Origin of the sequence: Nonomuraea sp. NPDC049480 (assembly GCF_044465905.1) — a bacterium.
Classification (GTDB): Bacteria; Actinomycetota; Actinomycetes; order Streptosporangiales; family Streptosporangiaceae; genus Nonomuraea.
Genome location: NZ_JBITMD010000014.1, coordinates 1 through 114,013 on the forward strand (window position 1 = coordinate 1; position 114,013 = coordinate 114,013).

Annotated in this window: 103 protein-coding genes (1 of these 103 cut by a window edge); 39 read left to right on the top strand and 64 right to left on the bottom strand. The window is 69.6% G+C overall.

Annotation, left to right across the window (positions count from 1 at the left end; translation table 11 throughout):
• Nucleotides 1-148 (top strand): transposase (locus tag ACIBX3_RS34085; RefSeq protein WP_397124774.1); only part of this gene is annotated, 148 nt, incomplete at its 5' end.
• A 168-nt stretch (nt 149-316) separates the two neighbouring features.
• Here the strand turns inward: ACIBX3_RS34085 and ACIBX3_RS34090 are convergent.
• Nucleotides 317-1,051, bottom strand: a complete 735-nt coding sequence (locus tag ACIBX3_RS34090; RefSeq protein WP_397124286.1) for a dienelactone hydrolase family protein — start codon at nt 1,049-1,051, stop codon at nt 317-319.
• 77 nt (nt 1,052-1,128) lie between these two features.
• On the opposite strand from ACIBX3_RS34090, the gene ACIBX3_RS34095 reads away from it, so the two are divergent.
• Entirely contained in the window at nt 1,129-1,938 is an 810-nt protein-coding gene (locus ACIBX3_RS34095) for a helix-turn-helix transcriptional regulator (protein ID WP_397124288.1), read from the top strand.
• 171 nt (nt 1,939-2,109) lie between these two features.
• Here ACIBX3_RS34095 and ACIBX3_RS34100 read toward each other — a convergent pair whose 3' ends face one another.
• Complete coding sequence (locus ACIBX3_RS34100) at nt 2,110-2,559, bottom strand: lamin tail domain-containing protein (RefSeq protein ID WP_397124290.1); 450 nt, start codon at nt 2,557-2,559, stop codon at nt 2,110-2,112.
• Nucleotides 2,560-3,110: 551 nt separating this feature from the next.
• Nucleotides 3,111-3,329, bottom strand: coding sequence for a hypothetical protein (locus ACIBX3_RS34105; RefSeq protein WP_397124292.1), 219 nt, complete (start codon nt 3,327-3,329; stop codon nt 3,111-3,113).
• A 489-nt stretch (nt 3,330-3,818) separates the two neighbouring features.
• On the opposite strand from ACIBX3_RS34105, the gene ACIBX3_RS34110 reads away from it, so the two are divergent.
• Nucleotides 3,819-4,349: an NUDIX domain-containing protein gene (locus ACIBX3_RS34110; protein WP_397124294.1), complete on the top strand. Its 531-nt coding sequence runs from the start codon at nt 3,819-3,821 to the stop codon at nt 4,347-4,349.
• Nucleotides 4,350-4,424: 75 nt separating this feature from the next.
• Here ACIBX3_RS34110 and ACIBX3_RS34115 read toward each other — a convergent pair whose 3' ends face one another.
• From ACIBX3_RS34115 to ACIBX3_RS34160, 10 genes are all read right to left on the bottom strand, one after another.
• Nucleotides 4,425-4,523 (bottom strand): ASCH domain-containing protein, encoded by a 99-nt coding sequence (locus tag ACIBX3_RS34115; RefSeq protein ID WP_397124296.1) that lies wholly within the window; start codon nt 4,521-4,523, stop codon nt 4,425-4,427.
• Between the two features lie 92 nt (nt 4,524-4,615).
• Nucleotides 4,616-5,416 (bottom strand): urease accessory protein UreD, encoded by an 801-nt coding sequence (locus tag ACIBX3_RS34120; protein WP_397124298.1) that lies wholly within the window; start codon nt 5,414-5,416, stop codon nt 4,616-4,618.
• Nucleotides 5,413-6,114: an urease accessory protein UreG gene (ureG, locus tag ACIBX3_RS34125; RefSeq protein WP_397124300.1), complete on the bottom strand. Its 702-nt coding sequence runs from the start codon at nt 6,112-6,114 to the stop codon at nt 5,413-5,415. The genes ACIBX3_RS34120 and ureG overlap by 4 nt, the downstream gene beginning before the upstream one ends.
• Nucleotides 6,115-6,185: 71 nt before the next feature.
• The gene (locus ACIBX3_RS34130) at nt 6,186-6,860 is read right to left on the bottom strand and encodes an urease accessory protein UreF (RefSeq protein ID WP_397124302.1); all 675 of its coding nucleotides are present in this window, start codon (nt 6,858-6,860) and stop codon (nt 6,186-6,188) included.
• Between the two features lie 50 nt (nt 6,861-6,910).
• Nucleotides 6,911-8,707, bottom strand: a complete 1,797-nt coding sequence (locus ACIBX3_RS34135) for an urease subunit alpha (RefSeq protein ID WP_397124304.1) — start codon at nt 8,705-8,707, stop codon at nt 6,911-6,913.
• Nucleotides 8,700-9,344 (bottom strand): urease subunit gamma, encoded by a 645-nt coding sequence (locus ACIBX3_RS34140; protein WP_397124306.1) that lies wholly within the window; start codon nt 9,342-9,344, stop codon nt 8,700-8,702. Before ACIBX3_RS34140 ends, ACIBX3_RS34135 begins: the two co-directional genes overlap by 8 nt.
• Before the next feature lie 605 nt (nt 9,345-9,949).
• Nucleotides 9,950-10,648 carry an IclR family transcriptional regulator gene (locus ACIBX3_RS34145; protein WP_397124308.1) on the bottom strand — a complete coding sequence of 233 codons (699 nt, stop codon included), beginning with the start codon at nt 10,646-10,648 and terminating at the stop codon, nt 9,950-9,952.
• Nucleotides 10,645-11,910, bottom strand: coding sequence for a cytochrome P450 (locus ACIBX3_RS34150; RefSeq protein WP_397124776.1), 1,266 nt, complete (start codon nt 11,908-11,910; stop codon nt 10,645-10,647). The genes ACIBX3_RS34145 and ACIBX3_RS34150 overlap by 4 nt, the downstream gene beginning before the upstream one ends.
• A gap of 30 nt (nt 11,911-11,940) precedes the next feature.
• Nucleotides 11,941-12,705, bottom strand: coding sequence for an alpha/beta fold hydrolase (locus ACIBX3_RS34155; RefSeq protein WP_397124310.1), 765 nt, complete (start codon nt 12,703-12,705; stop codon nt 11,941-11,943).
• A complete protein-coding gene (locus tag ACIBX3_RS34160; protein ID WP_397124312.1) occupies nt 12,651-13,223 on the bottom strand; it encodes an ATP-binding protein in 573 nt (190 codons plus the stop codon). Before ACIBX3_RS34160 ends, ACIBX3_RS34155 begins: the two co-directional genes overlap by 55 nt.
• A gap of 517 nt (nt 13,224-13,740) precedes the next feature.
• Here ACIBX3_RS34160 and ACIBX3_RS34165 point away from each other — a divergent pair.
• Nucleotides 13,741-14,889 carry a hypothetical protein gene (locus ACIBX3_RS34165; RefSeq protein ID WP_397124314.1) on the top strand — a complete coding sequence of 383 codons (1,149 nt, stop codon included), beginning with the start codon at nt 13,741-13,743 and terminating at the stop codon, nt 14,887-14,889.
• An 85-nt stretch (nt 14,890-14,974) separates the two neighbouring features.
• Here ACIBX3_RS34165 and ACIBX3_RS34170 read toward each other — a convergent pair whose 3' ends face one another.
• From ACIBX3_RS34170 to ACIBX3_RS34185, 4 genes are all read right to left on the bottom strand, one after another.
• The gene (locus tag ACIBX3_RS34170) at nt 14,975-15,751 is read right to left on the bottom strand and encodes a DinB family protein (RefSeq protein ID WP_397124316.1); all 777 of its coding nucleotides are present in this window, start codon (nt 15,749-15,751) and stop codon (nt 14,975-14,977) included.
• A 137-nt stretch (nt 15,752-15,888) separates the two neighbouring features.
• On the bottom strand, nt 15,889-16,065 hold the full coding sequence (locus ACIBX3_RS34175) for a hypothetical protein (RefSeq protein WP_397124318.1): 177 nt from the start codon (nt 16,063-16,065) through the stop codon (nt 15,889-15,891).
• A gap of 320 nt (nt 16,066-16,385) precedes the next feature.
• A complete protein-coding gene (locus tag ACIBX3_RS34180; RefSeq protein ID WP_397124320.1) occupies nt 16,386-17,618 on the bottom strand; it encodes a serine hydrolase domain-containing protein in 1,233 nt (410 codons plus the stop codon).
• Between the two features lie 352 nt (nt 17,619-17,970).
• Nucleotides 17,971-19,227, bottom strand: coding sequence for an SGNH/GDSL hydrolase family protein (locus ACIBX3_RS34185; RefSeq protein ID WP_397124322.1), 1,257 nt, complete (start codon nt 19,225-19,227; stop codon nt 17,971-17,973).
• 325 nt (nt 19,228-19,552) lie between these two features.
• On the opposite strand from ACIBX3_RS34185, the gene ACIBX3_RS34190 reads away from it, so the two are divergent.
• From ACIBX3_RS34190 to ACIBX3_RS34215, 6 genes are all read left to right on the top strand, one after another.
• The gene (locus ACIBX3_RS34190; protein ID WP_397124323.1) at nt 19,553-22,537 is read left to right on the top strand and encodes a glycosyl hydrolase 2 galactose-binding domain-containing protein; all 2,985 of its coding nucleotides are present in this window, start codon (nt 19,553-19,555) and stop codon (nt 22,535-22,537) included.
• Nucleotides 22,538-22,646: 109 nt separating this feature from the next.
• On the top strand, nt 22,647-23,126 hold the full coding sequence (locus ACIBX3_RS34195; RefSeq protein WP_397124324.1) for a MarR family winged helix-turn-helix transcriptional regulator: 480 nt from the start codon (nt 22,647-22,649) through the stop codon (nt 23,124-23,126).
• Between the two features lie 71 nt (nt 23,127-23,197).
• On the top strand, nt 23,198-24,625 hold the full coding sequence (locus tag ACIBX3_RS34200) for a DHA2 family efflux MFS transporter permease subunit (protein ID WP_397124325.1): 1,428 nt from the start codon (nt 23,198-23,200) through the stop codon (nt 24,623-24,625).
• A gap of 185 nt (nt 24,626-24,810) precedes the next feature.
• Nucleotides 24,811-26,649: an ABC transporter ATP-binding protein gene (locus ACIBX3_RS34205; RefSeq protein ID WP_397124326.1), complete on the top strand. Its 1,839-nt coding sequence runs from the start codon at nt 24,811-24,813 to the stop codon at nt 26,647-26,649.
• Nucleotides 26,649-28,478, top strand: a complete 1,830-nt coding sequence (locus tag ACIBX3_RS34210) for an ABC transporter ATP-binding protein (protein WP_397124327.1) — start codon at nt 26,649-26,651, stop codon at nt 28,476-28,478. The genes ACIBX3_RS34205 and ACIBX3_RS34210 overlap by 1 nt, the downstream gene beginning before the upstream one ends.
• A gap of 132 nt (nt 28,479-28,610) precedes the next feature.
• A complete protein-coding gene (locus ACIBX3_RS34215) occupies nt 28,611-29,543 on the top strand; it encodes an SPFH domain-containing protein (RefSeq protein ID WP_397124328.1) in 933 nt (310 codons plus the stop codon).
• Between the two features lie 27 nt (nt 29,544-29,570).
• Here ACIBX3_RS34215 and ACIBX3_RS34220 read toward each other — a convergent pair whose 3' ends face one another.
• Nucleotides 29,571-30,101, bottom strand: a complete 531-nt coding sequence (locus ACIBX3_RS34220; RefSeq protein WP_397124329.1) for a helix-turn-helix domain-containing protein — start codon at nt 30,099-30,101, stop codon at nt 29,571-29,573.
• A 64-nt stretch (nt 30,102-30,165) separates the two neighbouring features.
• On the opposite strand from ACIBX3_RS34220, the gene ACIBX3_RS34225 reads away from it, so the two are divergent.
• The 5 genes from ACIBX3_RS34225 (at nt 30,166) to ACIBX3_RS34245 (ending at nt 36,375) form a co-directional block, all read left to right on the top strand.
• Nucleotides 30,166-31,065 (top strand): alpha/beta fold hydrolase, encoded by a 900-nt coding sequence (locus tag ACIBX3_RS34225; RefSeq protein WP_397124778.1) that lies wholly within the window; start codon nt 30,166-30,168, stop codon nt 31,063-31,065.
• Nucleotides 31,066-31,157: 92 nt separating this feature from the next.
• Nucleotides 31,158-32,492 (top strand): ABC transporter substrate-binding protein, encoded by a 1,335-nt coding sequence (locus ACIBX3_RS34230; protein WP_397124331.1) that lies wholly within the window; start codon nt 31,158-31,160, stop codon nt 32,490-32,492.
• Entirely contained in the window at nt 32,492-33,409 is a 918-nt protein-coding gene (locus tag ACIBX3_RS34235) for a carbohydrate ABC transporter permease (protein ID WP_397124333.1), read from the top strand. Before ACIBX3_RS34230 ends, ACIBX3_RS34235 begins: the two co-directional genes overlap by 1 nt.
• A complete protein-coding gene (locus ACIBX3_RS34240) occupies nt 33,406-34,215 on the top strand; it encodes a carbohydrate ABC transporter permease (RefSeq protein ID WP_397124335.1) in 810 nt (269 codons plus the stop codon). Before ACIBX3_RS34235 ends, ACIBX3_RS34240 begins: the two co-directional genes overlap by 4 nt.
• Before the next feature lie 3 nt (nt 34,216-34,218).
• Nucleotides 34,219-36,375, top strand: coding sequence for a family 43 glycosylhydrolase (locus tag ACIBX3_RS34245; RefSeq protein WP_397124337.1), 2,157 nt, complete (start codon nt 34,219-34,221; stop codon nt 36,373-36,375).
• A 3-nt stretch (nt 36,376-36,378) separates the two neighbouring features.
• On the opposite strand, the gene ACIBX3_RS34250 is transcribed toward ACIBX3_RS34245, so the two are convergent.
• From ACIBX3_RS34250 to ACIBX3_RS34270, 5 genes are all read right to left on the bottom strand, one after another.
• The gene (locus ACIBX3_RS34250; protein WP_397124339.1) at nt 36,379-37,893 is read right to left on the bottom strand and encodes a plasmid pRiA4b ORF-3 family protein; all 1,515 of its coding nucleotides are present in this window, start codon (nt 37,891-37,893) and stop codon (nt 36,379-36,381) included.
• A gap of 452 nt (nt 37,894-38,345) precedes the next feature.
• On the bottom strand, nt 38,346-38,972 hold the full coding sequence (locus tag ACIBX3_RS34255) for a TetR/AcrR family transcriptional regulator (protein ID WP_397124341.1): 627 nt from the start codon (nt 38,970-38,972) through the stop codon (nt 38,346-38,348).
• Between the two features lie 45 nt (nt 38,973-39,017).
• Complete coding sequence (locus ACIBX3_RS34260; protein WP_397124343.1) at nt 39,018-40,214, bottom strand: cytochrome P450; 1,197 nt, start codon at nt 40,212-40,214, stop codon at nt 39,018-39,020.
• Nucleotides 40,215-40,428: 214 nt separating this feature from the next.
• Nucleotides 40,429-42,504 (bottom strand): NAD-dependent DNA ligase LigA, encoded by a 2,076-nt coding sequence (gene ligA / locus ACIBX3_RS34265; RefSeq protein WP_397124345.1) that lies wholly within the window; start codon nt 42,502-42,504, stop codon nt 40,429-40,431.
• Nucleotides 42,505-42,569: 65 nt separating this feature from the next.
• Nucleotides 42,570-42,914, bottom strand: coding sequence for a MerR family transcriptional regulator (locus tag ACIBX3_RS34270; RefSeq protein WP_397124347.1), 345 nt, complete (start codon nt 42,912-42,914; stop codon nt 42,570-42,572).
• Nucleotides 42,915-42,972: 58 nt separating this feature from the next.
• Between ACIBX3_RS34270 and ACIBX3_RS34275 the strand changes: the two genes are divergently transcribed.
• Nucleotides 42,973-43,839 carry an aminotransferase class IV family protein gene (locus ACIBX3_RS34275; RefSeq protein ID WP_397124349.1) on the top strand — a complete coding sequence of 289 codons (867 nt, stop codon included), beginning with the start codon at nt 42,973-42,975 and terminating at the stop codon, nt 43,837-43,839.
• Here the strand turns inward: ACIBX3_RS34275 and ACIBX3_RS34280 are convergent.
• Complete coding sequence (locus ACIBX3_RS34280; protein WP_397124351.1) at nt 43,826-44,800, bottom strand: nucleoside hydrolase; 975 nt, start codon at nt 44,798-44,800, stop codon at nt 43,826-43,828. The two genes, ACIBX3_RS34275 and ACIBX3_RS34280, sit on opposite strands and share 14 nt — an antisense overlap.
• A 259-nt stretch (nt 44,801-45,059) precedes the next feature.
• Here ACIBX3_RS34280 and ACIBX3_RS34285 point away from each other — a divergent pair, with 259 nt between their 5' ends.
• Both ACIBX3_RS34285 and ACIBX3_RS34290 read left to right on the top strand, forming a co-directional pair.
• Entirely contained in the window at nt 45,060-45,263 is a 204-nt protein-coding gene (locus ACIBX3_RS34285; protein ID WP_397124353.1) for a hypothetical protein, read from the top strand.
• A gap of 75 nt (nt 45,264-45,338) precedes the next feature.
• Entirely contained in the window at nt 45,339-47,117 is a 1,779-nt protein-coding gene (locus tag ACIBX3_RS34290) for a PA14 domain-containing protein (protein WP_397124355.1), read from the top strand.
• Nucleotides 47,118-47,171: 54 nt separating this feature from the next.
• Here ACIBX3_RS34290 and ACIBX3_RS34295 read toward each other — a convergent pair whose 3' ends face one another.
• The 6 genes from ACIBX3_RS34295 to ACIBX3_RS34320 form a co-directional block, all read right to left on the bottom strand.
• Nucleotides 47,172-48,545: a glycoside hydrolase family 6 protein gene (locus ACIBX3_RS34295; protein ID WP_397124357.1), complete on the bottom strand. Its 1,374-nt coding sequence runs from the start codon at nt 48,543-48,545 to the stop codon at nt 47,172-47,174.
• Between the two features lie 404 nt (nt 48,546-48,949).
• On the bottom strand, nt 48,950-50,164 hold the full coding sequence (locus ACIBX3_RS34300; RefSeq protein WP_397124359.1) for a hypothetical protein: 1,215 nt from the start codon (nt 50,162-50,164) through the stop codon (nt 48,950-48,952).
• Nucleotides 50,161-50,673: a SigE family RNA polymerase sigma factor gene (locus ACIBX3_RS34305; protein WP_397124361.1), complete on the bottom strand. Its 513-nt coding sequence runs from the start codon at nt 50,671-50,673 to the stop codon at nt 50,161-50,163. Before ACIBX3_RS34305 ends, ACIBX3_RS34300 begins: the two co-directional genes overlap by 4 nt.
• 94 nt (nt 50,674-50,767) lie before the next feature.
• Nucleotides 50,768-51,133 carry an MmcQ/YjbR family DNA-binding protein gene (locus tag ACIBX3_RS34310; protein WP_397124363.1) on the bottom strand — a complete coding sequence of 122 codons (366 nt, stop codon included), beginning with the start codon at nt 51,131-51,133 and terminating at the stop codon, nt 50,768-50,770.
• Between the two features lie 164 nt (nt 51,134-51,297).
• Nucleotides 51,298-52,137, bottom strand: a complete 840-nt coding sequence (locus ACIBX3_RS34315; protein ID WP_397124365.1) for a MauE/DoxX family redox-associated membrane protein — start codon at nt 52,135-52,137, stop codon at nt 51,298-51,300.
• Nucleotides 52,134-54,044, bottom strand: a complete 1,911-nt coding sequence (locus tag ACIBX3_RS34320; protein WP_397124368.1) for an ABC transporter ATP-binding protein — start codon at nt 54,042-54,044, stop codon at nt 52,134-52,136. The genes ACIBX3_RS34315 and ACIBX3_RS34320 overlap by 4 nt, the downstream gene beginning before the upstream one ends.
• A gap of 290 nt (nt 54,045-54,334) precedes the next feature.
• Here ACIBX3_RS34320 and ACIBX3_RS34325 point away from each other — a divergent pair, with 290 nt between their 5' ends.
• The gene (locus ACIBX3_RS34325) at nt 54,335-54,505 is read left to right on the top strand and encodes an SflA family class IV lanthipeptide (protein WP_165974944.1); all 171 of its coding nucleotides are present in this window, start codon (nt 54,335-54,337) and stop codon (nt 54,503-54,505) included.
• A gap of 124 nt (nt 54,506-54,629) precedes the next feature.
• Nucleotides 54,630-57,359: a class IV lanthionine synthetase LanL gene (gene lanL / locus ACIBX3_RS34330; protein ID WP_397124371.1), complete on the top strand. Its 2,730-nt coding sequence runs from the start codon at nt 54,630-54,632 to the stop codon at nt 57,357-57,359.
• Between the two features lie 48 nt (nt 57,360-57,407).
• Here lanL and ACIBX3_RS34335 read toward each other — a convergent pair whose 3' ends face one another.
• The 11 genes from ACIBX3_RS34335 to ACIBX3_RS34385 all read right to left on the bottom strand — a co-directional run bounded on the left by ACIBX3_RS34335 (nt 57,408) and on the right by ACIBX3_RS34385 (nt 70,765).
• Nucleotides 57,408-58,349: a hypothetical protein gene (locus tag ACIBX3_RS34335; RefSeq protein ID WP_397124373.1), complete on the bottom strand. Its 942-nt coding sequence runs from the start codon at nt 58,347-58,349 to the stop codon at nt 57,408-57,410.
• Between the two features lie 4 nt (nt 58,350-58,353).
• Entirely contained in the window at nt 58,354-59,139 is a 786-nt protein-coding gene (locus ACIBX3_RS34340; RefSeq protein ID WP_397124375.1) for a phytanoyl-CoA dioxygenase family protein, read from the bottom strand.
• A 189-nt stretch (nt 59,140-59,328) separates the two neighbouring features.
• A complete protein-coding gene (locus ACIBX3_RS34345) occupies nt 59,329-61,431 on the bottom strand; it encodes a dipeptide ABC transporter ATP-binding protein (RefSeq protein ID WP_397124377.1) in 2,103 nt (700 codons plus the stop codon).
• Complete coding sequence (locus ACIBX3_RS34350; protein ID WP_397124379.1) at nt 61,428-62,309, bottom strand: ABC transporter permease; 882 nt, start codon at nt 62,307-62,309, stop codon at nt 61,428-61,430. The genes ACIBX3_RS34345 and ACIBX3_RS34350 overlap by 4 nt, the downstream gene beginning before the upstream one ends.
• Nucleotides 62,310-62,313: 4 nt before the next feature.
• Nucleotides 62,314-63,261 (bottom strand): ABC transporter permease, encoded by a 948-nt coding sequence (locus tag ACIBX3_RS34355; RefSeq protein ID WP_397124381.1) that lies wholly within the window; start codon nt 63,259-63,261, stop codon nt 62,314-62,316.
• A gap of 13 nt (nt 63,262-63,274) precedes the next feature.
• Nucleotides 63,275-63,703 (bottom strand): hypothetical protein, encoded by a 429-nt coding sequence (locus tag ACIBX3_RS34360; protein WP_397124383.1) that lies wholly within the window; start codon nt 63,701-63,703, stop codon nt 63,275-63,277.
• A complete protein-coding gene (locus ACIBX3_RS34365) occupies nt 63,700-64,290 on the bottom strand; it encodes an ABC transporter substrate-binding protein (RefSeq protein WP_397124385.1) in 591 nt (196 codons plus the stop codon). The genes ACIBX3_RS34360 and ACIBX3_RS34365 overlap by 4 nt, the downstream gene beginning before the upstream one ends.
• Before the next feature lie 51 nt (nt 64,291-64,341).
• Nucleotides 64,342-66,750, bottom strand: a complete 2,409-nt coding sequence (locus tag ACIBX3_RS34370) for a beta-glucosidase (protein WP_397124388.1) — start codon at nt 66,748-66,750, stop codon at nt 64,342-64,344.
• Nucleotides 66,747-67,340 (bottom strand): TetR/AcrR family transcriptional regulator, encoded by a 594-nt coding sequence (locus tag ACIBX3_RS34375; protein ID WP_397124780.1) that lies wholly within the window; start codon nt 67,338-67,340, stop codon nt 66,747-66,749. The genes ACIBX3_RS34370 and ACIBX3_RS34375 overlap by 4 nt, the downstream gene beginning before the upstream one ends.
• Before the next feature lie 222 nt (nt 67,341-67,562).
• Complete coding sequence (locus tag ACIBX3_RS34380; protein WP_397124390.1) at nt 67,563-70,043, bottom strand: FtsX-like permease family protein; 2,481 nt, start codon at nt 70,041-70,043, stop codon at nt 67,563-67,565.
• Entirely contained in the window at nt 70,037-70,765 is a 729-nt protein-coding gene (locus tag ACIBX3_RS34385) for an ABC transporter ATP-binding protein (protein WP_397124392.1), read from the bottom strand. The genes ACIBX3_RS34380 and ACIBX3_RS34385 overlap by 7 nt, the downstream gene beginning before the upstream one ends.
• 63 nt (nt 70,766-70,828) lie before the next feature.
• Between ACIBX3_RS34385 and ACIBX3_RS34390 the strand changes: the two genes are divergently transcribed.
• The 3 genes from ACIBX3_RS34390 (at nt 70,829) to ACIBX3_RS34400 (ending at nt 74,804) form a co-directional block, all read left to right on the top strand.
• Nucleotides 70,829-73,525 (top strand): LuxR C-terminal-related transcriptional regulator, encoded by a 2,697-nt coding sequence (locus ACIBX3_RS34390; RefSeq protein WP_397124394.1) that lies wholly within the window; start codon nt 70,829-70,831, stop codon nt 73,523-73,525.
• 121 nt (nt 73,526-73,646) lie between these two features.
• Entirely contained in the window at nt 73,647-74,057 is a 411-nt protein-coding gene (locus ACIBX3_RS34395) for a hypothetical protein (RefSeq protein ID WP_397124396.1), read from the top strand.
• An 81-nt stretch (nt 74,058-74,138) separates the two neighbouring features.
• Nucleotides 74,139-74,804: a hypothetical protein gene (locus tag ACIBX3_RS34400; protein ID WP_397124398.1), complete on the top strand. Its 666-nt coding sequence runs from the start codon at nt 74,139-74,141 to the stop codon at nt 74,802-74,804.
• 4 nt (nt 74,805-74,808) lie between these two features.
• On the opposite strand, the gene ACIBX3_RS34405 is transcribed toward ACIBX3_RS34400, so the two are convergent.
• Nucleotides 74,809-75,390, bottom strand: a complete 582-nt coding sequence (locus tag ACIBX3_RS34405) for a dihydrofolate reductase family protein (RefSeq protein WP_397124400.1) — start codon at nt 75,388-75,390, stop codon at nt 74,809-74,811.
• Nucleotides 75,391-75,406: 16 nt separating this feature from the next.
• Nucleotides 75,407-75,832: a hypothetical protein gene (locus ACIBX3_RS34410; protein ID WP_397124402.1), complete on the bottom strand. Its 426-nt coding sequence runs from the start codon at nt 75,830-75,832 to the stop codon at nt 75,407-75,409.
• A gap of 577 nt (nt 75,833-76,409) precedes the next feature.
• On the opposite strand from ACIBX3_RS34410, the gene ACIBX3_RS34415 reads away from it, so the two are divergent.
• On the top strand, nt 76,410-77,201 hold the full coding sequence (locus tag ACIBX3_RS34415) for a restriction endonuclease (RefSeq protein WP_397124404.1): 792 nt from the start codon (nt 76,410-76,412) through the stop codon (nt 77,199-77,201).
• 35 nt (nt 77,202-77,236) lie between these two features.
• Here the strand turns inward: ACIBX3_RS34415 and ACIBX3_RS34420 are convergent, their stop codons facing one another.
• From ACIBX3_RS34420 to ACIBX3_RS34435, 4 genes are all read right to left on the bottom strand, one after another.
• Complete coding sequence (locus tag ACIBX3_RS34420) at nt 77,237-77,422, bottom strand: hypothetical protein (RefSeq protein ID WP_397124406.1); 186 nt, start codon at nt 77,420-77,422, stop codon at nt 77,237-77,239.
• Between the two features lie 66 nt (nt 77,423-77,488).
• Nucleotides 77,489-78,403, bottom strand: a complete 915-nt coding sequence (locus ACIBX3_RS34425) for a hypothetical protein (RefSeq protein ID WP_397124408.1) — start codon at nt 78,401-78,403, stop codon at nt 77,489-77,491.
• 359 nt (nt 78,404-78,762) lie between these two features.
• Complete coding sequence (locus ACIBX3_RS34430) at nt 78,763-79,479, bottom strand: alpha/beta hydrolase family protein (protein ID WP_397124410.1); 717 nt, start codon at nt 79,477-79,479, stop codon at nt 78,763-78,765.
• A 408-nt stretch (nt 79,480-79,887) separates the two neighbouring features.
• Entirely contained in the window at nt 79,888-80,352 is a 465-nt protein-coding gene (locus ACIBX3_RS34435; protein ID WP_397124412.1) for a hypothetical protein, read from the bottom strand.
• A 138-nt stretch (nt 80,353-80,490) separates the two neighbouring features.
• Here ACIBX3_RS34435 and ACIBX3_RS34440 point away from each other — a divergent pair, with 138 nt between their 5' ends.
• Nucleotides 80,491-82,290: a glycosyltransferase gene (locus tag ACIBX3_RS34440; protein WP_397124414.1), complete on the top strand. Its 1,800-nt coding sequence runs from the start codon at nt 80,491-80,493 to the stop codon at nt 82,288-82,290.
• A 252-nt stretch (nt 82,291-82,542) separates the two neighbouring features.
• Here the strand turns inward: ACIBX3_RS34440 and ACIBX3_RS34445 are convergent, their stop codons facing one another.
• On the bottom strand, nt 82,543-83,364 hold the full coding sequence (locus ACIBX3_RS34445; RefSeq protein WP_397124416.1) for an NAD(P)H-binding protein: 822 nt from the start codon (nt 83,362-83,364) through the stop codon (nt 82,543-82,545).
• 107 nt (nt 83,365-83,471) lie between these two features.
• On the opposite strand from ACIBX3_RS34445, the gene ACIBX3_RS34450 reads away from it, so the two are divergent.
• Both ACIBX3_RS34450 and ACIBX3_RS34455 read left to right on the top strand, forming a co-directional pair.
• Entirely contained in the window at nt 83,472-83,936 is a 465-nt protein-coding gene (locus ACIBX3_RS34450; RefSeq protein ID WP_397124418.1) for a MarR family winged helix-turn-helix transcriptional regulator, read from the top strand.
• 103 nt (nt 83,937-84,039) lie between these two features.
• Nucleotides 84,040-84,429 carry a hypothetical protein gene (locus tag ACIBX3_RS34455; protein ID WP_397124420.1) on the top strand — a complete coding sequence of 130 codons (390 nt, stop codon included), beginning with the start codon at nt 84,040-84,042 and terminating at the stop codon, nt 84,427-84,429.
• Here the strand turns inward: ACIBX3_RS34455 and ACIBX3_RS34460 are convergent.
• A complete protein-coding gene (locus ACIBX3_RS34460; protein WP_397124422.1) occupies nt 84,408-84,860 on the bottom strand; it encodes a nuclear transport factor 2 family protein in 453 nt (150 codons plus the stop codon). The two genes, ACIBX3_RS34455 and ACIBX3_RS34460, sit on opposite strands and share 22 nt — an antisense overlap.
• 95 nt (nt 84,861-84,955) lie before the next feature.
• On the opposite strand from ACIBX3_RS34460, the gene ACIBX3_RS34465 reads away from it, so the two are divergent.
• On the top strand, nt 84,956-85,909 hold the full coding sequence (locus tag ACIBX3_RS34465) for a DUF2332 domain-containing protein (RefSeq protein ID WP_397124424.1): 954 nt from the start codon (nt 84,956-84,958) through the stop codon (nt 85,907-85,909).
• Nucleotide 85,910: 1 nt separating this feature from the next.
• Here the strand turns inward: ACIBX3_RS34465 and ACIBX3_RS34470 are convergent, their stop codons facing one another.
• Both ACIBX3_RS34470 and ACIBX3_RS34475 read right to left on the bottom strand, forming a co-directional pair.
• Nucleotides 85,911-86,360 (bottom strand): hypothetical protein, encoded by a 450-nt coding sequence (locus ACIBX3_RS34470; protein ID WP_397124426.1) that lies wholly within the window; start codon nt 86,358-86,360, stop codon nt 85,911-85,913.
• Nucleotides 86,361-86,454: 94 nt separating this feature from the next.
• A complete protein-coding gene (locus ACIBX3_RS34475; RefSeq protein ID WP_397124428.1) occupies nt 86,455-87,027 on the bottom strand; it encodes a TetR/AcrR family transcriptional regulator in 573 nt (190 codons plus the stop codon).
• A gap of 96 nt (nt 87,028-87,123) precedes the next feature.
• Here ACIBX3_RS34475 and ACIBX3_RS34480 point away from each other — a divergent pair, with 96 nt between their 5' ends.
• Complete coding sequence (locus ACIBX3_RS34480; protein ID WP_397124430.1) at nt 87,124-87,978, top strand: NAD(P)-dependent oxidoreductase; 855 nt, start codon at nt 87,124-87,126, stop codon at nt 87,976-87,978.
• On the opposite strand, the gene ACIBX3_RS34485 is transcribed toward ACIBX3_RS34480, so the two are convergent.
• The gene (locus tag ACIBX3_RS34485; protein WP_397124431.1) at nt 87,947-88,396 is read right to left on the bottom strand and encodes a winged helix-turn-helix transcriptional regulator; all 450 of its coding nucleotides are present in this window, start codon (nt 88,394-88,396) and stop codon (nt 87,947-87,949) included. The genes ACIBX3_RS34480 and ACIBX3_RS34485 overlap by 32 nt on opposite strands.
• Here ACIBX3_RS34485 and ACIBX3_RS34490 point away from each other — a divergent pair.
• Nucleotides 88,395-89,258, top strand: a complete 864-nt coding sequence (locus ACIBX3_RS34490) for an NAD(P)-dependent oxidoreductase (protein ID WP_397124433.1) — start codon at nt 88,395-88,397, stop codon at nt 89,256-89,258. The genes ACIBX3_RS34485 and ACIBX3_RS34490 overlap by 2 nt on opposite strands.
• 70 nt (nt 89,259-89,328) lie before the next feature.
• Entirely contained in the window at nt 89,329-90,039 is a 711-nt protein-coding gene (locus ACIBX3_RS34495) for a hypothetical protein (protein ID WP_397124434.1), read from the top strand.
• Between the two features lie 2 nt (nt 90,040-90,041).
• Here ACIBX3_RS34495 and ACIBX3_RS34500 read toward each other — a convergent pair whose 3' ends face one another.
• The gene (locus ACIBX3_RS34500) at nt 90,042-90,320 is read right to left on the bottom strand and encodes a hypothetical protein (protein ID WP_397124437.1); all 279 of its coding nucleotides are present in this window, start codon (nt 90,318-90,320) and stop codon (nt 90,042-90,044) included.
• A 168-nt stretch (nt 90,321-90,488) separates the two neighbouring features.
• On the opposite strand from ACIBX3_RS34500, the gene ACIBX3_RS34505 reads away from it, so the two are divergent.
• Nucleotides 90,489-90,974: a general stress protein gene (locus tag ACIBX3_RS34505; protein WP_397124439.1), complete on the top strand. Its 486-nt coding sequence runs from the start codon at nt 90,489-90,491 to the stop codon at nt 90,972-90,974.
• Between the two features lies 1 nt (nt 90,975).
• Here the strand turns inward: ACIBX3_RS34505 and ACIBX3_RS34510 are convergent, their stop codons facing one another.
• The 5 genes from ACIBX3_RS34510 to ACIBX3_RS34530 all read right to left on the bottom strand — a co-directional run bounded on the left by ACIBX3_RS34510 (nt 90,976) and on the right by ACIBX3_RS34530 (nt 94,936).
• The gene (locus tag ACIBX3_RS34510) at nt 90,976-91,992 is read right to left on the bottom strand and encodes a BtrH N-terminal domain-containing protein (RefSeq protein WP_397124441.1); all 1,017 of its coding nucleotides are present in this window, start codon (nt 91,990-91,992) and stop codon (nt 90,976-90,978) included.
• Between the two features lie 268 nt (nt 91,993-92,260).
• Nucleotides 92,261-92,467 carry a cold-shock protein gene (locus tag ACIBX3_RS34515; protein ID WP_397124443.1) on the bottom strand — a complete coding sequence of 69 codons (207 nt, stop codon included), beginning with the start codon at nt 92,465-92,467 and terminating at the stop codon, nt 92,261-92,263.
• A 202-nt stretch (nt 92,468-92,669) separates the two neighbouring features.
• Entirely contained in the window at nt 92,670-93,059 is a 390-nt protein-coding gene (locus tag ACIBX3_RS34520) for a hypothetical protein (protein WP_397124445.1), read from the bottom strand.
• Nucleotides 93,060-93,153: 94 nt separating this feature from the next.
• Nucleotides 93,154-94,062, bottom strand: a complete 909-nt coding sequence (locus ACIBX3_RS34525; RefSeq protein WP_397124447.1) for a hypothetical protein — start codon at nt 94,060-94,062, stop codon at nt 93,154-93,156.
• A gap of 16 nt (nt 94,063-94,078) precedes the next feature.
• Entirely contained in the window at nt 94,079-94,936 is an 858-nt protein-coding gene (locus ACIBX3_RS34530; RefSeq protein WP_397124449.1) for a tetratricopeptide repeat protein, read from the bottom strand.
• Between the two features lie 265 nt (nt 94,937-95,201).
• Between ACIBX3_RS34530 and ACIBX3_RS34535 the strand changes: the two genes are divergently transcribed.
• The gene (locus tag ACIBX3_RS34535; RefSeq protein WP_397124451.1) at nt 95,202-97,352 is read left to right on the top strand and encodes a DUF6055 domain-containing protein; all 2,151 of its coding nucleotides are present in this window, start codon (nt 95,202-95,204) and stop codon (nt 97,350-97,352) included.
• Here the strand turns inward: ACIBX3_RS34535 and ACIBX3_RS34540 are convergent, their stop codons facing one another.
• On the bottom strand, nt 97,353-98,636 hold the full coding sequence (locus ACIBX3_RS34540; RefSeq protein WP_397124453.1) for a serine hydrolase domain-containing protein: 1,284 nt from the start codon (nt 98,634-98,636) through the stop codon (nt 97,353-97,355). It lies immediately after the preceding gene.
• A gap of 242 nt (nt 98,637-98,878) precedes the next feature.
• Between ACIBX3_RS34540 and ACIBX3_RS34545 the strand changes: the two genes are divergently transcribed.
• Genes ACIBX3_RS34545 through ACIBX3_RS34555 form a run of 3 tightly spaced genes read left to right on the top strand, consistent with a single transcriptional unit; the run spans nt 98,879 to nt 102,051 of the window.
• On the top strand, nt 98,879-100,345 hold the full coding sequence (locus ACIBX3_RS34545) for a polysaccharide deacetylase family protein (RefSeq protein WP_397124455.1): 1,467 nt from the start codon (nt 98,879-98,881) through the stop codon (nt 100,343-100,345).
• Nucleotides 100,346-100,361: 16 nt separating this feature from the next.
• Entirely contained in the window at nt 100,362-100,883 is a 522-nt protein-coding gene (locus ACIBX3_RS34550) for a SigE family RNA polymerase sigma factor (protein WP_397124457.1), read from the top strand.
• A gap of 1 nt (nt 100,884) precedes the next feature.
• Complete coding sequence (locus ACIBX3_RS34555) at nt 100,885-102,051, top strand: hypothetical protein (RefSeq protein WP_397124459.1); 1,167 nt, start codon at nt 100,885-100,887, stop codon at nt 102,049-102,051.
• 56 nt (nt 102,052-102,107) lie between these two features.
• Here ACIBX3_RS34555 and ACIBX3_RS34560 read toward each other — a convergent pair whose 3' ends face one another.
• The 5 genes from ACIBX3_RS34560 to ACIBX3_RS34580 all read right to left on the bottom strand — a co-directional run bounded on the left by ACIBX3_RS34560 (nt 102,108) and on the right by ACIBX3_RS34580 (nt 111,365).
• Nucleotides 102,108-105,251: a S8 family serine peptidase gene (locus ACIBX3_RS34560; RefSeq protein ID WP_397124461.1), complete on the bottom strand. Its 3,144-nt coding sequence runs from the start codon at nt 105,249-105,251 to the stop codon at nt 102,108-102,110.
• Nucleotides 105,252-105,370: 119 nt separating this feature from the next.
• A complete protein-coding gene (locus ACIBX3_RS34565; RefSeq protein WP_397124463.1) occupies nt 105,371-106,189 on the bottom strand; it encodes an endonuclease/exonuclease/phosphatase family protein in 819 nt (272 codons plus the stop codon).
• Nucleotides 106,186-109,269 carry an alpha-mannosidase gene (locus tag ACIBX3_RS34570; protein WP_397124465.1) on the bottom strand — a complete coding sequence of 1,028 codons (3,084 nt, stop codon included), beginning with the start codon at nt 109,267-109,269 and terminating at the stop codon, nt 106,186-106,188. The genes ACIBX3_RS34565 and ACIBX3_RS34570 overlap by 4 nt, the downstream gene beginning before the upstream one ends.
• A 3-nt stretch (nt 109,270-109,272) precedes the next feature.
• Nucleotides 109,273-110,613, bottom strand: coding sequence for a 6-phospho-beta-glucosidase (locus ACIBX3_RS34575; RefSeq protein ID WP_397124467.1), 1,341 nt, complete (start codon nt 110,611-110,613; stop codon nt 109,273-109,275).
• Nucleotides 110,610-111,365 (bottom strand): DeoR/GlpR family DNA-binding transcription regulator, encoded by a 756-nt coding sequence (locus tag ACIBX3_RS34580; protein ID WP_397124469.1) that lies wholly within the window; start codon nt 111,363-111,365, stop codon nt 110,610-110,612. Before ACIBX3_RS34580 ends, ACIBX3_RS34575 begins: the two co-directional genes overlap by 4 nt.
• Before the next feature lie 132 nt (nt 111,366-111,497).
• Here ACIBX3_RS34580 and ACIBX3_RS34585 point away from each other — a divergent pair, with 132 nt between their 5' ends.
• The 3 genes in view from ACIBX3_RS34585 to ACIBX3_RS34595 are tightly spaced (at most 3 nt apart) and all read left to right on the top strand, a layout consistent with a single transcriptional unit that may run on beyond the window.
• Nucleotides 111,498-112,469: a PfkB family carbohydrate kinase gene (locus ACIBX3_RS34585; RefSeq protein WP_397124471.1), complete on the top strand. Its 972-nt coding sequence runs from the start codon at nt 111,498-111,500 to the stop codon at nt 112,467-112,469.
• A gap of 3 nt (nt 112,470-112,472) precedes the next feature.
• Nucleotides 112,473-113,765 (top strand): ABC transporter substrate-binding protein, encoded by a 1,293-nt coding sequence (locus tag ACIBX3_RS34590; protein WP_397124473.1) that lies wholly within the window; start codon nt 112,473-112,475, stop codon nt 113,763-113,765.
• A gap of 1 nt (nt 113,766) precedes the next feature.
• Nucleotides 113,767-114,013, top strand: the 5' portion of a protein-coding gene (locus ACIBX3_RS34595; protein ID WP_397124475.1) for a carbohydrate ABC transporter permease. 704 nt of this gene lie beyond the right edge of the window; the window shows 247 of its 951 coding nt (coding positions 1-247); it begins with the start codon at nt 113,767-113,769; its stop codon lies off the right edge, out of view.

Below are 114,013 nucleotides of genomic sequence, written 5' to 3' on the forward strand. Positions count from 1 at the left end.
GCTGCTGCGCAAGGAGTTTCCGGTCCACATCCGCCGGTATCTGTGGGGCGGCCATTTCTGGTCCCCCTCGTATTTCGCCGCGTCCTGCGGCGGGGGACCCTTGTCGATCATCAAGGAGTACATCGAGAACCAGAAGCGGCCAGGCTGAGCTACCCACAGAGACCGACTGTCAGAGCACCGCTCGGGCCTGGGGGCCCTCCCGCGCTGTCGTTTCCTCCCGGGCGTAAACGCCCGGGGTTCCACGCCAGATCACGCTGAACATGGAGCACGGCATCGTGGTGGTGTACTGGTCGGTTCGGCTCGTTCTGAGGGAGTCTCAAGAGTCGGCGAGCAGGGTCAGGATCCGGGTCCAGGCGTCGTCTCGGGCCTTCTGGTTGAAGGCCGGCGTGCCGGGCCAGAAGAACGCGTGAGCGACGTCGGGGTAGGTGACCATTTCGTGCTCGACGTCGGCCTGTTCCAGCGCAGCGCGGATCTGACCGCGCTGGCCCGCGTCGATCAGTGTGTCGTCCTCGCCGACCAGGTAGAGCAACCGGCCGCTGATCCCAGAGGTCAGCTCGAGCGTGGGGGTGGGCCGGCTCATCGGGATATCGGTGGTGGGCAGCCAGCCGCCGTACAGCACCGCGGTGCGGCTGATCGGCAGTTGGCAGGCTGCCAGGTAGGCCAGGTGGCCGCCGGCGCTGAAGCCGATCATCGCGGTCCGCTGAATAGCCGGCTGCGCGCCCAGCCAGCTCAGGCAGGCGTCCACGTCGGCCAGGGCCTCGTCGCGGCGCAACTGGTGCAGGAGGGCGAATCCTTCTCGGCGTCCGGCGTCGGTGCGTTCGAGCCAGCGGCCGGGTTCGGCGTGCCGGTGGTAGAACTCCGGCACGAGGGTCAGGTACCCGGCCTGCGCCAAGGCATCGGCCACGCCCCGGATGTCGGGGTTCACCGCGAATAGCTCGTGCGCCACGAGCACCGCGACCGGGGCGGCGCGGCCGGTCGGGCGGGCCAGGTAGGCGGGCACGGTGGTGCCGTCGGCCACGGGGATGGTGATGGTTTCCGGGGTGATCGTCATGGGCCCAGCATGGGCGAGACTGAAACTGGTAACCAGAGCAGCTTGTTACTGGTATTGGCATGACTAGGCTGCGCTGTATGGCAGCAACCGGTGATCTGCAGGCCCTGGGACAGTTGCTCCGTTCCCGGCGCGAACGCCTGCGTCCCAGCGATGTCGGCTTGCCCGCCGGAAGCCGCCGGCGCACGGTGGGACTGCGCCGCGAGGAGGTCGCGCTGCTGGCCAACGTCTCCGTTACGTACTACACGTTCCTCGAGCAGGGCCGTCCCGTGCGGCCCTCGGCCCAGGTGCTGGACGCCCTGGCCGACGCGCTGCGGATGTCCGGCGCCGAACGGCAATACCTGCGGGTGCTGGCCCGCGGCGGAGAGGACCCGCCCGGCGCCGGCGCCGCCGCGGCACCGGTCGAGTGGATCGATCCTGGAGTGGTCGCCCTGGTCCAGCGGCTGGAGCCGTTCCCGACGATCGTCAAGGGACGCCGCTGGGACGTACTGACCTCGAACCCCGCCGCGCGTGAGCTGTTCGCCGACTGGGACGCGCTGCCCACCGGCGAGCGCAACCTCGTGCGCTGGATGTTCACCGCGCCGTGCGCCCGAACGGTGTATCTCGAATGGGAACCGGAGGCCCGTGCCATGCTCGGCCGGTTCCGGCTCGCCGCGGCCAGGCACCCGGACGATCCCGGCTTCGAGACCCTGATCGAGGAGCTGAAGGGGGACAGCGAGGAGGTCCGGCAGTGGTGGCCGCGGCATGACGTCATGGCGGTGGGCAGCGGATCGAAGAAGCTTCGCCATCCGAGGCTCGGGCCGCTCAACTACAGTCACGTCGTGCTGCAACTCGCAGACAACCCCGACCAGACCCTGGTCACCTACTCGGCGGCAGGCGCGGTCGGCTGAGGGGAGCTGGCGAGGCACATGGCCGTCCTGGGCGGCGCTGCCCATTCGGTACGGCACCGGAAGGAGATCTTCAACTGTCCCCAAGTCGTTCGGCTGCTGCTGCCCGAACGCTGTGGCCACGGCCACACCGCCGACGGCGTACTCGTTCAGGTGGCGGGAGTCGCGCTCCGTCTATCGGCAGAGGGTGGAGGTGCCGCCGCGCCCCCAGCCGCAGGCGTCGATCTTCTTGAGGTCGCTGCCTCGATAAAGGCCTGCAGTGTCCCCGGTGTTGTTCCAGACGTACCACTTGCGACCCCAGTACAGGGTGGTCGTGGTGTCGGTCCCTTGGCCTGAGCGGACGGTCACCGACTTACCTGGCTTGAGGGTGAATCCCGGGAACCTGTACTTGTAGCCGGTCACATCCCGCAGGATCCATTTCTCGAGCTGGATGCTCTTCTTCGTCGTGTTGCGCAGCACCGCGTACTCTCCGTTGAGGGAGGCGTTGCCGCCCCGGTCGGACCCCGGCGAGTCGTAGTACACCTTGACGATCTCCACGACCGGAGTCGCGGCCTGAGCGGACGTGGAGGCTAACGGCAGGACCACGGCCGCGATGCCGGTGGACGCGAGCAGTCGCTTGAGCACAGCGGACTCCCGGAGAGCTGGAGATGGAACGTGACATAAATGGGACGATTGATGACATCTCAGGGTTGGCGATCGCTGGTGTCCGCATCCGGCCACTCCTCAGGCGAGTCCTCGAACCGCAAGAGTCAGGCAAGGGCGCAGGCGGCTCAGGATTTCGGGCCCATCGTCCGCTGACCGTCAGTCGCGCCGCGGGGTGGAGTGCCGGAGGATTGTGACGTGCCCACCGGTTGTTGTCGGGGTGGAGGTCAGCGGGCGGACAGGAGGCAGGACTCAGACCGGCACCCAACCGATCGGCGAGTCACGTCTGAGGCGGGCAGCGGCGACCGACTTGGGAACGTGCGAACCTGGCGCTGCGTTTACCGCGGGACAGTTCGTGCACGTCGACGGCGGATGGCTGTGCATGCGTGCGACCAGCCGCTGGTTCCGAGCGCGACCAGATGGCGGGAGACGGCGTTGTGAATCCGCCTATTGCCCGCGGGGACGCCGAAGGCAAAAGGCGGATTCGTGCCCGTGGGGCACTACGGGTGCACGATGGCCCCGACGGACATTACTTACTTGACCCAGAGGCTGTAGTGGCCCGAGGCGCCGATCCACGGGCACTTGTACGCGCTGAAGCCCTCACGTACATACTGGGTGCCGGCGTCGACGCACCTGGACTTGCTGTTGTAATCGGCGATCCATTTCCAGTTGGCAGCCTGAGCAGGCGTGCCGAGTGCACCGATGGCCAGGACGGCCAGACCGGCGCCGAGGAGGGCTGCACGTAGACGCATCTGTGTCTCCTTCAATAGTCGCTGTACGTGGTGGTATCAGGAGCTGCGGGTTCATGATGGGGGTGCCCCACTGCGCGCGGAGATCCGCTGTCCGCAGGTGAGCGTGGTGGCATGAACGACCGTGCTATCCGTCGTTGTGCCGCATTTCGCCGTGAGCCGTACGCGGGGTCGGGTGACGTCGCCGGCACCCTGGAGGTCTTGCCTTTCTGGAGCGGGTAGCACACCATGATCTCGACACTTGATCTTGATCCTCAAGGGGCTTCAATGTCAAGAGAACGTCTGGGCGATCTTCGCGTGATCCAGGATCCATCCCGTCTCGTGTCCTTGATCTTGACGTGGCGGGTCTTCTTGCCTCAGCTCCCGCCGGCACGCCATGGGAGTCGTGTTCGCGTGACTGGGCTGCTGGAGCTGTGCGGCGGTCCTCGAACCGCATGGGCTTGCAACGTCGCAGGCGGCTCAGGATCGGGGGATGGGAGCTAGTGTCTTCCCATGGCGATCAGGAACTCGCACTGCTCCTTCTGCGGCAAGCGGTTCGACCCGGATCAGGCATGGCCGCGTACCTGCTCCGGTTGTGGAAACACCGGCTATCTCAACCCGCTGCCGGTCGCGGTGCTGCTGCTGCCTGTGGACGACGGCCTGTTGGTGGTGCGCCGCGGGATCGAGCCGCACCGGGGCGCGCTTGCCCTGCCCGGCGGCTTCATCGAGCTGGGGGAGAGCTGGCAGCAGGCCGCTGCCAGGGAGCTGTACGAGGAGACGGCCGTTGTGGTCGACGCGGATCGTGTGCGGCTGTTCGACGTGCTCAGCGCCCCTGATGGCACACTGCTGGTCTTCGGGCTGGGACCGCGGACCGATGCGGCCGCTCTGCCGCCGGTCGTGCCCACGGCCGAGACGATGGAGTGGTCCATGATCGACGGGCCGCGGGAGATGGCGTTCCCGCTGCACACGCGGGTGGTCTCCGCGTTCTTCGATCGCCCTTCTGAGGCAAATCATCTCAGCTCGTCCGCACGTACCAAGAAGTAACGAGCGCTGGTCACCGGTAGTACAGGGAAACGGATGTGGGCAGAGGGGGTCTGCGGTCATACGGATCCTGTCGTGCTAGAGGAGCCGCGCGATCAGGTTCGGGTACTGCACGCGGACCTCGACGGTCTTGCGGCCGGCGGCGACCAGGTCGAAGTAGCGGCGGTAGAGGCTCATCTCCCGGGCCTGGGATGCGTACGGGTCGGGCGGTCAAGCACGTGCCGTAGCCGGCCTGGAGCCGATCTGTCGGCGGCGACGCCGTGACGCGTTTACGCAATGGGATATGCCGCGTCGAGGAGGCGGCGCAGGTGCATTGTGTCCGTGGCCAGGGCCGTCACCAGAATGGCGGGACCGGCGAGCGGTGTCAGCACGGCCTGTCCGTGGGTGGGGTCGTCTCCGACCAGCCGGACGTGGGGCGGCTCTTTCTCGTAGGCGGGGTCGACGATGAGGATCTGGCCGACGGCGCGGTGGCCGGCGAGGATGGCGGGGCCGTCCCAGCCGGGTGCGTCCGGACCGTACATGGTCTGCTGGTCCAGGAGAGGATGTCCGTCGTGCCGGACGGTGAGGCGGGTGGTCAGCCGGCCCGGCGGTTCGTTGGCGCGGCCGAGGACCAGTTCCTCGCGCAGGACGAGTCGCGCGCTGGCGGCGAGGTCGATGGTGCAGGTCTGCCGCAGGTTGCTGCGTGCGGCGGAGATCAGCGGCTGGGGCAGCCAGTGCAGGCTCGCCTGGTCGGCCACGGTCAGGTGAACGTCGTAGGTGGCGTGCTCGGGGGTGGGGCCGCGCAAGGCGATGGTGGCGGCCACTGTGGTGATGTGCAGGTGGGCGTCTTGTTCGGCGGTGGCTTCGATGCGCAGTCGGTCGCCGCCGAGCGGGGCGCTCATGGCACCGAGGATGCACACCCGTGCTTGGTTTCCGTGCGGGCGGTTGCGGCGCAGGTCGAAAGGACCGTCGCCGGCCAGAACGGGCAGGGCGGTGGTGGTTCCCGCGCTGGTCGCCCTGATGCGGGCGGTGGCGTGCACGCCCGGGGCGGTGCACCCGGCCGCGGTGGTCTGGGATGAGGTGAGAGTCATGCGGAGCTCGCGGTCCAGTTGGCGAGGCGCTCTCGGACCCAGTCCGACACGGGTGTGATGCCGCCTTCGGTCTTCAGGGCGGTGAAGGCGACAGGCAGGTCGCCGCGCTGGGCTTTGGCGTCGCGGGCCATGCCCTCCAGGTCGACGCCGACGTAGGGGGCGAGGTCGGTCTTGTTGATGACGAGGAGGTCGGCGGTGGTGATGCCGGGGCCGCCCTTGCGGGGGATGTCGTCGCCGCCCGCGACGTCGATGACGAAGATCTGGGCGTCGACGAGGCCCTTGGAGAAGGTCGCGGTGAGGTTGTCGCCGCCTGACTCGATCAGGATCAGCTCGAGCGGGCCAAGCTGATCCTCCAGGTCCTCGACGGCTTCGAGATTGGCGGAGATGTCGTCGCGGATGGCGGTGTGCGGGCAAGCCCCGGTCTCGACCGCCGCGATGCGCTCGGCGGGCAGGACGGCCTCCCGGAGCAGAAAGTCGGCGTCCTCACGGGTGTAGATGTCGTTGGTGACGACGGCGATGGACACCTCGTCGCGCAACGCGCGGCACAGGGCGGCGACGGTGGCGGTCTTGCCGGTGCCGACCGGCCCGCCCAGGCCGATGCGCAGGGCGCGGCGGCGGCCGTCGGGGCGCTCGGAGGAGGAGCCGCCGGGGCCGTGGGTGTGGCCCTCGGGAAAGGCGTCGCTGTGGTGGAGGTGCATGGCTGCTCCGGGTGGTCGAACGAGTGGTGCGGTGGTCAGGAGGCGGCGTTCGGGTTACAAGCGAGGTCGGGTCAGGAGGCGAACAGGCGTGCCGGGCGGGCGGCGTGCTGTTCGGCGGTGATGTCGAGCAGCGGCGCCGAGACGGCGGGCAGCGCGCCGACGCCGTCAGTGTGGACGCGCTGCGCGGCTTCGGCTGCCTGCGCGGCGACGTGATCGATGTCGGCGGCGAGGCGGGCGAGGATGGCGATGGCGTCGAAGGGGTCCAGCCTGAGCAGGCGGACGGTCGCGGTAGCCGGGCCGCTGACGCTCTCGTACGCCGCCGCGCACGCGGCATCCAGCGCGGTCAGGCCTGCGGAGCGGGCGGTGAGGCCGAGGACCACGGGCTGGTGAGCGCCCCGCGGCCGGGCCGCGGCCAGGGCGTCGAGCTCGGCCGACGGCCAGGTGGCTCGGGCGGCCCGCAGCATTTGCCGTCCGAGCCTGCGCGCGCTCTGGCGCAGGGCGGGGGCGGGGGTGCGGGCGTCGGCAGCCTCGTCCAGCAGGAGCGGGTCGTATCCAGCGGCGGTCGCGGCGGCGAGACCCGCCGCGACCAGACCGCTGGTGTGCAGCCGGCCGCGGCAGAACTCCTCCAGGCTCGTGACGTCGCGGACGCGTCCCGCGGTGACAGCGGGTTCGGCCCCGCCGGAGTGGGCGTGCCCTCCGGCGGGGAAACGGCCGTCGGCCAGGACGAGCAGTGCGGCACGGTTCATCGTGCGGGGCTCACCTTTCGTTCACGGTGCGGTCGTTCACGGTGCGGCGGTCAGAAGAGGAAGTAGCGCTGAGCCATGGGCAGTTCGGTGGCGTAGTCTCGCTCGACGAGTTGGTCGTCGACCTCCGTCTTCACGTCCTTGGCCTTTGCTCCGCCGATCTCCACCTCGAACGTGTCGGGATCGATGCGGATGTCGGGGCGGGTGTTGTTCTCCCGCATGTTCTCTTTGAAGACCTTGCGGGTGTTGCGGATGGGCCTGAACTCCTTGCTCACCTTGAGCTCGTCGAGCAGGCCGGCCTTGATGGCGTCTGTGGTGACGAAGTTGACCGAGTTGGCGGCAGGTGCCTTGCCGGTCGCGCCGAACACGGCGCGGGGCAGGACCGGCTGCGGGGTGGTGATGGAGGCGTTGGCATCGCCCACCTGCGCATAGGCGATCTGGCCGCCCTTGATGACCCGATGCGTCTTGACGCCGAAGAACTTCGGCTCCCACAGCACCAGGTCGGCGAGCTTGCCCACCTCGACCGAGCCGACCTCGTGGTCGATGCCGTGCGCGATCGCCGGGTTGATGGTGTATTTGGCGACGTAGCGGCGGGCGCGATTATTGTCGGCCCCGTCGTCACCGTCCAGGGAGCCGCGCCGGGCCTTCATCACGTGCGCGGTCTGCCACGTCCGCATGATCATCTCGCCGATGCGGCCCATGGCCTGGGCGTCCGATGACATGATCGAGATGGCGCCGAGGTCGTGCAGAATGTCCTCGGCGGCCATCGTGGAAGGCCGGATCCGCGACTCGGCGAAGGCTTTGTCCTCCGGCAGCTCCGGGTTCAGGTGATGGCAGACCATCACCATGTCGATGTGCTCCTTGACCGTGTTGACGGTGAAGGGCCGGGTGGGGTTGGTGGAGGCGGGCAGCACGTTCCGCAGGCTCACCATGGTGATCATGTCCGGGGCATGGCCGCCGCCGGCGCCCTCGACGTGGAAGACGTGGATCGGGTGGTCGCCGATGGCCTCGATGGTGTCGGCGACCGCGCCGGCCTCGTTCAGCGAGTCGGCGTGCAGGGCGAGTTGGGCACCGGTCTCCTTGCACACCTCCAGGCACCTGCGCAGCACGGCGGGAGTGGCGCCCCAGTCCTCGTGAATCTTGAAGCCGAGGACGCCCGCCTTCACCTGGTTGCGGAGTGATTCTGTGGACATGGTGCTGCCCTTGCCGAGCAGCCCGATGTTGACCGGAAAAGCGTCCAGCGCCTCGAACGCCCTGGCGATGTGCCAGGAACCGGGCGTGACGGTGGTGGCGGTGCTGCCCTCCGCGGGGCCCGTGCCGCCACCGATCAGGGTGGTGACGCCGGCGGCGAGCGCCTCGTGGATCTGCTCGGGGCAGATGAAGTGGACGTGGGTGTCGACTCCACCCGCAGTGAGAATCTTGCCGTTGCCCGCGATGACCTCGGTCTCAGGACCGATGAGGAAGTCCGTGGCCCTCCCGTGGCCGTCGTGGAGCGGGTCCATGGTCTCGTCGTTGTAGGCCTTGCCGAGCGCGATGATCCGGCCGTCGCGGATGGCGACGTCGGCCTTGACGACACCCCAGTGGTCCAGGATGACGGCGCCGGTGATGACGGTGTCGGGGGGCTGCGGGGCGCCGGGCTCCGCGGAGTCGCGCGGCGCGCAGGACTGGCCCATCGATTCGCGGATCACCTTGCCGCCGCCGAAGACGACCTCGTTGCCGCTGCGTCCAGGACCGCCGGACCAGTCCTCGGTGACCTCGATCCGCAGGTTGGTGTCCGCCAGGCGGATGCGGTCACCAGCTGTGGGGCCGAACCTGTCGGCGTACTCGACACGGGTCAGGGGCTTAGGCATCGAGGGGACCTCCGACCTCGCCGCGCAGGCCCGCGACAACGCGCTTGCCCTCAATGGGCACGAGCTCCACTTCCCGCGGACACCGGGGTTCGAACCGGATGGAGCTGCCGGCGGCGATGTTCAGCCGCTTGCCGTAGGCGTCGGCGCGGGGCTCGAATTCGAGACGGGGGTTGGCCTCGTAGAAGTGGTAGTGGGAGCCGACCTGGATGGGACGGTCGTCAGTGTTGGTGACGATCAGAGTCGTGACGTCACGGCCGACGTTGAAGGCCACCGGCTCGGTGTCCTGGGGATGGTCGATCTTCCCGGGATGAACCAGCGCATCCTTGCCGGCGTCCGGGAAGGGGTTGCGGATGGTGACCAGCTTGGTGCCATCGGGGAAGGTGGCTTCGATCTGGATGTCGGAGATCATCTCCGGGACGCCCTCCATGACGTCATTGCGGTTGAGCACCTTCGGGTCCGGGGGGCACATGAGCTCGTGGACGGATTTGCCGTCCCGGGCTCCTTCGAGAACGTACGCGGTCAACAGCGCGACCGCCTCCGGGTAGTTGAGCAGAACCCCCCGCTTTTTACGCTTCCAGGCCACGTCCGCAGCCACATGAATCATGAGACGTTCCTGCTCATGCGGAGTCAGATGCATCCCCGCCCCCTCGCCTTCGCTCTGCCCCGGGCTCTGTCCCGGGGGGGCCACCAATGGTCCGGACACCGACACGACCGGCCTTCAGCCATGCGGCGGCCGTCCGCTCACTCCAGGCGGGAGCCGACGCCCTCACCCTTGCGCACACAGGAGCGCCAGTTCAGCCTGGGCCGCAAGGCGGCCCAGAGCCCTGGCAGACCAGCACCCGTGGTACATCGAGTAACATGATGATTACTCATTGTGACATGGCGTGATGGCGAGCGTCCATTACCCGTGACACAGAGTTGAAATGACCTGTCACTCTGGGAGGCGATCGGCCGCGCCGCCTAGAGCCGCTCCATAGTCCCTGCACGAGACGCGCAGGGGAACGTCGCGGCGAGCTGCGACCGGCGCATCCGCCGAGTACGGCCGCGGGCGAGCACCTGCTAGCCGCACCTCCACCGATCCTGGTCGTGCGCGGTCATCGTCGACTGGCACAGCCATGATCATCGAGACCGGAACCGACTGCCGGCGTCTGGCCCAGACCCCGAGCACGCGCCCAGGCAGCTGCCGCTGCCACCACAAGTTGACTGATCTTTCTTTTGCCGGCTCGTACGGATCCTGTCGCCCTAGAGGAGCCGCGCGATCTCGGTCGCGGCGCTGAGCACCAGTGGGACGATCGTGCTCTCATCTCGCACGCCGATGGTGACCACGCCCACGCTGGCGTCGGCCGGGCGTCCTGGCGTCGGGATCGGGGCGGCGATGCCCCACGCCCCTGGCTGCAGCTCACCCGCGGTGACCGAGTAGCCGGTGGCGCGGGCCTGCGCGATTTCCGGTCGCTCGCCCGGGCAGGGTGGGCGGCCGGCCAGGATGGCGATCCCGGAGGCGCCGCGGTTGGCGGGGTGCCGGGTGCCGGCGCGGTAGCTGACGTGGAACTGCGAGACGCGCGGCTCGGCCACGGTGAGCACCACCGCCTGGCTCTGGTCGATGTCGAGCACGGTGATGAAAGCGGTGGCGTTGCAGGTGTCGGCCAGCGCCTGGAGTGCGGAGGTCGCCGCGCCGCGGAGCCTGTGCTGCACGGCGGCGTTGAGCTCCACGATGCCGAGGCCGAGGGTGAAGCGGGTGCCGATCCGTGCGACCAGCCGGTGGTTGCCGAGCGCGGACAGATGGCGGGAGACGGCGTTGCGATGGATCCCGGCCAGCTGCGCGAGTTCGGTGATCGTCAACCCGTCCGGGTGGTCCCTGAGGATCTCCAGGAGCCCCAGTCCGGTGTCGATCGTCTTCGAGCCCGCCATGGGGGCGGCGGCGCTGTGTTGCTCCGCGGTCATTCGACGCCTTGGCGAGGTACGGGGGTGTAGCGCACGGGCAGGTGCTTGATGCCGCCGATGAAGTTCGACACCAGCCGGACAGGTGGTCCGGCGAGTTCGACGTCAGGCAGCCGCCAGAGAAGTTCCTGGTAGAACGCCCGGAGTTGCAGCCGGGCGAAACGGGAGCCGAGGCACACGTGCGGGCCGTCCCCGAACGAGATGTGGTCATTGGGCCGGCGTGCGATGTCGAAACGCATCGGGTCAGGGAAGCGCCGCTCGTCGAAGTTGGCGGCACCGTGAAAGACGACGACCTTGTCGCCTGCGGAGATGCGCCGCCCGGCCAGGACGGTGTCGTGTACGGCGGTACGCCGGAAGCTGAGGACGGGGGGATGCCAGCGCAGCATCTCCTCGATGGCCGAGTCGAGGAGCTCAGGCTGATCGAGGAGCCGGCGATGCTGGTCGGGATGGTCGAGCAAGGCGAGCATCCCGCCGGGCAGGGCCGAACGCACAGTGTCGTTGCCCGCGACGACCAGGAGGAAGAAGAACATCGACAGTTCGGGATCGGTGAGACGTTGCCCGTCCACCTCCGCCGTGGCGAGCGCGGTCATGACGTCGTTTGCCGGATTCCGGCGCTTGTAGGCGGCGAGGGAGTGAGCGTACTCGAACATGTCGCTGAGCATGGCCGGGGAGCGCGGGTTGGCCGGCTTGCCGTCCGGGCCGAGGACGACGGTGGCGTGCTCGGGATCCTGGTAGCCGATCACGCGGTTGGTCCACTCCAGGATCTGGCCGCGGTCGGCGGAGGGGATGCCGAGGAGATCCGCGAGGTTGTGGATCGGGTAGTCGTCGGTCATGTCCACCGGCAGGTCGCACTCGCCTCGCTCGGCGATCTCGTCGACGAGCAGACGTGCCCGTGCCGTGATGCCTGCCGTGAAGCGCTCGACGCGCCTGGCGGTGAACACGCCGGAGACGATCCGCCGAAGCCGGCCGTGGTCCGGCGGATCGAGGTTGAGCATCGTGCGCCGGATGAACGACAGGTCGGCGGGGTCCGGGTCACGGATCTGGGTGGCGCCGAGCCAGGAGCTGTACTCCACCGGCGTGCGCAGCACGCGTACGACGTCCGCGTGGCGGGTCACCGCCCAGAACCCGGGCCCGGCCGGCCAGTCGCCGACCTCGTGCTCCTCCTGCCAGTGAACGGGCTCGTGGTCGCGCAGCCAGCGGTACGTCTCGTGCGGGATGCCTTGTGTGTAGATACGCGGGTCGAAGACGTTGACCGTCGTATTCATATCGATCACGGACATCCCCTCTGAAGATCGTCAGACGGCCAGGAAGCGTTCGATGGCGGACACCAGGCTCAACGGCGTCTCATCCATCGCGTAGTGGCCGGCGTCCGCGAATGTCAGCAGCTCGGCGTTCGGGTACCACTGCAGCCACGTACCCCTCATGACATCGGCGGAAAGCGCGGGGTCGTGCTCACCGGCGATGACGAGCACGGGTGTGGTGGCTCCGGACACCTCGGTGTGGAAGTCGGTGCGGGCCCAGGCGTCCAGGTAGCCTCGGTAGGCGGTCACCGCGGAGTTCCGCAGCGAGTTGTCCACCATCTCGTCGAGCCACGGGCCCGGAAGCCGGTTGCCGGTGGTGAGATCGATGATCGCACGACGGTTGGCGGGCTCCTCGGCGGAGCCGGAGAACAGCGCCCACCCGTCGTCGTCGAACGGCACGCCGGAGGCCGGCACCGGAGAGATGCCGACGAGCTTGCGGACCCGGCCGGGCGCGTCCAGCATCACCCGCTGCATCGCCGTGCCGCCCATCGAGTGCCCGACCAGGGAGAAGTCGTCCCAGCCCAGCTTGTCGGCGAGTGCCACCACGTCGGCGGCGATCTCGGCGAGGGTGTACTCGCCGGTGAGGTCGCGGGCCTCACCGTACCCCCGGTAGTCGGGGAAGGCGTAGGTGAAGGCGTCGCCGTCCAGGTAGGGCTGGATCTTCCTGAAGGAGCCGCGGTCTCCGAACCAGCCGTGCAACACGATTACGCGGTGCGGCCCGGAGCCGCGGACGTCGTGGGGAAGGACGACGGGGGACATAGCGGGTTCTCCTTCGTGTTCGAGGCGCCGGATGGGGAACGCTCAGCGAATGTCCTGGCAGGCGGCGCATCGCCCGCCCGTCGGGCGCCGTCGAGGCACTCCAGGCTGAACCAGACGTACTTGCCGGCTTCGTGCTGGACGGCGCCCCAATGGTCGGCCTGCGCCTCCACCAGGAACAGCCCACGCCCGCTTTCGGCGAGGAAGTCGGGGCATCGCTGCGTGGGGAGGGTCGGATCAGGGTCGCAGACCGCCAGCCAGACCGTGGTGTTCCCGACCCGCACGTTGATCCTTATGTCGGAGGATCCGCGAGCGGGCGGGGCCGCGTGCTGGACCGCGTTCGTGACCAGCTCGCTGGTCAGCTCGGCGATCGTCGCCTCGTTGCCGGCGGACAAAGGCAGTCCCCAGGAGGCGAGCATCGCCGACACCCAGCGGCGGGCGATTGACGAAGCGATGGGGGAGCAGGGCAGATCGCACCAGCCGGAAAGCCGCCTGCTCGTGAGGTCGGTGACGACGGTCACCGCGCGCTCGCTCCGATCGGTGGTGCAGGGCAGGCCGGCGTGCCATCACGGCACAGCGCGACGCCCCTCTCCTTGGTGGCTCCCGGCCCCACGCCGCCCTCCATAGGGCGCCTTGATAAGGCGGGGGCGGATTCGGCCTCGGGTTTCCTGCAATGCGTCGCGAACACGGCGTGAACTTCTCCCGGGATGCCCAAATATTGGGCACGATGGTCAAAAGATGGGCGCGCAGCGAAGAAAGCATCGGCCGGAATAAGGCTGTTGTCAACGTGAATGGCACAAAATGTGGATCATTAGTGTTAAGGGTGGTATGTCGGTAACCCTCTGTGAAGACTGGATCGAGTCACATCACCGAGCGAGCGTCACTTCGTCTTCACCATGGCAGAGGGTCTGGGATCCGGCGGACCACCGCGGACAGGGCCTGTTCCGAGTTCGGATCTTCAGGCCGGGCTGGAGTTTCGAAACACAGTCCGGGTCGTCCGCCCGGGGCTCTGTGACGGTTCGGCGCTAGGGTGCCTGGATGGGAGAGAGCAGATCGCTTGAGGAGTTGATCCAGGAGGGGCGGCCCGCTCCCGCGGTGCCGGCGCGGATAGCCGGTCATGAGGTTCTGGTGGAACAGAGCGCATTCGGTACGAGCGTCTACCAGATCCGTGGTGAGCGGGTGCTGACCCTGCGGGCCAACGCCGGATATCGCGAGGACGTCGTCGCCGCGTTGCTCGATGCGGTGGTGGAGCTCGCGGACTCCGACGACCTCGACGGCGTCGTTCACCTCCGGTCGATTGACGTTCCCGGGTTCGCGCTCGACACAGCCGCGCTGCTGGGGCCCGGTGAGAGTGATTTCTTCCGCAACAAGCCGCACCTGTTCGGACGCGGGCTCCAGGTCGTTCCCGTGCATAGGTCTGAGGCCGCTGACGGTGAGGACTGTGAAAGCTTCCGGTGGGCCGTGATCGGCAAAGGGCTGGGAATCGATCAGCGCGACTGGACGCGGGTGCCGGTGCCGCGTGCCGATGTCCTGCGGCTGGACAGCGGGATGGGCGGGCCGCTGCGGCGCAGTCGCAACAGCCGGCGGAGCTCGAAGCCGTCGGTCATGGCGGCGCGGACCGTACTGCAGATGTACGTTCCCACGTTGCCGACGGGCGTTCGGCTGTCCCTGCGCGACATGCGTGGCCGTCAACTGGAGCTGCACCGCGAGTGGGATCGGGTCCGCGGCACGCTCCGCGACGCTCCGGGGCAGGAGCGGCCCGCTGCCGTGGATGTTCCGCGGCACTCGGCGTGGCAGGTGCTGGGGCCGCTGTTTCGCGGGGAGGAGGTCGATTCCACCGTGATCTCGGCCGAGGTTCCGGAGGCCATGCTTGAGGTACGGGTGTCCGCCGATGGGCGCCGGTACGACGAGCAGCCGCAGCCCCAGACGCTGGCGGAATGCCTGGAGTGGTTGCGAGCGCTGCCTCAGAAGGACGGCGACTACCTGGTCTGCGTCGGCAGATCCGGGGGTGTCGTACAGGTCATGTGGCACGAGGGGGCGCGGCTCTGGCTGGAGACGCCCGAACCGGAGCTTCGCCGATCACGTGGCCGGCATGTCGGCCTGGACGAGGCCGAACGGATGATCACGCTGCTGGCGTGCGAGGATCGCGTCGCCGTGGACGAGTTGGGCAATCTCGAGATCGTGTAAGACGCTGACCTCTGCCTGCGCACGAGAAGACCCCGCTGTAGGCGTACGTACAGAAGATGTGCACGGCTGCGGGGATGTCAGAGCACTAGAGGTTGCGCGCCTCCAATGCGGCAAGATCCCGTTCGGCGTAGAGCCGATGTTCCCATTCCTCGTTGAGAATGCACAGCAGGCATTCACGCACCGGGTAGCCACGCGATGGTGGCCATCCCGGCGCCTCGACCGGTTCGGTATGGCCGTCCAGCGACTCGTCGGTGAGGCCGTCGATGACCTCGCGCACGGTGGACATCCGGTCACGACGTAGCTCGAGCACCGTGTCCAGCGACGGTCGTGCGTTGCGGTCGCGGGGTATCCCCGGCGTGTCCGGCATCTCGTCCCACGGCAGGTCCAGCGGGTCCCACGGAGCCGGATCGCCGAGAATGGCCCTTCTCACCCATGCGTCAGTGGCGAACACGAGGTGACGCAAGGTTTCGACGAAGGACCACTCGCCGTCGACGGAAGCGTGCAGCAGTGCGGGATCCACGCGGCGGGCCCGTTGCACGGTGCCGTCCCAGAGCCGCTCGATGGTGTCCCACGCGTCCCGGAAGCCGGCGGGCGCGGTCGGGCGCATCTTGGCCCGGCCGGGATGCCGCCGGTCGAGCTCGGCGTTGATGAGTGGCCCGATGTCCACACCGTTGATCGTCAGGTTCGCGATCTCGCCGTAGATGTCGACGTTGACCAGCTCGACTCCGCGCATCACGACGCCGCTCATGTTCACGCCGCGGAAGTGGGCACCGGCCAAGTCGCTGGCGTGAAACTCCGCGCCGCTGAGGTCGACGCGCTCGAACCGCGAATCCTTGAGTTCATCACCGATGAAGTCAGCCATGCCGCGACAGTAACGCCACGGTCCGACAGCCCGTCCGCTCATCGGCAGATCCGGACGTCTTGCTGAGGCTGCGCACGACAGCGCGGTAGGCGGTGTCCGGCCGGTGGCCATGAGAAGTCGCTGGAGAAGCCGAAGGCTCACATGGCGGAGCGAGGCCCGCCGCGCAGGCGTCGCACGAGGTCGTCGGCGGCCTCCGGCCACTGCGGGTAGTCGAAGGCGAAGCCCGCTTCGAGCAGGTCGCCTGGATCGTGGAGAAGTTCCGCGAATGGACCGATCCAGTACACGACCTGCCCGAACAGGCAGTGGACCTCCACCAGCTGCTCACCGCGGTGAGCAGCTGGTGGTTGACCGGCTCGGGCGTTTCCTCGGCACACGGCACCTACGAAGGCATGAAGGTCTACCGCCAGCGGCCACTTCCCCGCGATGGAGGTCCCCGATATCCTCGTGGGCGATCTTCGTGCTTTCTTCTCCACACTGAAATAAGCGTGGGGGCTTCCCTTGGTCAGCCTGCCCGAGGGCTCGACCGGCAAAGCGCCGCGGCGACCGCTTCCATCGCTGCGACGAGTACAGGCCGATCTGCGATTCCATGCAGGGGGGCGGAGTCCTGCCCCGTACGCGGGGCTCCGGCCACCACCTACGCGGTGATCCGGCTCCTCTCCTGGGCGATGATCGGCTCGATCTCAAGGTCGTAGTTGCACAGAATGACCGCCACCCAGTCGATGTCGAGGTAGACGCTCCAATTCGTCGACCCGCCCGCGATGCCTCCGCCGTGGGAGATGTAACGCCGGCCGTTGTAGATCGACGAGGTCGGCCCGTACGCGTGGAAAGCCTCCCCGCGGCGCGGGTCCGCGGGCCCTTCCCGTAACGGAGCGCCGGAGATCTTCGCGTTCACGTACAGCTCGGTGTAGGCGCGTTGGAGCAACCTGTCCTTCTGCAGCGCGGTCGCGAAACGGACCAGGTCGGGAGCAGTGGTGAAGCCGTTGCCGCCGCCCGAGCCGATGAAGGCGCGGGCCGAATTGCTGCCCGGCACCCCCATGCTGCCGCCCTCGTTCAGGTGGCGGACACCGTCGATGCGTGTGCCGTCTTTCTGCAGCATGTACGGGTGCGCGATGCGCTCGTTGGCCAGCCAATCGGTCCTGGTGTAGTAGGCGGAGCTTTCCATGCCCGCCTCCTTGAAGATGTGCTCACGGACGTACTCGTGGAAGGGCTGCCCAGACACCGTGGTCACCAGCTCCCCGAGAACTTCGTAACCCATGCTGGAGTACTCCTTGCGCGTCCCTGGAGTGAAGCGCAGCTTCTGCGAGCGCGCCCGCCGTGAGATGTCCTGCGTCCGCTCCTCGATACTGTGGAAAACGCGTCCTTCGGAGGTGTCGTTGGTGGGGTCGGTCATCCCGGCGGTGTGCGTGAGCATCTGGTGCACCGTGACGTGCTCGGCGATCTCCGCCGGAAATCCGTCCAGATACGTGCCGACCTTCTCATAGAACTTGATCTTCTTCTGCTGGGCCAGCTGGACGACCGCCAGCCCGGTGAAGGGCTTGGACGCCGAGGCCATGGCGTAGATGGTGTCGGTCGTGTTGGGGATCCGCTTCTCCTTGTCGGCCATGCCGTAGGAGCGGGCCAGCACGTGGCGGCCGCGATGCGCCAGCAGCACGGTTCCGGAGAACTTGTCCTGCTCGGCCAGGTTCCTGATGTATCTGTCGAAGTCGCCGCCGGGGCGCAGGTCCTCTGGGATTCTGCCGGTGCGGGAGGATTCCGCGGCGGCTTCGGCGACGCCCGAGGCGGCCGGCACGCCGCTAGCGGTCAGAGGGACGGCTCCGAACAGGCCGAGAGCGGTACGCCGTGAGGGCTGCGGCTCGTGTCGAATCATGTGTGCCTCTTTCTTTCCCGTATGTATGGACCCGGCCGGGTACGGACGATGCAATCGGCTGCCGCGTTTCTGTGGCGTTTCCGTAACAGGAGCTTCTGCTGCGTGTTTTCGTCCGGCAGTACGCCCGGTCTCCGCCGACCCGTACGGGGTCGCGCTGGTGGTTGCCGTTGACCACGTTGCCCCGAGAGCTTGAGCTGCACCTCGACGTCCACGCAGGTAGACGGGCTGTTCGAGGAGTGGCTGCTCCGGACGGACACGTGCTTCGGGTGAGCTCGCCGCCTGGAAATACGTCAGACCGACCCGGTGACCGTTAGGCGGTCACCGGGCCGGGCATGCGACGTCGGCTCGTGGTTCAGCCCAGGTCGGCGGGGTCGACGGCGTGGGCCGCCGTCCTGTAGCCGGCGTCGTTGAGGTGCAGGTGGTCGCCGGAGTCGTACGCGGGATCGAGCTGGTCCTCGTCGGACGGCGAGGCGAGCGCGCGGTCCAGATCGACCACCGCGTCGTAGGCGCCAGACGTCCGGATCCAGGCGTTGACCGCATCGCGCTTGGCCTCACTGCGGGCCGTGTAGTAGCGCGAGCCCTTCATCGGCGGCAGCGTCGCGCCGAGGGCGCGCACACCCTTGGCGTGGGCCTGCCGGATCAGCTCGCGGTGTCCCGCGATGATCTCTTCGGCGGGGACGTCGGTGGGAGGTGCGCCGATGGGGGAGGGGGCCTCGCTCATCCCGATGTCGTTGATGCCCTCCAGGATGATGACCGACCGCACGCCGGGCTGGTCCAGGACGTCACGCCGGAAGCGGGAGGTCGCCTTGTCGCCGAGCCACGCCGAGTCGACCGTCACCCGGTTGCCGCCGATGCCCTGGTTCAGTACGGCGCGCGGCCGGCCCGTCGCGGCCAGTCGCTCGGCCAGCTCGTCGGGGTAGCGGTTGTCGGCGCCGGGGGTGGAGCCGTACCCGTCGGTGAGGGAGTCACCGAAGGCGACGACGGCGCCCCGGCGGGAGGCGCGGCCGGTGACGTCCACCCCGCTCAGGTAATACCAGGACAGGGAAGTCTGGTCGAACGCGCCGGCGCCGCTGTCGGCGCGGTGGTCGCCCCCGGCTCGGTAGCTGGTCGCCATGGCCTGGGCGTGATAGGTCGCGGGGCCGGTCGGCGCGGCGAGGTAGAGCGTGACCGTCACCGAGTCCAGATCGGCCAGACCGAGTGCCACCGGGTCGGTGGCGAGCTCGGCGCCGGCGGGGATGGTGAACGCCCGCGCCCGCTTGACGGTGAGTTGCCGCAGCGACCCAGGTTCCACGGCGGCGCCGCTCTCCGCGCGGGCGATGGTGGCGCCGGCGATCTTCAGCGGGGCGGAGCCGTAGGCGTTGGACAGCCGGATCCTGGCTGTCGAGCCACCGGCGCTGACACGGACCACCTGGCGGATGGTCTGATCGGTGAAACCCTGTTCGGACCAGTTCGGGGTGAAGTTCGTGCCCGGGCGCTGGGGAGAGGCGCTCCAGGTGGCGGTCCAGCCCTGCGACGGCGTGGAAGTCTCCGCGGCCGCCGTGCTGGAGGCGACCAGGAGCGTGGCCACGCTGATGGCAAGGATGGACGGCAGTCGTGGTACGGCGTACATGGGGTGTCTCCCGATGAATGGTCGATCTGGCGGGCGGGCGCGCCGGGCGGTGGGGCGACGGGTCGCCCCACCGCCCCACCGCTCGCACGCAGGGGGGAAGAGCGCGGGGGGTTCACAAGGAATCGTCGCCGCCGCCGCGACGGAGATCGTCCTCCGTGAGGCTCTTTTACCCGTACGTCAGGGGGCGCAGATTCGGCGGCACTACTACCGCCGGAGGAGACACGGGCCGGCACCGGGTGACGGCTTCGTTGACGAGAGGCCATTTACGAGATCCGATTTAGTTGTTAAGAAGGTTTATTAACAAATATCGGCCTTGTGAGGACTCATGGCGCGCTCTCGGCTCATCCTCATCCTGCTGTCGGCCTGTGCATTGCTGGTGGGCGCCGGAGGTGCGGCCCTGGCCGTACCTCGGGCCGCGCAGGCCGTACCGGCGGCGACCGCCCTGACGGGATACAAGATCCAGTCCTCGGCGAAGGTCTCGGACTCCGGCGCCACGATCTCCACCCCCGGCTACGCGGCCACCGGCTGGTACCCGGTCGGCCCCCGCTCGACCGTCCTGGCCGGTCTGCTGGAGAACGAGGTCTATCCAGACCCGTTCTACTCCACCAACATGCAGTCCATCCCGACAGCGGACTTCGACGTCCCGTGGTGGTACCGCTCCGACTTCACCCTCGGCAACGAGTCCGGATTACGGACGTTTCTCGACCTCAGCGGCGTCATCTCCAGCGCCGACGTCTGGGTGAACGGCACCCAGGTCGCCGCCGCCGCCCAGGTCGCCGGCGCCTACACCAGGCACGAACGGGACGTCACCGCCCTGGTGCGCCCGGGCGTCAACTCGGTGGCCTTCCGCGTCAACCCGAACAACCCGAACAACCACCTCACGATCGGCTGGATCGACTGGGTGCAGTTGCCGCGCGACGACAACATGGGCATCTTCCGCGACGTCCTGATCAGGCGCAGCGCCGACGTCTCGCTCCGCGACGCGCATGTGATCACGAACCTGGCGGTGCCCGCGCTCGACCGCGCCGACCTCACGATCAAGGTCGACGTCCGCAACGGCACGGGTGGCGCGGTGACCGCCACGGTCAGGGGCACGATCGGCGCGCTCGCGTTCTCCCAGGACGTCGCGCTGGCCGCGAACCAGACCAAGCGGATCACGTTCAACCAGGCCATCGCCGACCCGCAGGTGTGGTGGCCGCACACGATGGGCGCCCAGCCGCTCTACGACCTGAACCTCACGGCGACGGCCGGCGGCGTGGAGAGCGACACGCTGACCCAGCGCTTCGGCGTACGGAAGGTGGAGTCGGGCAAGAACGCCGACGGCCGCCGCTTCTACAAGATCAACGGCAGGCCGATCCTGATCAGGGGTGGCGGCTGGTCTCCCGACATCTTCCTCCGCAAGGATTTGCGCTACCTGGAAGACAAGATCCGCTACGTGAAGGACCTCGGGCTCAACACGATCCGCGTCGAAGGCCACCTGGACGGCGACGAGCTCTACGACCTGGCCGACACGTACGGCATCCTGACCCTGCCGGGCTGGGAGTGCTGCAACAAGTGGGAGGGCTCGTTCAGCGCCTCCGACTACCCGATCGCCAAGGCGTCCATGCAGGCGGAGGCCATCCGGCTGCGTAACCATCCCAGCGTGATCTCGTTCCTGATCGGCTCGGACAACCCGCCGCCGGCCCAGAAGGAGACCAACTACCTCGACGCCCTCGCGGCCGCCGAGTGGCAGCTCCCGATCGTGCCCGTGGCCTCCGACAAGTCCAGCCCGCAACTGGGCAACTCGGGCATGAAGATGCCCGGGCCGTACGACTGGGTGCCGCCGAGTTACTGGTACAACAAGCGCGAAGGCGGGGCGTTCGGCTTCAACTCCGAGACCAGCGCGGGCCCCGACGTCCCGACGCTCGACTCGCTCAGGCGGATGATGACCTCCGCGCAGATCGACTCGCTCTGGCAGAACCCGAGCGCGACCCAGTACCACCGCTCGCCGTCCGGCACCTTCAACGACCTGACGATCTACCACAACGCCCTCAGAGGCCGGTACGGCGTGCCGTCCGGGCTCGCGGACTACGTGAAGAAGGCGCAGCTCGCACAGTACGAGGCGGTCCGGGCGCAGTTCGAGGCCTATGGCCGTAACTTCACCGACTCGAGCAACCCGTCCACGGGTGTCATCTACTGGATGCTCAACAGCGGCTGGTCGTCGCTCCACTGGCAGCTCTTCGACTACTACCTGGACCAGGGCGGCTCCTACTGGGGCGCCCGCGAGGCCAACAAACCGTTGCACGTGCAGTACTCGTACGACAACAAATCTGTTGTCGTGGTCAACTCCGGGATCTCGCCCGTCTCCGGCCTGACCGTCAAGACCGACGTGTTCAACATCGACGGCACGGCCAAATACGGCAACACGTCGACGGTCAGCGTTCCCGCCGACGGGGGCAAGGCCACGGCGGTGACCGTACCGGCCATCAGCGGTCTTTCCACGACCTATCTGGTACGGCTGACGTTGCTCCGCGACGGCCAGGAGATCGACCGCAACGTCTACTGGCTGTCCACCTCCGACGACGTGATCGACTGGGCCGGCAACGAGTGGTATTACGTCCCGACCTCCCGCTACGCCAACCTGACCGGACTCAACAACCTGGCTCAGACCCCCATCACCGCCACCGTCTCCACGCCCTCCGACGGCAGGATCACCGTGACGATCAAGAACACGGGCACCGGCGCCGTCCCCGCCTTCATGCTGGACGCCGACGTGGTGGACACGGCGGGCAAACCGGTCCTGCCGATCCAGTGGTCGGACAACGCGATCAGCCTCTGGCCGGGAGAGTCCAAGACTCTCACCGCCACCTACCGGACCTCCGACCTGACCGGTTCCCCAAGCGTGCGGGTGTCCGGGTGGAACACCACGACGCTCACCGTCCCGGCCGGGCCCGGCCCGGCCGTCTACCAGGCGGAGGACGCGACGATCTCGCAGGGCGCGGTGGAGTCCAACCACGCGGGCTTCACCGGCACGGGGTTCGTGAACTACACGAACGTGACCGGCAGCTACGTCGAATGGACGGTGAACGCCGCGACGGCCGGCCCGGCCACCCTGGAATTCCGCTACGCCAACGGCACCACGACGAACCGGCCGATGGCCATCGCGGTGAACGGCGCCACGGTCACCCGCGACTTCAACGGCACCGGCGCCTGGTCCACCTGGCAGACCGCCACCGTCACCGCCGACCTCGCGCAGGGGGTGAACACGATCAGAGCCACGGCCGCCACCCCGAACGGAGGCCCCAACGTCGATCGGCTCTCGCTGAACTGACCGGTTCGGCCTGATCGTGGCCGTGTCCTGAGCTCAGGCTCGCGGGCCGAGGCCGCAATCCCGAGGGGAGCCCGCAGCAGATAATCCGCAACGAAACTAGAATGGGCCCATGACCGCCATGGCCCCTGCGCGCACCATGCCCGACCTGTCGTTCCTGCTCGACCACACCAGCCACGTGCTGCGGACCCAGATGGCGGCGGCGCTCGCCGAGATCGGGCTGACCGCCCGTATGCACTGTGTGCTGGTCCACGCCATCGAGGAGGAGCGCACCCAGATCCAGCTCGCCGAGATCGGCGACATGGACAAGACCACGATGGTGGTCACGGTGGACGCCCTGGAGAAGGCCGGGCTGGCCGAGCGCCGTCCGTCCAGCACCGACCGGCGGGCCAGGATCATCGCGGTCACCGACAAGGGCCGGGAGGTCGCCGAACGCAGCCAGAAGATCGTTGACGGCGTGCACCGTGCGGCGCTCGGCGCTCTGCCGGAGGACGAGCGTGAGGTGCTGCTCAGGGCGATGAATCGGCTGGTTCAAGGGCACCTCGCCACCCCTGCGGAGGCGTCGGCGACGGCTCGCCGGGCCCGCCAATAGGTCCGGAAAAGATAGTCTGTAACGGAACTATCTGCTACGGTCTCTCTTGTTGCTTCTGAACAGGAGAGACCATGTCGAATTCCAAACTCCGCGCCCTCATCGTGCTGTCCGCCGCGATGCTGATGACGATCCTCGACGGCAGCATCGTGACTGTGGCGATGCCCGCGATCCAGCGCGATCTGGGCTTCACCCCTGCCGGGCTGAGCTGGACCGTCAACGCGTACCTGATCGCGTTCGGCGGATTACTGCTGCTGGCCGGCCGGCTGGGCGACCTCATCGGCCGCAAGGTGATGTTCCTGGCCGGCAACGTGGTCTTCACCGCGGCCTCCCTGCTCGCCGGGGCGGCCACCGGTCCCGGTCTGCTCATCGCCGCGCGGTTCCTGCAGGGAGTGGGCAGTGCGATGGCCTCCGCGGTGGTGCTGGGCATCCTGGTGACCCTGTTCACCGAGCCGCGTGAGCGGGCAAAGGCGATCGGCGTCTTCAGCTTCACGGGGGCCGCCGGCGCCTCGATCGGCCAGGTTCTGGGCGGGGTGCTCACCGATGCGCTGAGCTGGCACTGGATCTTCTACATCAACGTGCCGATCGGAGTGGCCACCGTCGCGCTGGCGATCAAGGCTGTGCCGGCCGATCGCGGAGCAGGCCTGGCCGGGGGCGCCGACGTCCTCGGAGCCATCCTGGTGACCGCGGGGCTGATGCTGGGGATCTACACGGTGGTCAAGGTCGAGGAGTACGGCTGGCCGGCCGCGCACACGCTGGGCCTCGGAGCCGTGTCGGTCGTCCTGCTGGCCGCGTTCCTCCTCCGGCAGGCGACCGCGCGTACCCCGCTGATGCCGCTGCGCATCTTCCGCTCGCGGAACGTCTCGGGCGCCAACCTGGTGCAGATGCTGACGCTGTCCGCCATGTTCGCCTTCCAGATCATCGTCGCCCTCTACCTGCAGAAGGTCCTCGGCTACGGCGCCCTCGCCACGGGGCTGGCGATGCTGCCCGCGGCGGTGGCCATCGGCGGGGTGTCGCTGTTCGTGTCCGCGCGGCTCAACACCCGCTTCGGTGAGCGCGCGGTCCTGGTGGCCGGGCTGGTGTTGCTGCTGGGGGCGATGGGCTGGCTGACCAGGGTGCCGGTGCAGGCTTCGTACGCGGTGGACCTGCTCCCGGTGATGCTGCTCATCGCGGGCGGCGGGCTGGTGCTTCCCGCGCTGACCACGCTGGGCATGTCCGGCGCCAAGGCCGACGACGCGGGGCTGGCGTCAGGGCTTTTCAACACCACGCAGCAGATCGGCATGGCGCTCGGCGTCGCCGTCCTGTCCACGCTCGCCGCTTCGCGCACCGGCGTCCTGCTCGCCTCCGGGACCTCCGAGGCGGCGGCCTTGGCGGGCGGGTACCGGCTGGCCTTCACCGTCTCCGCCGGGCTCCTCGTGGCCGCTCTTCTCGTCAGCCTTGTCGTACTGCGCCGGCCGGCTCCCGCACCGGAGCCCGAGAAGGTGCCGCTCACTGCCCTCTGACCTGCGGGTTCAGGCAAGGAGCACACGCGTCGGCGAGGCGGTCCATCCGGCCGGGAGAGTCCGCGACGGCGCCGCGGCGGCGGGTGGACCACCGGCTGCGGCGGCAAAATCGATGGGAAACTGTCGGTGGCCGGTGGTAGAAAGCAGGGTCGAAGACTCACCTAGCCGCATCGGGGGCGGTGCTCGTGACCACCAGCACATCGGAGTTCTCCGTAGCCGGGCCACGCCACAACCAGCGCGGTCCGGTCCGCTGGCTCTGGTCCCATCTACGGCGTCATCCGCTGCACCTGCTCGGGTTCCTCGGCGGGTCGATCGTCATGACGGTGCTCAACGCCATGGTGCCGCAGTTCACCGGTGACGCCTTCGACGCGGTGCTGGGTGAGCGGGGCCAGCCGTTGGACGCGCTCGGGCTGATCGCGCTGGCGTTGCTGGCGATCGTGACGGCCCGCGGGTTGTTCGACCTCGTGGCGCGGTTGTCGAGCGAGGTGCTGGCCAAGCGGCTTGAGCGGGACGCGCGTGACGAGCTGTACGTGAGCCTGCTGGGCAAGAGCCAGACCTTCCACAACCGGCAGCGGGTGGGCGACTTGATGGCCCGGGCCGCCAACGACATCCGGCAGTTGTCGATCATGATCACGCCGGGGGTCGATCTCATCGTGGACTCCGGGCTCACCGGGATCGTGCCGTTGTTCTTCATCGCGGCGATCGATCCGCGGTTGTTGCTGGCGCCCGGGGCGTTCGCGGTCGTGTTCGTGATCGCGCTCTGGCACTACATGAGGCAGCTCAACCCGGTGGCGACCCGGATGCGGGAGCAGTTCGGCGATCTCAACGCGAGCCTCAACCAGGCCGTGCGCGGCATCGAGGTCATCAAGGTGACCGCGCAGGAGGGGCAGGAACGGCAGCGCTTCCGTACCAACGCGCGGCGCTACCGCGACCTGTTCGTACGGAATGGGCTGGTGCAGGCACGCTACCTGCCCACCCTGCTGTTCTCCTTCGCGATGGCCGGGGCGTTGTGGCATGCCCTCTACCTCCAGGGCATCGGGGCGATCACCCTTGGCGAGGTGGTCGCCTTCATGGGGCTCATGGGCATGCTCGGGTTCCCCACCCAGATGTCGATCTTCACGTTCTCGCTCATCCAGATCGGGATCGTTTCCTCGGAAAGGATCTTGAGCATCATCACCTCCGAGAGCGAGATCGAGCAGCGGGCGGACGGGCATGCCGCGCCGATCAGCGGGGAGATCGCCTTCGAGGACGTCACGTTCGGGTACGAAGAGGACGGCGACCCGGTCCTGCGTGGGGTGACGTTCACCGTGCGGCCCGGCGAGACGGTGGCGATCGTCGGGGAGACCGGGTCGGGGAAGAGCACGCTCACCAAGCTGGTGCCACGGATCTACGACGTCACGGCCGGGCGGATCCTCGTCGACGGCGTGGACGTACGGGAGTGGGACCTGGACTCGCTGCGGTCGCAGATCTCCACGATCGAACAGGACATCGTGCTGTTCTCACGGCCCGTGGCGGAGAACATCGCGTTCAGCCTGGGGCAGCGCGCCGACCGCGAGGCGGTGGTCAGGGCCGCCGAGGACGCGCAGGCCGCGGAGTTCATCGCGGAGCTGGAGGACGGATACGACACCGTGATCGGAGAGCGGGGGGTCACGCTGTCGGGCGGGCAGCGGCAGCGGCTGGCCATCGCCCGGGCCCTGCTGACCGATCCGGCGATTCTCGTGCTCGACGACTCCACCAGCGCCATCGACTCGGCGACCGAGGACAAGATCCAGCAGGCCATCGGGCGGATCCTGGATGGACGGACGACATTGCTGATCACTCATCGGCTGTCGCAGATCCGGTGGGCGGACAAGGTGTTGCTGCTCAGACGCGGAGAGGTCGTCGACTTCGGCACGCACGACGAGCTCATCGCGCGCAGCCGGCTCTACCGGCGGGTCTTCGCACACTACGACGAGGTCGAGATGGGTGACGAGGTGCGCGAGGAAGAGTCTCTGCTGGCTACCGAGCAGGGAGGGGCGCGCTGATGGGCTTCATCATGGACGGCCTCGACGCCGAGGACTACGACCGCACCTACAGCGACCGCGACCTGCTGCGCCGGATCATGTCGTACTTCCGGCCGAAAATGGGGGCGATGTTCCTGGTCGCCACCATGATCGTGTTGCTGTCGGCGAGCCAGGCGGCCATCCCGGCGCTGGGCAGCCTCGCCGTGGACGCGATCGCGGACGGCAGCATCGGCGAGATCGGATGGCTGCTCGCGGCCGGGATCCTGGTCACCGGCGGGCTTTCCTGGGTGTTCAACTACATCCGGCAGAAGAACAGCGCCCGCGTCACCGGAGACGTGGTCCTGCGGCTGCGCGAGGACGCGTTCGACGCGGTGCTGGAGCGAGACCTGTCGTTCTACGACGAGACGCCGTCCGGCAAGATCGTCAGCCGGGTGACGTCCGACACCGATGACTTCGCCACCGTGTCCACCTTGACGATGGACCTGATCAGCCAGGTGCTGATGGTGGGCTTCGTCACGGCGCTGCTGTTCGTGCGCAGTGTCGAGCTCGCGCTGCTGACGTTGCTGGTGGTGCCCGTCGTGGTGGGGTTCGCGCTGCTGTTCCGGCGGCTGGCCAGGGCCAGCACACGGCGCGCGCAACGCTCGCTGAGCCGGGTCAACGCGAACCTGCAGGAGACCATGGGCGGGATCGCGGTGGCCAAGAACTTCCGGCAGGAGCGGCAGGTCTACGACGAGTTCCGGCCCATCAACCGGCAGAGCTACGAGGTGACGCTCAGGCAGGGCTTCGTCTTCTCCACCATTTTTCCCGTGCTGTTCCTGGTGGCAGGGGTCGCGACGGTCGCCCTCGTGCAGGTGGGCGGGACGGAGGTGCTGGCCGGTGGCCTGTCCGCCGGGGACTGGTATCTGTTCCTGCAGGGCGTCTCGCTGTTCTGGTTCCCGCTGACGTCCATTGCCGCGTTCTGGTCGCAGTTCCAGCAAGGGCTGTCCGCGTCGGAACGGGTCTTCGCGTTGATCGACGCGGAGCCCCGGGTGGTGCAGACGGACACACAGCCGGCGGGGAAGCTGGCGGGGCGCATCGCGTTCGAGGGCGTGACATTCGGCTACGACCCCGGCCATCTCGTGCTGCGTGACTTCGACCTGGTCATCGAGGCGGGGGAGACCGTGGCGCTCGTGGGCCACACCGGAGCCGGGAAGTCGACGCTCAGCAAGCTGATCACACGGTTCTACGAGTTCCAGGAAGGCCGGCTGCTGATCGACGGGCGGGACATCCGCAGCCTGGAGTTAGGGAGTTATCGCCGCCAGATCGGGGCGGTGCCGCAGGTTCCGTTCCTGTTCAGCGGCACGGTCGCGGACAACATCCGCTATCCGCGGCCGGAGGCGGGCGATGACGAGGTACGCGCGGCAGCGGCGGCCGTGGGTGGCGGCGACTGGATCGACGCCCTGCCCAACGGGCTGGAGACGGACGTGGGGGAGCACGGGCGGGCCCTGTCCATGGGGCAGCGGCAACTCGTCGCGCTGGCTCGGCTGCTCATCCAGGACCCGGCGATCGTCGTCCTGGACGAGGCCACGGCCAGTGTGGATCCGCTGACCGAAGCCCAGATCCAAGAGGGACTGGATGTGGTGCTGGCCGGGCGGACCTCGATCGTCATCGCGCACCGGCTGTCCACCATTGAGCACGTCGATCGGATCATCGTGCTGGATCACGGGCGCATCGTGGAGGAAGGTGATCACGGGACGTTGCTGGCGCGTGGCGGACGCTACTGCGAGGTCTACAACACCTACTTCCGGCATCAGTCACCGAACTACCGGGCCGGGACCGGGTTCGTCGCCGTCGGCGCCGACGAGCCGTAGGGGGCGGCGCGCCGGAGCTGATCGATGTGCGGAGGGCGGGATCGGCGGAGGAGGACAAAGCGCAGGTCCGGACGGTGGCGGTTTCCTTTGAAGCGTGGCCGGGACTAGTCTCGAAAGAGAAGGGATACGGCCATGGACATCAATATCGTGCTAGGGGTCATCGCCTTCCTCCTCTTCCTGGCTGCGGTCACCGGCGTGCGGGTGGTCAATCAGGTCGAGCGCGGCATCGTCTTCCGGTTCGGCAGGGCACAGGAGCGGATCCGGCAGCCCGGCTTCAGGCTCCTCATCCCCGGCGTCGACCACATGAAGAAGGTCAACGTTCAGATCGTCACGATGCCCGTTCCCACGCAGGAGGGCATCACCCGGGACAACGTCTCCGTCAAGGTGGACGCGGTCGTGTATTTCCGGGTGCAGGACGCCATGCGGGCGGCCATCGAGGTGCAGAACTATCTGTTCGCCGTCGAGCAGGTGGCGCAGACCTCGCTGCGCTCGATCATCGGCAAGAGCGAGTTGGACGATCTGCTCACCAATCGCGAGGAGCTGAACAAGGGCCTCGCCCTGATGCTCGACAGCCCGGCACTGGGCTGGGGAATTCACATCGACCGGGTCGAGATCAAGGACGTGCAGCTTCCCGACTCCATGAAACGCTCCATCGCCCGTCAGGCCGAGGCCGAGCGTGAGCGCCGCGCCCGGGTGATCGTCGCGGACGGTGAGTTCAGGGCCGCACGCAAGCTCGCCGACGCCTCGGGCATCATGTCCCAGACACCTGGTGCCCTGCAGTTGCGCCTGCTGCAGACGGTGGTGGAGGTCGCCGCGGAGAAGAACTCGACCCTGATCATGCCGTTGCCTGTCGAGTTGCTGCGCTTCTTCGACCGGGCGACGCAGAGCGGCGGCGCGCCGGCCGAGACCGACGAGCGCGCCGAGGTCGCCACGGCCGACTCCGAGCGGGTCCGGCCGGAGCAGGAGTCGCCTGCGTTGGCCGAGCATGGAGTGCCCGGATTGCCGGACGTGGAACGTGCGGGAATCCCTGCCGCCCGTAGTGCGGCTGACAAGACCGCCCGCTGAGGGCGCGACCTCGGCTCCGCTGAACATCTATGGATCCTCGATGGGGAACAGGATCGGGCTGAGCAGGTAGCGCCGGCGGTCCGGCGTCGGGTCGTGGGCCAGGTGGGGCACTATGGCGGCGCGCATCTTCTCGATCAGGTCGGTCAGCTCGTCCGGGCTGAGCCACAGCGCGTGCTGGCGGTAACCCACCAAGTCGGCGACCGGGTCGGCCCCGTCCCGGTCCAGGTACGCGTTGAACTCGGCGAGCAGGGTGGCGATCGCCGCGGCGAACACCCGGCGATGGTCCTCGGGCGACACCGACGCCACCATCTCGTCGTCGACGACCACCCGGTCCCTGCGCAGCCGGTAACGGCGCTCAACGGCCCCGCGCACCCGCTCCTCGCCGTCGACCTCCAGGATCCCCGCCTCGGCCAGTACGGCGACGTGCCGGTAGACGGTGGCCTTCGAGACGTCAGGCAGCAGCTCGCAGAGCTGGGAGGTGGTGAAGATCCGGTTGCCGGCCATGGCGTGCACGATGCGCATCCGTACCGGATGGGCGAACAGTTCCAACGCTTCCACTGGCATATTGTCTCATGCCGCGATAATGTTCTCATTTAGTGAGAATGGTCAGAATGGAGGCGTGATGCTGCCGTTGGGGCGGTTGTACGAGGTGGGTGGGCGGCGGCTGATGCTGCACCGCTCAGGCGACGGCGGTCCCGCCGTGGTCTTCCTGCCGGGCGCCGGGCTGGTCGGCCTGGACTTCCTGAACCTGCAGGAACGGGTCGCCGGGTTCACCACGAGCGTGCTCTACGACCGGGCGGGGACGGGGTGGAGCGATCCGGCGGATCTGCCGCGCAGTGCCGGTGCGGTGGCGGGTGAGCTGCGCGAGCTGCTGCGCGTCGCCGCTGTGCCCGGTCCGTACGTGCTGGCCGGACACTCGCTGGGCGCGTTCTACGCTCGCCGGTACGCCCAGCTCTTCCCGGCGGAGGTGGCGGGGCTGCTCCTGCTGGACCCGGGCCACGAGGACATTCTCGCCTACATGCCGCCGGAGGCCGCCGAGCTCAACGAGCAGATGAAGCAGGATCCGGAGCAGATGCCGGACCTGACCGGCGAGCAGATCGAGCTGGCCCGTGCGCAGTACGCGCAGCTCTACGAGGAGTGGCCGGATCCGGTGCGGGAGGCGTTGGCCGAGCACCATCTCGTCTCCTGGCGCAGCTCCTTGTACGAGACGGCGAACTTCGAGACCGAGATCTACGACGAGCTGCGGCACGGCGGCGGCCTGCCCGATGTCCCGTTGCTCGTGCTCACCGCCGGCGGCGACAACCCCTACTGGGCGCAGTTCGCGTCCGAGGAGTTCATGCGCCAAGGCCTCGACGGCGTGCGCAGGATGCAGGCGGCGATCGCGGCCTCTGTGCCGAGGGGCGAGCAGCGCGTGATCGAAGGGGCCTCTCACCAGTACATGCATCTGGAGCAGCCGGATCAGGTGCTCCGGGCCGTACGCGATCTGGTCGCCGGCCAAGTGCCGAAGCCCTGCCGGGCCTGATTTACAACGCTGTAACGAACAGGGGCAACGCTGTTTACAACGTTAGATACAACGATGTAGAACGGGGCATCACCACATGGGTCAGGAGTGTGATGCAGATGTCCCTGGACAACCTCACCCGGCGACGCGTGCTCGGCCTCGGCCTGGGAGCTCTCGTGCTCACCGGTTGCGGCGGGGGCGGCGGCCCGAGACAGTCCTCTCAGCAGACGGCGGCGGCGACGTCGGCCCCCACGGAGTACACCGGCCCCGCCGTCGCCCTCACTTTTTGGAACGGCTTCACCGGCGGCGACGGCCCGTTCATGAAGCGGCTGGTCGAGCAGTTCAACGCCGCCCACCCCACCATCAAAGTGACCATGAACGTCTACCAGTGGGCGGACTACTACACGAAGGTCCCCGCGGCGGTGGCCGCGGGCCAGGGGCCCGATCTCGGCATGATGCACGTGGACAGCGTGGCCACCAACGCCGCCCGCCAGGTGGTGTTACCGCTCGACGACGTGGCCAAGGCGCTCGACCTGACCGAGGCCGACTTCTCCCCGCCGGTCTGGCAGGCCGGCGTCTACAAGGGTGCCCGCTACTCGATCCCGCTCGACGTGCATCCGCTCGGCATGTTCTACAACAAGACGGTCCTGACCAAGGCCGGGCTCGACCCGGACAACCCGCCCAAGAACGGCGAGGAATATTTGGCCGCGCTCGAAGTCCTGAAGAAGGCGGGCATCCAGGGGCACTGGGCGACGCCGTTCCCGTTCACCGGCAGCATGCAGTTCGGAAGTCTGCTCTACCAGCACGGCGGGCAGCTGTTCGGGGACGACGCCAGTGCCTCCCGCTTCGCCGAGGACCCCGGCGTGCAGGCGCTGACCTGGCTGGTCGAGCTGGTCAACAAGGGCTACAGCCCCAAGAACGTGGGCCAGGACGCCGACCTCATCGCCCTGCAGAACGGCAAGGCCGCCTTCAACTGGAACGGCATCTGGTCCATCAACACCCTGCGCGCGGTCGAGGGCCTGGAGTGGGGCGTGGCGCCGCTGCCCCAGATCGGTACGGAGCCCGCCGCCTGGGCCGGCTCCCACCAGTTCGTGGTGTTCAAGCAGCGCAAACCCGACCAGAACAAGCTGACCGCGGCCAAGGTGTTCATCAACTGGATCAGCGGCCACTCGATCGAATGGGCCAAGGCCGGCCAGGTGCCCGCGCGCAAGTCCATCCGCGACGGCGGCGAGTTCCAGACGCTCAAGGAGCAGGCGGCGATCGGCTCCCAGATCGACAATCTGTACTTCCTGCCGTCCGTCCCCGGTATCGGCGACGCCTCCGCCGTCGTGGACCAGGCCATCAACGCCGCGATCCTGCTGAAGAAGAGCCCGAAGGACGCGCTCACCGAGGCGGCCGCCAAAGCCGACAAGGTCCTCGAGCAGAACCGGAAGAAGTACGGCGCCTGATGATGGCCACGCTCACCGCGAAGGCCGGCACCGCCAGGGCGACGACGTCGGCCGCCTGGTCGGGGCGGGCCACTCCGTACCTGTTCATGGCCCCGTATCTGGTGCTGTTCTGCGTGTTCGTGCTGGCACCCGCGATCTACGGGCTCTGGGTGAGCCTGCACGACTGGGACTTCCTGCTCGAGGGCAGGCCGTTCGTGGGGCTGGACAACTACGCGGCGCTCTTCGATCCCGCGTCGGCCGTCTACGACGACTTCTGGATGTCGATGCGGGCCACCGGCGTGTTCACGCTGCTCAGCGTGCCGTTCCTGGTGGTGTTGCCGCTCGGGATCGCGTTGCTGCTCAACCGGCCGTTCCGGGGGCGGACGTTCTTCCGCGGGTTGTTCTTCGCGCCGTACGTGCTGGGGGTGGCCGTCGTCTGCCTGATGTGGCGGCTGCTGCTCGATCCGAACCTCGGGCTCGTCGACTGGCTGCTGGGGACCGACATCGCGTGGACGACGTCGCTGCCGTGGGGGTGGGTCGCGCTGGTCGGCGTCACCGTGTGGTGGACGCTGGGGTTCAACGGCGTGATTTATCTGGCGGGCATGCAGGACATCCCGCGTGAGCTGTACGACGCCGCCAAGGTGGACGGGGCCGGCAGGTGGGCGGAGTTCCGCCACGTGACGCTGCCGGGGCTGCGGCCGGTCATGTTGTTCGTCGTGACCACCACCGTCCTGGCCTCGGCGAACATGTTCGGGCAGTCGTACCTGCTGACCCAGGGCGCGCCGGGCGGCGAGACCAGGACCGCGATCGTGTACATCCTCGACCAGGGCCTCGGCCAGTACAAAATGGGCAGCGCCTCGGCCATGAGCTACGTGCTCACACTCGCTCTGATCGTCGTCAGCGTGATCAACTTCCGGCTGTTCAGGGGGCGGTCATGAGGCGCTACACCGTCCTGGTCGCGCTGGCCGTCGTCTTCGTGGCGCCGCTGGTGTGGGCGCTCGGCACCTCGCTGAAGAGCCAGACCGAGGCCACCCGCGTGCCGCCCACGCTCTGGCCGGCCGAGCCGACCGCCCGGGCGTACGGCACCCTGTTCGAGGGCACCACGCAGACGCCCGTGCTGCGCTGGTTCGCCAACAGCCTGATCGCGGCCACCGGGCAGATGGTGCTCGTGCTGGTCGTCTCCTCGCTGGCGGCGTACGCGCTGGCCAGGCTGGAGTTCCGGGGCAAGCGGCTGATGTTCGGCGTCATCGTGGGGACGCTGCTGGTGCCGGGGTTCGTCTTCCTCATTCCGGCGTTCCTCATCGTCGACTCGCTCGGGTGGCTCGACAGCCTGGCCGCGTTGATCGTGCCGGGGGCGGCGGGCGCGTTCGGGGTGTTCTTCCTGCGGCAGTTCTTCCTCGGGCTGCCCCGGGAGCTGGACGAGGCGGCGCTCATGGAGGGGGCCAACCATTGGCACATCTTCCTGCGGGTCACGCTGCCGCTGTCGAAGCCGGCGCTGGCGACGCTCGCGGTGCTGAGCTTCCTGAGCAACTGGAACGACTTCATCTGGCCGATCTTCGTGATCTTCAGCCCTGACTACTTCACGCTGCCACCCGGGCTGTCCATCCTCCAGGGCGCGTACACGATCGACTATCCGGTGATCATGGCAGGTGCCGTGCTGGCGAGTGTGCCGGTGCTGATCCTGTTCGCGCTGACGCAGCGCTACGTCATCGAAGGCATCTCCCGTAGTGGCCTGAAAGGCTGATATATGCGTATTGCAGCGGTCGCTTCCCTCGTCCTGTCGTTACTTTCCCCGACCTACACCAACCCCGTGTCGGCCGGGCTCGCGGACACCTTCGCCGATCCGGCGGTCGTCCGGGGGCTCGACGGCTACTGGTACTCCTACGGCACCTCCGACCCGCTGCGAGAAGGGGAGGGCACGCACCATCGGCTGCCCATCGCGCGGTCCAGCGACCTGGTGGAGTGGACGTACGTCGGGGACGCGTTCGGCGAGGACGACCTGCCGCCGTACGCGGCGCCCGGCAGCCTGCTGTGGGCGCCGGACGTCCGCTACCTCGACGGACGGTACGTCATGTACTTCACCGTGACGAACACCGCGAGCACGCCGCACCCGTGGGACTTCTCGATCGGCGTCGCCACGGCCCCGACGCCGACCGGGCCGTGGACACATCAGGCGGCGCCCGTGGTGCCGCCGCGGCCGGCGGGGGATTCGTACTGGAACACGATCGACCCCGCGCAGTTCACGGACGCGGACGGGCGGAAGTATCTCTACTTCGGGGGATTTTTCGGTGGATTGTGGGTTACGGAGCTGACCGCTGACGGGCTCCGTACCGTGGGGAAGCCGACGCAGGTGGCCATCGACAACAGGTTCGAGGGTGCCTATGTCGTGCGACGCGACGGGTTCTATTACCTGCTGGCCTCGTCCGCGAACTGCTGTGCCGGCCCCACGACCGGGTACTCGGTCCTGGCCGGCCGATCCGCCGGCCCGCGCGGGCCGTTCGTCGACCGCGAGGGTCAGCCGCTGCTCGCCTCCCGCGCCGGCGGCACCCCCGTCCTGGACCAGAACGGGAACCGCTGGATCGGGGTCGGCCACCACTCGCAACTGACCGACCTCGCCGGGCAGGACTGGATGTTGTACCACGGGATCGATCGGTCGGATCCGTTCCTGGACGAGCCCTACGGGATCAACGAGCGGCCGATGCTGCTGGATCGGCTGGACTGGATCGACGGCTGGCCGGTGGTGCGGGCCGGTGCCGGGCCGTCCGAGCGGTCGGTGGAGGCGCCGGTCACGCGCGGGTCCGTGGACGAGCGCTTCACCGGCGGCCTGTCCGGGTGGCGTGACGCGGAAGGGTGGGCCGTACAGGATGGATATGTCCGGCATGTCGCAAGCGGTGCAGCGACGCTGACCGCCCGCCGCGGCATCGGCGGCGACCTGCGTGCCGAGACCGACCTCCGGCTGGCAGGCCAGCCGGGTGGCCTGCGCGTTGGCGGGGCAACCGTGTTGCTGTCAGGAAACAGCGTTACCGTGGCCGCGGGCGGTGCGCGCCGCACAACCGCTCTCCCGGGAGGCGCGACGACCTGGCGAAACCTGGCCGTCACGATCAAGGGCCGGACGATCATCGCAGAGGTCGGCTCGGCCGCCCGGCTCGGCGACCCCCAGGCCACGGTGCGGCTCGACTCACCCGTCCCGCTGTCCGGCACGTTCGGGCTGGTCGCCACAGGACAGGCCGACTTCGACAACGTCAGCGTGGCCCGGCTGTCCACCCCCGTGACCCGCGCCGTGCCGGTACCGCGCCCGGGCCGGCTGATCGACGCCGACGAGTTCGACGGCCAGGGCCGCGGCTGGCAGTGGGTACGCGAGGACACCGCCGCCCGCGTCACCGACGGCGTGCTGCGCTGGCCGGTCCAGGGCTCGGACCTGGTGGGCACGGCCAACACCGCGAGCGCGCTGCTGCGCACCCCGCCGCAGGGCGACTACATCGTCGAGACCAAGGTGACCCTGGACCTGGGCGAGGACACGGTACGCAACTACCAGCAGGCAGGCCTGGTCGCCTACGTCTCCGACGACGACTTCGCCCGCCTCAGCCAGGTGGCCATCTGGAACACCCGCCAGGTCGAGTACGGCAGGGAGCTGCCGTTCGCCGGCCGCCTGTCGTACGGCGGCAACATCGTCGGCCCGCCCGCCAAGACCACCTGGCTGCGGCTCGCCCACCACGTGGACCCGGCCAACGGCGAACACGAGTTCCGCGCCGGCTCCAGCCGCGACGGCAAGACGTGGACCTGGGGCGGCGTGTGGACGTTCCCGAAGGACACGGCACCGCGCATCGGCCTGGTCGCGCACGGGGGAGCGCAGCCGGCCGTCAACGCCGACTTCGACTACGTACGCGTCCATCGGAGCAGGTGATGGTCATGGCTCCACCGCCCAGTCGTGGGCGGTGAGCAATCTGCGGACGCCGTACGCGCCCAACGGGGACAGGCGGATGGCCGTGCTGCCGTACAGCGCGTCGAGCGCCGGTCGTGGAATCGCGCCGAGGAACTCGCGCACGGCGGCCTTCGGATCGGCCGACGGATCGTCCTCCCGCCAGAAGTGCGCCACCAGCTCTTCCACCGTGGGCTCGAGGTCGTCGGGACCCGGGGCCTGGCCGGTCTGCTCGATCACACCGGCCAGGGCCCAGTCGTTCATCGCGGCGTGCACGGCGCCGAGCAGGCCGCGGCTCAGCGCGTACAGGCCGGTCGCATCGCCCGTGGCCGCGGCGATGGGCAGCGCGGGAAGCAGCATCGGCAGCGGGCGTTCCGCCAGCTTGTCCAGGATCTCGGCGCTGATCGGGAACACCGCCTCCTGAGGCGCCTGAAGGCCGTAGTAGGAGCGATGCTCCTGCTCGGCCTGTACGCGGGCCCGCATCAGCCCCGCCAGCAGCCGCGCCCACGTCTCCACGGGGTCGCCTTGCCCCGTACGTACGGCGACGGCCTTGGATCCGCGGATCTCGATGAGCCCGGCCTCGACCGCGGCACACCACAAACCATGCAGCGCAGGCAGATCCTTGGCACTGCGGACCTTCTTCGGAGCGACGCCCCGGCGAGCGGCCCTCTCCTCGCCTTCGAGAAGATCGACGTCGTCCGGTAGCGCAGGCAGGAGGGATTCCTCCAACCCGAGATCGGCCACGGCCTGGACGGCGTCGTCCGGCCGCAACACCTTGCCGGGCGTCAACGTACGTCCGGCGGGGCCCACCCAGCAGGCCAGCGCGAGCGCCCGGCGGACCAGCGTGGACGCGGTGGCCCGCGCGGTGAGTTCGTCGGGCGGCGCGATCTCGCGCGGCGCCAGCACCCGATCCACGCCCTCACCTTGGACGAGCCACGGGAACAGTGCCGCGAACACCGGGTCGATCTCCTTGGCCGAGACCGGCAGCTCACGCCCCGGCAGTGCGCCGTGGACACGGAACAGCCGATTGAGCGCCAGCCGATCGGCTCCGGTGAAGGCGCCGGGGGTGTAGTCGTGGGAGTCCTCTTCGGGGGCGGCACCACGACCCGCCGTACAGATCGGATAGCGCGTGTCCGGCTCGGCCGCGGCGATGTCCTCCACCTCGATCCGATGCCGCCACTCGTCGCCCAGGTCGTAGGTGTAGTCCAGGATCGCGCCCGGGCGCGGCGCGACCTGGATCAGGCGGACGGCGTCCTCGTGGATCAGGGGCGGCCCGAGGAACTGCGGCTCCAGCAGCAGCTCCGGCACGTATTCGGCCTTGGCGACGACGAATTTGTGCAGGTGGTCGCCGTCCCATGCGAAGGCTTCCTGCAGGATGTCGCTCAACTCGCCCAGCGTCACCTCGGAGGACACCTGAAGCCGCCGCCACACCGCCGGGCGGAAATCCTGGAGAGTGACTTTGAGGTGGTGCACCTGCGCGCGAGCACCGGACTGCTGAGACATCAGGCGACTCCATCTCATGGGGGCGGGGGAAAGCTTAGGTGGACTTCCGCTCACCTTCCGCCCAGAGTGCAGAGATCGACTCGGCTGGTATTCCATGAGAATTTCTCGCCGGAAGATGTCGAGACCCGCCCCCTGGGCTCCGACCCCTGATCAAAGGCGCCCAGCCACGAACGCAGGGAGCCTCGATGCGGTACATGCTCATGATCTACACCAACGCGCAGACCTGGGGCCACCCCGCCTTCCTGCGTACCCCGAGACCCAGGCCATGCCGGAGGCTGCCCAGGGCGAGCACCAGTCGTCCGTCGGCCATCCACCATGGTCGAGCTGCCGGCCTTCTGGCAGGACGTCGGCCTGCTGATCGCCGGCAACGGCGAAGCCGGCAGCGCGATCTGCCTGCTCAGTGCGGGAAGGACCGGGTGCAGGCGGCCGCGCCGCGCCGGCACGGCGGCCCCTTACCGCCGGGGGCAGTGGCCGGTGTCCGAGTCCGGGATCAGGTGAGCGTCGGAGGGGGCGGGCAATTCGTCGGCCGACGGCCGGAGGCTGGACAGCAGCAGGGCCAGGTAACGGCGGGGGTCGTGGTGGGCGGGGTCGTCTGGGTGCACGGTGGCCAGCGTCATGACGACGATCGCGGCCAGATCGCGGACGATCAGGTCGGCCCGCACGTGGCCCTGCCGCTGGGCCGTGGTCAGCACGGCTCCGAGCGGTCCCATGAACCGCGCGGCGATGTCGACGGTGAACGCCCCCGATTCCTTGGCCGCCCTCAGTAGCCCTCGATGGGCAGCGAGGGTGGCGACGGTGGCGGTCAGCGCCTCGTTGAGCGCCTGCCCGGCGTCGGGGGTGTCGCGGGCGGCCAGCACGAGGGGTTCGATCTCCTCGGCGAAGTAGGCCTGGAAGGCCGCCCGGATCACCCCCTCGCGGTCGCCGAAGCGCCGGTAGACCGTGGCGCTCCCAATCCCCGCGTGCCGGGCGATCTCCTCGAGGGAGACGTCGGGGCCGTGCTCGCGCAGGATCGCGATCGCCGCTCTGACGATCTTGTCGGCGTTGCGCAGCGCGTCGGCTCGCTGTCGCTGCTCGTGCACAGGCTGAAGGCTAGCAAGCCGCGCGGACCGCAAAGGAAGGCGGATCTACCAGGCGACCTCGAAGGTGGTCAGCCCGTACACGAAGTGGAAGGAGCGGAACTCGGCCGGAGTACCGGTCTCGCGCAGGCCGGGGAAGCGCTCGAACAGGGCGGGGAAGGCGATGCGCATCTCCATCCTGGCCAGCGGCGCGCCCAGGCAGTGGTGCACGCCGTGACCGAAGGCGACGTGGCCGAGGTCGCCGCGGGTGATGTCGAGGCGATCGGGCTCGGAGATGAACGCGGGGTCGCGGTTGGCGGCAGCCAGGGCGCACATGACCAGCGCGCCGGCCGGGATCCGCGTACCTGCCACCTCGACCTCGGTGGTGGTGAACTTGACCACGCCGGAGTGCACGATGCTGAGCCAGCGCAGCAACTCCTCCACCGCGGCGTTGATCCGCTCGGGCTCCTTCCTGATCAGGTCCAGCTGGTCGGGGTGGCGCAGCAGGGCCAGGGTGCCGAGCCCGAGCATGTTGGAGGTGGTCTCGTGGCCGGCCAGCAGCAGCAGGCTGGCGATGCCCGCGAGCTCGTCGGCGGACAGGTCGTCGCCGTGCTCGCGCACGAGCATGCCGAGCATGTCCTCGCCAGGCTCTGCCTGGGCACGGGCGACCAGGCCCGCCATGTAGGAGCGCGACTCCATCTGCGCCGCCATCCGCTCCTCGACCGGCAGCGCGAGGTCCAGCAGCCTGCCGGTGCGCTGCTGGAAGTCGTCCCGGTCGGCGTACGGCACTCCGAGCAGCTCGCAGATCACCAGGGAGGGGATCGGCAGGGCGAAGGCCGTGATGAGGTCGACCGGCGGTCCTGTGTGCTCCATGGCGTCGAGGTGGTCGGCGACGATGTCGTGGATACGCGGCTCCAGGCGGCGCATCCGGCGCATGGTGAACTCGGGCGTCAGCATCCGGCGCAGCCGCGTGTGCTCAGGCGGGTCGAAACCGAGCAGGTTGCCGGCCCGCATCGCCTTGATCTGCTCGTCGGTCATCTCCGGCGCGCCCGGCGGGCGAAATTGCAGGGGCAGGGCGTTGCTGAAGCGTTGGTGGTCGCCGAGCACCTGCCGGACGTCGGCGTAGCGGGTCACGAGCCAGGCATCCATCCCGAACGGGGTAGACGTCCGATGCACGCCTTCCCCGTCGCGCACCGACGCGAGCTCGGGAACCGGGTCGAACATGGTGCGCCGCATGTGCAGGGGCAACGTCACAGAATCGCTCATGTCATCTCCTGAAGAAGACGGCCTCGGAACAGACTTGCCTTGCGCGCTACAAGTGACAGTAATCCATCACTTAGCCTGCCGCGCACTGACGCAAGCGGGTGGCGATCCGGTGATCTGTGGTTCGGCCGCCTTGTGGAGGGAAGCCAGTGATGATCACTTATCGACCGTTCCTCCCAGCGGCACTGCGAAGAGCCACGCCGTTAGGGCAGGGCGCTCACAGGAAGGCACTGACCTGGGTGGCGAACTCCTCCGGATCGACGATCCGCACGCCCAGGCTCTCAGCCTTGGCCCGCTTGGACCCGGCCTTGTCGCCGGCCACCAGCAGCGACGTCTTGGCCGAGACGCTGGAGGACGCCTTGCCGCCCGCGCGCTCGATCAGCTCGTTCATCTGGTTGCGGCTCAGAGCCTCCAGCGCTCCGCTCATCGCGCCGGTCACCACGACGGACATCCCAGCCAGCGGCAGCTCGAACGCGCCGTCGGCCTCGGCGGCACCGGGCTCGACGGGTGGTGTCCAGCCTGGCTCCGTCATGGTGACGCCAGCCTTGACCAGCTTGTCGATGAGGGCGGCGAGCTCGACCAGCTCCGCCACCACCACCGGGGCCTTCTCCGGGCCGATGCCCTCGACCGCCTGGATCGCTTCGGCGTCGGCCGCGAGGATGGCCTGCATGCTGCCGAAGTGCCTGGCGATGCGGCGGCTCATGGACCGGCCGGTGCCGCGCACGCCGAGCGCGCAGAACACCCGGCTGAGCGGCTGGCCCTTGGCCCGCTCGAGGGCCGCGAGCAGGTTGTCGGTGCTGGTCTCGCCCATGCGCTCCAGGTCGAGCAACTGCTCGCGGGTCAGGAAGAACAGGTCGGCGAAGTCGGTGATGAGGCCCGCGTCCAGCATCTGCTTGATGCGGTTCTCGGCCAGGCCTTCGATGTCGAGCTGGTCGCGGCCCGCGGCGTAGACGATGGAGGCGATCGCGCGGCAGGCGCGGCCGCGCACACACCGCCACCGCTCCTGGGAGTTGTCGATGGCGTCGCCACAGGACGGGCAGGCCGCCGGGATCTCGATGGGCCGCTCCTCACCCGTGCGCAGGTGCACGACCGGCGCCTCGACCCGGGGGATGACATCGCCCGCCTTGTAGACGGTGACGCTGTCGCCGAGCATCAAGCCACGCCGGGCGATGTCGGCGGGATTGTGCAGAGTGGCGTAGGTGACGATACTGCCGTCGAGCTCGACCGGCTCCAGCACGGCGCGCGGCGCGATGATGCCGGTGCGGCCGGTGTTCCACTCCACGCCGATCAGCTTGGTGATCTTCTCGGTGGCGGGCAGCTTGTACGCGACCGCCCAGCGCGGCGCCCGCGAACTGAACCCGGCCTCCGCCTGGTCGGCCGTCAGGTCGCACTTGATCACGATGCCGTCGATCCCGAACGGCAGCTCGGGACGCACCGCGGCGATCTCCCCGACGCGTTCCTGCACCCGCTCCAGCGTCTCGGCCACGATCCCGGCCACGGGCGTGGCGGCGGTGGTCTGCACGCCCTGCGCGGCCACCCAGCCCATGATCTCGCTGTGCGGCAGCTCCCGCAGGCGCACGGCCAGCTCGGAGTCGTCGTCAGGCGGCGGCAGCACCCCGTAGCCGAAGAAGGTCAGCTCGCACACATATGGCCGTTCCCGCGTCCGCAGCGTGCCCGCGGCGGCGCTGCGCGGGTTGGCGAACGTGGTGCCGTCGTGCGCCTGCCGCTTGGCGCAGGCCTCCTCGAACTGCGACGTGGTCATCATGACCTCGCCCCGCAGCTCCACCGTGACCGCGTCGGCCAGCCGGTCCGGGAGCCCGACGATGGTGCCGATGGCGTGTGAGACGTCCTCGCCCGCGGTGCCGTCACCCCGCGTGACCAGCTGCGTCAGGCGGCCGTGCCGGTAGCGGGCCGAGATCGCCAGCCCGTCGAGCTTGGGCTCCACACTCCACGTGGCGACCGGGCGCCCGATCCTGCGCTCCAGCCCGGCCGCCCAGTCGGCGAGCTGCTCGGCGCCGAAGACGTTGTCCAAGCTGAGCATGGGCACCGTGTGCGGCACATCGCCCACCACGGCCCCGCCGGCCACCTTGCCCGTCGGCGAGGACGACAGCACCGCCTCGGGATGGGCCTCCTCGTACGCCTGGATGCCGCGGACCAGCCGGTCGTATGCGTCGTCGTCGAGCGTGGAGGTGCCGTCGGCGTAGTAGGCGGCGGCGGAGTCGACGGCAAGCTGAACGGCCTCGGCATAGGCCGTGTCGTCGGCCAGGACGGTGATGGGGGGAGCGTCGGTCATGGATTCATCATGCCGCTCGCCTCCGACAATTTCGCACCTCGGATGGCTGCGTGAGCTGGGACGGCTCAGGGCTGCGCGAGGTAGCCGACCAGGGCGCCGCGGCTTCGCTGGAGGCTGTCGATGCGCTCGTCCATGGCCGCCAGCTCCCCGTTCAAGATGGCCTGCAAGTCCGCGCACCAGTCGAATTCCGGGCGCTCACCCCGCGCACACGGCAGCACTGAACGGATCACCTCGGTGGACAGGCCGGCCTTCAGCAGGGCACGAACCTGCCGCACTGTGAGGACGGAGTCCTCGTCGTAGTAGCGGTAGCCGTTCGATCCACGCCTGGCGTCAAGCAATCCCTGCGCCTCGTAGTAGCGCAGCAGCCGCGAGCTGACCCCGGTACGCCGGGACAACTCTCCGATCAGCATGCGACCCCGCCCGCCTGAAATTGACCTTGCCATCGATGTCAAGCCTTAACGTCACATCGTGGCCGGACATTCCATACGGGTTGTCCGCAGACCATTCCGTTTCGCGCTGCTGGAGGGACGCATGTCTTCTTATGTTGTTCAACGTAATGGCCACGCGGCGAGCGCCGAGGAGCTGGCGCCGCTCGCCTTCGCGGGCTATGCCCATTTCTCTGCCATGCAGGTTCGCGGGGGCCGGGTCCGGGGCCTCGACCTCCACCTGGAGCGGCTGCGGTCCGCCTCGGTGGAGCTGTTCGGTCAGGCGTTGCCCGACGATCGAGTGCGGACGTTTCTGCGGGCGGCCCTACAGGCTGGTCCAGCTGACCTGTCGCTGATGGCCACGATGTACTCCCCGGCGGGCGAGTTCACCGTGGCAGGGACTGATGTGGAGCCCGAACTGCTCGTACGCACCGCACCGGCCGCGTCCGGTCCGCAGGGCCCGCTCGCGCTGGCGACGGTCGAGTACGAACGGGTCCTCCCGGCCGTGAAGCATGTCGGAGAGGTGGCCAAGACATATTTTCTCCGTCAGGCCGTTGGACAGGGCTTCGATGACGCCGCCTTCGTTGACCGCCGGGGTCGGCTCAGTGAGGGGTCGATCTGGAATCTGGCCTTTTGGGATGGCGCTACGGTGGTGTGGCCTGAGGCCGAGATGCTGGCCGGGACCACGATGGGCATCGTCCGCCGGCAGTTGGATCGCCTCGGTGTGCCGCAGCGCGTCCAGGAGGTCACGCTCACCGACCTGCCGGCGTTGGCGGGGGCTGTGGTCATGAACTCATGGACGCCGGGTGTGGCGGTGCACCGGATCGGCTCAGTGTCCTTGCCTGAAGCGCCGTCCTTCGTGCAGGTGCTGCACCGGGCCTACCAGGCCGAACCGCTCACCTCTCCGTAGCGGGCGCCGACGGCGGCCGGGTGAAGACGTCGAGCAGCAGGTCCGCCAGGAGTTGCGGGTCCGCGCCGAACGCGACGTCCGCGTTGGGTTTCTGCGTACTCTTGAGCCGGGTGTCCATCACGGTCCGGCCGATCGTGAGGGGGCTGGTGGTGTCGACCGTGACGTGCAGGCTGCGCGTGGTGATGACCTCCGGCCGTACCAGGTATGCGGTGCAGACCACGTCGTGTACCGGTGCGGCGTCGTCGACGGCCACCGTCCCGTCGTAGGCGTCGATGCGCAGGGAGATGAACCGGGAGGCGGCGATCCCGGCGGGGGTCGCGGACTCTTCCAGCGCGGTGCAGGTGTCCCGCGTGATGAGTGCCTGGTAGGTGGCGTCGAGCGGCACCAGGGTGAGGCGGCCGAAGCCGGCGGACAGGACCATGTTCGCGGCTTCGGGGTCGGCCCAGATGTTGAACTCGGCCGAAGCGGTCACATTGGTCACCGCATGTCCCCCACCCATGATCACCACCTCGTCGACCGCCTCCGTCAGGGAGGGATCGATGGCGAGCGCGGTGGCGATGTTGCTCAACGGGCCCACAGGAACCAGGGTGATCTGCTCGGTGGCCGAACGCAGTGTCTCGACGAGGAATTCGACGGCTCCGGTGTCCTGGCGCACGCTGCGCGGTTCCGGGATGGGCAACGCGCTGCCGTGCGGATCGTCGCCGGAGTCCCGCTCGAAGTGCTTGGCGGAGGGAAAGCCGAGCCGGGCGATGGGGCGGGCCAGGCCCGCGAAGACCGGGATGTCGGGCCTTCCGATCCAGTCGAGCACGCGCAGCGTGTTGTCGGTGGTGTTTTCGAGCGGCACGTTGCCGTTCACGGTGGTGACGCCGATCAGGTCGAGGTCTGGATGCAGCGCCGCGAACATGATCGCGACCGCGTCATCGGTTCCGGTGTCCACGTCGAGGATGATTTTCCGGCTCACGAAGGCATTCCTTTCCACAGCGGTGGCGGCTTGGCATGACACAAGCTCTTGGACGTCGTTCAGGTCACTCACAACTACTTTGCGCCTGATCGCGCGGGCGCGAGTGATCCGCCGACCCCGGCAGCGGATACGGCCTCAAAGAGGCATGGCAAGATCAACCAATGCGAGTGTCTCGATGTGATCTGCTGCGCTGGCAGTTCGACCTGACCTGGTCGCTCTTCGACTACCACCTGGAGCGGCTGGAACCCGAGGATTTCCTGTGGGAGCCGGCGCCCCTCTGCTGGACGATGCGGCCGGACGCCGATGGGGCGTGGGCGCCGACCTGGACGCCGCCGCCCCGTTCCCGTGGCCGAAGGACTCCGAGCACACCGTCGCCCACATGATCGCCTGGGTGAATTCCGAACTCATGAAGAACGCCGCCGAGATCGGCCAGCTTCGTCTGCTGCGTGCGGCGTCCGCCTGACGAGATGTTCACTCCAACGTCATTCGACTCTGTCATGATCCATGCGATCTCAATAGATCTTGTGACAGGAGAACAATGACTGCATTAGCTCGGCGCGCGCTGCGTGCCGCTCTCGCGGGCGGCATGGCTGCCGCCGTGGCGATCTGGCCGGCGGGAGTTCCGGCGGAGGCGGCCGCGGCCGCCACCGTCGCGGTCGATTTCACCAAGCCGGTACGCACGCTGTCCGCCGCCGACTACGGCATCGGCATCACCGGCTACGGTGAGGGCTCGTACATCACGAACGACTCCCGGCACCGCGAGCACCTGCGGAACCTCAAAGCGGGCCGGATGCGCATAGAACTGCACTACCAGGAGCCGGGCAACCACGACAGCCCGATCATCTGCGGCGGCTTCTATTGCGACGCCACCGTTTCCGGCGACGCCTGGATCAAGGCCATCCGCGACCTGGGCGCGGAGCCGGTGGTCATCCTGCAGGTGGACGGCCGCCAGACCGCCGAGGTGAACCGCGACGACGCGGTCGCCCTCTACGAGCACTTCGCCGCCTCCGGCACGCCGGTGCGGCGGTTCATCCTGGGCAACGAGCTCAACTGCACCTGCACCCCGGAGAAGCCGGAGATGACGGCAGGGGAGTACAGCAAGCGGTTCAACATGATCACCGACGCTCTGGACGCGAAGGACCCGGCGGTACGGGTCGGCGGCCCCGCCACCGCTTGGAACGACCTCGGCTACATCAGGGCGTTCCTGGAGGGTTCCGGCGACCGCGTCGACTTCCTGGACTATCACGACTACGGCAACGGCACCGAGCCCGTCACCGACGAAGAGCTCCTGGGATCCGTCATCCGCGGATACGAGAAGGATCTGAAGGAGGTCAGCGCCCTCGCCGAGTCCGTGCTCGGCCGGAAGATCGAGATCCAGATCGGCGAGTTCAACTCCGACTACGACGACCCGGACGGCCACCGTACGCTGACCCACTTCAACACCCTGTGGGGCGCCGCGGCGCTCGGCCAGATGCTGCACGCCGGGGCCGCCGCCTACCAGTACGGCGACAAGAACGGCCGGCTCGGCCTCACCAGCACGAACGGCGAAGGCGGCATCCAGCGCAGCGAGCCGCTGCCCATCTATCACGGCATCGGCATGTTCACCGGGGAAAGCCTGTTCCGGCCGTTCGGCACGACCATGGTGGAGGCGACCGCCGACAGCGACCGGCTGCACGTGTTCGCCTCCGACGCCGCCAAGAACGTCGTCCTCGTCAACGTCGGCGCCGAACCGCTGGACACCACGCTCGCGTTCACCGGCCTGACGGCGGGCACGGCCGCGATCTGGCAGAGCACCGCCGACGCGTGGACCCCGCACCGCACCGGCACGGCCGCCATCGCCGGAGGCAAGGCCACGCTCACGCTCCCGCCGGGTTCGGCGACGACCCTGGTCATCGACGAGCAGGGCCTGTCCGCGACGTACTTCGACAACGCCGACCTGACCGCTCCGAAGCTGACCCGGGTCGATCCGGTCGTGGACTTCGACTGGGGCGCGAACGCGCCCGCCACGGGCGTGTCCGCCGACACGTTCAGCGTGCGGTGGACGGGCAAGGTGATCGCCGACCGCGCGGAGACGTACACGTTCATCACCACGAGCGACGACGGCGTCCGGCTCTGGGTCGACGGGACGCTCCTCGTGGACAACTGGACGGACCACTCCAAGCGCGACGACAGCGGCCAGATCGCGCTGACCGCCGGAGCGCATGACATCAAGATGGAGTTCTACGACAACGGCTACGACGCCATCGCCCAACTCCACTGGTCCAGCCCCACCATCACCCGCCAGATCATCCCGGCGGAGAAGCTGCGCGCGGGTTAGCGGCAATGGTCAGGAGAGCCGGCCGGATTCGCCCGCCGGCTCTCCGAGGTCCGATCAGGTGCCGTCGATCAGGCGCACGGCGATCGCCGGGCTGAACTGGCCGGCGGGCGTGTTCGGGGCGATGCCGCAGTTGCCGTCGGAGTCTCCGGGGACCTTCACCCACAACAACATCTCGGTGCCGCCGCTGCCGCCCAGCTGCGTGGTGGCGCCGAGCTTGCGGCCGGCCGGGTTGCACCAGTCGCCGTTGGAGCCGTTGCCGTTGCGGCTGGTGTCGATCACCCACTTCGCGCCGCCGCCGAGCGAGGAGTTGACCGACGACGCGTACGTGGCCGACTGGGCGGTCGGGTAGTAGTTGGAGACGTTCACCGCGAAGCCCCGGATGTTGCCGACGCCCGCGTTCTTCAGCCGCGTCGCCATCGTCCCGGCCGCCACCCAGCCGGCGTTGCCGGCGTCGAGGTAGGCCCAGGTGTTGGGGGCCTTGTCGCGGAACTGCTGGGTGGCGTACGTCAGCATGCGGTTGCGCGCCTCGATGGCGGTGTCACTCATGCAGCCGAAGTCGCCGAGGGAGTCGGGCTCGATGACGACGACCGCCGGACGGTTGCCGATGCCGGACGCGAACGCGGAGATCCACGTCTTGTACGCCGACTCGCTGCCGGCGCCGCCGCCGGAGTGCCCGCCGCACGCGTCACGGCCCGGGATGTTGTACGCCACCAGCACGGGCAGCTTGTCGGCGGAGTCCGCGGCGGCCACGTACTGGGACACGGCGGCGCGGACGTCGCCGCTCCAGCCGCCGAACCAGCGGGCCATCGGCTTGGAGGAGATGGACGACCTGATGCGTGCCGCCCGGGAGTCGCCGCCGTTGTTCCCCACCCAGATCGCCGGGTTGGAGTTGGGGTCGACATAGAAGCCGCTGGTCATGGCGACCGGCCCGGATCCCGGCTGCGTGGGCTTCGGCGTGGGCGACGGGGAGGGGGACGACGTGGTGGTCTCGGTCAGCGAGACGTTGTCCACGGAGAAGGCGAAGCCGGCGTTCTTGCCGAGCTGGAACGACACCTGCCCGGCCGACGTGCTCAGGCTCGAGGTGAAGGGGAAGCTGAAGCGCTTGCTCACCGTGCTGAGCGAGATCGTCCTGGCGAGGGCGCTGGTGTACGGGGAGTCCGCGAGCTGCACGGTGGTGACCGCGCTGACCTGGGCGGAGGCCGCGGCGTCGAACGAGAGCGTGTACGACTTGCCCTTGACCAGGGAGATGTCATTCTGTCCGATCATGGCGTCCCACGGGTTGGCGGTGCCGCCTGTCACGTTGACGCGCAGCCGCCCGGCGTCCACGGCCATCGACGTGTTCGCCGACCTCCACCAGGGCGCGGTGCCGCCGGTGAACGTACCGTTGACCACCAGCTGCGGCGCCGCGACCGCGGGTGCCGCTGCCATCACCGATAACGCTGTCACCGCTGAGGCCGAGATCGCCATCACACGGGTTAACGATCGCACGAGAACGCGTCCCTTCTGGGCTTCCAGGTCCATGTCGGTGATCAAATATCACAGAGATTCGCGGCGTTCGTGACCTTTTGCGAAAACCAGGCCGCCACGACCAGCGGACGCGGCCCCGTCAGCTGCCCCCGCGCGGCCGGCGCACGAGCCTGTTCGCGGGACGGCTGCTGCGCGCGCACCGCGCTCACCGCCCGCTCAATCGTCTCCAGCGCTTGCTCTGTCCCCCGGGGGCGATGTACTCAGAATTCAGCTAATTCAGCTAATTCAGCTAATTCAGCTAATTCAGCTAATTCAGCTAAGAGGCGTGATCACACATGGGGAGAACTGCTTGGAGCGGCGCAGGGTCAGCGGATGGCCGTGAGGTTCACCACCATCTGCCTGTCCTTGAGCGAGTAGGTGAGCAGGTATGCCGTGCCGTAGTCCAAACGGGTGGCGTTCATGATGTCGGCGGAGGCCTTGGAGCCGTACTTGAATCGGACACCGAGGTCGCCCGTGCGGCGGGTGGCGAGGTCGTGCAGGTAGAGACGGCCTTCCGCGTCGACCTGGCCCCTTGGCCGGAGCAGAACGAACCGATCGAGAGCCGGCGGCGCGGGCCAGAGGAACCCGCCGGGCAGCAGGTGATCGGCCGAGCCGTCGCGACGGCGGGCGCGCGACTCCCGGGGCTCCCGGTTGAGGCACCAGGTGAGCGAGCACGCGGAGGCGCGCTCGCTCGCCGTACGCTCCTCGCCGGTCAGCACATTGACCAGGCGCTCGAACGAGGGAAGTGAGTCCGTCGGATCTTCCCCCAAACGGGTGCCGCGAGCCGCCCAGGGCCATTGGAGCAGATGGAGCCGTTCCGTGCCGGGAACGGAACGGGGCTCGCCGCCCGACAGCGGAGCCTCGTAGATTCCGCCCTCATGGCCACGTGACCAGACGACCTTGTCGCCCACGACGGCCAGCACATCAATGTCCCCATATTTCATGGTCTGACGGATGGTGGTGACCCGCTTTGCCGCTCCACCGCCGACGGGCGCCGCCCAGATGTCGAGCGCGCCTTTGACCTTCCCCCAGGACACCGTGTACCAGACCAGCCGCCCGCTGCCGGTGACGACCGACGAGGTGTAATCGGTCTTGGCCGGCGGTCTCGGCGCGAGCAGCCGGCTCGCCCGCCCGGACGCCACGTCGTACGTCCACAGGACGACCGGGTCGGCGCTGTTGCCTTTGCCCGTGCTGACCAGCAGCGTTCGTGTGTCCACGAACAACTGGGGCCGGAAGCTCAGCCCGTTGCGCAGCTTCTTCGGCAGGGAGTGCACCGCGCCGGGCCACAGTTTCTCCACCGGGACCGGGCGAGCGCTGTCGGCAGGCTCGGGCGGCCGGCTGTCGCGGGGAGAGAGCTGCTGGATCACCAGAGTGGACACGATCACCAACACGACGACGGCGGCGGCCGTCACCAGCGGGATGACGCGGCTGGGCCGCTTGGCGGCCTTCGGAAGCCTGGACAGGAACCGGGCGGCCGGCGGCGGCTCCTCCTCGTGTGCCATGCCGTCGAGCGTCTCGCGCAGCAGATCCTCGAGGTTCATCGCAGCTCCTTCATGGCATCGAGCTCCGGCGCGATCCTTTTCAGCCGTTCCAGCGAGCGATAGATCTGGCTGCGTACGGACCCCACCCGGATCCCGAGGACGGCGGCGATCTCGGTCTCCGACAGGTCCTCGAAATAACGCAGCACGAGAACGGCGCGCTGGCGGGGCGTCAGCCGGAGCAGCGCCGCACGCATCGCCAGCCGCAGGTCCGCCGCCTCGGCGTGCCCCTCGTCGCCCTGGTCGGGCAGGTGCTCGGTGGAGATCTCGGCTGTCCGGGAACGGCGCCGCCACCAGCTCACCTGTTCGTGGTAGATGGCGCGGCGCACGTACCCCTCGACGGCCGCGGGATCGCGCAGGCGCCGCCAGCTCGCCGCGGTCTTGGCCAGCGCCGACTGCACCAGGTCCTCGGCCGAGTGCCGGTCTCCGGTGAGCAGGTAGGCGGTGCGGAACAGCGCGGCCGAGCGTTCGACCACGAAGCTCCGGAAGACCGCTTCGTGTTCTGGATCCACCGGCCCCTCCTCGTCCTGTCACCAACCAAGGACGCGAGGGAGGCGGCGATCTATGCCAGGGCCCGCGAATCGCGGTGCGGGGTCACGTTGGCCGTCAGGTCGGCAGTTCGTTCCGCTGAGCCCTGGTCAGCCGTGCCACCACCAGCTCGTAGGAGTGATCGATCAGGTCCAGCAGTTCGTCATCGGGGACCGAGTCATCGAGCGCCACGGTGTTCCAGTGCCGCTTGTTGAGGTGGTAGCCCGGCGTGATCGCGACATGGCGGGCACGCAGGCCGGCGGCCAGATCGGGATCACACTTGAGGCTGACGCTCCCGGGCGGAGAACCCAGCGACACCAGCGCGAACATCCGCCCGGCCACCTTGAACACCGCCACGTCGTCGCCGAATGGATAGTCCTCCGCCGATCCCGGCTTGGCCGCGCATTCCGCTATGACCCGGTCACGCTGTGAGCCGTGCGCCATCACGTGCTCACCTGCCGTCCTCCAGCTCCGCGACCGAGCGATCGTCACCTCTCGCACATCTGGTATACCAGCCGCCGGCCCAGCGGTCGCGGGCCTTTGTCACGCATCACCTGGTGTGTGTGGAGCCGGTGGACTGTCCTCGACGGTGGCCAGGCCCGGCGCGCTTATCGGGGAGCGACCGCTCCGGCGCGGGACAGGAGCTGCTCCAGTTGTGCCGGCTCGGCCGCGACGCCGGCCGCCAGGACGATGCCGGCGCGGTCGGTCACCACCACGTACGGCGGCCACGGAATGTCGTTGCGGTCGAAGACGTCCGGGTCCACGACCACGGGCAGCCCGGCGCCACCGTATCCGTCCACCGCGCTGACCAGGACGACCTCCAGACGGGTGGCCGTTGCGGCGAACTTCGGCAGCATCGTCTTGCACAGCCCGCACACCGGCGAGACCAACGCGTACATCACCCGGTCACCGGCCGGCTCCGGCGCGCCGGTCAAGGCGAAGCGTGTACCGGGACGCGGCCCGGACGGCGTTTTCTCCGCGCGCAGCAGCCGCGCGGGCAGGAAGGCCGGCCCGAGCAGGACCGCCGCCACCGGGAGCTGGACGGGCGCGAATGCGACCGGCCCGGTCAGGGCCGCCGTCACCGCGAGGACCAGCAGCAGGCCGGTACGCACCAGCGTGCCGGCCCCGACGAGGTCACGGCCGCCGAAGCAGCCGCAGTCCACGGCCATCCCGCGCCGCAACACGGAGGCCATGGCCGCCAGGAACGCGGCGAACAGGGCCCCCGCCACCACCGCGCCCCACCGTCGGCCGCCCGGCGCGAGCAGCAGCCCGGCGGCGACCAGCTCGGTCACGAGCACGACCACCGCGGCCGGCCCGGCCAGCCTCTCCGGCAGCATCCGGTAGCCGGCCACCGACCGGGCGAAGCCGCGCACGTCGCGCAGCTTGCCCAGCGCCGCCGTCAGCAGCACCACGGCCACGGCGAGATACGCCGACTCGGCGACGATCACGGCACCGTCTGGTGGTAGGCCGAGGCCTGCAGCTCGTACAGGGCGGCGTACAGGCCGTCGCGTTCCATCAGCTCGGCGTGCGTGCCCTGCTCGGCGACCGTGCCGCCGTCGAGCACGTAGATGCGGTCGGCGTAGCGGACGCTGGCCAGCCGGTGCGTGATGAGCACGATGGTGCGGCCGTCGGCGTGGCCGCGGATCCGTTCGAACAGGGCGTGCTCGGCACGGGCGTCCAGGGCCGAGGTCGGCTCGTCGAAGATGACCAGCGCGGCGTCACGGTAGAACCCGCGGGCCACGGCGATGCGCTGCCACTGCCCTCCCGACAGGTCGTGGCCGCCGCGGAAACGGCGGTCGAGCAGCGCGTCGTAGCCGTCGGGCAGCTGCGCCACCACCTCGTCGGCGCCCGCCGCGGCGGAGGCGGCGGCGAGCCGGTCCTCCTCCAGCGGACGCCCCATGACGATGTTCTCGCGGACGGTGAGCGGCCAGCGGGTGTGGTCCTGGGCGATCACGGAGATCCGCCGCCGCAGCGCGTCACCGTCGAACGCGTCGAGGTCGACGCCGTCCCAGCGGATCGTGCCCTCCTGTGGCCGGTACAGCCCGGCCAGCAGCTTGGCCAGGGTCGTTTTGCCCGAGCCGTTCTCGCCGACCAGGGCGATGACCTCGCCCCGGCCGACGGTCACGCTGACGCCCGACAGCGCGGGCCGGTCGGCGCCGGGGTAGGTGAAGGTGACGTTCTCGGCCGTCAGCAGGCGGAACGGCGCCGACTCCGCGGGGGGTGCGGGTGCGGCGGGCGGCGGGGGTACGCGCTCTCGGGCCTGCTCGCAGAAGGCCAGGTAGTCGGCGAAGTAGAGGCCGGCCTCGTAGAGCCGGTTCATGGTCTGGATCAGGGCGGTGAGCGACATCTGCCCGGCCCTGATCGCCAGTACGGCGGCGCCGGCCACCGACAGCGGGATGACGCCGGCGGCCAGCAGCACGCCGAGCACCACGTACACGCCGGCCGTGGCCACGCCGGTCAGCAGGTCGCCGCCCGCCTTGGTCGCGGCCCGCCGCCGCGCCACGTCGAGCTGGACGTCCTGCTCCAGGTCGGCCACCTTGGCGTACTGGCCGAGCAGGAAGTCCCGCAGCGTGAACGTGCGTACCTCGGCGGCGGGTTGCCGCTCGGCCATCAGGTCCGACAGCATGAACTTGCGCCGCCGCGCGGCGGACAACCGGTAGAACGCCTGATAGCCCAGCCGCGCCATGCGCACCGCGGCCCATCCCGCCGGCCCGGCCGTGACCAGCAGCAACGGCATGAGGATCGGATGCAGCAGGCCGAGCGCGACGGCCGAGGCCAGCACGCCGACCGCGCCGGTGACCACGGCGATGGTCGTCTCCACCACGGTGGCGGTGTCGGGCACGCCGCTGTCGCGGGCCCGCCGCATCGCGTTGTGGAAGTCGTGGTCGTCGAACGCGGCCAGCTCCACCCGGGTGGTCAGCTCGAACAGGCGGGTCTCGGCCAGCCGTTCGACCTGCGGTTTGAGCCGGGCCTGCGCCCATCCCGCGCCGGCCAGCAGCGCGCCGCGCAGCCCCGTGGCGGCGGCCACGAGCAGTAGCGAGGGCAGCGCGGCCCGTACGCGGTCGGGCGTGGGACCGGCGGCGAACAGCGAGGCCAGCACCTCGGAGGTGGCCACCAGCCCGAAGACGGTGAAGACGCCGGCCGCGAGGTTGCCCGCCAGGGCCACGGCCGTGTCGCGGGGACTGGCCTGCCACGCCATCCGCAGCGCGGCGGCCACCAGGGACGGCAGCCTGCGAGCGATCGTGCCGAGGGTGGCGGTCAGCAGGTGCTCGTCGTGGCTCTCCCAGTACGCGACCACGAGCCCCGACCGGTCGTCCGGGACGCCCGTCCCGCGTCGGCGCCGCCAGAGCCTCATGCGAGGGCGCCGTTCCGCGGGCGGCACCCCGGAGATCGCCCCATCACGCAGGCCAATCTAGAAGATCGAACTCTCTCTGTAAAGATGCGTGTAAATACATTTCCGGCCGCTACGGCCACCTCTAGACAGGCTTCCGGATATCTGCACATAATGCGTCCGTTTGCTCGCGACGGGGAACGTGTAAACGATTCCTTGTCGTGGGCAGGGCGCGGGAAAGGTGCCTACCGGCGCCATCCCGAGGCTCGGATCCCCACGTCGGCCGCCCATCGGTGGCCAAGGAAGGAGCCCTTATGTCGGTCCTCGCCCTGGAGCCCCGCGACGCCGGTGTCCTGGAGTACGAAGACCTCGCCGTCGACTTCGAAGGCGAGCTGAACAAGCTGCTCCACGGCCCCCAGGCCTGTGTCAACACCTGCAAGCGCACGGTGTGCAGCAGCTTCCCGTGCTGCCCGTCCATCGTGTGAAACGTTGTGTGAAGCGCCTGATGCCACGCCGTGACGCGTGGTGACGCAAAGCGCTGGGGAAAGGCCATCAGCGCTGTTCTGATGGCCTTTTTCGCATATAACAGATGCGCTCCGTTATCGAAGGATGACCGTGGATAGCAGTGTGGTCGACCGCCTTACCCAATTTGCAGAGTCGAATGGTAGGGAAATAAACGAGGACGATACGTGGATCAGCGTTCACGACCCTCAGGGCGACATTCCGTTGCAAGGCTGGAAAATCCACGTTTCCGCACGTCCCGGCACCCTCGCCGACACCCTTGACCGCGCGTTGCCGATCCTGGCGGGCGCCGGTTGCGCCTTCAAGGTCGCCCGCTCCGCCCACAGGCTCATGGAGCTCAACTCCGGCGACGTCGACCCGGGAGCCGTGGGCAAGGCCATGACGGTCTACCCGGAGCAGGACGTGGTGGTCAAGCTGGGCCACGCCCTCGCCGACGCCCTGTCCGGGCTGTCGGCTCCGCGCATCGTCAGTGACCGGCGGGTACGCCCCGACGCTCCGGTGTACTACAGGTACGCCCCGTTCGCCCCGCAGTACCGGGTGGACGAGAACGGCGACTTCGAGCTGATCGTGATCGGGCCGGACGGTGAGCAGCTGCCGGGCGCGGCCGGTCCCGAGTTCACCTGCCCCCCTTGGGCGACCGACCCGTTCCGCCCCGCGGACCTCCCGCCGGACACGCGGCGGTCTGGTGACCGGCCGTCTCTCGGAACGCGACCGCCCGCGGAGACGGCAGGAGAGGCCTCCGGCGGCACGGGTCAGATCATCGGCGGCCGGTACCGCGTGACGTCCGGCGTCGTGCGTGGCCCGCGCGGCAACGTCTACCGCGCCGCCGACGCCGCCGGCCGGCGGGTCGTGGTCAAGGAGGCCCGCGCGTACGTCGGGGAGAACGTCAAGGGCTGGGACCTGCGGATGTACCTCCGCAACGAGCTGCGCATCCTCCAGGCGCTCAAGGGCGTGGCGGGCGTACCGGAGCCGATCGACCACTTCCGGCACGGCGAGGACGAGTTCCTCGTCATGACCGACGCGGGCAGCCGCGACCTCAACCGGTTCGTCGCGGAGAACGGCCTGTTCACCGGGAAGCCCGCCGACGGCGAGCGCGACCTCGGCGCGCTGGCCGCCAGGCTGCTGGAGGTGATCGACGCGGTCCACTCGCGTGGCGTCGTCATCCGCGACCTGTCGCCCAAGAACGTCGTGCTCGGCGAGGACGGCCGCTGCACCCTCATCGACTTCGGCAACAGCAGGTACGACGGACTGCAGCTGCCCGGCTGGAGCCGCGGTTACAGCGTTCCCGACCAGCACACCGATCGCGACTCCGTGCCCGCCGACGACTACTTCTCGCTGGGCGCCACCCTGTTCTTCGCGGCCACCGGGATGAACCCGATCATGATCGGCCCTGACCCGGTCCGTAACGTCGAGCGCACGCTCATGTGCCTTGCGCGGATGTACCCGGACGTCACGACGGGCGTCATCGGCCTGCTGCCCGGCCTGCTGAGCCTCGACCCCGCCGACCGCGCCGCGGCCGCCGCCGAGATCAGATCCGCCCACGGTCCCCAGCCTGTGGAGGCCGTGGCGGCAGCGCCCGGGTTCGCCGACGGTCAGCCCGCCACCGCAGCCGTGACCGGTTTCTCCGACGGTCGGCCCGCCGCCGAGCGGCCACCGGCGAGACGGTGGCGGCTGCCCGCTACGCCCGAGCTCACCGGGTATCTGCTGTCCAAGGCGCTCGACCACACCGTGCGCCAGTGCGCGGCCTTCGCCGAGCAGCTGATGGCCGCACCCGAGAACGCCCGCCGGGAGAGCCCGCCGGTGACCAACGTCTACGGCGGCTGCGCCGGGGTCGGCATGGAGCTGCTGCACCACCCGGAGGCCAAGGCCGTGGCCGCCGATCTGGCCCGGTGGACGGGCCGTGTGATGCCGCCCGCCAAGCTTCCGCCCTCGCTGTACTTCGGCCGCACCGGCACCACGCTGTTCCTGACCGCGGCCCGCCTGACCGCCGTGCCGGAGCTGGCGGCGCCGGACCCCATCGCCCTCGACGGCCCGCAGCGGGCCGACCAGGCGCACGGCGTGGCGGGCATCGGCTCGGGCCACCTGTCGCTGGCCGCCGTCGAACCCGGCGATGCCCGGCACCTGCGGATCGCCGCTGAGTGTGCCCGCCTGCTGATCGCGGGTGACGTCACACGGTCGGAGGACGCCGTGGCGCCCGCCCAGCCCGGCTCCGGCGTGTCCGTGGACACGGCGTACGCCCACGGCGACGCCGGCTGCGCGGACTTCCTGCTCTCCTACCACGAGGCCACCGGCGACCGATCGGCCGGCGAGGCGGCGCGGGAACGGTTCGCGGCGCTGGCCGTACGGGCCGAGGCGCTGATCGGCGAGCTGCACGGCCCGGATGCCCGGGCGATGGGGGCGTCCTGGTGCCAGGGCATGTCGGGCATCGCCGGCGCGCTGGCGCACGCAGCCCACGCGTACGGCGAGGACCGCTACATGGAGCTGGCCGAGCGAGGCGTGCGGGGGTGCCTGGCCGTCGCCCCGCAGGCGTGGGTGGTCTCGCAGTGCTGCGGTCTGGCCGGTCTCGGTGAGGCGCTGATCGACCTGGCGATGGTCACGGGCGACGACGGCTACTGGCGCGGTGCCGAGGAGATCGCCGAACTCATGCTGGTACGGGCCGGCGGCGAGCCGGCGCAGCCGGTCTTCCCCGGCAACGACCTCGACAAGCCGGCCTACACCTGGAGCACCGGCACCGCGGGCGTCCTGTCGTTCCTGCGACGCCTCGACCGCCGCTCCGGGACGCGTCTGTGGACGGCCGGCTGGCGACTGCCCGAATAGGGGCGCCGGCCGGTCAGCGGAATTTCGGGCGCGTCACTCTGGGCAGGGTCACAACCGGTAGCGCCTGACGTCCATGGTGAGGAGATCCGCGAGGAAGGCCGCCTGCCGGGGATCGTCCCAGTCGCCGACCTCGCCACCGTTGACGACGGCCCACACACCCCACTCCAGCAGCATGTACAGGAGAGCGGTCGGCCACAGTTCCCGCTCCCGCACCGTCAGCCGCACATGACCGAGGTAGGCGTCGCGGAAGACAGCCCACTCCATCCCATCGAAGAGCTTCGCCGGACGATCTGGCAGGTCGTTGTGGAACAGCAGCACGGCCAGGGCCAAGTCGAGCAGCCTCGGCGCGCGTTCTCCGTTGTCGGGGTCGATCAGCACGGGTCCGGCCTCGGCGTACACGAGATTGACCGCCTTGAAATCCAAGGTCACATCGGCCACGGGCAATCCGGCGTCGCGGACGGCCGGGAGCGTGGTCGCCATGAACGACCGCAGCCGCGGCGCGAACCGGCCGAGCACCTCCCGGTGGAGGTCCGGACGATAGGTCTTGAGCACCTTGTCCAGACCCGCGACGTCGTCCTCGACCGACTCCCCGTGGTGGTCGGGCCACTGGAAGCCGGGCAGACCGGTGGAGGCTTCGCCGTCACCGGCCGCATGCAGTCGCCCCAGCAGGTCGCCGGCGGCGTGGATGTCAGGTGACGAGCCGTCATAGGTGCGCCCGTCGATCCACGGATAGGCGACCCAGTCGTGCCGGCCGATCCGATGGGGGCCGGCCAATGGGGTCACCACCGGCAGTCCCACGCTCGCGAGGTAGCGCAGCCACCGGCCCATGGCCTCGGCCGAGCAGGTGCGCTTGACGGCGACGGCTTGTCCGCCGATCACGCCGCGGAATACGGGGGCGTAGGGATATATCGACTTCTGCGGCTGGATCCCGAACCGCAGGAACACCTCGGAGTAGTCATCGGTCACCAGCGGATCCGGTGTCAGCGTCATCAGGTCATGCCAGCCCGAGCAGCACCGCGCGTTCGACGGGGGAGTACGCGCCGTCGCGGCGGTCGAGCTCAAGGGGTCCGGCCGGCAGGAGCGGAGGCTGGGCCAAGAAGCGGGGGACGGTGCCGAAGTGGGACTGCGCGCCGTGAATGAGGAACGGGTGGCACAGGTAGACGTCGCCTGCCCGGCCGGTGGCCAGTGCCAAGGGCCGATCCGGTGAATCGAGCTTGCCCGCGGCGTCCATGGTCTGGCACAGCTCGAACATGCTCACGCCGCGCTCGCCCGCCGGCTCGAGGAAGGGCGGGACGTCCAGGTGCGAGCCGACCTTGATGCGGGTGGGCGCGTCGTCGGCGCTGACGTCGGAGAACAGGAAGAGCATCAACAGCGCCCGGCCGCGGGAACGCAGGTTGAGCCAGAATCCTTGTTCGCCTTCGGGGGTGTAGCCGCCGTCAATGTGCCATCCCGCGTCGCCGGGATCGTCCGGATGCGGAAAGCGGATGGGAAAGGTGCCCAGGCCCTGGCGGGGGACCCATCGACCGGTGCCGGCGAGCTGGTCGAAGGCGCTGTGGAGGCGTGGCGTGGTGGCCGCACGCTGGAACGGCCCGTGTCCGTACCCGTCGAGCCTGATGACGGGCTTCGTCCAGGTGGAGGGGTTGTCGGGGTCCAGACCGGTCGCGCGCCAGAGAAACGCCCGGCACTCGTCCGCCAGCGAGCGGGGGAAGGCCTCGGGAAGATGGACGAAGCCGTCCATGACGAACCGCCCGACCTGATCCGCCGTCAGCGCTGCTGTCATGCCGACGATTGTCGAGGTCCCCCTAAAGATCAACAACTGGTTTTCTCCGGAAGTGACAAGACGGCGCGCTTGTGGCCCCTCCTTGACACGTACGGCGCTCCCACTCGTGGCCCGCGCCATGAGAATCGTGGAGATCGCAGCGACCCTGGCGGTGAGCGTCTCCACGGTCAAGACCCTGTGGCCAACCTCCTATTCCTGCCCGCCGGCCGCTGCGAGCTCCCCGGCGAAGTGGCAGGCGGTCAGCCGGCCGCCCGGTGCCTCGGCGAGCACGGGCTCCTGCTCGGCGCAGATCGTCCGTTCCGGACGGGCCAGGGGGCCGATGGGGCAGCGCGTGCGGAAGCGGCAGCCCGACGGCGGGTTCTTGGGGCTGGGCAGGTCACCGGTGAGCACGATGCGCTCGCGCTCGCGCACCGCGGTGTCGGGCATCGGCGAGGACGACATGAGCGCGACCGTGTAGGGATGCCGCGGGGCGGCGTAGACCGCGTCGACCGGGCCGGTTTCGACGATCTTGCCGAGATACATGACGGCGACCCGGTCGGACAGGTGCCGTACCACCGAAAGGTCGTGCGCGATGAACAGGTACCCGAGGCCGAGCTCGTCACGCAGCGACTCCAGCAGGTTGATGATCTGGGCTTGGATCGACACGTCCAGGGCGGACACCGGCTCGTCGCAGATCAGCACCTGTGGTTCGACGGCCAGCGCGCGGGCGATGCCGATACGCTGCCGCTGCCCGCCGGAGAAGGCGTGCGGGTAACGGTCCAGATGCGACTCGTTCAGGCCGACCCGCCGGATGAGCGCGCTCGCCTCCGCGGCCCGCTCGGCGCGCGGCACGCCGCGCATCTCAAGCGCCTCGTCGAGCGACTGCCTGATCGTGCGCCGCGGATTGAGCGACGCGTACGGGTCCTGGAACACGTACTGCACGGTAGAGCGCAGCACCTGGGCGCCGGCCGGGGAGAACGCGTCGATGCCGTCGGATCCGACGCGGACCGTGCCCTCGGCCGGCCGGTTGATCCCGACGACCGTTCTGGCGAGTGTCGACTTGCCGCACCCGGACTCGCCGACCAGGCCCAGGGTCTCTCCGGCGGCGACCGTCAGGTTCACCCCGTCCACGGCGTACACAGGGTCCGGCCGCCCGAACAGGTTCCTGCGGTCGGAGGCGACGTTGACCCGGAGGTTCTCCACGGTCAGCAGCGGGGTTCGCGCCCGTTCGACCCGCGAGGCCGCGTCGTCGGCGACGAGCGTGAGCGGGGGTATGGGCGCGACATGCCGGGTCACCCAGCACGCGGCGGCGTGCCCCGCGGTGGCCAGGGGCAGCAGCTCGGGAACGTCGGTGCCGCAGCGGTCCTCGGCCAGCCGGCAGCGCGGGTGGAAGGCGCATCCGGGCGGCAGCGCGGCGGGGTCCGGTGGGGCGCCGGGGATCGCGGGCAGCCGGTTCCCGCCTGCGGTGTCCATCCGTGGCATGGCCTTGAGCAGGTCGGCGGTGTAGGGATGGGCCTGCCGAGCGAAGATCGTCTCGACCGGTCCCCGCTCCACGACCCGGCCGCCGTACATGACGACGACGTCGTCACACATCTCGGCGACCACGCCCATGTCATGGGTGATCATGAGCACGGCGATGCCCAGCTCATCGCGCAACTGCCTGAGCAGGCGCAGGATCTGCGCCTGGATGGTGACGTCCAAGGCCGTGGTCGGCTCGTCGGCGATCAGCAGCGACGGCGAGCCGGCCAGCGCGATGGCGATCACGACTCGCTGGCGCATGCCGCCGGAGAACTGGTGCGGGTAGTCGTCGATCCTGCGCTCGGCGTCCGGGATCCCGACCTGGCGGAGCAGTTCGAGTGCCCGCGCGCGGGCCGAGCGCTTGCCCGTGCCGTGCGTGGTGAGGGCTTCGGCGATCTGGGCGCCCACGGTCAGGACGGGGTTGAGCGCGGACTGCGGGTCCTGGAACACCATCGCGATCTCGGCGCCGCGGATGCGGCGCATCTCCTCCTCGGACAGCCCGAGCAGGTCGCGGCCGCCGAAGAGCATCTCGCCGGCGGCGATCCGGCCGGGTTCGGGCACCATTCGCAGGATCGAGCGGGCGGTCACCGACTTGCCCGAACCGGACTCGCCGACGACGCCGAGGATCTGGCCGCGTCGCAGGGTGAGGCTGACGTCGTTGACGGCGCGGACGACACCCGCAGCGGTCGCGAACTCGGTACGCAGACCGCGGACCTCGAGCAGGGTGTCCGCGTCGTGCTGTGCCGGGGCCGCCGGTGCGACGCCATGGGGGTGGCCATGGGAGTGAATGGTCATTTCCTCAGCACCGCCTTGTTGAGCGCGTTGGACAGAAGAGTGAACGCCAACGCGAGGAGCAGCAGCACCAGGCCGGGTCCGAGGACGTACGCGGGGTGCGCCTCGATGTAGCGCGCACCGACATTGAGCATCGCGCCCAGCGACGGGATGGGCGGCTTGATGCCGAGGCCCACGATGCTCAGGCCGGACACGATGAAGATCGCCACCACCATGTAGACGGCGACGCTGACCACGATCGGGTCCATGATGTTCGGCAGCACGTGCCGCATCAGCACGGTGCGCTTGCGCACGCCGAGCACCTTGGCGGCCATCACGTACTCTCGCTCCTGCTCGACCTGAAGCCCCGCCCTCGCCAGCCGCCCGAACCCGGGCAAGCCGCTGATCAGCACGGCCACGAACAGCGAGAGCCAGCCCGTGCCGAGCACGAGGACGACGCTCATGCCGAGCACCAGCCCGGGGAAGCCGAGGATGATGTCGAGCACACGCTGCATGGCCGCGCCGAGCCACCGCGAGACCACGCCGGTCAGCCCCATGAGCGTCCCGATGGCGGCGCTCAACGGCACCGCGGCCAGGATCAGGCTCAGGTCCGTACGAAGGCCGTAGACCGTACGGGCGAGGATGTCTCGGCCCAGCTCATCGGTGCCCATCCAGTGCGCGGCCGAGGGACCGGCCAGCGAGTCGTTGCCCTGGTCGTCGTAGCCGCCGGGGAAGAGCAGCGGGGCCAGGACGGACACCGCGACGAGGGCCAGCAGCAGCCCGGCGCCGAACGCTCCGCGCGGGGTGCGCAGCGCGGTGAGGTAGCGGCTCAGCGCCCCGCCGCCGATCCGGCGCGTCACCGTCGGCGCGGGTGTGCCGGGTGCGGTGAAGGTGGTGGTCATGGTTTCACGCTCCCAACCGGACGCGGGGGTCCAGGGCCGCCATGGCGATCTCGGTGAGCAGCTGCACGACCACGGCGATCAGTACCGTGCCGACGATGATCACCTGCACCACGTTGTAGTCCGCGCTCAGCACGCCCGACACTCCGAGCTGCCCGATCCCGTTCCTCGCGAAGATCATCTCGATGACGACGGCGCCGGCCAGCATGTCGCCGAACCGCATCCCGATCGTGACGACGGCGGGCCCCAGGCTGTTGCGGACGACGTGGCGCAGGGTGATCCACCTTCGTGGCACGCCCTTGGCCATGGCGAGGTCGACGTAGTCCTGCCGCCACGCGTTCTCCATCGAGGACTGGACGAGCATCGCCACGTGGCCGCCCATCGGCACCGCCAGCGCGACCGCGGGCAGTATGAGGTACTGCACGCCGATCACCGGGTCGTCCAGCACCGCGACCTCGCCGCTGATCGGCAGCACGCGGAAGACCACCCCGAACAGGATGATCAGCAGCAGGCCGGCGAGGAAGGGCGGCATCGCCAGCAGCACCGTGTTGCTCGCGTCGGCCGTGAACCGCGACAGCCGGGATCGCGCCGACCCGGCGAAGACGCCGAGCCCGAGCGAGACCACGACCAGGAGGATCGTGGCCGCGACGGTCAGCTCGAGCGTGCTCTCCACCCTGGTCCCGATCAGCTCGCCGACCGGTCTGTTGAACTGCAGCGACTGGCCGAGATCGCCGGTGAGCAGCCCGCCCATCCAGCGGACGTACTGCTCGACCAGCGGCTGGTCCAGCCCCATCTCGACGCGGATCGCCGCGACCTGCTCCGCCGTGGCCTCCGGACCCGCCGCGATGGCGGCCGGGTCGCCCGGAGCCATGCGGGGCAGCAGGAAGGCGATGGCGGTCGTCGCGACCAGGACGAGCAGGACCGAGGGCAGGCGCCGCAACAGGAAGTGGATCATGCTCGCGTCCCGTTCACCGGGTGAGGTAAGCGGCGCGCATGGAGCGGCCGTAGCGGCTGACGAGGATGTCCCTCGCGGCGTCCGCGCGAACGACCGTCACCGGCACGATGGCGATGGTCTGCAGGAACGCGGCGTCGAGCAGGTGCTGCGAGAGGTCCCGCAGTCGCTGCGCCGTGGCGCTCTCGTCCGCGCTGTCGATCAGCGCCTGCGCCCGCTCGCGGTAGCCCTCGTCGGCGTAGTTCGAGGTGTTCTTGTTCGGCCGCAGATCCGGGTGGCCGTACAGCGTGAGTGCCGGCGGCAGCTCGCCCACGGCGGTCCAGGTCAGGAACGCGGGCGCGAGCTTGCCCGCGATCCTGCGCGGCTCGAATTCCGGGGGCGCCAGTTCGAGCACCGACGGCTGGAGCCCGGCGTCCGTCAGGTTGCGGGCCACGATCTCGATCACGTTGCGCGGGACCGGCAGCGCGTGGATGGCGATCTCGAAGCGGGCGCCACCGTTTCCTGGATCGGCCGCGGCGAGGTGATCGTGACCTCGTGCGGGCCGGTCGCGCTCACGTTCCAGCCCTTCATGGCGCCGGTGAGCGTGGCAAGGCCGTCGCCGGCAAGCTCACGTTCAATGGTGAACACGACGTCCTCCGCGGTGAAGGCGCGTCCGCTGTGGAACTTGACGCCCTCGCGCAGCGACAGCACGATCGTCCGGTTGCCGTCGCGCAGCTCCCACTTCGTCGCCAGCAGCGGCTGCGCCTTGTTGTTCTGGTCGACCATGACCAGCGTCTCGAGGACGTTGCGGATCCAGAAGATGTTGCCGGGGCGGCCGGTGAAGTAGGCCGCGAGGTCCGGTGCCGCGGCGACCGTGGCGACCAGGGTCCCGCCGCGGGCCGGGCCGCTGCTCACCACGCCGGCCGTCTTGCTCTCGTTCGCCGCGGAACGGCAGCCGACCAGAGTGGCGGCGCCGAGGGCGGACAGCCCGCCGAGCAACGTCCTGCGCGACAGCGCCGAACCGCCGGGGACATGGTTTCTGCTGGGGTACATCGCTGCACCACCTCACTTACTTTGTGTCGGGCCGGGGGGAGACCCGGGTGTTCACTCGTGGTGCATGTTGATCGACGTCGTGCCACGGATGTCCGCGCAGGAGAATCCGATGGAGACCTCGAACGTTCCAAACTCGACATCCCAGCCGGGCCGTGCCGCGTCCCAGTGCTGGAAGGCCTGCGCGGGCAGCGGGATGTCAGCGGTGATCGTCTCGCCGGGTTCGGCTCGCACGACGGCGAACCCGGCCAGCCATCGGACGGGGCGGTCGACGCTCGAGCCGGGCCGCGCGAGGTAGACCTGCACCACCTGCTTGCCCGGCCGGGAACCGGTGTTGCGTACGGAGACCCGCACGTCCGTGCCCGGTCCGCCGTGGACCTCGACCAGTTCCCATGACGTGTAGCCGAGGCCGTGCCCGAACGGATATGCGGGCTCGACGCCGGCGCGCAGCCACGCGCGGTGACCGACATGGACGCCTTCGCCGTACTCCAGCCGGCCGCCGACGGGCGCCGTGCCGAGCACCGGCACGTCCTCGCCGCCGGCCGGCCACGTCATCGGCAGCCTGCCGCCGGGCTCGGCGCGTCCGAGGAGCACGTCCGCGAGCGCGGCGCCGGACTCCTGACCGCCGAACCACGTCACGAGCACTGCCGCGACATCATGGCGCCACGGCAGCAGCACGGGCGCGCCCGCGTTGACCACGACGATGGTGTTCGGGTTCTCCGCGGCGACCGCGCGTACCAAGTCGTCCTGCCCGTCTGGCAACGACAGGTCCGCTCGGTCGAAGCCCTCGCTCTCGGTCTGAGAGCTGGTGCCGACCACGACGACCGCGACGTCCGCGGCCCTGGCCTGCTCGCGGGCGACGGCGAGCTCCGCGGTGGCGGACCTCCGCGGCGCCCGGGCCCGGATCGCGACGGCCGAGCCGATCGCCGGCATCCGTTGCCGTAGCAGCACATCGACCGGCCTGCCTGCTTCGAGTGGTACGTCGAACGTGCGGACGGGCGGCGTGAGGATCTCCGCGCCCGGACCGTCGTGCGAGGGTCGCACGTCGTCGTCGTGCAGCGTCCGGCCGTCGACGGCGAACACGATCCGGCCCGCGCCACTGAGGCCGAGCTGCCACGTTCCCGAGACGTCCGGGACGATGCGGGTGGTCAGCTCGACAGTGGTGGCCCCCGCGGGCACATCGGCGCCGAGCCGCACGAGAGCAGCGGTCCTGCGCTCCTCACGCAGCACCTCGGAGCCCGTGTCGTCGAGCCAGCGGACCCGGACGGGCGCGTCGAGCATCGCCGGCGGCACCGGGGCGGGGTCGCCCTCGAGGTAGCTGCCCGCGGTGTAGGTGAGTTCGGCGCCAGGGGGCAGGGCGGCCTCGATCCCGTCCAGCGGGGACACGACGTGAGTCGGCCGCACTTCGGCGCTGCCGCCGCCCTGAATGCGCGGGCTGCCGGCCAGCTCGCCGAACACGGCGACGCGGCGCAGGCGCTCCGGCGCGAGGGGCAGAAGACCATCGGAGTTGTGCAGCAGCACGGTTCCGTCCGCGGTGGCCGCGTGCAGCTCGCGGCGTGCGTCGACGGTGATCGGTGTGCGGGTCACCGGCATCGAATCGAGGGCCCCGAGCCGCGCGGCGAGCCGCAGGAGGTTCTTCACCTTCGCGTCGACCGCGGCTTCGCTGACCCGGCCTTCGGCGACGGCCTGTTCCAGCGCCGGGCCCCACGGTCCCCTGGGGCCCGGCATGGTGAGGTCCAGGCCCGCCGAGGCGGAGGCGACCACCGAGCGGGCGGCGTTCCAGTCGGACATGACGAGCCCGTCGAAGCCCCACTCCGTGCGCAGCGGACTGTCGAGCAGCCCGTGCTCGGTCATCGCGGTCCCGTTGACGGCGTTGTACGCCGCCATGACCAGCCACGGCTGCGCATTCCTGACGATGTGCTCGAACGGGGCGAGGTACACCTCGCGCAGGGTGCGTTCGTCGAGGCGAACGTCGACGGTGGCGCGCTCGGTCTCCGAGTCGTTGGCGACGTAGTGCTTCACGGTCGCCGCCACGCCGTGTCGCTGAAGCGCGCCGACCAGCGCGGCGGCGAGCCGCCCGGTGAGGAGCGGATCCTCGGACCAGCATTCGAAATGCCGGCCGGCGACCGGGCTGCGCTGGATGTTCACCGTGGGAGCCAGCACCACGTCGACGTCCTTGCGGGTGGCCTCCGCGGCGAGCACGCGCCCGATCGCGGCGGCGCGGTCGACGTCCCAGCTCGCGGCGATCGCGGTCGGGCAGGGAAGGCACGCGGACGGGGAGCCGCTGTCCCACGCCGGGCCACGCACTCCGGCGGGCCCGTCCGACACGGTGATCGCGCGCAGCCCGATGGCCGGCTCCGGGTAGGTGCGCCAGTGGGAGGCTCCGGTCAGCAGCCGGACTTTCCGCGGGAGATCGAGCTTGCCGACCAAGGCGTCGAGGTGCTCGTCGAGTCCGCCGTTCACCGGTCCTCCTTGATGACGAGTCGCTCGAGGTAGGCGGCCATGTGTCCGGGCAGGTCCATGGCCGGGTCGAGCAACCACTGGATCTGGAGCCCGTCCATCACGGCGATCATCTCGGTCGCCAGGACGAGCGGGTCGAGCGTGGCGGGAAGCCGGTGCAGCTCCTGGTCCCGGCGGATGCGGTCGGCCACGCGGTCACGGACCCGCGCGTAGCGGCGCAGGAAGAACTCGCGGGCGGGGTGGCCGGGCTCGATGCTCTCCGCGGACTCCACGGCGTACAGGCGCATCGCCGTCGGGTCCTCGACGTTGTGGCGGCACAGCGAGACCAGCGCGTCCGCGATGGACAACTTGTGGAACATCTCATCCATGTGCGCCGAGCTGTCCGCGTCGCGCCGTTCGAGTGCCGCGATCAGCAACTCTTCCTTGCTCTTGAAGTGGTGAAGCAGGCCCGGTTGGGAGATGCCGACCTTCGCCGCGATGTCGGCGATGGAAACACCGCGGTAACCGCTGTCGCCGAACATCTCGGTGGCGGTCTGCAGGATCTCCTCTCGCCGCACGCCCGGCGCCTTCCGGTTGCGCACCGACGGTGCCACTCCTGACAAGGGTCTCTCCTCGCGCTCGTGTTGCGGCAGACCTTACCGAGTACTCGGTAAGGTGCGCTAGACCTCCGTTCGGTAACGGGGGAATGACCATGACGTATCGCCCGAATTTCCTGGTGGTGGTGGTCGCAAATCAGTTGAAGGCCGACGCGGTGGGCGCGTTCGGACACCCGTCGGCGCACACTCCGAATCTCGACCGCCGTCTTCGCGGGTCTCTCATGCCCGGGGAATCGCCACTCCCTTGATACGGCTCGCGGGCAGCACGGCGGCCACCACCGCGAGCACGAAGCAGAGGCCGATCACCCCGATGACCGGTTGCCAGGGCAGGTCCATGTCGACGGGACCGGCAAGCTGCGCCAGCGCGGCGTACAACCCGAGCAGCCCGAGCGCGGTGGCGACGGCCGCCAGCACCACGCCCACCGCCACCACCAGCAGCGCCTCGGCCATGACGTATCGCAGGATCTGGGGCTTGGTCGCGCCGAGCAGGCGCAGGGCGCCGCGTTCCGGCGCCCGGTCGGAGGCCGCCATCAGCAGCGTGTTGACCAGTGCGATCACGGTATAGCTGAGCATGATGCCGAGCACGGCCAGCAGGCCGAGGCGGCTGGCGGACGCGGGGCGCTCTGTGGCGCTCGCGACCCAGGCGGCCCTGGTCACCGCGCGCGCGTTGTGTCCCTTGGCAGCCTGCTCCAACGCCTTCTGGACCTCGGTGGCGGAGGCGCCGGGACGCAGCTTCACGTATGCGGCCGAGGGCAGGGCGGAGAAGGCGTGCGCCTGGGTGACGTAGGAGTCCGCGGCGGAGTCGGCGCCGAGGAGCGCGACGACTTCGAAGGTGGCCTGGCTGCCGTCGGCCCGCCACAGCTTCACCCGCTGCCCCAGGCTCAGCTCCCAGGTGGAAGCGACCGCGATCGTGTCGTCGCGCAGCTCCGTGAGCGTTCCGGCGGTCACGGGCACCGACAGGGCCGCGGTGAGCGTGGCCGGGTGCACGGCCTCGGCGGGCCGCTTGATGAGTTGCGTGCCCCCGCCTTCGAGCGTGTAGAGGCTGGTCGAGATCACCGGGGTGACGTCGGCGCCGGGGACGGCCCGCAGGCGTTCGACGAGTTGCCGGTCCAGCCCGGCAGTGCCGGAGGGCAGCACCAGGTAGTCGGCGCGTACGGGGGTGGTCCGCATCGCGGCCTTGGTGGCGTCGGTCATCGCCGCGGCGCCGAGCAGGGTCGCGGCCAGCGCCACGGTGACCAGGACCGGGGCGGCCGTGGCGGCGGTACGCCTCGCCGAGGCGACGGCGCCGGCGGGGACCACGAGTCCGCCCGCGCCGCGCAGCCGTCCGAGCGGGGTGGCGAGCAGGTTCGTGACCGGCCGGACGAAGATCGGGGCGAGCAGCCCTACGGCGGCGATGAGCAGCATGACGATGGGCATGAACGTCTTGTTGCTGGTCGCACCGGCCGGGTCGCTGACGGCGTTGAGGATCATGCTGATGACGGCGGTGGCGAGCAGGCCGCCTCCGGCGATCCAGCGTCCGATCGTCATGGCCTTCGGCTCCAGCGCCGCCTCGCGCAGCGCCTCCGCCGGCCGCACCCGGCCCGCCCGCCGGGCGGCGACGACCACGCCGAGCACGGCGACCAGAACGCCCGTGCCGAAGGCCACGTACGAGGGGGCCGAGGACGTGGAGGGCACGAGCCAGGCAGGCGCCATCCCGAGCGCGCTCAGCCGGTCCAGGATCGGGCGGGTGGCCAGCGGGCCGGTCAGTGCGCCGAGCGCGGAGGCGATGACCGCGACCAGGACAGCCTCGGCATACACCATGCGCCTGACCTGGCCCGCGGTCGCGCCGACGGTGCGGAGGAGGGCGAATTCGCGCTGCCGCTGCCCGACCGCGAAAGCAAAGGTGGAGGAGACCACGAATATGGCGATGAACGCCGCGAAACCGGCGGCGATGCCGACGATCGTGTTGGCGTTGTTGCGTGCCTGCTCGTCGGCCTCGCGGAACGGGTCGGGCAACGCCCGGTCCTGGCCGGTCAGGACCGTGACCTTGCTCGAGGTCGCCGGGGTTCCCGCCTTACCTTCCGCGGTCCCGGACGCGGCCGCCGCGCCCAGGGCGGCGCGGACCTCGGCGGCAGGCTGCCACAGCGCCAGCGCGTCGATCCGCGGTGACAGCCTGGCGGCCCGGGCGTCGGTGAAGAACACGGTGTGCTGCGGCCCCGCCGAGGCGAGCCCCACCACCCGGTACGGCCGGGCCCCCGTCACGGTCACCACGTGCACCTTCTGGCCCACCCGGGCGCCGGCGGTGACCACGATCTCGTCATCCCTGGCGGGCGGCCTTCCTGAGGACAGCCGCTGCGGTGCCGTACGGGCGGCGGACCAGGGACGGCCGACGGCGGGCGGGCCGCCGGCGAGCTGCGCGGGAAAGATCCGGTCCACCACGGCTCCGGGCAGGCGGGTCGCCAGTCCGGGGTCGAGCCCCCGTGGCTCGGCCAGCGGGGCGCTGCTCTCGCCCAGCCAGTTCTTCACGCTGAGGCGCTCGTCGGGCACGACCACGACGGGCGCGGCGGCGTACCGCTGCGGAGCCCGGTCGGGCGAGGAGACGCTGGAGGCCAGCACCTGACCGAGCGCGGCCATCAGGGCCGCGCCGAGCGCCAGGGCGACGAAGGTGCCGGCGAAGGACAGCCACCGGGTGCGCAGCGTGGACCAGGCGATTCTCAGCACGATGCCTCCAGTTGCAACATCCGGTTGGCGATCAGCTCGGCGCTCGGGTCGTGCAGTTCCCCGTAGACCCGGCCGTCGGCCAGGAACACCACGCGGTCGGCGTAGGAGGCCGCCACCGGGTCGTGGGTGACCATGATGATCGTCTGCGCCTGCCTGTCGACCAGGTCGCGCATCAGGCGAAGCACGTCGCGGCTGGTGTTCGCGTCCAGGGCGCCGGTGGGCTCGTCGGCGAACAGCACGGCCGGCCGGCTGACCAGCGCTCGGGCGATCGCGACGCGCTGCTGCTGGCCGCCGGACATCTCGGCGGGGCGGTGGTTCATGCGCTCGGCCAGGCCGACCGCGGCCAGGCCCTGGCGTACTCGCCGGGAGTCGGGGCGGCGGCCGGCCAGGCGCAGCGGCAGGGCGACGTTCTGGGCGGCGGTGAGCGACGGCAGCAGGTTGAAGGACTGGAACACGAAACCGATCCGGTCGCGCCGCAGGAGCGTCAACTTCCTGTCGCTGAGCGTCGCCAGATCTCGGCCGTCCACGACCACCCGCCCCGAGCTCGGCCGATCGAGCCCGGCGGCGCACTGCAACATCGTCGACTTGCCCGACCCTGACGGCCCCATCACGGCGGTGAACGTCCCGGCACCGAAGCCGATCGACACGTCGTCGAGCGCCGTGACGCCGTGCGCGTAGTGCTTGGTGACCGAGACCAGGTCGACCACTTGTATCGGATTCATGGCCGACGACGCTAGGTCGGTTGACATCTGGGCGGTATCGGACAAGCGACTAGGATTCGTCGCGTGCTTCGAGGGCGTGAGTCTGATCAGAAGGCCATTGACGTACTGCTCGACCAGGCACGGGGTGGACGTTCCGGCGTCCTGGTGATCAAGGGCGAGCCGGGGATCGGAAAGACGTCACTTCTGGCGTACGCCGAGGAGCGCGCGCGGGACATGGAGATGCTGCGCGGTCTGGGCATCGAGACCGAGGCCGACATCCCCTTCGCCTCGCTCCACCTGCTCCTGCGCCACCTGCTCGACCGCTTCGGCGCGCTGCCCGAGCCACAGGCCGCGGCGCTGGCGGGGGCCATGGGCCTGGCTCCCACCAGGACCGACGATCAGTTCCACGTCGGCGTGGCCGTGCTGTCGTTGCTGGCGGAGGTGGCCGAGGACCGGCCCCTGCTGTGCCTGGTCGACGATGCGCACTGGCTGGATCAGGCCTCGGCGCGCGCGTTGCGCTTCGCCGCGCACCGGCTCCACGCGGAAGGCGTCGTGATGCTCTTCGGCGCGCGCGAGGGCTTCGACCCGGCGGGCCTGCCGGAGCTACGGCTGACCGGCCTGGACGACGAGAGCGCCGCCCAGGTGCTCGCCGACGCCGCTCCCACCCTCACCGGCCCGATGCGCGTGCGGATCATCCAGGAGAGCGCGGGCAACCCGCTCGCCCTCCTCGAACTCCCCCGCGCCGCTGAACTGCCGGCCTATGACCACAGCCCGCTGCCGCTGCCGGAACGACTGCGGCTGGCCTACGCCGCCCGCATCGGCCGGCTGCCCCAAGACGCCCAGACCGCGCTGCTGGTCACCGCGCTGGCCGACGGCGGCGACCTGAATGTGGTCACGACGGCCTGCGCCGAGCTCGGCATCGAACCCGCCGCGCTCGCAGCGGCCGAGCGTTCCGGGCTGGTCAGGATCGCGGGACGGCACGTCGGGTTCGCCCATCCGCTCATGCGTGCGGCGGCCTTCCAGCTCAGTACGTACGATCTGCGGTCACAGGTCCATGCGATTCTGGCCGGCCTCCTGCGCGGCCGGCCCGACCGGCGGACCTGGCACCTGGCCGCCGCCGCGACGGGCCCTGACGAGACGGCCGCGCGAGCCCTGGAGGAGATGGCCCAGCGGGCCAGGGACCGCGGCGCGAACGTCAGCGCCTCCGCCGCGTTCGAGCGAGCGGCAGAGCTGAGCGAGGATCGGGAGCCGAAGGGGCGCAGGCTGCTGTCGGCCGCCGTGGACGCCACCGAAGGCGGGCAGCCGCAACGAGCCCAGCGGCTCATCGAGGCCGCCACCGGCCTCGTGCCGGACGCGTCGGCCCGCACCACGTTCCCCACACTGCGGGCCAGGATCGCCTCAGCCCAGGGCGCCCCGCACCTGGCTCACGAACTGCTGCTCAAGGGAGCGGCGGACGTGGCAGGCGACGACCGCGCCGCCGCCGGTCTGATGCTGGTCGAAGCGGCACGCAACGCCAACCGTCTCGGCGACGCCGACGGGCTCGTCGAGGCCGCAGCCCGCCTGCGCGCACTGGACCTGCGCCCGGAAGACGACGTCGACCTCGCCAGGCAGGCCGCGTTGGGAATGGCGACGCTGCTGACCGAAGGCCCCGCGGCCGCCCTGCCGATCATGCGGGAGCTGGTGACCAGGGGCAGCCGGATCACCTCGGAAATGCACTCACGCCGGATCAACGCCTCCTACTTCGCCCTCCAGATCGGTGACTTCCAGGCCGCGTGGGAGATCGCGCGCGCCGCCGCCGACGAATGCCGGGCCAATGGCGAGGTCAGCAAGCTCGCCGTGCTCCACATCACGCTCGCCACCAGCGAGATCTTCCTCGGCAGGTTCACGGACGCCACGGCCACCGCGAGCGAGGGACTGCAGCTGACCGCGGAGACCGGCAGGCCGAGCCGGGCCGGTTGCATGCAGGGCATGCTCGCCTGGATCGCCGCGGCCCGAGGTGACGCGGACCGGTGCGCCGAGCTGGCCGCCGCCTCGCAGGAGCACTACGACGCCAACGGGATCGTCAACGGTCTGGCCTGGGCGCAGTGGGCCCAGGCGCTGCTCGATCTGGGCCAGGGCCGTTACGCCGAGGTGCTGGACCGGTTGGAGGGCGCCATGGCGGGTCCGGTGCGCCACCAGTTCCAGGCCGTGCACTTCGCTCCCGACCAGATCGAAGCCGCGGCCCGGCTCGGGTTGCCCGCCGATCAGCCGCTACGCCGCTACGAGGCGTGGGCCGCGGCCTCCGGCCTCGACTGGGCCGAGGCCGTCGCGTACCGCTGCCGAGCCCTTCTCGAACCCGATGGGGAGCGCGCGCACGACCATTTCTGCACGGCCGTACGGCTGCACGCGACCAGCGGCCGCCCCTGGGATTCGGCGCGCACCGCGCTGGTCTACGGCGAGCGCCTGCGCAGGGAACGGCAGAAGAGCGCCGCCCGCCTCCACCTGCGTGCCGCGCTCGAAACCTTCCAGCGCCTGGACGCCCGGCCTTGGACCGATCGTGCCAGGAACGAACTCCGCGCGGCCGGCGACACCAGTCTCTCCGCGGCCGGTACCGACTCCCTTTCCACTCTGTCCCCGCAGGAGCTGCAGATCGTCCGTCTGGCCGCGGCAGGTCGCACCAACAAGGAGATCGGCGCCCAGCTCTTCCTCAGCCCCAAGACCGTCAGCTACCACCTCTATCGCGCCTTCCCCAAGCTCAACGTGACCAGCCGCGCCCAGCTCGCGGGACTCGACCTGACCTGACAAGCGGCGAACCCTTGTCTCGTTCGAGCGGACTACTCCGGCTTGTACGCCTTGAGGACCGATGAGTTCTCTCGCTGACGCCGGTCTGTAGAGGCGACGACCCGCTCTGAAGGAGACGGCGATGACCAACGACCCAGCACTACAGGCCCTGACCAGGCTCGTCGGCACCTGGAAAATCACCGGAGGGCACGACGGAACCGTGACCTACCGCTGGCTGAACGACTTCTTCCTCCAGCAGGACGTGCAACTGGGCGACACTCACGGCATCGAGATCATCGGCCGGGAACGCACGCTGATGGCCGAGCCCAGCACCGACATCAAGTCCCGCTACTACGGCGACGACGGCAGCACCCTCGACTACACCTATGAACTCGAGGGCGACACCCTCACCATCTGGGCGGGTGAGCGGGGTTCCCCCGCCTACTACCAGGGCGTCTTCAGCGCCGGCGACCGCAACCTCACCGGAGCCTGGGTCTACCCGGGCGGGGGCGGCTACGACTCCAACGCCGAACGCGTCGGATTTTTGCGGTAGGAAGGCGTGGTGACTGGTGATCAGCGACACGGCCGTCGACGGCGGGACCGCTCGCGCCTGACCCGGCTCTTGCGGATCCTGGTGAGCGCCCTGGCGCTCGGAGCGGCATTCGGCGCGGTGACCTCCCTCGTCAACGCCATCGCCCACAGCTCCGCCGACCTTGAAAGCCGCGCCTATACCACCAGCGGGTGGTCGGGCACGGAAATCGTGGGCGTGCTGCTCGACTCCGGCTGGGCTTGGGCAGGATTCGCGGTCGCCGTCGGATGGCTGATCACCCGCGCCGAGGAGCGCCGTTCCACGGCACTGGCGCAAGGTGCCGCCGCTGGTGCGCTGGCCCTGCTTGCGGCCACGGCCGCCTACAGCATCGTGGACACCATCCGTAGCGGCGGGCTCTACCCCTGGTACGAGTCCGAGCCGATCTTCTGGTGGATCACCAGCGTCATCTTCGGAGGGCCACTGGGAGCCGTCGGTGCATGCGTCAAGCGACCGGGAGTGATCGGTTTGCTCGCGAAACTGATGGCGCCGGTCGGTGCCGCCGTCCAGATGATCGTGCTCCCGCCCGGCAGGAACGAGGTGATCGAGAACATCGGGAAGACGATCGTATTGACGGCGGCTGCCGCGATCATCTGCTTCATCCTGGCCCGCTTCCTCCTCGTGCAGCGACATCAGACCCGAATGACAGCCGCGGAGTCTCCATCAGGCGGCACGGCAACAACAGGCAGGGTGGCCGAGGCCGCTCCGCGATGACGCGTCACTTCACGACGCGGTAGAGGAGATGGGTGGCCGGCGGGGTGTCGACCACGCTCACCACCTCGAGCCGGATGTGGTCGTCCCCTATGCCGTCGAAGAACCGCTTGCCCCCGCCGAACAGCACGGGCACCACATGGACGCCGATATGGTCGACCAGCCCCGCCCTGATGAACTGACGCCCGACGTCCGGGCCGCCCATCACATAGACGTCCTTGCCGCCGGCGGTCTCCTCGGCCTGCCGCAGGGCGCTTTCGATCCCGTCCGTCACGAAGGTGTAGACCCCGCCCTCGGGTGAGATCTCGGGCGCCCGGTGGGTCACGACGAACAGCGGCAGCCGGGCGGGACCGGTCGGCCCGTTCGCCTTCCACCAGCGCAGCGAGTCGTCGTACGTCCGCCGCCCGCAGATGTAGGCGCCCGCCTTCGACACGACGGCGGCCACGAGCTCGCTCCTGGACGAGTCGCCGCCCATCGCCCACTCGTGCAACTGCTCGCCGCCCTTGCCGAGCGGCTCCTCCGGCGTACTGCCGGTCGCCACGACGAACCCGTCCAGCGACATGCTCATATCGAAGATCACCTTGCTCATGGGCTCCCTCGGTGAATCACGGTTGTGCGGGATGATCGCCAGTGTGCCGGACCGCAGGTGGCAGATTTGTGTCAGTCCCGTGAAACTCGCCGCCGTCCAGGAGAGGGGTGCGATCCGCGTGCTGACCACCGAGCCGCTCGACCGGCCAGGCCTGGTCGATCAACCGGGACAGGACCTCGAACCGCTGGTCAATGCGCCCACATCCCTTGACCGACGGATCCCCGATTCCACAGCGCCGCCAGTCCACCACGATGCGGGTGACCTGGTCGTCTTCGACGAGCTCGCTGGTCAGATTCGAGGCAGCCTCCGCCTCGCTCCCCAACACGTGATCAACATCGCACACGTCGCCTACCACCGCGAAGTAGCGCGTCAGACGACAGGTTGAACTGTTGAATGCGGTTGCCGGCGAATGTTGTTGCGGCTCCGGGATCTGTTTCGGCAACACACCTCCCAGATGTGACGCACCCTGGGCGAAATTGCAGCACTCGGAGATGACGCTGACGACTTTGGGGCTGGCGAGGATAAAGCGCGTTTAGGGGCGGAAGCGAAGTCATGGGCGGAAATCGCCGGACCTGCGAGGTCTCTCCTGCTGTTCCGCAAGTCGTAGATCGAGGTCAGGCCCGGTCTTTGCCCGCAGCTTTGGAGTCGCCGAGCGTGTTGTTGCCAAGCTCCCATCTGGCCATATCTCCCTATTGGCAGCGCCACAAGTAAATCCCTCCGAAGGTCAATGGAAGGCCTGGCGATTTTGTCGGCTGGATTTGCTTACATGGTGTCGAATGGCTGGAATCGAGATCGGGAGGGAAAGTCATGGCGGATCGGTATTATCGGCGCGGTCATTGGGTCAATAAGTCCCGTCGTAAATCAAAGAAAGGGGCGGGCTGGGTGATACTGGCGGTCGCCGTCGGTGGGGCCTGGTTCGCCGTCCAGGGAGCCAAATCCGACACCCCGGTCCCGGCTGAGCCGGCTTCCACAGGCCAGGTCGTCCCTGCCGACGTCGCGCCGCCTGAGGCTCCCAACCCGTGAGCAAGGCAGCATGGGAGTGGCTGCGGTCACGCATTCGTCTACGTCCCCCGTCCGGTGGCGGCGACTGGACCGCAGCTGCAATCGCGGCTCTGTTCGGTGGTCTGCTTTTCTTCGAGGCGATGCGGGCCTTGACCGATCTGCTGCTCAGCCGCTGGTACTTCGGCGCCGCGGCGATCTTCCTCCTCGTCGGGATCGTCGTGGCTCGCCTGCGCTGGAGGGCGGTAATTCGGCGTCGTCGTGTCCAGCGGATGGCTCACCTGCGGCTGGACCTGGTCAGCGAGATCGACCGACTGGACCCCACCGCCTTCGAATACGTCGTGTGCGATCTGATGATCCGTGACGGCATCGATGCGAGGCGGGTGGGAGGAGCAGGTGACAAGGCTGCTGATGTGATCGGCCGTGACCAGGACCGCCGCGTGATCGTGGTGCAGTGCAAGCACACGGTCACAGAGAAAAAGGTTGGTTCACGAGTCATCTACCAGGTCAATGGCACGGCGGAGCACGCACACGGTGCTCATGTCGCCATTGTGGTGACCAACGGGTCGTTCACCAAGGATGCCGCGAAGTTCGCGGCCGAGGTCGGCATTCACCTCGTCGATCGCGCGGGTCTACGGGCATGGGCTCAGGAAGGAGTCAGCCTCCAGGAACTGCTCAAGCTGAATTCGATCACGCGACCGTGGCGGAGGCGCCGCGGGCGGCTCCGCCCTCACCGCCGGATCGGCGGGGCAAGAGCGGCCGGGAGCACGAAGAACGCTTCGTCGCAGGGAAGGCCGTCCACCCCACAGTGACGGCTGCTTTCACCTCGCACAGCATCGGCCGCTCCTCATCGTGAGACGACACGATGCTGATCAAGATGGGCGAGCACGGTGTGGTTGGCCGCCCAGCCGTCAGGAAACGTGATCGGCACGTTGAGCTGGACCTTCGGGGTGGAGGGAAGACTGTCGAGCAGGTCAGAGATTCCCGCCCTGGCCACGACGATGCGTGCGTGCCGGTGCCGAGAGGTCAGCACGCAGAGCCGTCCCGACTCCAGATGGAAGGTCGTGGCATCGCGGCGGCCAGAGTCCGCCAGGTTGCGTTAGCTGTTTCGTTCGCCTGTTTCGTTGAAGACGTCGTGGATGGTCTCGGCGGTGATCGCGCGGGTGGCCCAGGTTTCGAGTTGGGTGAGGTCGGTGCTGGAGACGATCCGGGCTTGTGATTCGGCTGGAACGTCAAGGCCGCGAGTGGCCAGCACCAGCAGCACCATCCTGGCCGCCTCCTCCGCCTTGCCCTCCGCCTTGCCCTCCGCCTTGCCCTCTGCCTTGCCCTCTGCCTTGCCTCGGCCGAAGTGTTCGCGGGCGAAGGGGCTGTAGACGGGCCAGTCGGTGGACGTCATGATCTCCTCCATGAGGCGTCGTACGTCGGGCGTGGACATGCTGTAGGCGTATTCATAGTACTTCGTAGCGTGTTCGCCGCCTGTTGCGGCGAGTGCCGCGGCGAAGGCCTCGACGACCTTGCGGGTGCGGCCGTGGATCATGACCGACATGGCTGCAACGCCCAGGTGATCGGCGGCCTGCTGGGGATCGGTGATGACCGGGATACCGTCCGGTCCCAACACCCGGGCCTGCAGGCGGTAGCCCGTCAGTCCGGACTCGATCGGCTGCGCGTAGTGGGCGGCGGCGCAGCGGTCGGGGCAGACGACCAGGACGGTGACGTCGCAGTCGAGCAGCAGCCACAGTGCGGCGGCGTAGCGGGCGAGTTGCCGGGGCTGTTTGGACTTGTCCTGCTGGATCTCCACGATGATGGCATGCGCGGGTTCTTGCGGTGGTCCCAGGACGAGGACCAGGTCGGCCTCGAAGTCGTCGGAGGGCCGGGTGTTGAAGGTGCTCTCCTCCTGCCGGATCAGCGGAGTGTCGGGCAGTTCCACCCCCATGAGGTCGCGCAGGATCTCCACCGCCAGTTGAGGGCGGTCGCTGAACAGCTTGATGAGCGTGTCGTGTCGGGGGGACGGCATGTCGCCCATTGTGACATGGGCATTGCATGAAGTGACGATGGTTCGTTCCAGCGAGACCGAAGCCCTGCTGATACGGCAGGCCGTGCTGGCGCACACGTCGCGCAGGCATGTGGATCCCCGTTGGAGCAGGCGCTGCTCGCGTGCGCGATGCGGCCGGAACATGGCGGCTGTACGAGAAGCAGTTCTACCGGCCGGCTGCTGCAGGACTTCGTCAGGTCGTCAGCGTCGGAAGCGAGGCTGCCGGCGTGTGGTGTTCTCATCGGCCTGAATCGCCGCCGGCCACGCCGACCAGTGCGTGCGGAACGCGCCGATCGGGAACGGATCCCGATCGGCGCGTCACAGACCACAGGCGGCGGTGTTCAGCCCAGGTGCCGGGCGAAGAACCGCAACGCGCCGTCCGCCTCGAAGGCCGGCACCTCCCCGTGCTTGCCGGGGTTGGCGTGCAGCGTCTTCTCTGCCGAAGCCAGGGCGTCGAACAGTGCCAGGGCCTCCTCGCGCGGCACCCGCTCGTCGTCCCACTGCATCAGGAACTGCACGGGGACGGTGACACCGGCCGCGGCCTCGGCCGAGGCCAACGACGTCCCGTTCAGCCCCAGCACCGCCGCGCGGATCCGCGGTTCGGCGGCGAGCAACGGAATGCCGAGAGCGCAGCCCAGCGACATGCCCCAGTAACCCACTGGGCCCAGATCCCCGACCGCGTCCAGGACCGAGCGCCATTCCGGGACGATCTGGGCGGCCAGCACTGTGTGGAGCTCGGCCAGCAGCGGGGCCGGGTCGCCCGCGCCGGCCATGCGGGCCCGCATCTCGGTGATGATCCGCTCGTGTTCGGCGGACTTGGGCCGGTCGCCGTGAGCCGGGGCGTCGATGGCCGCCGCCGCGAAACCGCACTCGGTCACCAGCCGAAGGGCGCGGTCCACGACGCCAGGAGCCTGCTTGTGTTGTCCGCCGCCGTGTCCGATGAGGATCAGGGCAGAGGGTTCAGCGTCTTCCGGCGTCCACAGCACGCCGGGGATCTCGCCGAAGGTGAGGAACTGTTCGGTGACGCCGTCGGACGACGTCTGGGAGGTGAAGCGCATGTGCGTTTCAAGCCTTTCGGGATGCCTTCTGCGGGCACTCCCTAAGCCATGCGGGAGAGGGAGGCCCGACCTGTCACAGCGTTGATCGGTCTCACCTCCTCAGTTCGCAGCAGCATGCGGCGACGTCGAAGCTACCACAACCGTCTTCACCCGCGTCTCGCCAGGGCGAGCATTGCCTGATGCGGCACCGGGCGGCCGGCACCGCGCACAAGACCGTCAAACGCGTCGTCGAGCGGGCGCTGGCCGGGGGCAAGGCTCAGACATCCCATCAGTGATCAAGGCCCCTGACCACGAGTGAGGGCACGGTCTGACCCCAGGACTCAAGATCGGTCCAGCCTTCGGAAGTGCTCACTCACTCGCGGCTACCAGGCACCGAGTCTGCCCGATCAGCCGACCCGGTAGCTCCCATTAGCCTTCAACCGGGAAGTTGGAGCGGAAAATGTTGCGCGGGTCGTTGTGGGCTTTGATGTCGCGCAGGCGGGTCAGCGCGGCCGGGGTGAAGGCGTCGGTCACTGTCTCGCCGGGATTCAGGAAGGTGAGCGGTTTGCGGCCGCTCACCGGGAGGGCGGCGGCGAGTGTGCGCTGCTTGACCGCGATGGCCGCGGCCGCCGCTGGATCGGTCGGGACGCCGAAGAGGTAGAGCGCGTAGGGCTCGGTCAGCGGGCTGTCGGACGGGCGGGTGAAGGCGCCGCCCAGATGCCGGAGTTGCACGCTCAGCAGCGGAGCGATGGGCTCCGCGAGCAGGGTCTTGGCGGTGAGGTCGTCCAGATCGGTCAGCAGTTCGCCGCGCGACGCCTCACCCCTGCAACGGGGCCCGCTCTGGCGGCCGACACCGCCACCGCACGCGTCCGCGCCTTCGCCGAGGCCGCTCACGACCTCGTTCGTGGTGGCGGCTGAGAACCAACGGCGACGCCCGGCCACCGCCACCGCCACGCTTCGGGCGGGCGAGGTGAATGGCTCGCCCGCGGAATCCTCATCAGGATCTCACGTGCCGTTCTCTACCGTTCCGGTATGCGGTTGAGCACAACAAGGTTCGCTGTCCCGATCTCCGTCGCGCTCCTGGTCCTCGGGGGAGTGGTGGGGTTCGCCGCCCGTGCGCCCGCGTGGACCGCGGCGGACGCGCACCTGAGCGGGCTCGTGCAGTCGGTACGCGGGCCGTGGCTGACCGCGCTGGCACAGGTCCTCAACGTGGGGTTCGGCAACGTCGCAGGCGCGATCATGGTCGCCGCCCTCGTCGCGGACATCGCCGTCTGGAGGCGGTGGCGCGCCGCCCGGCGGGTGTTGGCGATGATCGCCGCGGGCTGGGGCGTCAGTCTGCTGCTCAAGGTCCTGGTCGCGCGGCCCAGGCCGCCCGCGTCCCAGGCGCTGGTGTACGGTCTCGGCCCGGGCAGCTTCCCCAGCGGCCACGTGTGCTTCACTCTGGCCGTCGTGGTCGCGGCCGCGCTGCTGACCTGGAAGACCCGCTGGCGATGGCCTGTCGTGGTGGTGGGCGGCCTGCTCGTGGTCGGGCAGATGGCGGCGAGGGTCTACCTCGGCGCGCACTATCCCACGGACGTCATCGGCTCGGTCATCGTGGCCCCGGCCGCCATCCTTCTGGCGGCGAACGCCCGCAGGCTGGGCCCGTTCCTGCTCCGGGCGGCCAACCGCCGCCGGGCCCGCCGCGCCGGCCCGCCCAGTACGCGGCAGGTGAAGATCCTGCTGATGCACGCGTACGGCATGGGCGGCACCATCAGGACCGTGCTCAACCTCGCCGGCACGCTGTCGGCCGACCACGACGTGGAGATCGTCAGCGTCATCAGGACCAGGGAGCGGCCCTTCTTCCCGATTCCTCCCGGCGTCCGCGTCACCTTCCTGGACGAACGCCCCCGCCGGCGTCACGCGTCGCGACTGTTGCGCAGCAGGCTCATCCCGCGGGAGGAGGCGGCCTACGACAGGTTCGACCTGCGTACCGACCTGGCTCTCCTGCGGTTCCTGCGCGGGCTGCGTACCGGCGTCCTGATCACCACGCGCCCCGGGCTCAACCTGGCCGCGGCCCTGCTGGCCCCGCCCGGCGTGATCACCATCGGCCAGGAGCACACCGGCTTCGGCTCGCACAAGCCCTCCGTCCGGAAGATGATCGCCCGCCGGTACGGCCGGCTCGGCGCGCTCGTCACCCTGACCGAGGCCGACCTCGGCGCGTACCGGGCGGCTCTGGGCTCCCGCGCGCCCCGCCACCTGCTGCGCGTCCCCAACGCCACGCCGCCCGTCAGCGGCGGGCCGTCGCCCCTGACCGCCAAGACCGTCATCGCCATCGGCCGCCTCACCAAGGTCAAGGGCCACGACCTGCTCCTGCGGGCCTGGGAGCAGGTCAGCGTCGCACATCCCGGCTGGACGCTGCGCATCGTCGGATCGGGCGCGGATCGGGCGCGCCTCCTGGCGCTGGCCGGCGAGCTGCGCCTGGACTCGGTCGAACTGCCCGGTCCGTCGTCCGACGTCGGCGCCGAGCTCGACGAAGCCTCGCTCTTCGTGCTCAGCTCCCGCCGCGAGGGCTTCCCGATGACCATCCTGGAGGCGCTCAGCAAGGGGGTTCCCGTGGTCGCCTTCGACTGCCCGCACGGGCCCCGCGAGATCATCACTCACGGCCGCGACGGGCTTCTTGTCCCGCCGCGGGACGTCGACGCCCTGGCCACGGCGATCGGCCTGCTCGTCGACGACGAGCGCGAGCGCCGGCGGATGGGGCGGGCGGCGCTGCGTACCTCCGGGCAGTACGACCGGGACGTCATCGGGGATCGGTGGACCGCGCTGCTGGCGGAGCTGGCGGCCGGTCGCTGACCCCGCCGAACCAGTCGGTCCTGCTCCTCTGGGTCACATTCGAGTCATGATCCGGATCGAGCGCCTTGACCACCTGGTTCTTACCGTTGCGGACATCGACCATCCGCACCGTTGAGGAAGGAGGGGTGGAGCAACGGCCGCCCCCGGGAGGGGCGCCGCTGTGGCCGAGTTCAGCCTCGTCTCCGTCCATGACGGCGAGTACGAGCTCAAGCCGTTGGCGGCGGATCAGGTCGGCGCCGGCCGGTGTGCACGTCAGGGCTTGAAGGCGGTCGCGTGTTCCTGCGCCCAGGTGGCGAACGTGCGGCCGGGCCGTCCGATCAACCGCTCGACGTCCGTGGTGATCTCGGTCGGAACGCCCTCGTTCGACTGCTGCCAGTCCAGCAGCGCGTCGGCGATGGGCCCGGACACGTAGTCGGCCATCTCCGCTTTCCACTCCTCGCGGGTGACCTTCCGGATGGCGATGTCGTGGCCGGTCACGCGGCTGAGGATGCCGATCTGCCCGGCGCACGTGATCGACTCGGGACCGGTCAGTGTGTACGCCCGGCCGCCCAGCGCGGGGTCGGCCAGGACGGCGGCGGCCGCCTCGGCGAGGTCGGCCTCATGGATGGGATCGTTGTACGAGTCCGGGTAGGGCAGGCTCACCGGGACGCCGGCCTTGATGGGCCAGGACCAGGCCAGGGCATTACCGGCGAAAGCGCCGGGACGGAGCAGCGTGCTTCGGATGGGGGCGGCGGTCAGGGCGTGTTCGACGTCCACGTGGGATTTGGCCAGCGGGTTGGTCTCGGGGGCCGGGGCGAGCACGGCGGAGGATGAGAGCAACACGATGTGCTCCACTCCGGCGGTGACGGCCTCCTTCACGAAGGCGTCGATGTGGGACGGCTCGGCGTACAGGAAGACCGAGTCGGCGCCCGCCAGGACGGCCGGGAAGGTGGCCGGGTCGGTGAGGTCGCAGGTGGCGATCGACGGGTCGCTCGGACGACTCGAGGCCGGGCGGACGGACAGGCCACGCTGACGCAGGAGGGCGATGAGCTCGGTGGCCACAGCGCCACGAGCGCCGGTAACAAGGATGGTCATGTCGGGACATGCCTTTCGTCGGCGGAGGGTAAGATGGGAGCGTGACGCAAAAAGTGCGCCACACAAAGATTGTGTGACGCAAATAAATGTGAGGTATGGGCTGTCCCATGTCAAATCGGGCCGAAGCACTGAAGCGGATCATGGACGAGAGCCAGCGGCACTATGCGGCGTACGTGCTGTTCAACCAGGCATTGGCCGACCATCTGCAGATTCACTCCACCGACCTGCAGTGCGTGGCACTGCTGGATCTGGAGTCAGGGCCGGTCAGCACCGGCGAGATCGCGCGACTGACCGGCTTGACGCCCGGCTCCGCCACACGCCTGGTGGATCGGCTGGAGAAGGCGGGTCTGGTGGTACGTCGCCCGGACCCTGCCGATCGCAGGCGAGCCCTGGTCGCTTTGGCGCCCTCGGCACGGGAGAGGATCAGTACGGCCTGGGACCTGCCGGGCAAGGCGTTCACCGAGGTGCTGGACAGGTACGAGGACGCGGAACTCGCCGTCATCGCCGACTACCTGCACCGGGCCGCCGAAGTGGGCCGCGCCCAGGCCGATCGCCTCAGCAACGAGAGCTGAGGGAACCCGCCCCTGCTTTGGAGCGTCACATCTGGGTGTGAGGCGCAGATCGTACGGTCGGGCGAGTGCTTGGCTGGCGGCGTTCGTCATCGGCGTTCCGGGGTTGGGCCTGGTCGTGGTGACCGTCGCGGTGCCCGAGTTATCGCCTCGGAATTTCGCGATGCTGTACCTGATACTCATGGCCTTCGCTTATCTCGTCGGCCTGGTGCTGCTCGCGGTGCTCAGGTTCTCGCCGGACTGGATGCGGGCGCTCGTCACGGCGGTCGCCTTGTACGTGATCGCGCTCCTCAACCCCTTGACCCAGGCTATGGCGAGCTATCCGATCCATGTGGCCAGATGCGGCGGCCTGCCCATCCTCGCGACCAATTTCGCCGCCGCGAAGAGTTACAGCGTTCCTGGCAGTGGGAACTACTCCGTGTCGCCGCTGAACGACAGAGCCTTCTGTACGGAGGAGGCGGCCAAGGCCGCCGGCTATAGCCGTTCCAACTTCTGACGGTCGCAGACGCCGGCAACGGCGGCGGGGTCCCAGTAGAACGGGCGGCATTCGAGCATGCGCCCATCGCGTACGCGGATCAGCTGCAGGATCAGAGTGTCGACTTCGCGACCGGTGGCGCGGGAGCGGAAAAGGACACGATTGCGCACCACGACCGTGTCGCCGTTCCCCCAATGCTCCTGTTCCAAGAACTCCATCGATTCCCACGTCTCGCTGAACGCGGCCAGAAACCGTTCCATACCGTCTCGGCCGCGCCATACTCCCGTCCCCGTGAACGGCAATCCGGGAGCCTGATACAAGACGACTTCAGGATCCAGGTAAGCCGCGACCTCACTGTAATCGGCTTTGCCGTGACCGCCCGCGGCGACATACGCGGCCTCGGCCGCATAGAACCTCTCCATGACCGCCCAGGCCGTATCCACACTCGTCATGGCCCTAGTGTCACGAGAATCCGGGGACGGCACTGGCGACTATCGGACCTCTCGGCACGGCGACCCGCCGGCCGAGTGTCAGGGGAAGGAGATCGATGGATACGGCGGAGTGGTACAACACGTTCGCGGCGATGGAAGCGCGGGGGCAATCCGCGACCTATGAAATGCTGGCCGGCCGGATTGCCGACGACGCCGAATTGCTGGCACTGATCGAGCAGCTCCCCGAGCCGAAACGGCAGCCGAATCTGCTGTTCGGGGCGGTGCGATTCCTTGGTGGGCCCGTCGGCGACTATCAGGCTTTTCGCGCGTGGACGGTGGCCGAGTGGGAGGCGGTGCGGCGGACCATGCACGCGCGGCGCACCCAGACGAACGAGCCGGGGCGATGCGCCGTTCTCCTGCCGGTCCTCGCCGGCCTCCCGCAGCCGTTGGCGTTGATCGAGGCCGGGTCGTCGGCGGGGCTGTGTCTCTATCCGGATCGGTACAGGTACCGCTATGACGACAGGCCTGTGATCGGTGCCGACGGCAGTCCGGTCGAGCTCGAGTGCCGCACGGACGGCCCGGTTCCGGTGCCGCGAGGGATGCCCAGTGTCGTTTGGCGTGCCGGTGTCGACCTCAACCCGCTCGACGTACGCAGTGCTGAGGATGTGCGGTGGCTGGAATCGCTGGTCTGGCCGGAGCAGGAGGAGCGATTCCGGAGGTTGCGGGGGGCCGTCAGCGTCGCCCGCGCGGCGGAGCCGGCGCGGCTGGTGCGCGGGGATCTCAACGAGGTGGTCGGGGGCCTGATCGCCCAGGTCCCCGCCGGTGCCACCCCGGTGGTGTTCCACAGTTCCGTGCTGGCGTACGTGCCGCTCGAGGAGCGGAAGGCCCTCGCTGACAAGGTGCGGGACTGCCGATGGATCTCGAACGAGCCGGTCGGAGTGCTGCCGTTCGTGGACGGTCGACTGCCCCGGCCGGCGCCTCGGGATCGGCTGGTGTGCGTGCTGGCTCTGGACGGGCGGCCGCTGGCGTTCACCGGGCCCCACGGCCAATTCCTGGACTGGTTCGCCTGAGCTACGAGCCGGTGATGCTGAGGTAGGTGGCCCGCTCTGTGGGGACGCGGACCAGGCCCGGCGATTTCGGGACGACGGCGATGTACATCGCGGCGATCTTGCGGACGGCCTTGCGCCGGAACTGCTCGGGCTTCTCGGCCCAGTCCACGGGCTCGCCGAGCGACTTGTGCAGCTGGCTCAGAGACGTGCTGATCTCTGCCGCCAGTCCGGCATTCGCGGCTGTCCAATCCGTGCCGCCCTGCCGGGCGGCGTCCTTCTCCGCCTTTCCCCATTTGGCGAGGATGGCCTTGGCCTCGGCGGCGGTGACGACGCCGCGTGGCGCGGACGCCGCCGCCGAGCCGGAGCGTCCGAACGCGGAGGACGTGGTTTGCCCGCCGGTGCTGCAGGCGGTGACGGGCAGCGCGACAGCACGACCCCGGATCGGAACGGCCGGGTCTCCGCGAGCGCCCACTGCGGGTCGCGCATCGTGCGGGAGACGACGTGCTTCGACACCTCGTTGAGGTGGTCCGCGACGCCGCTCGTGTCGTCGGCCCGGCCCGCGGAACTCATCGGTACGAGTCAATGAGCCGGGCGAGATGCCGGCCGGCGATCTCCAGTGGCGTCTCGCTCTGGGACACCTGGGCGGACAGCTCGGCGCCCTCCAACGTGTTGATCACCGTGTGGGCGAGGTCGTGGGCCACGTCGTCGGCGAAGCCGGAGCGGCGGAGCTTGTCGCGGACCAGGGCGCGCCAGTTCTCGTACGCCTCCTCGGCGGCCTGCTGGATCTCGGGGACCCGGCCCACGCTCTCCAGTGCCGTCGTGGTGACGGGGCAGCCGTCCAGCCAGCCGGAGTCGCGCAGGCCGGTGGCCAGGTCGCGGGTGCAGGCGATGATCGCCGCGGTCGGATCGTCCTCGCGGCCGAACGCCGCACGCAGGAAGTCGGCGAACTCCCGGTCCCCGTGGCGGACCGCCTCGACCGCCAGCTCCCGCTTCCCGCCGGGGAAGAAGTGGTAGACCGATCCCAGCGTGGCACGGGCCTCCTGGGAGATCTGCTTGAGTCCCGTGGCCTCGTACCCCTGCCGCTGCATCAGGCGAGAGGTCGTCCGGACGATCCGCTCCCGGGTGCCGATGGTCTCCATGGCTCACAGTCTATTGGGTAGAGCGTTCGTTCTAGTCGTGTGCTAGGGTCCTGGCCCTAGATAGAGCGTTCGTTCTAGTGTGGATGGGAGATGTCCATGAACGTGACCGTGGTCGGTCTGGGGCCCATGGGGCAGGCGATGGCCGGTGCCTACTTGAGCGGCGGCTACGAGGTGACCGTGTGGAACCGCACGCCCGCCAAGGCCGACGAGCTGGTGGCGCGGGGCGCGAGGCGGGCGGGATCCGTCGAGGAGGCGCTGACGGCGAGTGAGCTGGTGGTGCTGAGCCTGATCGACTACGCCGCCATGTACGCGATCCTGGAGCAGTCCCCGGCAACCGCCCTGACCGGCCGCACCGTGGCCAACCTCACCTCAGACACCCCCGACCGCGCTCGCCAGGCCGCGGCGTGGCTGGCCGAGCGCGGGGCCGTGCAGATCACCGGTGGCGTGCAGGTGCCGCCGCCGGGCATCGGCACGCCGGAGGCCATGACGTACTACAGCGGTCCCAAGGACACGATCGAGGCGCACCGGAGCGCCCTGGAGGTGCTGACCGGGATCGACTACCTCGGCGAGGACCCGGGGCTGGCGGCGCTGTACTACCAGATCGGGATCGACATGTTCTGGACCGGGCTGATGGGCTACCTGCACGGCCAGGCGGTGGCGGAGGCCAACGGGATCTCGGCGGAGAAGTTCCTTCCGCACGCCATCAAGACCATGGATTTCCGCTACTTCCTGGAGTTCTACGCCCCGCGCATCGCCGCCGGCCTGCACGAGGGGGACGTCGATCGGCTGTCCATGGGTGTGGCGAGTTTGGAGCACGTCGTCCACACCGCGCGGGCCTCCGGTGTGGACGGCTCGCTGCCGGCCGCCGTCCTGGAGATCTTCCGCCGGGGCGTCGCCGCGGGTCATGGCCGGGACAGCCTCACGAGCTTGGTCGACGTGCTGAGGCGGTAGCGACTTCGTCCCAGGGGATGGCCTCGATGCGGTCGATATGCTCGTCGCCCCATTCGCCGAGCGGAGCCATCGCGGTGTTGAGCGTGTGGCCGAAATCGGTGAGCGAATACTCCACCTTCGGCGGGACCTGGTGATACACCTCGCGATGCACCAGACCGGCCGTCTCCATCTCGCGGAGTTGCAGGATCAGCACCCGCTCGCTGATGCCGGGCACCGCCCGCCGCAGCTCCCCGAACCGGAGCGGCCCGTCCTGGAGGGCGAAGAGGATCAGCCCCTTCCACTTGCCTCCCATGACGGCGATGGCGGCGTCGAGCCCACAGGTGAAGGTCCGTGGCTTCATGCTTACATTTTTATCAGTATCCGACAAAATTGTCGGTACTTGAGTAAATAGCAGCGTGTCCAGCAGAGTTGCGAGCATGACACCTGTGACGATCATTGGATTGGGCTCGATGGGTACGGCGCTGGCCAAGGCGTTCGTGGCCGCCGGGCACCCGACCACCGTGTGGAACCGGACCGCCGCGAAGGCCGCCCCGCTCGTCGCCGAAGGCGCTGTCCACGCCGGCGTGATCGAGGCCGCGGTGGCCGCGAGCCCGCTGGTCATCGCCTGCCTGACCGACTACGACGCGACCCGCGAAACCCTGCGACCGGCCGCCGCGGCCCTGGCAGGCCGGGCCCTGGTCACCTTGAACAGCGGCTCCCCGGCCGGCGCCCGCGACATGGCCGCCTGGGCGGCCGGCCACGGCGCCCGGTTCCTCGACGGGGCGATCAAGAACGTGCCCTCGGCCGTGGGCGCGCCGGACACCCTGCTCTACTACGGCGGGGACAAGACCGTCTTCGACGAACACCTGGCGACGCTGAAGGTCGTGGGCGGCGACACCGTCCATCTCGGCGCGGAGCCGGATCTCGCCGCGCTCTACGAGATGGCGGTGGGCGGCACCTTGCTGCCGGCGCTGGTCGGCTTCTTCCAGGGCGCCGCCGTCGTCCAGGCGCGTGGGCTGGAGGTGAGCAGCATGGTGCGGTTCACCGCCAAGTGGCTGGAGATGATCATTTCCATCCTGCCCGTCATGGCCGAGGAGATCGACAGCGGCGACTATTCCAAGCTCGGGTCCAGCGTCAACCTCTTCGTCGCGGGCATCCCCTACGACGAGGAGCTCGGCAAGGAGGCGAATCTCGACGCGGCCTGGCACGCACCCCTCCACGACCTGCTGAGGCGGGCCGTGGCGGCCGGTCATGGCGAGCACAGCATCTCGGCGCTGACGGAGGTGCTCAAGAAGGGGTGACTTTCGGCAGGGGCGCCGGATGACGATCGGCGGATGATCCAGCCGGTTCGCCCCTGACAGGCTCGTCGCCGTGAACACCTACTTTCCCGGACGGTGGATCGGCGGCGCGACACTCGTCCTGGGGCCGCTGGTCATGTGCGCCGGGTACCTGCTCCGATACCTGAGCACGGTCACCGCCCTCACCCCCCAGCAGCAGGCGTGGGCGGAGGCGCAACCGTTCGCCGCCTACGGCCAGCTTCTCGCCTACACCTCGGACCCCGCCCTGCTCACCCTCTCCTGCGCGGTCTTCGCGTTGGGGGCACTGCTGCTCTTCCCCGCTTTCGTCGCTCTGGCCCAGCGGGTCGGTGGCGGCCTCGCCTTCTGGGGCGCCACCCTGCTGGTCACCGGGCTGTTCGCCCGGCTCTACTTCGCCGGCGCCGAACAGGCCGCCTTCCAGCTCACCGAGGTCATCGGGCTGGACCAGGCGACGAACGTGATCATGAAGGAGTACGTGGACATCTCCTACGGACCGTGGCGGGTGCCCGTCTGGGCCTCGGTCGGCCAGTACGCGGGCTCGCTCCTGCTGGCCGTCGCCGCCTGGCGCACGGGCGTCTTCGGCACCGCCCGGGCCTCGATGCTGCTGCTGGCGGGAGGCACCTGGATGGGCGTGCTCAAGGCCGCCTCGATCCCCGACGCGCTGGTCACCGTCCTGCTCTGCGTGGCCCTGGTCCCCCTGGGCGTACGGATGCTGCAGGACCGGCTGCCGGTTCCGGCCGGACGTCCGAAGGTGCTGAGCTGGTGAACTCAGCGGCGGAGGTCGCGGCAGGCCAGCCCGAGCCAGACGAAGGGCAGCGGCACCATCGCCGGCCAGAAGCGATGCGCCTCGCCCCAATACCCGAACCCGCAGGTGGGCGGCCACAGCCAGACCTGGTCCGGCAGCAGGAGCGTCGCCAGAACCAGCCCTGGCTGGACCACCACTGCCGCCATGGCCGCCTGCCGCCCGGCCGCGAACCGTACGGCGGTCGCCGCGGCCGCCAGCGCGATCCCCAAGCACACGCCCACCTCCACCAGCAGGTCACCCACCGGGAAAAGGCTGCCCTCGGGGAGCCGGGACAGGGCGTAGAGGAACGCGACCAGCCCGCGTCGATCAAGAGCCTCCGTAAGAGCCGCCTGACGTAGCTGCGGCTTTGACCAAAACCTACAATTGGAGTTATAGTTTTTATAGGGCTTGACTTGAAGGAGATGGCCATCATGTTCAAGACGGCCCCGACGGTCATCCTGCCGAACGTCGAGGACCGGCCGGTCGTCGGCTCTTACTCCACGGCGGAGCAGGCCGACAAGGCCGTCGGATTCCTCGCCGGCAACGGCTTTCCCGTGGAGCGGGCCGGCATCGTGGGCCACGACCTGCGGCTGGTCGAAACGGTGCTCGGTCGTGCCTCCGTGCTGCGCTCCGCCGGGGCCGGCGCGGCCACCGGACTCTGGTTCGGTGTGCTGGCCGGGCTGCTCCTGCCGCTGTTCACCGGGGGTTCCCCGGTGGCCCTGATGCTCGGCGGCATGGCGTACGGCGCGTTGTTCGGCGCCGCCTTCGGCCTGGTCAGCTACTGGACCACGCGCGGCCGCGGCTTCCTCTCCCGCCGGGACATCGTCGCCGACCGCTACGACGTCGTGGCCGACGCGGCGGTCGCCGACGACGCCCGCAACCTGCTGGTCAAGCACAGCTGGCGCAACCCCGGCTGACTCACACCCGCCGCGACAGCTCCACGCCCTGCTCCTCGAGCCGTACGGCCTCCGCGACCAGCTCGGCCAGCTCCGGGAAAGGCGCGCGGGCAGCGGCCACCCGCGACCACTGCCTGCCCGCCTCCCGGTAGACGGCCGCCGCCTCGGCGTGGCCCGTCTCGGACAGGAAGTCGGCGTACAGCGGGCGAGTGGCGCCGGGCGCGGTGTACTCGGCCTCCAGGCAGTCGTGCAGCCGATCCAGCACCGGCCCGGGGTCCTCGCCGAAGCGGCTGGTCCAGCCCTGCTTGCCGGTGGTGTCGGCGAGCTGGGCGGCCAGCTTGCGCATGCCCGACAGCCCGAAGTTGACGTCGAAGTTGTTGCCCAGCACCGGCCCGGTCAGCTTGGCGACGGTGTCCCTGATCGCCCCCGTCACGTCGGGCTCGCCGGCGCCCGCTGCTCCTGTGACCTCGATGAGCTGGTGCTTGTCCTTCTTCAGCGCCGACCAGGCCGCCATGAAGTCCGCCAGCGGCAGCTCGCCGGGCTCGTCGTCGTACACGTGCACGGTGTCGCCGGAGACGCCGGTCACCGCGACGTCGACCGGGTCGGGGAAGGGGAGTGACGGCCGCCAGGGGAGCTGGTGGCGGGCGACCCGGCAGATCGGCTGCCTCCCGGCGTCGAGCGCGGCCCGCAGGTTACGCTCGGCGACCCTGGCGGAGCCGGTCTGGCGGCTCTCGTACGGGATGCCGGCCCGCTCCAGCGCGCGCGGGATCATCGGCTCGGGATGCGCCTGGGCCACGATCGTCAGCATCGGGGCGTGGCCGGCGTACTCGAAGACGAAATACATGAATCCGATGCCGCCGCCCAGCCCGAGCAGCATGGCCTCGGAGTACTCGCCGCCCAGCACGCGGCGCAGCAGCGCCGACTCGTGGTGGTGGCGTCCGGGGCGGGCGGCGACGTGGCGGCGGGCGGTGGTGTAGGACTCGCCGGTCCTGGACATACGGTCGCGTACCCGGCGCTTGAGGTGCTTGTGATCGGTCATGATGGCTGGCTCCCGAGGCGGACCCGTGCGAAGGACCCCACGCTCCGGCCGCACGACCGCCGTCCGAAGAGAACCGACTCGATCGAAGATCTCGCCCCGAGGACATCGATCCCCTCTGCCTTCGCGTCGCCGCGCGGCGTGGGCACGCGGTCAGAAGGTCGGGCGCAGGACGGCGCCGCCGCCCAGATTACCGGATTCTCCCTGACCCCGAAACGCGGCCGAGGCCCGCACCTTTGCAGGTGCGGGCCCCGGCTGGGCGTGTGCCGTGTCAGGCGGGAACGATGTTCTCCGCCTGCGGGCCCTTCTGGCCCTGGACGACGTCGAAGGCTACCTTCTGGCCCTCGACGAGCTCACGGTAGCCGCCGTTCGAGACGATGTTGGAGTAGTGCGCGAAGACGTCGGCGCCGCCGCCGTCCTGCGCGATGAAGCCGAAGCCCTTTTCCGAGTTGAACCACTTCACGGTTCCGGTCGCCATATTGATCTCCCTTGATCGGGGCTGAGACGGAGTCCGCACTGTACGGATCCCATGTCGCGGGTAGCGCGCCCATCCGGAGATGACCGGAAAAACAAAAACGCACCTGCAGTTACACCAGGTGCGCACAAGTCTTATGGGTACCACAACTGCAACGACTTCAATCTAGCACCTCCCTCCGCCGCCGAGCAAATCCCGCGCGCGTTCAGGAGTGGGCGGCCCGGATCTCCGTCACGACGAACTCGTCCACGATGTGCCGGCTCTGCACCAGGTAGCCGACCACGCCCGCCACCGCCTCCGCCGAGAGCGCGGCTCGCGCCTGTCCGCTCAGGAGGTACACCAGAGGAGTCGACGGCTGGTCGATCGCGAAGTGGCGGCCATGGCGGTGCACGTCGTGCAGGGCCCTGATAGGGATGGGCCGCGCCGAGGTGAACCACACCGCCACCTCCCACAACGGCAACGCCGGATCGGCGTCGGCCGCCGCGTGGTAGCAGGTGACGCAGCCGTGCCCGGCATGCCGTCCGTGCGGGCAGGTCCATCGGGCGAGGTCCGCCCGGCTCTGATCGTGGTCGCTCAGGATCGCCGACTCGGTCACGCGACGGCGTGCCGGCCGGGTGGGTTCCCCGGCGGACCAAGAGAAGTCGCTGGCGATGATCGCATCCCTTCGCACCCGTGTTCAGATATCGACCTTAGTCCCCTGGTGGGCAGGCGGGCGGCACGGTGTGCGAGAAGAACTCGAGCCGCAGGGAGCCGTCGGCCGGCAGGGCGATCGCCTGGATCGGCCAGGTCATCGGCCAGCAGGCCGGGAGAAGGAAGTACTTGCCGTTCGAATGGATCAGGAGGCTCAGGCCGGAGTAGCGGTAGCGGTACATCGCGTTCTGGCCAGGAAGCGGGGTTTCCGTGATCCCGGCGCCCGCCAGGTGCAACCGCTGAGGGGTGTAGACGACCGCGCCCGGCAGGGTCCACGACTGGTGGCGCAGATTGTCGACCGCTTCCTGCGCGCGCGTCTGCGTGAGCACGGTGAGCGACCACAGGAGGAGGACCATGAGGAGGGCCACGAAAACCGTGCGCTGGACGACCCATCCCGTAGGAGAGTGCCCCGGGCGGGGCTTCACCTTGGCGTAGAGGGAGGCGGCGTAACCCAGGGCGAACACGCTGAGGCCCAGGCCCATGGGCACGACAGGAGCGTGGGTGGGCGGCCTCAGCCAGCCGGCGGCTCCGAGGAGGCCTGCCAGGGCGCCGGCGGCTCCGAGCACGGTCAGCACCGCGATCGCTCGCATCGTGGCGGTCCGGTGACCGGCCACGAAACGGGCCAGCAGCGCGTGTGCCGGAAGGACGACCAGGATGACCAGCAGGATCAACGCCACTGGCTCGGTCAGGGATGAGGCGCTGTGCAGCGCGTACTCCTGGTAGGACAGGTCCAGCATGGTCGGGTGCACGCCGAGGGTCCGGTAGAGGGTGTTGACGCGGACCGCTCCGACGTAGATCATGAGCGCCGCGACGACGGTGCTGGGCGTCACGATGTGGGCGAGAACTCTCCACACGCGGGCGAAGTCCTGGCCGGCGGCGGGTTCGTCGTCTCGTTCTGGCGTGGTCATGGGCGGGCGGTGGTCGCTAGGACTCGACGGGCGGCGGCGCAGGGTCGTCGCCGTCGGTGTCCGGCGGCTCCTCGTCGGGCGATGGCGGCCCATCCTCCGGTGACGGTGGCCCTTCGTCCGGGTCTGGTACGGGTGACTCCGAGTCGACGTCAGGGGAGACAGGCTCTGGGGCGGGGGATCCCGGCGTGATGTCGGGGGAGCCGGGCCCCGGGGTGGGTGGTGGCGGCTCGCCGGACGGGCTCCCGGGTCCGATGGGCGGGGACGTGACGGACGCGCACTCCGGGAGGGCCGCACCGTCCGGCGCCACCTCGCACGCCTCCTTGACGTAGCCACCGGGCTTCCCGCCGACCTCGGTGAGGTGGGTGACGGCATCCCGCGCCGTGTCGTAGTCGCCGACCGCCGCTGCGCTGATCAACTGCGCGTGGTAGAGCAGCTCCAGCAACTGGGGCCGCACCTCCGCGGGAAGATCGCCGCGTACGTTCTCCGCCGCGTCGAGGGTCTTGAGCGCCTCCGCGTAGCGGCCGAGATTCGTCTTGGCCGCCCCCGCGCACACCAGCGCGACGGCCTTCGTGCTGGCCGGGGCCGCACCGCTGAGAGCGGATCCCGCCCGGGCGGACGCGATCGGATCCATCTTCCTGTCCAGTTCTGCGTACTTCCCTTTCTCCAGCCCGCTCTGGCATTCCCGGCACACCATGGCCGTGGGGTCGGGAACGTCCCCGCCGCCTTCGCGCGGGACGATGCTCTTCACCGGCTTGACGACCGGCCGTCCAGGTCGCGGGGTCATCTCCGGCGACGATCCGTCGGCGCAGCCGCTCGCCAGCGTCAGGCCGGCCGCGAGCGCCGCGGCCACCGCCCCTGGCAATGTCCTGTCCACCGGCCCCCCGATCAGCCTGCTGGTGTCGGACTGAGGTCATACCGCGCCGGGGATCTCCCTAGTCCCACGGAATCTTCAACTTGTAACTTTCAGCCGTCTCTCGGCGGCCTTGCCCAGCTCATCGGGCGGGAGCCCTTAACGGGGGACACTTCCTGGCTTGACAGCGACTGTCGGGATCCTGACACTCGGAGCGGTTTGATACGTGACATACCGCAGGACGCGAAACCGCGCGGATGTTAGCGCTAACCGAATCTGGAGGTCTCCAGTGAGACGACTACGGGTGGCGGCGGCTGCCCTTGTCCTGCTTCTCGGCACATTATGCGTCGCGGCGCCACCGGCCTCGGCCCTGGCCAAGACCGTCTACATCCCGTCCCGCTGGGCCAGCACCGGCGAGGTGCCGTGGGTCCAGGAGCGTACGAAGGAGTCCGCCAACTTCATCCTGTTGTGGGGCGACCGGTCCGGCACGGACCCGAGGAACGCTCCCTCGCAGTATCGCTTCGACCCCGACAACATCCTCAGCCAGCTCGAGAACCTCTACTCCTTCTACGTGAACACCATGAAGTTCACGCCGGAGACCGGTCTCCTGGCCCAGCACAAGATCATTGTGATCATCACCAGGACCTGGTCGAACGCGCCGCTCGACGCGTGGGCGACCGGCGGCTCGACGGACGGCAGGGTGGGCGTCATCAACATCGCCCCCGGGGCCGCGCAGCCCGGATCCTGGGGCTTGGCGCACGAGCTGGCCCACGTGTTCCAGAACTACACGTTCCTCGGCAGGTCCGGGTTCGGGTTCACGCACCCGAGCGCCGGCACGTTCTGGGAGGCGAGCGCCGAGTTCATGGCCATGCAGGTCTACCCCAGGACGGCGGCCGGCGACCTCACCAGGTTCATCCGCACGGAGAACCTCGCCTACAGCAGCAGCCGCCACCACTACGGCGCCTGGATGCTCCTGCAGTACATCAAGGACCGCGACGGCCTGGCCATGTTCAACCGCATCTGGAACGAGGCCAGGAACACCGAGCACCCGCTGGAGACCTACCGCCGCATCTCCGGCATCGACCAGGCGGAGCTCAACCGGCGCCTCGGTGAGTACGCCCAGCGCAACGTCACCTGGGACTACTCCAACCGGGCCGACTTCATGCCCTTCATCAACAGCCTCTATCCGTTCATCACCGCCTACAACGGCGTGGCGGTGGAGCCGGTCAACGCCTCGGCCGGGCACTTCCGGATCTCCGACGCCCTCGCGCCCTCGGACTACGGCTACAACAAGATCCGCCTCGTCCCGAGCAGCGACGGCGCCCTGATCAGGATGCGGTTCCGTGGCCACGTCAACTCGGCGGCGCAGTCGGGCTGGTCGTACGGGTTCGTCGCGGTGCGGAACGGCACCCCGCGCTACGGCCCCGTCCACAACTCCTCCAACGGCGAGGTGACGTTCCAGACCCAGCCCGGCGAGAGAGACGTCTACCTCGTGGTCGTCGGCGCGCCCGGGACCGTCCACAAGTACGCCTTCCTCGACGGTTACCCGAAGAACTACCGCTACCCGTACCAGTTCCGCCTGCAGGGCGCCACGCCGTGGGGCTTCGAGCCGGGCCACGTGAAGCCGCCCGCGCCGGGCGGCGGCCGCTGGCACTCCAACGGCGGCGGCTGGGTGGACAATCGGGCCAACGTGGCCGCCACCGCCTACGTCGGCCCCAGGGCGGCCGTCTACGGCAACAGCACCGTGAGCGGCAACGCCCGCATCGAGGACCTGGCCTGGGTGAACAGCGGCGCCACCGTCACCGGCAACGCCGTGGTCAAGAACAGCGCCCTGGTCCAGGGCGGGGCCAACCTCAGCGGCAGCGTGGTCATCGGCGGCGACGCCGAGCCCGCCACGGCCTGCGGTTCGGGGACGTACCTGATGTTCAACCCCGATCGTCGCTGCGACGGCGGCGGCGGCGAGACGGACGTGAACCCGCCTCATCCGATCTTCAGCGACAACGACCTCGCCTTCGGCGGCGGCTCCGATCCGGACCCGACCCCGGTCAATTTGGCCGGGAGCGCGACGCCGTCGGCCTCGTACACGTCGCCGTGGGAGAGCGTCGCGGCGATCAACGACGGGGCCGTGCCCAGCCCGCGCTGGGGCACCTGGCCCGAGACCGGCACCCAGTGGGCCGAGCTGACCTGGTCCTCCGCTCAGACGATCAAGTCGGCAGAGGTCTACTTCTTCGACGACGGGGGAGGGGTCCGCGTCCCCGCCTCGTGGAAACTGCAGCACTGGAACGGCAGCGCGTACGTCGACATCCCCGGCACCTATCCGACCGCGGTCGACGCCTACAACACGGTCACGTTCACCGCGGTCAGCACCACCCGGCTGCGGGTCGTGCTGCAGAGCGGCCAGGCCTCGGTCGGGCTGCTGGAGGTACGCGCGTTCGGATAGTCATTTGATCGCCTGGTAGGCGGTGGTCCAGAAGTCGCGGTGGAGCCGGGGCGTGTGCGCCGAGTCCATCGCGGCCTGGGTCAGCAGGATGCCGGTGAGCCCTTCGGCCGGGTCGGCGTACGCGGTGGTGCCGAGGCCGCCGTCCCAGCCGAACTGGCCCGGCGAGGCCAGGTCGCGGCGATGGGTGCGGACGGCCATGCCGAAGCCGAACCCGCCGTGCCGGCCGAAGTGGTCGCCGAAGGCGTCCTTCTCGGTCTTCTGCTCCGGCGTCAGGTGGTCCATGGTCATCAGCTCGACCGCGGCCCGCGACAGGATGCGCTCACCGTCGTGCGTGCCCTTGTTCAGCAGCATGCGATAGAAGGCGTGATAGTCATCCACGGTCGAGACCAGGCCGTCGCCGCCGGCCTGGAACACCGGAGGCCTGCTGTACTTCCCGGTGGCCGCCTCGTCCCACACCACCAGCTCGCCGGTCGCCGGGTCGTGCGCGTAGCTGGTCGGCAGCCGGTGGATCTGGTCGGCGGGCACGTGGAAGCCGGTGTCCTTCATGCCGAGCGGCCCGAACAGCCGCTCGCGCAGGAACTCCTCCAGTGACTGCCCCGTCACCCTGGCGACCAGCACGCCGAGCACGTCGGAGCCGGTGTGGTACTGCCACAGCGCGCCCGGCTGGTGCATCAGCGGCAATGTCCCGAGCCGGCGGATCCACTCGTCCGGCCCGAAGCCGGGGGAGGTGGTGTCCAGGCCGAGCTCGTGGATCGCGGTCTGGATCGGGTACGTGTCCGGCGCCGCCAGCACCGCCCCGAAGCCGAAGGTGAAGGTCAGCAGGTCCCGTACGGTGATCGGGCGGGCCGCGGGCACCGTCTCGTCCAGCGGGGCGTCGATCCGGGCGAGCACCTGGCGGTTCGCGAGCTCGGGCAGCCACTCGTCGACCGGCTCGTCCAGGCGCAGCCGGCACTCCTCGACGAGGATCATCACGGCGGTGGCCGTGACCGGCTTGCTCAGGGACGCCATCCGGAAGAGCGTGTCGCGCCGCATCGGCTCGGTGCCGCCCGCGTGCATCGTCCCCATCGCCTCGACATGCGTGTCACCTCCCCGGCTGACCAGCGCGACCAGCCCCGGGACCGCCCCCGTTCCGACGTGCCCGGCCAGCACCTGGCGCATCCGCCACAGGCCGGCCTCGGACAGTCCGGCGATCGGCCGGTCGTGCTCCTCCCACCGGCCCTCGGTGTCCCAGGCGCCCTTGCTGTCCCACGTGCCCTTCATGTCCCAACCCGTGATCTTCGACATGCCCCAAACCCTCCACGTACGGTGTTTCTTGATGCGAACACTGTACTCACAGAGGAACGTTGTGCGCAAGATGTGGCTCGGCGGCTCATGATCGGGAGAAGTCTTTCTGCGACAGGTCGCAAAGATGCACCCACCCTGCCGCGTCCTTATGGCAACAAAACGCAGGAAGCGTGCATCTACCTGATTGCTCACCGAATGCGTGGTTTGTCACTGTTTGTCAATGAGAACGGGGTTCCGGGGCCGTGAAACACCCATGCAAGATCACCACCGTGGTCGCCATCACCGGTCTGGTGACGGCGGCCTGCGCGGTCTCCGGCCCGACGCCGGCGCGGGACGGCCGGCGTACGCCGCCGGTCCACGCCGCCGCACACCACGCCGACGGGATCGCGACCGTCTCGCCGACCTGGATCGACGGCCTGCGGGTGATCCGCGACAGCGGCAACGACCGGTCGTGTCCCTGGTCGATCGCCTACCCGCAGGTGCCGGGCGCCGACGCGTTCACCGCGGCGCTGCGCCGCATGGTGGAGGGCCGGCGCGCCGATTTCCTCGGCCAGGCCTGTGACCAGCCCGCTTGGGAGCTGAACCTGGATTTCGCGTTCCTGGCCGCCTCAGGCGACGTCATCGGCGTGCGCTACACCGAATGGTGGCTCGGCGGCGCCGGCGACGGCCGGTCCACCACCACCCGCTGGTACGACACCGAGACCGGCAAGGTCCTGCCCGCGTCCGCGCTCGTCGAGCCCGGCTCGATGGGGAAGTTCGCCGCCGGACTGGGCACGGCTCTGGCGCGGAAGCAGGGCTTCGACCCCCAGGCGTTCCGTGAGGCCATGGCCGATGACGCCTCCCGGGCCCGCTACCTGGACGATCTGGCGTTCACCGCCCGCGGGGACCTGGTGGTGACCTTCGACGAGAGTGTGGTGGGGGTGGCGCCCGCCGGGCAGTTGCGGGCCGTGCTGCCGGCGGCGACCGTGCGGCCGTTGCTGTCGGACTTCGGGCGCAGGGTGCAGCGGCAGGTCGTGGAGCCCGAGCGGCGCCTGCGCCTGAACGGCACCGTCTCCCCGTCGCCCACGCTTCCTCCGGCCTCGGAGGAGAGCTCCGACTGCCGTCGGGTCAAGTGCGTGGCGCTGACGTTCGACGACGGTCCCGGGCCCTCCACCGAGGTCTTGCTGGCCCATCTGGCCAGGTACCACGCCCGTGCCACGTTCTTCGTCGTGGGGCAGAACGCCGTGATGAGCCCGGATGTGGTGCGCCAGACCGCCGAGGCCGGGCACGAGATCGGCAACCACAGCTGGTCACACCGCGACCTCACCCGGCTGACCGCCGACCAGGTGCACGACGACCTGCGGCGTACCGACGAGGCCATCAGGAAGGCGTCGGGCGTGACGCCGACCATCGTGCGGCCCCCGTACGGCGCCGTCAACGCCGTCGTCCGCGCGCGGACGCCGCATCCGCTCGTCATGTGGAGCGTGGACACGCTGGACTGGAAGTACCGCGACGCCGCCCGGGTGACGCGCGCAGCCCTGTCGGCGGCCAAGCCCGGCGCGATCATCCTGTTCCACGACATCCACCCGACCACGGTGGCGGCCATCCCGCGGGTGTTGCGTACGCTCTCCGCCCGCGGCTACCACTTCGTCACGGTCACCCAGGCGCTCGGCGGCGGCGAGATCCCCCGCACCCGTACCGTTTTCAGCGGCGTCTCGCCGGCCCTGTGAGCAGCTGGAGGTGATCGTGAATTCCGCGGACCGGCGAGAGTTCCACGAGTTCGTGTCGGCGCGATCTCCCGCGCTCATGCGCCTGGCGTACCTGCTGACCGCTGGTGACCAGCACGCGGCCGAGGACTTGCTGCAGACCAGCCTGGCCAAGACCGCGCTCAGATGGAGCCGTGTCGACGACCCCGACAAATATCTCCGGCAGGTGATGTACCGCCAGCAGATCTCGTGGTGGCGGCGCAGGCGGGAGTACGCCGTCCCGGAGCTCCCCGAGCGGCCGGGCGCGGACACCGCGGACGACGTCGAGCTCAAGATCATGGTTCAGAAGGCGCTCGGCAAACTGACCGCCAAGCAGCGGGCCGTGCTCGTGCTCCGCTACTTCGAAGACCAGTCGGAGTCGACCGTGGCCGCCACGCTCGGCTGCAGCATCGGCACGGTACGCAGCACCGCGCACCGGGCCCTGGCGCGGCTCCTGCAGCTGTGTCCCGAACTCCACGACCTGTACACCCGTTCCAATGTCACCGCCAGGAAGGAACCCTGACATGAGCACTGACGAGCTGGTGAAAGACGTCCTCGGCGCGGTGGCCGACGATGCCAGGCTGCCGGCCGGCGTGGCGCAGGCCGCGTGGCGCCGGCGGACGCGCATGCGGATCACGAGGGCCGCGACCGCCGCGGCCGCGCTGGCCGCCGCCATCACCGTCGGCGTGATCACGGTGCCCCCTCTCGTCGAACGGGACACCCCCGACGTCGCCACCAGCGTGACCTGGCAGGGGGACATAGCGGCCGACCTCGACCGCTCGATCCCGGTGCACCGCGTCGCCGCCGGCCGCGTCACGCTCACCGCGTTCGCCGCCTGCGAGCCGACCTGTTCCTGGTACCTGCTCACCCATGCGGGCACGGGCGGCTACACGGGGGCGAGGTGGGGATGGGTCGACGTGGCGCCCTCGGGCCGGACGGCCGCGGTGCTGGAAGAGACGCTGCCCGCGCGCCGGATCGGCCTGGTCGACACCACCGCCGCCGGCCACCGGCGCTGGATCGATCTCGGCCGTGCCGTGGCGGGGAGCGTCGCCTGGTCCCCGGACGGGAAGCGGCTCCTGGTCACCACGTACGACCGTGTCCCCGGCCTGCTCGCCGATCCCGCAGCGGAACCGGACGCGCGACAGGTCAGGACCGGCTTCGCCATCGTGGACGTGGAGAGCGGCGATGCCGGCTTCCACGACCTGCCCGGCGACCCGGACTCCGCCGGGCTGCGCGATGATCTTTCCTGGAGCCGTGACGGCTCGCTGATCTGGGAGGACACCGGCGCCCGGCAGGAACCCCGCAAGTACTACGATCTCACCGGCCGCTCTCGCCCCGGCCCGGCCCAGGAGTCCTCGAGCGACCAGCCCGCCGGGCTTTCCCCTGACGGCCGCCTCCTGGCCATGGGCGGCAGGAGCGGCTCGGCCCCCTTCGTCGTGGACGTCCGCTCCGGCGACAGCACCCTTCTGGAGCCACCTGGTGATCATGTCATCATGCGGTCGCTGGCCTGGGCCGACGACACGCACCTGATCGCCTGGGCCCAGGACCGCGCGACCGCGGGCAGCGGCAAGTCCCGCTACCGCCTGGTGGTGGTCGACGTGGCGGGCAAGCAGGGGGTCACCCCGCTGACCGGCTGGACGGGCGCCCTCAGCCGCCCGAACTGGATGCCCGTCCTCACCACCGAACCGTGAGCTGCGGTGGGGGCGCCCAGGCCCGGCGCCGGTCGCGACCGGGCCTGGGTCGCCGGTCAGCCGGCGGCGTAGGCGCGGATGATCGTCTGGGTCACCCCCGCGCCCGCCGTGTCGGTCACCTTCGCGCGGAGGGAGACGAATCCGGCCGTACGGGGGTTCGGCAGCACGGCGGTCCAGCCGGAGCCGGTGCGGTGGACCGGGACCCGGCGCCAGCTCGTACCGTCGTCGGTGGACATCTCCAGCCGGACCGACCTCGCCTCCGCCTTCGGGGATCCGGGATTGCGCTCGATCCACAGCGGCAGGCGGGTCGTGGTGCCCGGTTCAGCGCGGTTGGAGTCGTCCAGGCCGGCGGGGCGGTAGCGGACCGCCATCAGCGGCAGCGGTTGTTCCTTGTCCGTGGTGGCGGACCTGAACGTCCACACCGACTCCACGGCGGTGGAGAGCGTCGAGTGCGGCACCTCCCGGCGCATCGACGCGGTCAGCGTGTACGTGCCCGGCTCCACGGGGAGATCGGCGCGCAGTCCGCACTCCTCCATCTCGTAGACGGCGCAGTTGGCGAGATCGGCCCTGACAAGCTCCTGCCCGTCCTCGGTGAGCGTGGCGGTGCCGGTTGCGGCGATGTCCGAGCCCGTTCGCCCCGGCCCCCCGTCGGCGAACAGCCCTGCCCCGGAGAAGGTCAGCTTGTCGCCGGTACGGCTGCCGCCCGGCAGCAGGAACGACGGCCCGGTGACCGCGGCGTTCCACACCTCGCTGGTGTGACCGCGTTTCATGAGCCGCCCGCCGTCGAAGATCAGCGCGGTGTCGATCCCGATCCCGCTCTCGTATGTCACCCCGGGAGTCCGGTAGTGGACGAGCGTGCCGGGCAGCGCGATGTCGCCGACCAGAGGTGTCAGCAACCCGGCGGGGAAATCGCTGCGCAGCCCGGCCATGGGCATGCCCGTGGCCGCCGCTCCCGAAGCCCGGTAGGTCGCGGTGACCTTCGCCAGGTCCTTCTGCCTGGCGTTGTAGCCGGGATCCTCAGGCAGGCCGCCGGTGCGCTGGTCGACGAGGTCGTAGACGTACGGGCTGGGAGACACGTCCTTGCTGAGCCACTGGGTGCTGAGACTGTAGGTCAGACCGGGCACGTGGGCGGGAATGACGAAGAGGTCAGAGTTGACGTCCGCGCCGTATGCCGCCGTCCAGGTGTTCCACACTCCATGGACCAGTCCGGTCTGGTATTGGGACTCCAGCAGGGCGCTGGGGTCGTCAAGCGTGACCCTGGCCGCCTTGCCCTGCCGTGCGTCCACCGTGACCCGCTGGTCCCCGCCGTCGACCGTCAGCGTGGAGACTGCGATCGTCCTGGGGAAATTCCCGTCGATCCTCTCCACGATGTCGATGTAGAGGCTCCAGTCGCCCTCGGGCAGCCGGACCCGCGCCACGCCGTTGCGGAAGGCCGGCGAATGGACAGTCCCGGTCTTCGCGTCGTAGATCTGGCTGAACCTGGGGGCGACCGGGAGGCCCTGCCTGCCGAGAACGGTGACGGTGACGTCGTACGACTCCGGTTCGACGTATGCGCCGGCCAGCGTGCGGATCACCGTCTCACCCGACTTCGCGGTGATCGTCCCCGGGTAGTCGCCCGGGGCCTTTCCGGCGGCGTCGATGGTGAGCGTGACCGACGCCTCGCCCTTGGCCGGGACCGTGATCCGGTCGGCCGGCAGCTTCAGCGCCTCGCCCTGCGCCGACAGGTCGAGGGTGACCGGGGCGTCGCCCGTGTTGGCGTACGTGATCGTCCTGGTCGCGGCCCGCTCGCCGGAGCCGTTCCAGGGGAACGCCGCCCACAGGCTGCCCTGCGTGGCCGTGACCTGCTGCTTCAATCCGCGTTCCAGGTCGATCAGCCCGGTGCCCTGCTGGTAGAGCGTCGCGTCCTGGGACGGGGCGGCGCTGCCGATCAGCGCGGCCTTGAGCTGCGCGCCCGTCCACTCCGGATGGCGCTGCGCCAGGATGGCCGCCGCCCCCGTCACATGCGGGGCGGCCATCGAGGTGCCGCTCATGGACCGGTAGCCGCCGCCGGCACGGGCGGCCAGGATGGACACCCCCGGCGCGGTCACCTCGGGTTTGATCGCGTGATCGCTCACGCGAGGTCCCGGGCTGGAGAAAATGGCCATGCGACCCTGTTTGTCCACCGCGCCCACCGTCAGCGCCGCCTCTGCGCTGCCGGGAGTGGACACCCTGCCGGACGGGCCGTCGTTCCCCGCCGCGGCGACGAACAGCGTGCCGGTCCGCTCCGACAGCGTGTTCACGGCCTGCTCCACCGGATCCAGGTCCGGTCCGTCCACGTCGCCGAAGCTCATGTTGACGACCTTGGCCCTGACCTCGACGGCGGCCCATTCCATGCCGGCGAGGATGACCGAGTCGGTCGGGCCGGCGACGCCGCCCACCTTCCCGATGGCCAGCCGCGCCTCCGGTGCCACTCCCCGCTGTTGCTCTCCTCTGCCCGCCACGATCGAGGCGACATGGGTGCCGTGGCCGATGGGGTCGCGGATGTCGGGGTCGTTGCTGAAGTTCCGCTCCTGCGCCACCGCGTCCTTCAGGTCCGGATGGCTGGGGTCGTAGCCGGAGTCGAGGACCGCGACGGTGACGTCCTTGCCGGTCATGCCCTGCTGCCACGCCTGCGGGGCACCGATCTGCTTGACACTCTCGGCGAGGGAGAAGGATCTGCGGCCGTCCAGCCACAGTTTGGTACGGCCCGCCACCAGGGTCCGGGCGCCCGTCAGCTCCTTCCACGTCTGGGCGGCGTTCGCCTTCGGCACGCGTACCGCGCTCATCCCGACGCTGGACAGCTGCCGGACCTGCCGGGCGCCCTGCGGCCCGGCCATACCCTGGGAGATCACGGGGATGTCGGGAGTGTGGGCGTCGCCGTACCGCCAGGCCAGCAACTGGGTGACGTCGAACAGCCGCTGGTCCAGTACGCCCTGTGAGACCAATGGCATGGCGTCCGAAGGGATCACGTACAGATGCCCTTCACGCACCTGGCTCGTGAAGTCCACCTGCCTGCCGGGTCCGGGCCGCACCTGATGCCCGCGGTCCGTGACCAGGACGCGGTCGCCGGTGATCAGCGTCACTCCGTTCGGCTGCTGCGCGGCCGCCTGGGCGGTGTGCACCGGTGTGAGGCCGGCCGCTCCTGCCGCGAGAACCGCGAGGAGCACCTTGGTTAAGTTCATGATTTTCTTAATGTGCGGGAGAAGGCGATCCGTTTCAAGCTGCTCCCTGGGGAGGCTGATCCGTCGCCGCAACCCTGGATCGTCTTCGCGACCGTCCTCGAACGTGCTGCGCCGGTGAGCTATCCGTCCTGTTCCGTACGCGGGGCCACGACGATGTCGCTGACCACGCCGAAATGGTCGGACGGCCAGACGCGGACGCCGTCGAGCACCTCCGGCTCGGTGAACGCCAGCTCGGTACGCAGCGGCTCGCCGCACAGCAGGTCGTCGCCGCCGGTGAAGATGTAGTCGATCCGGCGGGACGGCTCGCGGGCCCGCCTGGCGTAGTCGTTGGCCCGGTCGAACGTGGTGCCCGCCGAGCCGTCCCCGCCATAGGTCCAGGCATCGGCGAAGTAGACGCTCGCGCCGTCCACGACCGCGAGCCCGCGCAGGTAGCGGATCTCGTCGGAGTCGGGGTCGGCGTTGAAGTCACCCATGATCACCGGGGGCAGTTCCGGCCCGGCGAGCTTGGTCACCAGGTCCACGGTGAACCTGACCTGCTCCAGCCGGATCGCGCCGTGATCCTGCTGCCAGTTCAGGTGCGTGACGAAGCAGGGCAGCTCGCCGTAGGCGGTCTCGATCAGGGTGTACAGCAGCGCCCGGGGCTCGTGCCCGCCGTCGGGCAGGGGGAAATCGCGCTTGCACCGGATGGGTAACCGGCTGAGCACCGCGTTGCCCTGGATGCGGCCGTCGTCCTCGCAGGCGGGCGCGTACGCGATCGTGTACCCCAGCCCCTCGGCGATCTCCCGCGCCTGGCAGTAGCCGTCGTGCCGAATCACCTCCTGGAGACCGACGACGTCCGGCCGCAGCCGGGCGAGCTCGCGGCGGATCAGCGCCAGGCGCTGCGGCCACGGGCCGTTGACGCCCCAGACGTTCAGGGTGGCGACCCGGACCGTGGTCATCGCCGGCTCAGCCGGATCGTCAGTACCTGGAACGGCCGCAGCTCCAGCGGCACCGAGCCGTCCTCGGCCGGGTCGATCGGCTGGTCGAGGGGCCTTTCGAGCAGGTCGGTCAGCTCGGCGCGGGCTACCGGGAAGGAGGCGTGCAGGCGGGTGACGGCCCGGCCGCCCAGCGACTCGTACACCCGGACGACCACGTCGCCGGAGCCGTCGTCGGCCAGCTTGACCGCCTCGATGCGGGCCGCCTCGCCGTCCAGCGAGACGAGCGGTCCGGGTGCGGGCCCCGGACCGCCGGGTACGACCCTCAGCGGCAGGTTGAGGGCGTACCCGGCAGCCACCGCGTCCCCTATTGAGGCGCCGGGGACGATTGTGTAGGTCATGCGGTGCAGCCCCTGGTCGGCCTCGGGGTCGGGGGACTGCGGCGCACGGACCAGGCTGAGCCGGGCGGTCGTGGTGGTGCCGCCGTCGGAGCGGGTGGTGCGGGTGACGTCGTGGCCGTATGTGGCGTCGTTGGCGATGGCCACGCCGTAGCCGGGCTCGGACACGTGGATCCAGCGGTGGCAGGACACCTCGAAGCGGGCGGCGTCCCAGCTGGTGTTGGTGTGGGTGGGGCGGTAGAGGTGGCCGAACTGGATCTCGGCGGCCGAGCGGTCGGCGTGCACGTCCAGGGGGAAGGCGGCCTTGAGGATCTTCTGGCGTTCATGCCAGTCGATCTCGGTGGCGATCTCGATGCCCGGGCTGCCCGCGGTCACCCGTACCGTCTGGACGATCCGGGAGGCGCCGAACGCGCGCTCGATCCTGACGGCGGCGACCAGCGGGCCGCGCTCGACGACTGTGACCGACTCCGCATGGACCAGGTCGGTGTACTGGCGGCGGTAGTGCCGGTCGATGTCCCAGGCGTCCCACTGGTTGGGGAAGTCGGTGTGCAGCCGCAGCAGGTTGCCGCGGCCGCCGGGGGCGAGCACCTCGCGGTCCGCGACCAGGTCCCTGACCGAGGCGAACAGGCCGTCCTCGTCGATCTCCACCCGGACCAGGCCGTTGTCGAGGGTGGTCCCGCTGACGGTGACGGGCGCGACGGGTGACACGGGAACGCCGAGCCGCGCCGCCCCCGACCCCGGGACCTCGACGAGCACGGCGGACGAGCCGTCGGCGAGGCGTTGTACGGGCTCTCCCGTCAGGTACGCGGGCGCGGTCACCACCTCGGTGCGCTCCGCCGGGCTCGCGTTGAGCACCCAGGCGGCGCCGCCGCTCCCGGCCAGCGCCGCCGCCGCGTCCGCGACGATCGACTCCAGCTCCGCGCGCACCCGGGCGTAGGCGGCCTCGGCCTCCTGGTGCACCCAGGCGATCGAGCTGCCCGGCAGGATGTCGTGGAACTGGTGGAGCAGCACCACCTTCCACAGCCGGTCCAGCGCCGCGTACGGGTAGTCGAACCCGGCGTGCACGGCCGCGGTCGCCGCCCACAGCTCGGCCTCGCGCAGCAGGTGCTCGCTGCGCCGGTTGCCGGCCTTCGTCCGTGCCTGGCTGGTGTAGGTGGCCCGGTGCAGCTCCAGGTAGAGCTCGCCGGACCAGACGGCGGCCTCCGGCAGCTCCGCGCGGGCGGCCGCGAAGAACGCGTCCGGTTCCTCGATCACCACCCGCGGCGAGCCCTCGAGGTCGTTCAGCCGCCGCGCCTTCTCCAGCATCTCCCTGGTGGGCCCGCCCCCGCCGTCGCCGTGCCCGAACGGCAGCAGCGACCGGCTGCCGAGGCCCTTCTCGGCGTAGTTGCGTACGGCCAGGGCCAGCTCTTCGCCCTCGAACGTGCCGTTGTAGGTGTCGGCCGGCGGGAAGTGCGTGAAGATCCGCGTGCCGTCGATGCCCTCCCACCAGAACGTGTGATGGGGGAACCTGTTGGTCTGGTTCCACGAGATCTTCTGGGTGAGGAACCACTCCATCCCGGCCAGCCGAGCGATCTGCGGGTACGCGGCGGTGTAGCCGAACGAGTCGGGCAGCCACACGCCCCGGCACTCGACGCCGAACTCGTCCAGGAAGAAGCGCTTGCCGTGGATCAGCTGCCGGGCCAGCGCCTCGCCGCCGGGCAGGTTGCCGTCGGCCTCCACCCACATGCCGCCGACCGGTACCCACTGCCCGGCCTTGACCGCCTCGCGCATCCGCTCGAAGATCGCCGGGTAGCGCTCCTTGACCCAGGCGTACTGCTGCGCCTGCGGGCCGGCGAAGACGAAGTCCGGATAGTCCTTGGCCAGCGCGGTGACGTTGGCGAAGGTACGGCCGTTCTTCCGCTGGGTCTCGCGGATCGGCCACAACCACGCGCTGTCGATGTGGGCGTGGCCGACGCCGTGGATCGTGTGCGCGCTGGCGTGCGCCGGTGCCGACAGCACGCCGGCCAGGCAGGCGCGAGCGGCGGCGGCCGTGCCGGAGACGTCGTGGATGTCGAGGGCGTCCAGGCAGCGCTCCAGCGCGCGCAGGATCTCGTGCCGCCGCGGCTCGTGCGCTGGCAGCTCGGCCATCAGCTCGCTCAGCACCTCCATGTCCAGGCGCAGGTGCCAGACCTCTTCGTCCAGCACGGCCAGGTCGGCGCGCTTGAGCGTGTAGAGCGGCGCGTCGCCGGCCGTGGCCTTGTCGCCGAGCGGTGTCGGGATGAAGCCGTTGGCCAGGACGTCCGGGTTCGCGGCCATCTCCAGCAGGAGCCCGGCCCGGTCGCCGGTGATCGGGACGTACTGGTTCCGCGGCTCGATGCCCTTGATCGGGTTGCCGTCGAGGTCGTGGACGAGAGCCTCGGCCTGGCCGCCCGGCCAGTCGCCGATGAAGCCCAGGTCGAAGACGGCCTCCACGCGCCGGCCCGCCCACTCGGCCGGCACGGCGGCCGTGGCGCGCAGCCACGTCGTGGACCACGGCCGGCCCCAGGCCGTGCCCACGGAAAAGGGCTCATAAGCGGCCGCCAGTGCCTCCGCAACCGGCACCGGCTCATCGGGCACGTGCCAGGCGGCCAGCTCCAGGGGCATCGAGGCGGCGTACACGGCGGGCGCGACACGCTCGCCCAGCACGCGGGCGATCCGCTTCTCGACGAGCTGCCGGTCATCGTGCATCGGTCAGTTCCTTCCGCGGAGGTAGGCGAGCTGAGGGAGCTCGCGCTCGTAGCGTTCGAGGAGGCGGCGGGCGACGGCGACGGAGCCGACGAGCGGATGGGTGGCGAAGGCGCGCAGCGCGGCGGCGCGCGAGCCGGTCGTGGCGGACTCGATCACCGCCTGTTCGACGGCCTTGACCGAGGCCACCAGCCCGAGCGCGTGGCCGGGCAGCGGGTCGACCGACAGCGGGCGGGCCCCGTTGGCGTCCACGAAGCAGGGCACCTCCACCACGGCGTCGTGGTCGAGGCCGCCGATGGCGCCGCGGCCGCGGACGTTGAGGATGAGGGTGGTCCGCTCGTCCAGCGCGATGGCCCGCATCAACGCCAGCGCGACCTGCTCGTACCCGCCGGACTCCAGGTCGGCGCCGGCGCGATCACCGGCGCCCGCGGCCTCGCGGATGTCGGCCATGTAGGTGGTCTCCCGCTCCAGCCTGGCGCAGTCCCACGCGCGCAGCGCTGAGCCGTTCGCGTGCGCGTAGAAGCGCTGTTGCTGCTCGATGAGCAGGGCGCCGCGGGTCTGGGCGGCGGCGCGCGAGGCGGCCACCGCCTCCCTGGTGAAGTAGTAGTAGTGCAGGTACTCGTTCGGGACGCAGCCGAGCGTGCGCAGCCAGTCGGCCCCGAAGAGCTTGCCTTCCTCGAACGACGTCAGCGCGGCCTCGTCGGACAGCAGCTCGGGGAGCAGATCGCGGCCACCCACGCGGATCCCGCGCAGCCAGCCCAGATGGTTGATCCCGGCGTAGTCGAGCCAGACGGTGGCCGGGTCCACGCCGAGCGCGCCCGCCACGCGGCGGCCCAGGCCGACCGGGGAGTCGCAGATGCCGATGACGCGGTCGCCCAGGTAGGCGGACATCGCCTCGGTCACCATCCCGGCGGGGTTGGTGAAGTTGATGACCCACGCCTCGGGGGCCAGCTCGGCGATCCGCCGCGCCAGGTCGATCGCGACCGGGACCGTGCGCAGGCCGTACGCGATGCCCCCGGCGCCGACCGTCTCCTGGCCGGGCACCTCTTCCTCCAGCGCGACCCGCTCGTCGACGGCGCGGCCCTCGAGCCCGCCGACGCGGATGGCGGAGAAGACGAAGTCCGCCCCGCGCAACGCCTCGTCGAGGTCGGTGGTGACGCTCACCTCCGGGGCGTCGGCCACGCCCTCCGCCTGCTCGGCCAGCACCCGGGCGATGGCCTCGATCCTGGAGGCGTCCAGGTCGTGCAGGGTGACGTGGGTGACGCGGCCCTTGCCGTGGTCGTCGAGCAGCGCCCGATAGACGAGCGGAACCCGGAACCCGCCCCCGCCGAGTACCGTCAACCTCATACCTCGAACACCTCAACCCCCGAATCACGCAAAGTCTGAAGAGTCGCCGCATCGCTGGCGGCGTTCGTGACCACCACGTCGAGATCCTCCGGGCCGCACACCCGGGCCATCCCCGTGCCGGGGAACTTGCCGACGTCGGCCACCAGGACCACCTGGTCGCTGGCCGCGATCATGGCGCGCTTGACCGGCACCTCCACCACGGTGGTGTCCATGACATGGCCGCCGGGGCGCACGCCGCTGGTGCCGAGGAAGAGCCGGTCGGCCTTGACCTGCCGCAGATTGTCCTCGGTCAGGAAGCCCACCAGCGACCGGTAGTCCCTGCGCACCATGCCGCCGAGGAGCACGAGCTGGATGTCCTCGCTGTCCTGGAGCTCTTCCAGCACGGCCAGGCTGCTGGTCACGACCGTGAGCGAGCGGCCGCGCAGCCAGTGCGCCACGCGGTGCGCCGTCGTGCCGATGTCGAGCAGGACCGTCTCGCCGTCCTTGACCATCTCTGCGCATCTCTGCGCGATCTTGTCCTTCTCCGCCGCACGCATGGCGGCCACGTCGACGAACGGGTCGTCGTGCTGGTCGTCCATAGGCATGGCGCCGCCGTACACTCGCCTGAGTAATCCCTGCTCGGCGAGCTGAACGAGGTCGCGCCTGACCGTCGCCGTGCTGACGCCCAGCCGCTCCGCCAGGACCTCGATCGTGGCGGGGCCGTCAGTGCGCACGATGCGCACGATCAACTCATGACGTCGGTCCCGAAGCATGTCAGGGACGGTATCGCGCAAACTCGCTCACGAACAGAGCCCAAACGTAGTCAATTTTTAACGAACTATTGCGATGTTGAGCAAAGAGAGGCACGATCCAGATTCAAATCCTCCGGGTCAGAAGTGAGCAGCATGGTGTCCAGCACGTCAGACCAGGGCCAGCTCGATGTCTTCGTCTCCGGCCTTCTCTTCTTCGACGTCGTCTTCTCCGGCCTCGACCACGCCCCCAAGCTGGGCGCCGAGGCTTGGACGACCGAGATGGCGACGGGGCCGGGCGGGATCGCCAACTTCGCGTTCGCGCTGAGCAGGCTCGGGTTGCGCACCGGCCTGGCGGCGGCCTTCGGCGACGACCCCTTCGGCCGGCACTGCTGGGACACGCTCGCCGACCAGGAGGGCGTGGACCTCACCCGGTCCCGCCGCTTTCCCGGCTGGGCCACGCCGACCACGGTTTCCCTGGCGTACGACGGTGACCGGGCGCTCGTCACCCACGGCGCCTCGCCGCCGCTGGCCGCCGACGAGATGATCGGGGACCCGCCCCGAGCCCGCGCGGCGATCGTCCACCTGCGCCCGGAGCCGGTGGACTGGCCCAGCGGCACCGGCGGCCTGGTCTTCGCCGACGTCGGCTGGGATCCGACTCAGCAGTGGTCCCGCTCCATGCTCGACCAGCTCGGCGCGTGCCACGCCTTCATGCCCAACGCCCACGAGGCGATGAGCTACACCAGGACGGACACTCCCTCCGCCGCCCTGGCCAAACTGGCGGACCTGGTGCCGCTGGCGGTCGTCACTCTCGGCGGAGACGGCGCCATCGCCGTCGACGCGACCAGCGGCGAGACCGCCGAGGTCACGGGTCTTCCCGTGAACGTCTCCGATCCCACGGGCGCCGGAGACATCTTCGGGGCCGCCCTGGTCGCAGGTACGCTCGCCGGCCTTCCGCTGGCCGAGCGGCTGCGACTCGCCAATCTCGCCGCGGCGCTCTCCGTGCGCCGGGCCGGCGCGGCATCGTCCGCGCCCACCTGGGCGGACCTGGGCCGTTGGTGGCACGGGACCACGTCAACCGAGCTCCGCAGCGACTACGCGTTCATCTCCGAACTCCTGGAGGGCTAGACAATGGAACTCTCACGCAGGCATCTGCTCCTGTCCTTCGCTGCCGCGGCCATCGGCGGGACAGCCGCCTGCGGCGGCGGCAGCAGCAGCACCACCAGTAGCAGCAGCAGCCCGGGCGGTGGCGCCAAAGAGCTGACGCTGTGGTACTGGGGCGGCGGCCTGAGCGACAAGCTCGTGGCGGACGCCGTCAAGCAATTCAGCCAGACCACGCTGAAGCCCTCCGTGATCGGCGGCGACTTCAAGCAGAAGCTCGTCACCACCATGAACGGGCGCAAGTTCGTGCCCGACATCACCGGCATCAAGGGCGAGAACATCGCCTCGATGCTGGAGGAGGCCGACCGGTTCATCGACCTCAACACGCTCGGCGCCGACAAGCTGGCCTCGCAGTACGTCGAGTGGAAGTGGAAGCAGGGCTCCACCAAGGACGGCAAGCTGATCGGCTTCCCGATCGACATCGGCCCGACGGGCATGTTCTACCGCGAGGACATCTTCAAGAAGGGCGGCCTCCCCACCGACCCGAAGGACGTGTCGGCGGAGATGTCCACCTGGGACGACCTGTTCGCCGCCGGGCAGAAGCTGAAGAAGGCCGTGCCCGACGCCTTCATCGTCAGCAGCGCCGAGGGCCTGTTCGACGTGACCGTCGGCCAGGGGCCCAAGCGCTTCATCGACGAGAGCAACAAGTTCATCGGCGACCAGGCTCACATCCGCACCGCCTGGGACCTGGTCATCAAGGCCCTCCAGCTGGGCGTCGTGGCACCCAAGTTCGACGGCCAGGACATGAACGCGGCCATGACCAACGGCAAGTACGCCGCCATGATCGGCGCCGCCTGGATGGCCCTGGACATCAAGAACGGCGCGCAGGGCACCGAGGGCAAGTGGCGGGTGGCCCAGAACCCGGTCGCCCCCGCCAACATCGGCGGCTCCTTCCTGGCCCTGACCCAGCAGTGCCGCGACCCCAAGCTCGCCTTCGAGATCGTCACCTGGCTGCTCAGCCCGGAGAACGCCGCCAAGGGTTTCACCGACGCGGCGCTGTTCCCCGCCAGCCCGGCCACGTACGCGATGCCCGCCATGACCGAGGGCGACCCGTTCTTCGGCGGCCAGGCCACCATCGAGGTGCTGGGGGAGGCGGCCAAGAAGGTTCCGGTCCAGTACGAGGCCCCTGCGGACGCGGCCGTGGGCCAGCCGTTCAAGGACGAGCTCGTCAACGTCTGGACCAAGGGCAAGAACGCCGACACCGCGTGGACCGACGCGGTCGCCACCGCCAAGCAGGTCGCCGAGCGCCAGGGAGTGAGCTGAGGTGGTGTCCGCCCGCCAGGGCACACATGCCAGGCGGAAGTCAGGGATACTGCGGTCGTTCTGGCCGCAGTACCTGGCGATCTCCCCGTTCTTCGTGCTGTTCCTGGTGTTCATGCTGTTCCCCCTCCTCTTCTCCGTCGTCCTGGCGTTCCAGAAGTGGGACGGGCTCGGCGAGATGGAGTTCGTGGGGCTGCGGAACTTCGAGTTCCTGCTGAAGGACTCGTTGTTCTGGCTGTCGCTGAAGAACA

Coding starts and splice junctions, on each gene's coding strand:
- ACIBX3_RS34090 (WP_397124286.1), bottom strand. CDS start 1,051: ATGACGATCACCCCGGAAACCATCACCATCCCCGTGGCCGACGGCACC.
- ACIBX3_RS34095 (WP_397124288.1), top strand. CDS start 1,129: ATGGCAGCAACCGGTGATCTGCAGGCCCTGGGACAGTTGCTCCGTTCC.
- ACIBX3_RS34105 (WP_397124292.1), bottom strand. CDS start 3,329: ATGCGTCTACGTGCAGCCCTCCTCGGCGCCGGTCTGGCCGTCCTGGCC.
- ACIBX3_RS34110 (WP_397124294.1), top strand. CDS start 3,819: ATGGCGATCAGGAACTCGCACTGCTCCTTCTGCGGCAAGCGGTTCGAC.
- ACIBX3_RS34115 (WP_397124296.1), bottom strand. CDS start 4,523: ATGAGCCTCTACCGCCGCTACTTCGACCTGGTCGCCGCCGGCCGCAAG.
- ACIBX3_RS34120 (WP_397124298.1), bottom strand. CDS start 5,416: ATGACTCTCACCTCATCCCAGACCACCGCGGCCGGGTGCACCGCCCCG.
- ureG (WP_397124300.1), bottom strand. CDS start 6,114: ATGCACCTCCACCACAGCGACGCCTTTCCCGAGGGCCACACCCACGGC.
- ACIBX3_RS34130 (WP_397124302.1), bottom strand. CDS start 6,860: ATGAACCGTGCCGCACTGCTCGTCCTGGCCGACGGCCGTTTCCCCGCC.
- ACIBX3_RS34135 (WP_397124304.1), bottom strand. CDS start 8,707: ATGCCTAAGCCCCTGACCCGTGTCGAGTACGCCGACAGGTTCGGCCCC.
- ACIBX3_RS34140 (WP_397124306.1), bottom strand. CDS start 9,344: ATGCATCTGACTCCGCATGAGCAGGAACGTCTCATGATTCATGTGGCT.
- ACIBX3_RS34145 (WP_397124308.1), bottom strand. CDS start 10,648: ATGACCGCGGAGCAACACAGCGCCGCCGCCCCCATGGCGGGCTCGAAG.
- ACIBX3_RS34150 (WP_397124776.1), bottom strand. CDS start 11,910: ATGAATACGACGGTCAACGTCTTCGACCCGCGTATCTACACACAAGGC.
- ACIBX3_RS34155 (WP_397124310.1), bottom strand. CDS start 12,705: ATGTCCCCCGTCGTCCTTCCCCACGACGTCCGCGGCTCCGGGCCGCAC.
- ACIBX3_RS34165 (WP_397124314.1), top strand. CDS start 13,741: ATGGGAGAGAGCAGATCGCTTGAGGAGTTGATCCAGGAGGGGCGGCCC.
- ACIBX3_RS34170 (WP_397124316.1), bottom strand. CDS start 15,751: ATGGCTGACTTCATCGGTGATGAACTCAAGGATTCGCGGTTCGAGCGC.
- ACIBX3_RS34180 (WP_397124320.1), bottom strand. CDS start 17,618: ATGATTCGACACGAGCCGCAGCCCTCACGGCGTACCGCTCTCGGCCTG.
- ACIBX3_RS34185 (WP_397124322.1), bottom strand. CDS start 19,227: ATGTACGCCGTACCACGACTGCCGTCCATCCTTGCCATCAGCGTGGCC.
- ACIBX3_RS34190 (WP_397124323.1), top strand. CDS start 19,553: ATGGCGCGCTCTCGGCTCATCCTCATCCTGCTGTCGGCCTGTGCATTG.
- ACIBX3_RS34195 (WP_397124324.1), top strand. CDS start 22,647: ATGACCGCCATGGCCCCTGCGCGCACCATGCCCGACCTGTCGTTCCTG.
- ACIBX3_RS34200 (WP_397124325.1), top strand. CDS start 23,198: ATGTCGAATTCCAAACTCCGCGCCCTCATCGTGCTGTCCGCCGCGATG.
- ACIBX3_RS34210 (WP_397124327.1), top strand. CDS start 26,649: ATGGGCTTCATCATGGACGGCCTCGACGCCGAGGACTACGACCGCACC.
- ACIBX3_RS34215 (WP_397124328.1), top strand. CDS start 28,611: ATGGACATCAATATCGTGCTAGGGGTCATCGCCTTCCTCCTCTTCCTG.
- ACIBX3_RS34225 (WP_397124778.1), top strand. CDS start 30,166: ATGCTGCCGTTGGGGCGGTTGTACGAGGTGGGTGGGCGGCGGCTGATG.
- ACIBX3_RS34230 (WP_397124331.1), top strand. CDS start 31,158: ATGCAGATGTCCCTGGACAACCTCACCCGGCGACGCGTGCTCGGCCTC.
- ACIBX3_RS34235 (WP_397124333.1), top strand. CDS start 32,492: ATGATGGCCACGCTCACCGCGAAGGCCGGCACCGCCAGGGCGACGACG.
- ACIBX3_RS34240 (WP_397124335.1), top strand. CDS start 33,406: ATGAGGCGCTACACCGTCCTGGTCGCGCTGGCCGTCGTCTTCGTGGCG.
- ACIBX3_RS34245 (WP_397124337.1), top strand. CDS start 34,219: ATGCGTATTGCAGCGGTCGCTTCCCTCGTCCTGTCGTTACTTTCCCCG.
- ACIBX3_RS34250 (WP_397124339.1), bottom strand. CDS start 37,893: ATGTCTCAGCAGTCCGGTGCTCGCGCGCAGGTGCACCACCTCAAAGTC.
- ACIBX3_RS34260 (WP_397124343.1), bottom strand. CDS start 40,214: ATGAGCGATTCTGTGACGTTGCCCCTGCACATGCGGCGCACCATGTTC.
- ligA (WP_397124345.1), bottom strand. CDS start 42,504: ATGACCGACGCTCCCCCCATCACCGTCCTGGCCGACGACACGGCCTAT.
- ACIBX3_RS34270 (WP_397124347.1), bottom strand. CDS start 42,914: ATGCTGATCGGAGAGTTGTCCCGGCGTACCGGGGTCAGCTCGCGGCTG.
- ACIBX3_RS34290 (WP_397124355.1), top strand. CDS start 45,339: ATGACTGCATTAGCTCGGCGCGCGCTGCGTGCCGCTCTCGCGGGCGGC.
- ACIBX3_RS34295 (WP_397124357.1), bottom strand. CDS start 48,545: ATGGCAGCGGCACCCGCGGTCGCGGCGCCGCAGCTGGTGGTCAACGGT.
- ACIBX3_RS34300 (WP_397124359.1), bottom strand. CDS start 50,164: ATGAACCTCGAGGATCTGCTGCGCGAGACGCTCGACGGCATGGCACAC.
- ACIBX3_RS34310 (WP_397124363.1), bottom strand. CDS start 51,133: ATGGCGCACGGCTCACAGCGTGACCGGGTCATAGCGGAATGCGCGGCC.
- ACIBX3_RS34320 (WP_397124368.1), bottom strand. CDS start 54,044: ATGAGGCTCTGGCGGCGCCGACGCGGGACGGGCGTCCCGGACGACCGG.
- ACIBX3_RS34325 (WP_165974944.1), top strand. CDS start 54,335: ATGTCGGTCCTCGCCCTGGAGCCCCGCGACGCCGGTGTCCTGGAGTAC.
- lanL (WP_397124371.1), top strand. CDS start 54,630: ATGACCGTGGATAGCAGTGTGGTCGACCGCCTTACCCAATTTGCAGAG.
- ACIBX3_RS34335 (WP_397124373.1), bottom strand. CDS start 58,349: ATGACGCTGACACCGGATCCGCTGGTGACCGATGACTACTCCGAGGTG.
- ACIBX3_RS34340 (WP_397124375.1), bottom strand. CDS start 59,139: ATGACAGCAGCGCTGACGGCGGATCAGGTCGGGCGGTTCGTCATGGAC.
- ACIBX3_RS34345 (WP_397124377.1), bottom strand. CDS start 61,431: ATGACCATTCACTCCCATGGCCACCCCCATGGCGTCGCACCGGCGGCC.
- ACIBX3_RS34350 (WP_397124379.1), bottom strand. CDS start 62,309: ATGACCACCACCTTCACCGCACCCGGCACACCCGCGCCGACGGTGACG.
- ACIBX3_RS34355 (WP_397124381.1), bottom strand. CDS start 63,261: ATGATCCACTTCCTGTTGCGGCGCCTGCCCTCGGTCCTGCTCGTCCTG.
- ACIBX3_RS34365 (WP_397124385.1), bottom strand. CDS start 64,290: ATGTACCCCAGCAGAAACCATGTCCCCGGCGGTTCGGCGCTGTCGCGC.
- ACIBX3_RS34385 (WP_397124392.1), bottom strand. CDS start 70,765: ATGAATCCGATACAAGTGGTCGACCTGGTCTCGGTCACCAAGCACTAC.
- ACIBX3_RS34395 (WP_397124396.1), top strand. CDS start 73,647: ATGACCAACGACCCAGCACTACAGGCCCTGACCAGGCTCGTCGGCACC.
- ACIBX3_RS34405 (WP_397124400.1), bottom strand. CDS start 75,390: ATGAGCAAGGTGATCTTCGATATGAGCATGTCGCTGGACGGGTTCGTC.
- ACIBX3_RS34425 (WP_397124408.1), bottom strand. CDS start 78,403: ATGCCGTCCCCCCGACACGACACGCTCATCAAGCTGTTCAGCGACCGC.
- ACIBX3_RS34430 (WP_397124410.1), bottom strand. CDS start 79,479: ATGCGCTTCACCTCCCAGACGTCGTCCGACGGCGTCACCGAACAGTTC.
- ACIBX3_RS34440 (WP_397124414.1), top strand. CDS start 80,491: ATGCGGTTGAGCACAACAAGGTTCGCTGTCCCGATCTCCGTCGCGCTC.
- ACIBX3_RS34445 (WP_397124416.1), bottom strand. CDS start 83,364: ATGACCATCCTTGTTACCGGCGCTCGTGGCGCTGTGGCCACCGAGCTC.
- ACIBX3_RS34450 (WP_397124418.1), top strand. CDS start 83,472: ATGTCAAATCGGGCCGAAGCACTGAAGCGGATCATGGACGAGAGCCAG.
- ACIBX3_RS34460 (WP_397124422.1), bottom strand. CDS start 84,860: ATGACGAGTGTGGATACGGCCTGGGCGGTCATGGAGAGGTTCTATGCG.
- ACIBX3_RS34465 (WP_397124424.1), top strand. CDS start 84,956: ATGGATACGGCGGAGTGGTACAACACGTTCGCGGCGATGGAAGCGCGG.
- ACIBX3_RS34475 (WP_397124428.1), bottom strand. CDS start 87,027: ATGGAGACCATCGGCACCCGGGAGCGGATCGTCCGGACGACCTCTCGC.
- ACIBX3_RS34480 (WP_397124430.1), top strand. CDS start 87,124: ATGAACGTGACCGTGGTCGGTCTGGGGCCCATGGGGCAGGCGATGGCC.
- ACIBX3_RS34490 (WP_397124433.1), top strand. CDS start 88,395: ATGACACCTGTGACGATCATTGGATTGGGCTCGATGGGTACGGCGCTG.
- ACIBX3_RS34485 (WP_397124431.1), bottom strand. CDS start 88,396: ATGCTCGCAACTCTGCTGGACACGCTGCTATTTACTCAAGTACCGACA.
- ACIBX3_RS34505 (WP_397124439.1), top strand. CDS start 90,489: ATGTTCAAGACGGCCCCGACGGTCATCCTGCCGAACGTCGAGGACCGG.
- ACIBX3_RS34510 (WP_397124441.1), bottom strand. CDS start 91,992: ATGACCGATCACAAGCACCTCAAGCGCCGGGTACGCGACCGTATGTCC.
- ACIBX3_RS34515 (WP_397124443.1), bottom strand. CDS start 92,467: ATGGCGACCGGAACCGTGAAGTGGTTCAACTCGGAAAAGGGCTTCGGC.
- ACIBX3_RS34525 (WP_397124447.1), bottom strand. CDS start 94,062: ATGACCACGCCAGAACGAGACGACGAACCCGCCGCCGGCCAGGACTTC.
- ACIBX3_RS34540 (WP_397124453.1), bottom strand. CDS start 98,636: ATGTCGAAGATCACGGGTTGGGACATGAAGGGCACGTGGGACAGCAAG.
- ACIBX3_RS34555 (WP_397124459.1), top strand. CDS start 100,885: ATGAGCACTGACGAGCTGGTGAAAGACGTCCTCGGCGCGGTGGCCGAC.
- ACIBX3_RS34560 (WP_397124461.1), bottom strand. CDS start 105,251: ATGAACTTAACCAAGGTGCTCCTCGCGGTTCTCGCGGCAGGAGCGGCC.
- ACIBX3_RS34565 (WP_397124463.1), bottom strand. CDS start 106,189: ATGACCACGGTCCGGGTCGCCACCCTGAACGTCTGGGGCGTCAACGGC.
- ACIBX3_RS34570 (WP_397124465.1), bottom strand. CDS start 109,269: ATGCACGATGACCGGCAGCTCGTCGAGAAGCGGATCGCCCGCGTGCTG.
- ACIBX3_RS34575 (WP_397124467.1), bottom strand. CDS start 110,613: ATGAGGTTGACGGTACTCGGCGGGGGCGGGTTCCGGGTTCCGCTCGTC.
- ACIBX3_RS34580 (WP_397124469.1), bottom strand. CDS start 111,365: ATGCTTCGGGACCGACGTCATGAGTTGATCGTGCGCATCGTGCGCACT.
- ACIBX3_RS34585 (WP_397124471.1), top strand. CDS start 111,498: ATGGTGTCCAGCACGTCAGACCAGGGCCAGCTCGATGTCTTCGTCTCC.
- ACIBX3_RS34590 (WP_397124473.1), top strand. CDS start 112,473: ATGGAACTCTCACGCAGGCATCTGCTCCTGTCCTTCGCTGCCGCGGCC.